We start from the raw sequence: 111,115 nt of genomic DNA, 5'->3' as shown, positions 1-111,115 counted from the left end.
GGAATAGCCAGATATGACCCGTTCAGGACCTGGAAATCGCGCGGCAGACACTTGCCCGCGACAATTAATCTTGATCCAGATCAAACTCGACCATTGAAGGTCGCCCCTACGCATTCTAAAACCAGCAGGAATCCCGCGCGTCAGAGAGGTCTGACAGCGCGGTGTAGTTGCAACAGGAGGCACCTAAATGGCAGACGCAGCCATTCATGGTCACGATCATGAAGACCAGCGCAGCTTTTTCACGCGCTGGTTCATGTCGACCAACCACAAGGACATCGGGATTCTTTACCTGATCTTCTCGGCGCTGGCCGGGTTCATCTCGGTGGCGATGACCGTCTATATGCGGCTCGAACTGATGCACCCCGGTGTGCAGTACATGTGCCTGGAAGGGTTCATGGCCGACCCGTGCACCCCCAACGGACACCTGTGGAACGTGATGATCACCTATCACGGTGTTCTGATGATGTTCTTCGTGGTCATCCCTGCCCTGTTCGGCGGATTTGGCAACTATTTCATGCCGTTGCAGATCGGCGCGCCGGATATGGCGTTCCCGCGGATGAACAACCTTTCCTTCTGGCTGTATGTTGCCGGTACCTCGCTGGGTGTGGCCTCGCTGCTGTCTCCGGGTGGTAACGACCAATTGGGTTCAGGCGTTGGCTGGGTGCTTTACCCGCCGCTGTCCACGACCGAGGGCGGCATGTCCATGGACCTTGCGATCTTCGCCGTGCACGTATCGGGCGCCTCCTCGATCCTCGGCGCGATCAACATGATCACCACCTTCCTGAACATGCGTGCCCCGGGCATGACCCTGTTCAAGGTGCCGCTGTTCAGCTGGTCGATCTTCGTCACCTCATGGCTGATTCTGCTGTCGCTGCCCGTTCTGGCCGGCGCGATCACCATGCTGCTGATGGACCGCAACTTCGGCTTTACCTTCTTTGATCCGGCCGGTGGCGGCGACCCGATCCTGTATCAGCACATCCTGTGGTTCTTCGGTCACCCGGAAGTGTACATCGTGATCCTGCCCGGTTTCGGCATCATCAGCCACGTGATTGCAACCTTCGCGCGCAAGCCGATCTTCGGTTACCTGCCGATGGTATGGGCGATCATCGCGATCGGTGTTCTGGGCTTCGTCGTTTGGGCGCACCACATGTACACCGTTGGCATGTCACTGCGTCAGCAGGCCTACTTCATGCTGGCCACGATGGTCATCGCGGTTCCGACCGGTGTTAAGGTCTTCTCGTGGATCGCCACCATGTGGGGCGGCTCGATCGAGTTTAAGACACCGATGCTGTTCGCCTTCGGCTTCCTGTTCCTGTTCACCGTTGGCGGTGTGACCGGTGTGGTTCTGTCGCAGGCCGGTATCGACCGTGCCTATCACGACACCTACTACGTTGTGGCGCATTTCCACTATGTGATGAGCTTGGGTGCCGTCTTCGCGATCTTCGCGGGTGTCTACTTCTACTTCTCGAAAATGACCGGTCGTCAGTACTCTGAGTTCTGGGGCAAGGTTCACTTCTGGATGTTCTTCATCGGCGCGAACCTGACCTTCTTCCCGCAGCACTTCCTGGGCCGTCAGGGCATGCCGCGCCGTTACATCGACTACCCCGAGGCGTTCGCCCAGTGGAACTTCGTGTCGTCGATTGGTGCGTTTGTGTCCTTCGCCTCGTTCCTGCTGTTCTTCGGCATCGTGATCTACGCCCTGCTGCGTGGCGCGAAAGAGACCCGACCAAACCCGTGGAACGAATACGCGGACACACTGGAATGGACCCTGCCCTCGCCGCCGCCCGAGCATACATTCGAGCAGCTGCCAAAGCAGGAAGACTGGGACAAAGGCCACGCGCACTGATCCCACGACAAACCCAACAAAACCCCGCCAAAACCGGCGGGGTTTTTCTTTGGCATATGAACCGGTTCACGCGCTGAAAACGTGGCCAAGTCGCCAGAACGGCAAAAATAGGCTATTCTGGTTCGGGCAAACCATCCGGCAAACCGGAGTGTTCAGATGCCCGAAATCGACTTTTGGTATTCCATCGGCAGTACCTACAGCTTCCTGACGATCATGCGGCTGGATGAGTGGTGCGCTGAAAATGATGCAACGGTAAAGTGGCGTCCCTTCAACGTGCGCACTGTGATGTCTGAACAGCAAAACGTGCCCTTTGCAGGCAAACCGGTCAAATCCGCCTATATGTGGCGCGATATCGAGCGTCGCGCGGCTAAGTACCACATCCATGCCAAACTGCCCGCCCCCTACCCGATCACCGATCTGGCACTGGCCAATCAGGTTGCCCTGATGGGCATGCAGGATGGCTGGGGCAAGGCGTTCACGCAAAACCTCTATCGCATCTGGTTTGAAGAAGGCACCGAGGCCGGCAGCGAAAGCGCCCTGTCCGAAGCTCTGTTGCGCTGCCAGCAGGACCCGCGCCTGACCCTGGCCCGCGCCCGCGGCCCCGAAGCCGTCGCCGCGCTAGAGGTCGAGACCGAGCAGGCCACAAAACTGGGCGTATTCGGCGCACCCAGCCTTGTCGTGCGCGGAGAGGTCTTCTGGGGCGACGACCGCCTGGACGATGCCCTGTCCTGGGCGCGCGTCGGTCACGTCATCTGATCATTTGGGCTTCGACATGACGAAGCGCTGCGTTATTTTTCTGACATGCCGTATGCATGGAATCAGACCTCGGACACCGAACAGCAGCTGCGCCTGTGGCCACATAACTCGCTGCCCAAACGTGGGGCGATGATTGTGATCCTGTCGGTCTTTCTGTTCGGCCTGATCCCCCTGCTTGCGGTGCTGGGATCGGTGATCCTGTGGGGGTTGCTGCCCTTCCTGCTGCTGACGGTTCTGGGCCTGTGGCTTGCCATCCAGACCAACTACCGCGCCCGCAGTGAATTCGAAGTGCTGACTCTAAGCGGCACCCAAGCCCATCTGGTCCATCACACGCCCGGACAGCAGCAACAGGAATGGTCCTGCAACCGCTATTGGGCCCGGCCCGAGATGCACAAAAAAGGCGGACCCGTCCCGCATTACGTCACCTTGATCGGCGACGGGCGCGAGGTCGAAATCGGGGCGTTTCTGTCCGAGGATGAGCGTATCACCCTGTATGACGATCTGGTTAAGAAACTGCGCGACCCCGCCGCGCAGTCGCTTTAGCCGTTTGAAGCGGCGCAGAGGTGGTCCTTGACCATCGGTCCGACCTTGCCGAAATCCATCTGGCCGGTATAGCGCGTTTTCAACTCACCCATGACCTTGCCCATATCGCGGATCGAACCCGCGCCGGTCGCCGTGATGGCGGTCTGAATCGCCTTGGTGACTTCGTCGTCGTCCAACTGCTTGGGCAGGAATTCCTCGATCACCTCAACCTCGCGCAACTCACGCTCGGCCAGATCCAGCCGCCCGCCCTCTTCATAGGCGCGCGCACTTTCCTTGCGCTGCTTGGTCATTTTCCCAAGGATTTCAAGAACCTCGGCGTCGCCGCATCCCTTGACCTCTTCATTGTCCGAGGCCCGTGCAGCGATGTCCCGATCCTTGATCGCCGCATTGATCAGCCGCAGCGTCGACAGGCGCTCGGCCTCTTTGTCTTTCATTGCTTGCTTCAGGGCGGCATTCACCCGTGATCGCATATCCATATGGTCTGTCCATCCCCATGGCAAAGGAACCCCGACCATATCGAAACAAAAAGGCAGGCACAACAGGGGGTGAAAGCGCTTAACCCATTGAAAAACAACAATAGCCTAAATTTTGATCAGGCTTGACCCAAGGCCTCAACCCCCTTAGGTATGCGCCGGTTTACCTTGCAGGAGAGTCGCGCCATGGCCCAGAACGCCCCGTCCAAGCCCACCGCATGTCTGGCATTGGCCGATGGAACGCTTTTCTACGGAATTGGCTTCGGCGCAACCGGTCAGACCGTGGCCGAACTTTGCTTCAACACCGCCATGACCGGCTATCAGGAGATCATGACCGACCCGTCATATGCGGGCCAGATCGTGACCTTCACTTTCCCCCACATCGGTAATGTGGGCGTGAACCCCGACGATGACGAAACCGGCGATCCGGTTGCCGCTGGTATGGTGGTCAAGTGGGACCCGACCGAGCCGTCGAATTGGCGTTCGGCCGAAGAACTGAAAAGCTGGCTGGCGCGCCGTGGCCGCATTGCCATCGGCGGCGTCGATACCCGCCGTCTGACCCGCGCTATCCGTCAGCAAGGTGCGCCCCATGTAGCGCTGGCGCATGATCCGGACGGAAACTTCGATATCGCCGCCTTGATCGCCGCCGCGCGCGGATTCGCCGGGCTTGAGGGCATGGATCTGGCCAAGGACGTCACCTGCGCCCAAAGCTATCGGTGGGACGAGATGCGTTGGGCCTGGCCCGATGGCTACCAGCGTCAAGAAGCACCGGTGCACAAGGTCGTGGCACTGGATTTCGGGGCAAAGCGGAACATCCTGCGCTGCCTCGCCTCGGCCGGATGCGACGTGACCGTGTTGCCCGCCACCGCCACCGCAGCCGAAGTATTGGCGCATGAGCCGGATGGCGTTTTCCTGTCCAACGGCCCCGGCGACCCAGCCGCCACCGGCGAATATGCGGTGCCGATGATCAAAGAGGTGCTGGACACCACCAGCCTGCCGATCTTTGGCATCTGCCTCGGCCACCAGATGCTGGCGCTGGCCCTTGGTGGTCAGACCGTCAAGATGAACCACGGCCACCACGGCGCGAACCACCCGGTCAAGGATCTGGACACCGGCAAGGTCGAGATCACCTCGATGAACCACGGCTTTGCCGTTGATGCACAAACCCTGCCCGATGGCGTGGTGGAAACCCACCGCTCGTTGTTTGACGGTTCCAACTGCGGCATCCGCATGACCGATCGCCCGGTCTATTCGGTGCAGTATCACCCCGAAGCCTCACCCGGCCCGCAGGACAGTTTCTATCTGTTTGAACGGTTCGCAGCAGCCATGGCGGATCAAAAAACACAGGCTTAACGCCGAAATCATCAGCGTTAACCACACGTTAACCCTGTTTAAGCAACCCTGCCCAGCGTGATTTGCGGCAGGGTTTTCTTATGGTCGAACTGAATCTTCAGCGTCAGACGCAGGCGCAGCCGGTGCCCGGGCCGCGGTCGCGCAAACCGTTGGGCACCTGCCTGTTGGACCAAGGCATCATTACTTCGGATCAACTGGCGCAGGCGTTGCGGATGCAGATGCGCCAGAACGCGCCGCTGGGTGAGATACTGGTGGGCGAAGGCTGGTCCAGTCGGGAGCAGGTTCTTGCAGCGTTGTCCGAACAAACCGGCCTGCAGATCGCCGATCTGGACCAGATGCCGCCACCTGCGGACCTCTGCGCATTGAAACCGGTGGAGTTCTGGCTGACCCATAACGTGCTGCCCTGGATGCGCGTGGGTCCAATCCTGCTGGTTGCGACCGCGCGCCCGGACGCATTCCCCGCCATTGCCGAGGCCCTGAAAGACAGCGGTCAAACCATCGTCCCGGTTCTGGCCGGACCCGAGCAGATCGACGCCGCCATCGCCCGGCATTATGCGACGCCACTGGCGCAGGTGGCTGAGACGAGGGTGCACGTCGAACAAAGCTGCCGCAACTGGTCGGCCCGGGCGCGGACCGGCCCGGCGCTGGGGATGGTGGTACTGGCCACTCTTTTCGCCCTGTTTCCGACCATCGGCCTCAGCCTGTTGCTGGGCACTACGCTGCTCACATTGACGCTGTTTCTGGCGCTCAGACTGTCGGGCCTGATCGCCTATCTGCTGCCACGCAAGGCGCGACCGGCTGCCGATGGCCCGATCCGCCTGCCCTGCGTCTCGATCCTTGTCCCGCTTTACAAGGAACGAGAGATCGCGGATGTCCTGATCGCCCGGCTACGCCGTCTGACCTATTCCAAGGCGCTGCTGGACGTCATTCTGGTGCTGGAAGAACAGGACGACGTGACCAAAGCGGCGCTTGAGCAGGTCGACCTGCCAAGCTGGATGCGCGCCATCGTGGTGCCTCAGCACGGGGAACTGACCACCAAACCCCGCGCCATGAACTATGCGCTGGATTTCTGTCGCGGCGACATTCTGGGTGTCTGGGACGCCGAGGATGCGCCGGTACCAGATCAATTGGAAACGGTAGCCCGCCACTTTGCGACCGCGCCCGAGGATGTCGTCTGCCTGCAGGGCGTGCTGGACTATTACAACCCCCGCACCAACTGGCGGTCGCGCTGTTTCACCATCGAATACAGCGGGTGGTTCCGGGTGATCCTAAAGGGAATTGCCCGGTTGGGGTTGGTCGTCCCCTTGGGTGGTACCACCTTCTTCTTCCGCCGCGACAAACTGCTGGAGCTGGGCGGATGGGACGCACATAATGTCACCGAAGACGCCGATCTGGGCGTCCGCCTCAGCCGCGCCGGATACCGGACCGAAATCGTCAACACCACCACCTATGAAGAGGCCAACTTTCGCGCCTGGCCTTGGGTCAAGCAACGCTCGCGCTGGCTCAAGGGGTTCATGGTGACTTATCTTGTGCATATGCGCGCGCCGGGCCAGTTGCTGCGCGATCTTGGGCCGTTGCGCTTTCTGGGGCTGCAGGCGTTCTTTCTTGGCACGTTGGGGCAGTTCCTGCTGGCCCCGGTCCTGTGGGTGTTCTGGCTGATCTTCTTCGGCCTGCCCCATCCGTTTCTGTCTATCATGACGCCCGGCTTCCTAACCGGCTGCGTCTACCTGTTTCTGATCGCCGAAGCCGCCAACCTACTGGTCGGGATGCTGGGGGTGATCGCGGGGAAACGCCGGTTCCTGCTGCCTTGGGTGCCGACGATGGTTCTGTACTACCCGTTGGGTGTTTTGGCGGCCTACAAAGGCCTTTGGGAGCTGGTCGTAGATCCCTTCTTCTGGGACAAAACCCAACACGGGCAAGCTGGCGAAGACCAGCCCCCTAAATCCTAGCCCTCCCGCCGAACCGCATCCTGTTTCAGACGGGTCATAAACGCGATCGAGATATGGTCTTTCAACGCGCGCGCCGCGGCTTCTTCGTCGCGGGCGGCGATGGCCTCGACAATGCCTTTATGCTCGTTCTGCGCAATCTCCCCACGCCCTTGCACGGCCAGTGAGGTCGTCGCCATCAGCGCCATTGTGCGGTGCACAAGGTCAAGCTGTTGCACCAAATAGCGGTTGTGCGAGGCCAGATGGATTTGCTCATGAAACCGCCGGTTGGCTCGCGACAGCGCCGTCGGATCGTTGACCAGCGCGTCATCGGCCGCGACCATGTCCTGCAGCACCCTGATCTCTTCCTCGGTGGCGTGTTTTGCGGCCAGACTTGCGGCCAACCCTTCAAGCTCTCGTCGCACGACGTACAGTTCAGCCATCTGGTTGTGATCCAGCGACGCCACGATCAACGACCGCCCGTCCCGTTCCAGCAAAGACTGGGTTTCCAACCTCTGCAACGCCTCGCGGATCGGAGTGCGGGACACGCCAAACCGCTCGGCCAACTCGCTTTCGACCAGCCGGTCGCCGGGTTTGTAGACGCCCACGTCGATGGCTTCGAGTATCAGGCTGTAGGCGTCCTTGTTGGACTGTCGGGACTGGCGCATGTGGTGTTATGTCTCCTCGTTCGGACATGTCTATCCGTCCCGAGGGTCTGCAATCAAGAGCGGCATTGAAAACCGGTCCGCCGCGTCCTAAACCCGGATCATGGTCAAACCCGCCTTCAGCCACGTCACCCAATGGGTGTTCGATCTGGACAACACGCTTTATCCGCCGCACATGCGCCTGTTCGATCAGATCGAGGTGCTGATGACCGATTACGTGGTTCAGGCCATCGGCGTTGATCGGGCCGAGGCGGACCGGCTGCGCTCGCACTATTGGCGCGAATACGGCACCACGCTGGCCGGTCTGATGGCCGAGCATGATCTGGATCCCGACCCCTATCTGCACGCCGTGCATCAGGTGGACATGAGCCACATGGACCCTGACGCCGAACTGGCCGGCCACATCCGATCCCTGCCCGGTCGCCGGATCGTCTACACTAACGGCAGCGCGCCCTACGCCGAGCGCGTGCTTGAGGCGCGCGGATTGTCGGGCCTGTTCGACGCGATCTACGGCATCGAGCACGCCGGATACCGCCCCAAACCAACCAAGGCCGCTTTCGAGGCGATCTTTGCGAAAGACGGCATTCAGGCCAAAACCGCCGCTATGTTCGAGGATGATCCCCGCAATCTGGCCGCCCCGCATGAAATGGGCATGCGCACCGTACACGTCGCCCCCGAGCCGCACGAAGCCGATCATATCCACCATCACACCGACGACCTGACGTTCTTTCTGTCCCGCCTGCGATAGCCTGTCACACTGCGACGTTCCGCACATTTTGCACCCGCAGCACGAGCCCTATATCGCCTCTTGCGACGAACAGAACGGAGACCTCCAATGAGCGCGATCGAAAGCCTTCGGCGCCCGCCGATGTGGCAACGCCTGCTATTTGCAATTCCCTTGTTTGGTTGGATGGCCCACGACGCCACCCAGAGCGAGGATTGGGGCTATACCGCCCTTGCCATTTTCAGCATGTGGGGCTGTTCCACCCTGTTGTTCGGCCTGCCGGGTCTCTACATTCCTGCCCTGATGATGGTGCCGGTGATGTTCCTGATCCTCATCCTGATCTCTCGGGGGTAAGGCACGGGACAGGATGTCACTTGGCGCGTCCGGCGGAACCGCATTAGGGTCCGCCCAAAACGATGGGAAACGCCATGACTGACAGCTGCGATATCCTGATCTCTGGCGGCGGAATCGCCGGCCTGACTGCTGCGGCGGTTTTCGGGACAGCCGGGTTCGACGTTGTCTGCGTCGACCCAACGCCGCCGATCACCGAGCGCGATGCGGATGGGTCTGACCTGCGGACCACGGCCTTTCTGCAGCCGGCCCACGGGTTGCTGGAACAATGCGGACTGTGGGGCCGCCTGGACGCCCACGCAGCCCCGCTGCAGATCATGCGCATCGTGGATGCCGGTGGCGACGTGCCGGAACCGCGTGTGGTGCGCGATTTCAACGCGTCGGATATCTCCGATCAGCCCTTTGGCTGGAACCTGCCCAACTGGCTGCTGCGGCGCGAGATGGTGGCGCGGCTGGCCGAACTGCCCAATGTCGATTTCCGCCCCGGGACCGGTACGGTCAGCCTGTTCACCCGCACTGCCGAGGCGCGCGTGGGGCTGAGCGATGGCAGCCGCATCCGCTGCAAGCTGGTTGCGGCCGCCGACGGACGCAACTCGCCGATGCGCGAGGCTGCCGGGATCAACGTGCAAACCACACGCTATGGGCAAAAAGCGCTGGCCTTTGCGGTCACGCATCCCATCACGCATGAGAACGTCTCAACTGAGATTCACCGGTCCGGCGGCCCCTTCACGCTTGTTCCTCTGCCCGATTGGCAGGGTCAGCCCTCCTCAGCCATCGTCTGGATGGAACGCGGCCCTCGCGCGGTTGAGTTGCTGAATCTCGACGACAGCGCGTTCGAGGCCGCAATGACCGAACGGTCCTGTGGGTTGTTCGGGCCGCTGAAGCTGGCCTCGCGCCGCACAATCTGGCCGATCATCAGCCAGTCGGCAGACCGCCTGTCCGGCGAGCGCGTCGCCCTGATGGCCGAGGCCGCGCATGTGGTACCGCCCATCGGCGCGCAGGGGCTGAACATGTCTTTGGGCGATCTGCGTTGCCTGCTGGAACTGGCGCAGGCCCGCCCCGAAGGTCTGGGCGACGCCCAGATGCTCGACGCCTATCACAAAGCCCGGCACACCGAGATCGAGTTGCGCGTCAAAGGTATCGACCTGCTGAACCGAGCCTCGATGATCGAGGCGCGCCCACTGCGCGATGCGCGAGCGATGGGGCTGAATGCGCTCTATTCCCTGCCGCCCGTGCGCAAAACGTTGATGCAGATGGGCCTCGGGGTGCGCTGAGGCCCTGCGCTTAGAGCACCTGATCCAGAACGCGTTTCAGACGGTCAATCGTGCCGCCCACGTCATACAGCTTGTCCAGCCCGAACAGGCCCAAACGGAAGGTGCTGAACCCCTCGGGCTCATCACACTGCAGCGGCACACCGGCGGCGATCTGCATGCCCAGAGCGGCGAATTTCTTACCGTTCTGAACCTCGGGGTCCGAGGTATAGCTGACCACCACCCCCGGCGCGCCGAACCCGTCTGCCGCGACCGAGACGACGCCCTTGTCCTTCAACATTGCACGAACCCCGTTGCCGAGCGCCCATTGCGCGTCGCGCAGCTTCTCGAACCCGTATTCTTGCGTTTCAGCCATCGTATCGCGGAACGCCCGCAACGCGTCCGTAGGCATCGTCGCATGATAGGCATGACCGCCATTCTCATAGGCCTGCATGATCTGCCGCCACTTCTTCAGGTCGATTGCGAAACTGTCGGATGTCGTCTGCTCCAACCGCGCCTCGGCATTCTCGGACAGCATGACCAGACCGGCACAGGGTGATGCGCTCCAGCCTTTCTGCGGGGCAGAGATCAGCACATCGACGCCGGTGGCCTTCATGTCGATCCAGACACAGCCGGAGGCGATGCAGTCCAGAACCATCAACGCCCCGACGTCATGCGCTGCGGACGCCATGGCCTTGATGTAGTCATCCGGCAGGATTACGCCCGCCGAGGTTTCGACATGTGGGGCGAAGACCACATCCGGGCGCTGGTCGTGAATCGCCGCGACAACCTCTTCAATCGGCGCAGGGGCAAAAGGCGACGGGCTGGAATTGCCGGTCTCGCGCGCTTTCAGAACGGTCGCCGACGCAGTCAGCGCGCCGCTTTCGATGATCTGACTCCACCGATAGGAAAACCACCCGTTGCGCACGACCAGAACTTTAGCGTCGCGCGCAAACTGGCGGGCAACCGCCTCCATCCCATAGGTGCCGCCACCGGGAATGATGGCAACCCCATCGGCATTGTAGACCTGCCGCAGCATACCCGAGATGTCGCGCATCACCTGCTGAAAGCTGGCTGACATGTGGTTCAGCGAGCGATCCGTGAACACGACCGAGAATTCTTCAAGGCCGTTTGGGTCGATGGAATCCAGCAAAGCGGGCATGGTCTGTCCTTTCGATCAGTTACCCGAATTCTTGGCCTCTTCGCGCGGATTGGTAAAGTGTGAAATTTCTGGTTGAGTTGACCTGACGGCAACTCACGTATTTGACATAATTTCGCCCCACATACCGCTGAAAACACAAGATATGACGCCATATAGTGTCATACCTCTTTACACTTTGACGTGCTTCTGCACAGATAAGCACACTTTTTACATGAAAGGGCTTTTGTACCCGTGACTGCGCAAAAGCGGATCAGTTTCCAGTATGTTCGTGACGAAGTTAAACGAAGAATTGAAAGCCGAGTTTGGCCACAAGGCTCGTTACTCCCAACCGAGACACAGCTAGCCGAAGAATTCAACTGCGCACGCGCAACGGTCAATCGCGCTCTGCGGGAACTGGCCGAGCAAGGCTTTGTGGAACGCAAACGTAAAAGCGGCACGCGGGTCAAGAAAGAGCCCAGCAAACACGCGAAGCTGGAGTTCTCGCTGACCCGCCAGATGGTCGAAAGCCAGAACGCCACCTACCGCTATGCGCTTGTGGAACGTGAGGTGGTTTCAAGCCCCGGTTGGCTGGCCTCGCAGCTTGGCGTGTCGCCCGATGCGCGGGTGCTGCATGTGGTCTGCATGCACTACGCTGACAATCGCCCGTTTCTGCTTGAGGAACGCTGGATCAACATCGAAGCCGTCCCCGATGTGGAACAGGCCGACCTCAGCGAAAGCGGGCCACATGAGTGGTTGTTGAACGCCGCGCCCTTTTCGGATGCCGAGGTCGCGTTCTGCGCCATTTCCGCCGATGGCCGTCTTGCCGAGTTCATGGGGACCACAGCCGGGGCGTCGATGATTCAGCTTGAACGCACCACGTGGAAGGGCGACGTGCCGATTACATTCGCCCGCATGACCCATCATCCGGGCTATTGCATTCGGACCCGATACTGAGGTCGATCAGCCGATCGGCCCCGGCAGGCGTTCCTCGCTGAGCAGAACGTTTGCTTCGACGTCCCCGGCCCCCGGCAACGTCATGATCCGCCGTCTCAGCACACGCTCGAAATCGGACAGGTCCCGCGCGACGACCCGAAGGCGGTAGTCATAAAGTCCCAGCACATGTTCAACCGTCTGAACCTCGGGGATCGCACTGACGGCACGTTCGAAATCTTCCAAACTGACCTGCCCCTTTCGCGCAAGTTTGACGCCCAGAAACACCGTCACGCCAAACCCCAGAGCCTCGGCATTCAGCCGCAGACGCCGCCCCTTGATCACGCCCGCCTCTTCCAACCTGCGAATCCGCCGCCATGTCGCAGGTTGCGACAGACCCAGTTTGCGCCCCAGCGCCCCGGCGCTTTGGGTGGCATCCTGTACCAGAGCGCGCAGGATCTTGCGATCGACCTCATCCAGTTCGATCATACCGGCAGCACCTCATCCCGCTTGACCCGGGCGATATGCATCAGTGCCTCGATATCAGCGATATGCGGCAGGGTCAGGATACGGTCGCGGTAGACCTGCTGATAATGGCCCATGTCGCGCGCCAGCACCGACAGGCGCACATCGACCCTGCCCAGAAAGGTCTGGATCTCGATCACCTCGGCCACCTCGCGCGCCGCTGCGGTGAATTCGTCAAACGCCCGCGCCTGTGTCTTGTCCAGCGTCACCCGCAACGACACCTCGACCGCGTATCCCAGCGCCGCCCAGTCGATGACAGTCTCCTGCCCCTCGATCACCCCTGCAGCCTGCATCTTCTCGATCCGCCGCCAGCAGACGCCGGTGCTGATGCGGCAGCGCTCGGCCAGTTCCGCCGTGGTCAGGCTGGGTTCAGCCTGAAACTGGCGCAGAATACGCCGATCAACATCATCAAGCATGATTTTTTCACATTCATTACGTTTGAGGAATTATTCTTCATCTTTTTCTCAAATACTCAATCGCAACGCTATCGCCAATACCCAAAGCTCAGGATAGAAACACCGCAATCGAAACTGAAAGGACCGGCAAAATGCGCGTCTACTACGATCGCGATTGCGACATCAACCTGATCAAAGACAAGAAAGTGGCGATTCTGGGCTATGGCAGCCAAGGCCATGCCCACGCGCTGAACCTGCGCGATTCGGGCGCCAAGAACCTTGTCGTCGCCCTGCGCGAAGGCTCGGCCTCGGCCAAGAAAGCCGAAGCCGAAGGTCTGCAGGTCATGGGCATCGCCGAGGCTGCAGCTTGGTGCGACCTGATCATGTTCACCATGCCCGACGAATTGCAGGCCGAAACCTACAAGAAATACGTCCACGACAACATCAAACCGGGTGCCGCCATCGCATTCGCCCACGGCCTGAACGTGCATTTCGGCCTGATCGAGCCGAAAGAAGGCGTCGACGTCATCATGATGGCCCCCAAGGGCCCCGGCCACACCGTGCGCGGCGAATACACCAAAGGCGGCGGCGTGCCTTGCCTTGTGGCTGTCGATAAAGACGAGACCGGCAAGGCGCTGGAAATCGGCCTGTCCTATTGCTCGGCCATCGGTGGCGGCCGTTCGGGCATCATCGAGACCAACTTCCGCGAGGAATGCGAAACCGACCTTTTCGGCGAACAGGCCGTTCTGTGCGGTGGTCTGGTCGAACTGATCCGCTGCGGCTTTGAAACTCTGGTCGAGGCCGGTTACGCGCCCGAAATGGCCTATTTCGAATGTCTGCACGAAGTGAAGCTGATCGTTGACCTGATCTATGAAGGCGGCATCGCCAACATGGATTACTCGATCTCGAACACCGCCGAATACGGCCAGTACGTCACCGGCCCGCGTATCCTGAAATACGACGAGACCAAAGCGCGCATGAAAGAGGTTCTGAACGACATCCAGCAGGGTAAATTTGTTCGCGACTTCATGCTGGAAAACGCTGTTGGCCAGCCGACCATCAAAGCGTCGCGCCGTGCCAACGACGAGCATATGATCGAAGAAACCGGTGCCAAACTGCGCGCCATGATGCCCTGGATCTCGGCCGGCAAGATGGTCGACAAAGAAAAGAACTAAGTTCGGCGAAAGCCACGTAAAGGGCGGCCGCTACGGTCGCCCTTTTTCATTTGCACCCGGCCTTTTCCCGGCACATAAACCGCTGGTGGAATTGACCATTCCCACCAACCCACAGGACGCGCCATGGTTCAGCAACCAACAAAACAGGATTGGAGCGGTGTTTTCACGCTGGGCCTGATTTGGGGTGCAACGTTCATGGTCGTTGCGATGGCGCTGGAAGGGTATGGTCCGATAACGGTGGCAACCTCGCGAACAACGCTTGGGGCCGTGACCCTGTTGGCATTGATGTGGGCGACCGGTCGCAAGATGCCGGTGCTGACGCCCGCTTTGGGCACATCGGTTGTCCTGATCGGAGTGCTCTCCACCGCTGTGCCCTTCATACTGCTGAGTTGGGGGCAGCAATTCGTACCCTCGGCTTTCGCCGGATTGTCGATGGCGGCAATCCCTCTGATGGTGCTGCCGTTGGCGCATTTCTTCTCGGACGAACCGCTGAACCTGCGCCGCCTTCTTGGCGTGTGCCTGGGGTTCTCGGGCGCGCTGGTTCTGATCGGACCCGGCCTTGCGCAACTGGGTCAGGGGGCTGAGCCGTTGGCACAACTGGCCTGCATCACGGCAGCGCTGTGCTACGCCAGTTCTTCGGTCATGACCCGACGCTGCCCGCCGGTGGACCCTCTGGTGTTGGCGGCTTTGACGCTCGTGGTCGGGGCGGTGATCCTGTTGCCGATAATGCTGGTGACCGAGGGTCTGCCGACCTGGCAAGGCCCCCGCCCCACGCTTGCGCTGATTGTTCTGGGGTTGGTCCCGACGGCCTTTGCCACCCTTCTGCGCGTGTCGGTCACCCGCAGCGCCGGGTCGGTGTTCCTGACGCTGGTGAATTACCAGGTTCCGATCTGGTCGATGATCTTCGGCGCATGGATCCTGTCCGAGGCCCTGCCCCTGCGCTTTTACATCGCCCTCACCCTGATCCTGACCGGCATGGCAATCAGCCAATGGTTCAGCCTGCGCAAGGCCCTGTTCGGCAGTTAACCTGCGGCGGCTTCGACTTCGGCCACAATGCTGTCGACCACTTGAACCAAAAGCCCGTCGTCTTCGCATTCCGCCATAACGCGGATCAGCGGCTCGGTCCCCGACTTGCGGATCAGCAACCGGCCCTGCCCGTTCAGGCGCGCCTCGGCATCGGCAATAGCGGCCTGCACGCTTTGGTTTTCAAGCGGCAGCTGCCCGGCGCTGAACCGCACGTTCTTAAGCAACTGCGGCACGGTTTCAAACTGCTTTGACAACTCGGATGCCTTGCGCCCGGACAAAACCATCTCGGCCAGAAAATGCAGGCCGGCCATCAGCCCGTCGCCGGTGGTGGCGTAATCGCTCATCACGATGTGACCGGACTGTTCGCCGCCAAGGTTGAACCCGCCTTCGCGCATCCGTTCGACCACATAGCGGTCTCCGACGGCGGTGCGTTCCAACTGTAACCCGCGCGCGCCAAGATGCCGCTCCAGCCCGAGATTCGACATAACCGTTGCAACAAGGGCCCCGCCTTTCAACTGACCCGATCTGGCCCAGGCGGTGGCAAGCAAGGCCATCAACTGATCGCCATCCGCCACCTGCCCGGTTTCGTCAATCACAACGACCCGGTCCGCATCACCGTCTAGGCAAATGCCAACATCGGCACCATGCGCCACCACGGTTTCGGCGGCCATCTGGGGTTTGGTGGACCCGCAATTCTGGTTGATATTCTTGCCGTTAGGCGCGACGCCGACGGGGATGACCTCGGCCCCAAGCTCCCATAGAACCTCGGGCGCGGTGCGGTGGGCCGCGCCGTTGGCGCAATCGATGACCACCTTGAGCCCGTCCAGCCGCAGTTCGCGCGGGAGTGAGGATTTGACCCGCTCACCATACCGGAACCGCGCATCATCGACCCGGCGCGCACGCCCGATATTCTGTGCCTGAGCGGGCCTGACCCCCTCTTCGATCAGCTTCTCGATGTCGGCCTCTGCCTGGTCCGACAGTTTGAACCCGTCCGGCCCAAAGAACTTGATCCCGTTATCTTCGGCCGGGTTGTGACTGGCCGAGATCATCACCCCAAGGTCCGCCCGCATCGACCGCGTCATCAACCCCACCGCCGGGGTCGGCACCGGCCCCAACAACAGCACGTTCATCCCGGTCGAGGTCAACCCGGCAGTCAGCGCGTTTTCCAGCATATACCCGGACAGGCGCGTATCCTTGCCGATCACCACACGGTGCACACCGGTCGCGTCGCGGCGGAAATACCGCCCCACGGCAGCGCCAATGCGCAGGGCCATCTCGGCGGTCATCGGGTGCGTGTTGGCCGTGCCCCGCACCCCGTCGGTTCCGAACAGCTTGCGCATATCTGTCACTCCGTGAAAATTGCTTGCGACCGGATTACCGGACAGCGGCCCACAGACGCAAGGCCTGAGCGGTCTCGGCCACGTCATGGACCCGGATGATCTGCACGCCCTGGGACAATCCGGCAAGTGCGACGGCGATTGATCCCGGCGCGCGGGCTGTTTTGCGCGGCTCCTGCCCGATTGCCCCGATGAACCCCTTGCGCGATACGCCCAGCAGGATCGGGCAGCCAAGGCCGTGAAACAGGCTGAGATTACGCAGCAAGGTCAGGTTATGCGCCTCGGTCTTGCCGAAACCGATGCCCGGGTCAACCACGATCAGGTCCCGGTTCAGGCCGAGGTTTTCCAAATGCGCGATCTGGGCCTCAAGGAAGTCATACACATCCAGCAGGACGTCATCATATTGCGGGTCGTCCTGCATCGTCACCGGATCGCCCTGCATATGCATCACACAGACCGGCACGCCCATCTGCGCGCAGTACGGGGCAAGGTCCGGATCGAAGGTGAAGCCCGAGACATCGTTCACCAGCCCGGCCCCCGCCTCAACCGCCGCTTGGGCAACGCTGGCCTTGCGCGTGTCGATCGAGATCAACGCATCCGTTTCCGCCCGGATCGCCTGAATCAACGGGCGAGTGCGGCTGATTTCCTCGTCCTCGGGCACGAAATCTGCGCCGGGTCGGGTGGATTCCCCGCCGACATCCAGAATGCTGGCCCCGTGCGCGACCATATCCGACGCTGCAGCGCGGGCGTTCTCGACCGAGTTATGCACACCGCCATCCGAGAAACTGTCCGGTGTCACGTTGAGTATCCCCATGATCTGAGGCCGCGCCATCTCCAGCCCCGCGATGGGACTGCGTGACCGGGTCAGACGGTCCAAATTGGCTGCCGGAATCTCGCCGACGGCCACGATTTCGGGGCTGTCGTTTCGTGTCAGGACCTCAGCATGCGTAAACCATAGCTGTTGCCCGGCGAGCGAAACCACGCCCTCCGGGTGGGTCGGCCCGTGTTGAACCAATGGCCGGTAGTAGACGCTCACAATTGTGCCTGCTCCACTGAAACCGCGCGCAGCGGTGTCTTGGGGGACTGCGGCAACTCTCCGCCTATGACCAGCATTTCGCTGGCTTCAAAGGTCGCCGCGAACCACGCGGCCAGGGCCACAGCGTCCGATGGCGCGGCCGAGGGGCCATCTACGGCATCCAGCACGATCTTGGACGGGGCCCAGACACAAATCTGGCCATTCTTCATCGCCCAGTCCAGTTCGGTCCGGGTCGAGACCACAACGCAGCGATGATCCCGCGCAGCCAGAACCCAGGAATTTTGTTCAATCGCCAGCAGGTCGATCCGCCGCTGGGTCATGGCGTGGCCGGTCTGGGACACAGACAGATCAGACGCACCGACACACAGAATCAAAGGGCGCTGCCGGTTTTCCAGTTGATCGATCCAGCCGGTCAGATTGTCCGAGGCGATGGCCTCATTCGAAAGATAAACCAACCGGGGATGCGGGCGTTCTTCCTCGACAATATCATGGTTGTGCGCATCGCGCCCACGGACGATCTCTACCCCCAATGCGCCCGGACCACGATCCAATTTTTCGATGCGAACAAACGCTCTTACGGCCTGCGGTTCAAGCAGAATACGCTCAGCCACACGCTCGGCCAAGGTCTCAAGCAGGTTCAGGCGTTCGGCGGCCAGTTCAAATGCGATTGCCTCGGTGACGCGATCATAGGACAGGATGCGATCTACATCGTCCTCGATCGCATCTGTTAGCGGGCGCACTTCGACCACGATATTAAAGCAAACCCGCTGCGTCGTTCCCCGCTCGGACTGAAAGGCACCGATTTCGACATCGACAATATGATCGCGCAACGAAATACGGTCCAGCGGACCCTGCGGCGATGTCGCCTCGGACCGTTCAGACGGGTGCGCAAAGGCAAGGCGGATTTCGGAACTCATTGGAGCTGGCCTTTTCGGGCTTGTCAGGACGTTTGCCTAATCTAGACGTGTCCGGGGCCTATAGCATTCAAACATGCGCCATTCCAGCCGCCGAATGCGGCGTCAGGCAACGCGGTACCAACTCATCATACCTGATGCGGCGTGCCCCAGCATATGACAATGCAACAGCCAGTTGCCCGGGTTGTCAGTCACCAGCGCGATTTGCCGCGTCTGGCCGCGCTCGACAAGCACCGTATCGCGCCAAGGCCCCAGAGAGCCATCTTCGAGGATCAGCCGGAAATGATGACCGTGCAGATGCATCGCATGCGGAAAGGCCGTTTCGTTGACGAACTCGATCCGATGCTGGCTGCCGCTCGCGGCATCCAGAAACGGATCTTGTGGGCGCTCGGCATATCCATTCAACGCCCAGAACCGGCCCAACTGCGCCAATTCGCGCCCTGAAAGTTCGGTGTCGCCAAGCCGTGCGCTTCCCAACCAGCGCATCGCGCCGCCCTGCAGAACCATCCGGTGCAAGGGCGTGGACTGGATATCTTTGATCTCTGGCAGCGGGTTTGGCGGCAAGGCCGATACCTCGCCCCGGCGCGCCCGCGACGCCTCACCGGCAACGTCAAACCGGGCGAGCCCATAGGCACCATCCCGCTCGATACTCAGCAGGCTGGCGGGATCGCCGGTCACATCGACGATCAGGTCCGCGCGTTGTGCCGGGGCCAGAGGGAAGCTTTCGGGAACCGCCAGAGGCGTCTCCAACGGCATGCCATCCAGCGCGACAATCCACCCCTCTAACCCGTCGAGACCCAGATCGTAAATCCGGGCATTGGATGCGTTGATCAGGCGCAGTCTGAGACGCTCATTGCCCTTCACGGCAAACGCAGGATCAAACGTGCCGTTGACCGTCACGATATTACCGAGGCGTCCGGCGTGGCTAAGATCGTGCCCGTTGTCAAAATCGTCGGTGATCTGAGCCGTTTCGGGGTCCAGCCGCCAATCATCCAGCATCAGCACCAGATCCTGATCAATGTCGAGCCGTGCCGCCTCTTCGACAATCAGCGGCCCATAGAGCCCGCGCGCCACCTGTTCGACCGACCTGTTATGCGCGTGATACCAATAGGTTCCGGCATCGGGGACGACAAAGTCATAATCAAAGGTTTCCCCCGTCAGCACAGCGTCCTGCGTCAGTCCCGGAACCCCGTCCATCGCATTGTCGATACGAATACCATGCCAGTGAACCGAGGTTGGCTGAGGCAGATTGTTCACCAGCCGCCTTTGCAGACGTTCACCTTGCCTTAACCGCAGCGGCGCGCCCGGAACCGAACCGCCGTAACTCCAAACCCTCGTTTCCGGAAAGCCCTCTGGCGCAAGGCGTTGCGCCGCCTCTTGGGCTTCAAGGGCCGGGTAATCCGCCAGGGGCACGCGCGGCAAAAGCGCAAGCGCGGCTGCGGAATGAAGGATTTGTCGGCGGTTGAAATACATTGGGGGCCTCCTGGCCCCCAATATAGCCTGCATGAAACCCCGCGCCATCAGCCTTCCAGCGCGGGTGCGTCAATCAGTTGCTCGCCGTCCGATAGTTGTGACGGTAGAAAATATGCACGCCGATCTTCGCGGTCTGCTTGTAAACGCGCGACCAGGACGGACGAACCGCCGTGGTGTGATAATGGGTTGCGCCTTCGGTCAACTCGTTCGCCGTTCCGTCAATCGCCGCACGCGCCACTTTGGAAACCCGCTCATAGGCTTTCTTTTCGTGGATCACTTCCTTGCGACCATCGCAGGTATACGTGAACTGACATTGGTATTTCTTGCCGGTCCCCTGGCGGATCACACCGCACAGCGAGTTCGGAAAGCGGCTGCTTTCGACCCGGTTCAGGATAACCTCGGCCACTGCAAACTGACCGCGGACGCTTTCGCCGCGCGCCTCAAAGTACAGAGCCTCGGCCAGACATTTCCAGTTTTCGTCGCCCGATGGTGCGGGCTGCTGGTCGAGCCAATCCTTGGAATAGGACACCTCGACCGGTTCAGCCGCCCCACGCGGCTTGAACAATTTCAAATAGTCCCGAAAGCTTTGCCCCGGCAATTCATTGCGGGCCACAAGCTCAGGCTTGGTGGTGGCTTCCTTCTCAGCGAAGGACGCACTAGGCAGCACGGTTGCTGCCAACACGGCAACAGCCATTATATATCGTAGCATCAGATAACCTCGCACAGGCACAACACGCGCCATACCCTCCCCCGGCGGGCGCGACGAGGCGTTTAACCCAGACAGATGCAAACGTCCAGAACTACGGAAAAAGCAAGTGGAAAACCGCCCGTGGGAAGATTTATTTTCGCCACAAGGTTACCTGGAACCCACTAATCCTTGGGCAAATACCGGGTGTCAACCCCCAAGTCTGGACGAAATCGCCAATTGAGCGGAAGCCAGCCGAGCAACCGGAACCCGGAAGGGCGAGCATGAGACGTAGTCAAACCCAAGTTCGCGGCAAATGGCGATTGATTCGGGGTTTCCGCCATGTTCGCCGCAGACTGAAAGGGTAACATCGGGCTTCGCCGTCCGCCCGCGTTCAGCGCCAAGCTTCAGCAATTCCCCCACCCCGTCCGCGTCAAGCACGTGAAACGGGTCTTCGGTAAAGACACCCTGACGCACATAGGCAGACATGAACCGCCCCGCGTCATCTCGTGACAGACCGTAAGTCATCTGGGTCAGGTCGTTTGTCCCGAAGCTAAGAAAGGAAGTGTTGGGCGCAATCTCTTCCGCGCGCAGGCAGGCGCGCGGGGTTTCGACCATCACGCCGAGACGGTATTCGAACTCTTGCCCCTGCTCTGCAGCGACGGCCGCAGCGACCGTATCGATGCGGGACTTGACCAACTCCACCTCTCGCTTGGCCGAAACCAGCGGGATCATGACCTCGGGCACAACCGGTGCACCATTCTTGCTGGCCTCAAGCGTAGCCTCGAAGATCGCCCGCGCCTGCATGTCGTAGATTTCGGGCACGGTGACCCCCAGCCGAACACCGCGCAGGCCCAGCATCGGGTTGTATTCAGTCATCGCGGCCACTCGCCGTTCCACGTCCGACACCGGCAGGTCCAACGCCTCGGCCAGTTCACGCTGACCGCTCCGGGTCGTCGGCAGGAATTCGTGCAGCGGCGGGTCAAACAGGCGGATACAGACCGGTTGCCCCTCCATGATGCGGAACAATTGCACGAAATCCTCGCGCTGCATGGGCAGCAGACGTTCGAGCACCGCCGCGCGGCCAGACGGGGTCTGGGCGAAAATCATCTCTCGCATGACGATCAGCCGCCCCGGATCGAAGAACATGTGTTCCGTCCGGCACAGACCAATACCCTGAGCCTCAAAGTTCCGCGCCGTCTGCGCATCGGCGGGCGTATCGGCATTGGCACGGATTTCGATGTCACGCTCGGCATCGGCCCAGGCCATCAGCGTCTGAAAGCAATCATCCAGCGCCGCTTCCAGCATTGCTGGCTGACCCGCCAGAACCTGACCGGAACTGCCATCGATCGTCAGCACGTCACCGGTCTTGAACACCCGCCCGTCCGGCGCGGTCAGCAGTTTCTTCTTGGTCTGAAACCGCATCTCGGATGCGCCCACGATACAGGGCAGACCCAAACCCCGACCGATCACGGCGGCATGGCTGGTCATCCCTCCCTTTTCGGTCAGAACCGCAACAGCCGCGTGCATCCCACGCACGTCTTCGGGCGACGTCTCGCGCCGGACCAGAACGCAGGCCTCGCCCCGTGCCGCGCTGGCCTGCGCCTCGGCGGCGGTGAAAACGATCTTGCCGGTCGAGGCCCCCGGGCTTGCGCCAATGGCCGTTGTCAGTACATCGCGCTCGGCATCGGGGTGCACCTGACGGTGCAAAAGTTCGTTCAGCGCATGCGGATCGACGCGCATCACTGCCTCTTGCGGCGGAATAATCCCATCCTCGGCCAGCCGAACCGCTATTTTCATCGCCGCTCGGGCACTGCGCTGGACCCGAACTCCGTCCAGAATATGCACCCGGCCGTTTTCGATGACGAATTCGACCTGCATTTCTTCCCGCAGCTTCCGCCGCATCATCGCCGCATGCGCCTTGAGATCGGCAAACGCATCGGGTGCCACCTCTTCAAGAGACTGCCCGCGCGGGTCCTTTTCCAGAAACAGCGCAGCCACCCCTGCACCAAGGGCATCGCGGCCCTGGCTCTGGCTCAGGTACCGGCCCGTGATCTGCGGCTCGCCTGTGGTGGAATCCACCAGTTGCAGCACGCCCGATCCGCATTCCCCCTGCCCGACGCCTGGGATCATCTCTTGTATGACCAACCCCAACCCTGCGTCTGCCGGAGCACCCTTCGCCTGACGCAGCAACCGGGCCGAGGTGCCGTCCCAGGCCCGCGCCATCGACCGCAGAACACCCGCAAGCTGTTCGCCCCGGTCCTGCGGGAACACCTCGTCGGCCTCATCCTCATAGGCGCGCAGGGATTGCCGCAGTCCTTCCTGCCCGTCTGCCTCGATGTCGTCGAACACATCCGCGTCCAGCCGAGCCACATGGATCGCGTAGCTTTGGACAAAGCGCAGATACAGGGCCGCCGCGGCCTCGGCCCCCATTGCGTCGGACAGTTCCACGTAACGCGCGTCGTTCATGCCGATGTTCAGAACCGCCCCCGGGCCGCCCCAATCCGGGTCTTCGGAACTGGGTCGCACACATAGCAGGGCCGACGAGTCAAACTGCTCCAATATCGCCGCCAGATCGGGGATGTCCCCCTTGGCGATCTTCAGAACCGCATCGAAGGACAGCGCCACGGTGCGCGGCACAGGCATGTCCAGACGGACCAGCCGTTGCAGGCATTTGGCCCGGCCACCATGGGTTTCGGTGGTCACGGGCGCTTCCGAGGTAATGAGCGTGGTATGCGGGTTATTCTGCACTGCGGCACCTTTTGGTTTCACCGCAGCATAGGCACCTGCGCCCTTCACGCAAGGGTGATCTGGGCGCAGTCCGGCCCGCGCCCGTGGCTTTAGCCTTCGATCCGGGTCAGATCGGCGACGCTAGAGCAAATCTGTCGGATCTGGCTGAGCAGATTCAGGCGGTTGCGGCGCAGGATGTCGTTGTCGGTGTTGACCTGAACATCCTCAAAGAACGCATCCACCGGCCCGCGCAGCGCAGCCATTGCGGCCATGGCGGTCGGGAAATCCTCGGCCTTGAGCGCAGGCGCAATCTTATCCTGCGCCAGATCCAGAGCGGCAAACAGCGCCTTCTCGCTGTCGGTCTCGGCAAACTTCACATCCGCACCGTAGGAGTATTCGACCCCGTCCTTCTCCTCGGCCTGTGTCAGAATGTTGTTGGCCCGCTTGAACCCCTGTACGAGGTTTTCCCCGTCCTCAGTCGCAATCACCGCATTCAGCGCGCGGGCACGTTTGACCAGCAATGTAAGGTCGTCGTTGCGGTCCATGGCAATGCAAGCGTCAATCACGTCGTGACGAATTCCATCATCGCGGAGAAAAACTTTGAGGCGCTCATGAAGGAAACTCCAGAAGCTCTTCTCAATCTTGGGACTCTCTGCTGAATATGCTGAGTCCAGAAGGCCGAAATTTCTTGCTTCTTCCAACATCTTGGGAAGTTGATCGCTTGCATACTTCTGCTTAGCCAAAGACTCAGAGTACTTATCCCTGAACTCTTGCGGCAGATGAGAAATGTACTCCTTGATCCACATTATCGCTGTAGCATTGTTGGAAGCGTATCTTGCACCAAAGGCGGCGCGCATCGCTATGGAGATGATTTCACGCCACGAGTGCCCTAGCCCATTCTCCAATACCAACCGAATAACCCCAAGCGCAGCCCGGCGCAGCGCAAACGGGTCTTTTGATCCGGTCGGTTTCTCATCAATCGCCCAGAACCCGGTCAGCGTATCCAGCTTATCGGCCAGCGCCACCGTCACCGACAACGGCGCGGTGGGCACATCATCTGAGGGCCCCAACGGCGAGTAATGCTCCTGCGCCACGGCGGCCACAGCGGCGTCTTCTCCCGCCGCCTCGATATAATACCGCCCCATAAGTCCTTGAAGTTCAGGGAATTCATAGACCATCTCGGAACTCAGGTCAGCCTTGGCCAGACGCGCAGCTTTCTCGGCCTGATCGGCATCCGCGCCCGTTACCGGAGCCAATTCGCGGGCCAGTGTGGCGATGCGGTCGATGCGCTCGGCCTGTGTGCCCAGCTTGTTGTGGAAAGTCACGTTCTCCAGCGCGCGGGTCCATTGGGCGATGTCCGATTTGGCGACGCGCAGGTCATTCTCCCAGAAGAATTTCGCATCGGCCAGACGGGCCGACAGCACCTTTTGGTTGCCCGCCAGAATGGTTGCGCCATTGTCGGCGGTTTCGCGGTTGGCGACGGTGATGAAGCGCTCGATCCGCCCCGTCTTGGGGTTCTTCACGGAAAAGAACTTCTGGTGCTCTTTCATCGAGGTCTGCAGCACCTCGGGCGGCAGTTCGAGAAACTCGGCATCGATCTTCCCCATCAAGACCACCGGCCATTCGACCAGGCCGGCGACCTCGGCCAGCAGGCCCTTGTCATCGGCTACTTCCAGTCCAGCGGCAAAGGCGAGGTTCTGTGCGTCGTTCCAGATATGTTCGGCGCGTTCCTCGGGCGACAGAACGACAAAGGCGCGTTTAAGCTTGGCGGCGTAATCGTCGAAAGACGTTACAGAAAAGCGGTTCGGAGCCATGAACCGATGCCCTTCGGTCGAGTCCCCGGAGGTAATGCCTTCGACCGCAAGCGGGACGACCTGAGCACCCGCCTCATCGCTAAGGATGCACAGGATCGAATGCAGAGGCCGCACCCAGCGCATCGACCCAGCCCCCCAGCGCATCGATTTGGGCCATGGGAAGTTGCGGATGGTTGCCTCAAGCACCTCGGCCACGATGTCCGCCGCTGGACGACCGGCTTTTTCGATTGTGGCGAAGTAGACGGCACCTTTGGGGGTGTCGCGTTCCTCCAACTGATCACGGCTCAGGCCCGCGCCGCGCAGGAAGCCTTCGATGGCTTTGTCGGGCGCGCCGACCTTGGGGCCCTTGCGTTCTTCGCGGATGGTGGGGCTTTCCGCAAGCAGGCCCTCGACCGCCAGCGTCAGGCGACGCGGCGTGGTCAGGGCGGCGGCCCCGGCATAGGTCAGACCACCCTCGACCAGACCATCGGTGATCCGCTTTTTCAGGTCTTCACCGGCGCGGGCTTGCATGCGCGCGGGGATTTCCTCGGAAAACAGTTCGATCAGCAGGTCGGGCATTTTCGGTCCTTAGAAATTGACGATCGTCTGGATGACGATGGCATTGGCGATATCCACAAAGAATGCGGATACAAGGGGGAGCACGATAAAGGCAATAGGCGATGGCCCATATCGCTTGGTCACAGCTGTCATATTGGCAATCGCAGTGGGGGTTGCGCCCAAAGCGAACCCTCCGAACCCGGCGGATAGAACAGCGGCGCGGTAGTTGCGGCCCATGACCGGGAACAGCACCCAGATCACGAAGGCCACGGCAAACAGGGTTTGAGCGGACATGATGACGACAATGGCCAGACCGAGTTCGGCGATAGTCCAAAGCTGCAGGCTCATCAACGACATCGCCAGAAACGCACCCAGCGAGAATTCCGAGATCAGCGCCAGCGATGGGGTCCGCGCCACTGGCGGCGCTTTGGGGATCAGCATGGCACGCAAGTTCGCAATCACGATGCCCATGATCAGGCAGGGCACGAACAGGGGCAGTTTGAGACCGGCGGCCTCAATCACTTCGCCCAGCATGTAGCCGAAGATAATGGCGAGGTTCAGATGCAGCAGCACCCGCATGACCGACAGGTGGTCGATTTTGGCGTCCGCTTCTTCGGCATCCTCGGGCAGACCGATTGTGTGTTCTTCACTGGGGCGCGCGGGGGTCAAACCGCGCCCCTCAATCAGAAACCGCGCGATCGGGCCGCCCACCAGTGCTGCAAGAACAAGCCCGAGCGTGGCAACGGCAACGCCCAACTCGGTGGCCCCTGCAAGGCCTGTCACCTGAGCCACCTCGGGCGACCAGGCGATGGCCGTACCATGGCCGCCAATCAGCGCGGCAGAGCCGAACAGAACCCCAGCTTGTGCCGGGTAGCCGAAGGTCACGGCCCCCACGGCACCGATCACGTTCTGAGAGACAATTGTCGCCAGCGTTAGAACAAGAAGCAAAAGCAATGGCTTACCGCCCGAAATCAAATCGGAAAACCGCGCGTTCAGGCCGATTCCGGCGAAGAACACCACCAGCAGAAAATCGCGAGCGGCCAGACCGAATGACAGTTCCATCCCGAACAGCAGATACAACAGCAACACGACCAGAGAGGCCAGCAAGCCGCCCGTCACCGGTTCTGGGATGTTAAACTGGCGCAGGGTGGCAACCCGCGCGTTGACCTCGGCCCCGAACAGATACACGGCAAAGCCCAACGTGGCGGTCAGGAAATCCGGGATCTGAATCGCGTCGGTCATCGGTGGACCCTCAGCTTTCCGGGCGCGGCGGGCATTCCTCGCCAACCACCGTCCCGTCATAGGCCTTTTCACCGCAATTGTTCAGCGCATGCCAGATGAAGCCCTGACCATCCTGAGTCACTGCCACAATCCGGTCCACGCCATAATGCACGTTTTTCACGCCGACAAATGCCTCGGCATGCCCCGATTTCAAGGCATCCGCCAGCGACACGGCGTCATAACAGTCAAACCATCCCGGCGCGGTCAGAGGGGTCGCCTCCTCGGCCAGGTGATAGGTTGCACGCAATTCCTCTGGCGTCAGGTCGGTTTCAAAGCACGCCCGGTATCGGATCGGAGAGCTGTCGGCATCAATCGCCTGAAACGCGGTGTAGCTGATGGGCTCGGGGATTTCCGCCCCCTGCGCCAGCAGAACCACATCCTGACCGGGGCGCGGTTCGACCAAGTAATAGTAGCCGTAGACCTGCAGGTAATACATGCCTGCGCCCGCCAGAACGGCGGACAGGATCAGGATGATCGCTAGAAACTTTCCGGTCATACTTTGGCTTATCCTTTTACGCGGGCTCTTTTAAGTGGCTCAAAAATAGGACAGGTTTCGCAACAGAACAGAGCGGATCAAGGAACACCGGATGGAATCGACCCTTGCTGTCGGGTTTTTCGGCGCACTTTTTGCAATCATGAACCCTGTAACCAACCTGCCGGTTTTCCTGAGTGTAACGGACAGTCTGCCAGCGGCGGAACAGAAGAAAATTGCTGTGAAAACAGCGGTCTATTGTCTGATCCTCGGGGCCGCCTTCGCGGCGGTGGGCAGCCAGACGTTGGGGCTGTTCGGTATCACCGTGGATCATCTGCGCGTGGCAGGTGGTCTGGTCGTCATGATGATCGGGCTGAACATGCTGAACGGGAACGAGAGCACCTCGCATCACGGAACGGAGGGAGAGAAGCAGTCGTATCCCGAACCGGACACCGTGGCGTTCTACCCGCTGGCCTTTCCGATCCTTGTCGGCCCCGGCACGATCACAACGCTGATCCTGTATGCTCATCACATCACCAAACCCGTCGATGCCCTTGTTTTTGCAGGCGTCTTTCTTGGTGTTGTCGCGCTGCTGCTGATCACCTTCTGGAACGCCGCCTGGCTGGCCGAGCGTCTATCCGGGACCGCCCGTGTCATCATGAGCCGCTTCATGGGCATGATCCTGTCGGCCATCGCCATCAGCATGATCGCAAGCGGCCTGAAAGCACTGCTGCCGGGTTTGGCTTGACTTCCCATCAGGCCGAATGCCCGGCCGCCTCGGTCTGAACAAACGCATCCGCGCATTGCTTGGCCAGCGCTCGTACGCGCCCGATGTAAGCTTGGCGTTCCGTCACCGAGATCACGCCCCGCGCGTCCAGCAGGTTGAAGACGTGGCTGGCCTTGATGCATTGATCATAGGCGGGATGCGCCATGATGATGCGCTTGCCGGTTTTCGGATCGTCATGTTCCTGCGCCAGAATGGCGGCGCATTCAGCCTCGGCCTCTTCGAAATGGCGCAGCAGAACCTCGGTGTTGGCCACGTCAAAGTTCCAGCGGGCGTATTCCTCTTCGGTTTGCTTGAAGATGTCACCATAGGTCAGCGGGCTGGGCGATTGCGGATCGTTGAACGGCATGTCCATCACATGGTCGATACCCAGAACGTACATCGCCAGACGTTCCAGACCATATGTCAGCTCACCCGATACGGGCGCGCAGTCATGGCCGCCGACCTGTTGGAAATAGGTGAACTGGCTGACCTCCATCCCGTCACACCAGACCTCCCATCCCAGACCCCAAGCGCCCAGCGTCGGGCTTTCCCAGTCATCCTCGACAAAGCGGATGTCGTGCAGGTCCATGTCGATGCCGATAGCCTCGAGACTGCCCAGATACAGCTCTTGCAGATCGGGCGGACTGGGTTTGATCAGCACTTGATACTGGTAGTAATGCTGCAGCCGGTTCGGGTTCTCACCATAACGCCCGTCGGTCGGACGACGCGACGGTTGCACATAGGCCGCCGCCCACGCCTTGCCCCCCAACGCGCGTAAGGTGGTCGCCGGGTGGAACGTCCCGGCGCCGACCTCCATGTCATAGGGCTGCAGGATCGCGCAGCCTTTGGACGCCCAATATGTCTGAAGCCGCAGGATAATCTCCTGAAAAGAACGAGGTGCGCTGGAGTGTTCGGTCATGACATTCCCTTTGGGCGCGACAGCACCCGGTTCCGGTCGGTTTTGCCCTTCCTATGCAAGGGGCCAAGGGGCGTCAACGGGCCAATGGCCCGATGCTGTATCTGCGCGGCCACACCCTGAATTCCCCGCATTCACGGCATGGCAATCGAGGTCCGAAATCGCGTAATCTGCGCCAAAGCACCACTGGCGCATAAAACGGGCAGAAAATGACACGCGTATTAACGGTTATTCTATTGTTTTTCACCTTCGGCCTTCAGGCCGCAAATGCTCAGCAGGATCAGGGAGTCTGGGTTCAGGTCGAGGCGCGCCCGACCCTGAGCCAGGCGCAGGACCGCGCGCAGGCTTATGCCAATGCGCTGCCGGATGTGAACGGGTTTCGCCTGAACAGCGGCTGGTACGCCATCGTGATTGGCCCCTACCTGCGTAGCGATGCTGAACAGGTGCTGCGGGTTTACCGGGCCGAGGGCGAGATCCCCGCCGACAGCTTCATCGCCTTTTCCAACACGCTGGGACAACAATTCTGGCCGGTTGGCGCAAACCTTCTGAACCGGGGCGTCATTGCGCCGCCTGTGGAGCCTGAGGCGCAACCAGAGCCGGCGCAGACCGCCGTCGCGCCGCAAGATGCGGATGAAACACGCCCACAGGCCCTGCAAAGCGAACGCCTGCTGACCGCGCAAGAGCGCAAGGACCTGCAGACGGCGCTGCAGGCTGCGGGTTTTTACAACTCGACCATTGATGGCGCATTTGGTCAGGGCACGCGCCGTTCCATGGGCGATTGGCAGCGCTTCAACGGATTTGAGGCCACCGGCGTTCTGACCACGTCACAGCGCAAGGCGCTGATGGATGACTACAACGCCCCGCTGATCAGTGCCGGGATGGCGCGGCACAGCGACGATCAGGCTGGGATTTCGCTGGACCTGCCGTTGGGAGTCGTCGCCTTTGACCGTTACGAGGCTCCGTTTGCCCATTTCAAAGCCTCCTCTGACCTTGAGGCACAGGCTTTGCTGATCAGCCAGGACGGTGACAAATCCACCCTGCGCGCGCTGTACGAAGTGATGCAATCGCTGGAAATCGTGCCGCTGGACGGCGCGCGCGAGTTGCGCGGGGATCGATTCACGTTGGAAGGGCGCGGCAACGGGGTCGTGTCCTATACCCAAGCCACGCTGAAGGACGGCAAGATCAAAGGCTTTACGCTGGTCTGGCCCGAAGGTGACGAGGCGCGGCGTGCACGGGTTCTGGCGGCGATGAGGGCCAGCTTCTCGACCACCGATGCGGTGTTGGACGCCGCAGCCGGTGCGGATGCTGAGCAGCGTATCGATCTGGTCTCGGGCCTGCAGGTCCGCAAACCGCGCCTGTCACGGTCCGGGTTCTTTGCGGATGCCCAAGGCACCGTCCTGACCGTGGCCGAAGCCGCCGACAGTTGCAGCCGGATCACGCTGGAGGGCGATCAGGAGGTTCAGGTAGCCTGGACCGACGCAGACCTTGGCATCTCGGTCCTGCGCCCAAGCCGGTCCCTCGCCCCGATCAACATTGCCGAATTCAGCGCTGATCAACCGCGCATTCAGTCCGAGGTTGCGGTGTCCGGCTTCTCGTATCAGGGCGCTTTGGGGGCTCCGACGCTGACCTTTGGGCAGGTCGCGGACATCCGGGGCCTGAATGGTGAAACCGGGGTCAAACGCCTGGCACTGAATGCACAGCCTGGTGATGCCGGTGGCCCGGTCTTCGACGTTAGCGGCCACGTGATCGGCATGCTGCTGCCCGCGCCGTCCGAAGGCCGCACCCTGCCCGCCTCGGTCAGCCTTGCGGCAACCGTGGACCGATTGACGGATGTGCTGGGCAAGGCGGGCGTGTCGGGTCAGTCCAGTCAAGAAACCGTACAAATCTCGCCCAACGAGCTGAGCCGCAGAGCCACCGGAATGACCGTACTGGTTCACTGCTGGGACTGAGAAAATAACTAAAGCAATCTGGAAAGCGCCGCATTCATTCGCGGCGCTTTTTTTATGCGATGCCCGGTGTCACGCGGATCAGAGTGGGCACCGGCGCGTCAAGGGCCGCGCGGACGGCCGATTGCATCTCGTCCAAACTGGTGGGGTCTGCGGACAGCGCCCCAAACGCCTCGGCCAGTTTGCAGAAATCAGGATTGCGGGCCACAACCGCGTTGGGCGCGATCTGGCTGCGAACCATACTGTCCTCGATCTCTTTCAGCTTGCCATTGTCCCACAGGATGATCGGCAGCGAGAGGCCCAGTTCGACTGCCGTTCCCAACTCCTGCATCGTGTACTGAAACCCGTAATCCCCGGCGATCACCGCCGTGGGCTGACCCCGCCGTGCAACCGCCCCGCCGATGCCGGCGGGCAAGGCGTATCCCAGCGTGCCGAAGCCAGTCGGGTGGTGCCAGTGATGGGGATGGTCCATATCCCAGACCTCTTTTGCGACATAGGCGAATTGGGTCATGTCGGAGTAGATCATCGTCTCGGCAGGCAACGCTGCGCGCAGGGCATCTGCGACTTGCACGATGCCCGAACGCTCGGCCTCAACCTCGGCGCGCCAGCGGGCACGGGTCTCGGCAACTTCTTCGGGCGACCAGCCTGCGGCAGGATCGGAGTTTTGGGTCGCTTCCGACAGGGCACGGGCAAAGCCCTCTGCGTCAGCCTGCAACTTGACGGTGGCGCGGTGGTGATCCGACAAAACCTCGGGGTCCAGATCGACGCGCACCAGATTGGCGGTATGACCCAGCTCGCGCCGCCACAGATCAACTTCGCCGAGTTCCGCCCCGACAGCGACCACCAGATCAGCCGAGGCGATCACGTCGACACTGCTCGGTCGCGGCAGCATTGACCCAAAATCCAGCGGATAGTCCACGCCAACGAAACCCCGCCCCGCATAAGTGGTGAAACAGGCCGCGCCCAGCTTTGTCAGCGGGTCTCGCCAACGGTCAGACCGGCACCCACCGCCCAGAATAAACAAAGGTCTGCGTGCCTGCGCCAACAATGACACAACCATCGACACATCCGGAGGCAAAGCCGCCCGCGTGGCCGGAGGCTTGGGCGAGGGTGCGGGTTCGGCATCGGCCTCCAGCACAGCGATTGGCACCTGAATATGCTTGGGTCGCGGGCGGGATAGCGCGAACTCTTCAAACGCGCGCTCAATCAGACCATACGCGGCCTGCGCGCTATTGGCCTGACAAGACCAGTCGGCCACGGTGTCCGCCGCTGCGCGCTGATCCTTCATCTGGTGCAACTGACCACGTTGGGCATGCGTGTCATCCAGACAAGAGGACAGAACCAGCATCGGAACCGAGTCGGAATAGGCCTGCCCCATCGGGGTCATGATGTTGCACAGGCCCGGTCCGGTGATCACATAGGCCACCCCCGGCTTACCCGTCGCGCGCGCATAACCGTCGGCCATGAACCCGGCCCCCTGCTCGTGCCGGGCCAGAACATGGGTGATTCCGGCCTCTTCGATGCCGCGATACATTTCCTGGTTATGCACGCCGGGGATACCAAAGATCACGTCGACCCCGCGATCCTTCAGCATATGCGAGACTTGCGCGCCAAGGGGCTTTTGCATCACCCTCTCCAGAATTGAGCGGTGAAGATCGCGTAAACCGCCAGCAGTTCCAGACGGCCCACCAGCATGCCAAGCGACAGCAGCCACTTGGCGGTATCGCTCAGCCCCGCGAAATTGCCCGCCGGGCCGATCTGGCTGCCAAGGCCCGGGCCTACATTGGCCAGCGCCGTCGCCGCACCCGAAACCGAGGTGATGAAATCCAATCCAGTCAGCGCCAGCGCCCAGGACAGAATGCCCATCGACAGCACGAAAAACATGAAGAAACTCATGACCGAGGTCAGAACGTCGCGCCCAACAGGCCGCCCGTCATAGAGCGGCATGAACACCCCATGCGGCGATCTGATCCGGCTCAGCTGTGTTTTGATCGAGGCAAACAGCAATTGATAGCGGAACACCTTGATCGAACATGCGGTTGAGCCCGCGCACCCCCCAATAAGGCCGATCAGAAAGAAGATCATGACCGGGAAACTGCCCCAGGTCATGTAATCGACACTGGCGTATCCCGTGCCCGAGATGATCGACGTTATGTTGAATAGCGATTGCCGAAAGGCCTGCTCCCAATGATGCGGAAAGACTGATGTCAGAAAGATGGACATCATCACAACGAGCACCAGAATGGTCGCCAGAAAGGCTCTGATCTGGCTGTCCCGCCACAAGGAACTGGTGTTGCCGTTGGCAAGCTGGACGTAGCGCACGAAGGGCAGAGCGGCGAGGATCATGAAGACCGATGCGGCATATTCTGCAGGGCCCGAGAACGTGCCGAACGAGCTGTCGTAGTTGGAAAAGCCGCCTGTGGCGATCGTTGTCATGGAATGCACGACGGCGTCGAAGAAGCCCATACCGAACCCGGCATAAACCAAGGCGCAGACGACGGTCAGGAACACGTAGATCAGGGAAATCTGGCCCGCGATCTCCTGCGCGCGGGGCAGGATTTTTCCCATCGTCTCGAACCCTTCCGAGCGGAAGATCTGCATCCCGCCCACGCGCAGTTCGGGCAGGAACACCATGGCAACAACGATGATCCCGATACCTCCCAGCCATTGCAGAATGCCGCGCCACAGCAGCAGGCCCTGCGGCAGGTTATCGAGGCCCGAGATTACCGTCGACCCGGTGGTGGTGAGGCCCGACATCGCCTCGAAATACGCGTCAACAAAGCGCAGTTCGGATTCGCCGAACAAAAACGGGATCGCCCCGAATACCGGCAGGGCGACCCATACACCGGTTGTCAGCAGAAAGGTCTGCCGGATGGTCAGCCCCTCGCCCACGCCATTCGAACAGCTTAGGGCCAGCACGGTGCCGGTCAGCACCGTAATGATGGCGCTTTCCAGAAAAACATGCCACTCGCCCCGCCTTTCGATCATGTCGGCGAGCATGGGCAGCAGCATGGTCGCCCCAAGAATGGCGACCAGCAAGCCAATCACATATCCGACCGGTCGAAGATCCATCATGACGCGCAGCGTTGGCGCGCCATGGGGACCGTGTCAAGCAGATGATCTGCGATTATTCGTCGGCCTTAGCCTTGGACGCTGGCATCGCAGGTGGTTTGGATGGCGCACGCGTCCGACGCGACTGTGGCTTGGGCGCGGCTTCGGCGGTATTCGCGGCTTTTACCTCGACCGGTTTCGCCTTTGCCGGAGCCGCATCGGCCTTGGGCTTTGTAGCTGCGGTTTTTGGCGTCGCAACGGGTTTCGCAGCGGGCGCTTTTGTAGCCGCAAGTTTTGGCGAAGCTTTGGGCGCAACAGGCTTTTCAGCTTTCACAGCGGGTTTTGCCGAAGCCGCTGCAGGTGCGGTCTGTACCTTGGCTGCAACCGCAGGCTTGGCCGCAGGTTTAGCGGCGGGCTTTGCTGCGGCTTTGGCGACAACCAGTTTGGCAGCAGGCGATTTCGCAGCCGGTTTGGCAGCAGGCTTGGCCGCCGCAGCTTTAGTGGCGGTACGCGGCTTTGCCGTGAACTCGGCAACGGGCTTTGTTTCAGCCTTGGTCACAACGGGTTTGGTTTCAGCCTTGGCCACAGCCGGTTTCGCGACAGGTTTCTTGGCCGCAGGGGCAGCTTTTGCCGCCGCCTTCGCGCGCTTCGCAGCCGGTGCCTTGGCCTTGGGCTTAGCAACAGGCTTGGGTGCGGTGGGTTTCGCCACAACGGGTGCCGGGCTCGCAGCCGCAGCATGCAGCGCCTGGACCGGAGCCATCGGCAGCTCGAATGCCGAACGGGCCATGATCTGCATGATCTTCATCTGGCTCACAATCGCATAGCCAGCCACGCGGCACACAGCAGCCTGAAGCTCAAGCGGTTGGGTAATCGGGTTCATCTACGTTCTCTCCTGTAATAACAACGCAGCAAGGACATTGAGTGAATAGCACTCTGCCCGCTCAAATCGCTTGAGCGGCGGTTGTGGTGTTGCAGTCCAAGGCGTTGCACGTCTCGGGGTCCTTTAAGGGCGGCACACCGTCTTTTGGCGCAGGTGTGCAGCGGCTGCATTCCGGCCCACCCTAACGCAAAAGAATGCTACAGTGCAGCGATATCGCTGCATTGCGGCAAAAAGGCGCTTACGCCACGGAAACGTGATGAATTTCTGACCAGTTAGCCCGTTTGCTACCCGACGTGGAACAACGTCGAAAATAGACGCGGGTCCAGGCTGGGGGCCGCGAAGGTCGGGCCTTCGGTCAGAATCGAAACCGCGTCATGGCTGTGCAGGCTTTCCTGATGGCTCGCGATCACGCGGAAATCTCCGACGTGGTGGTCGGCCAGCAACTCGGCACAGAACAGGCGCGCGGCGTCCTCGACAAAGATCGGGTTGGCGGCGTTCAGTTCTGCAAAGGCCTGCTCATCCTCGCGCTTGACCATGACTTGCGTCTCGGTCGGCACTGCACGGCGGCAGAGCGCAATCAGATCCTCGAACCACAAACAGTCGGCGTCGCAATCCACGACAACCGAAATCCGCGCGACCGAGCGCTGCGAATGCGGGGTCGCCAATTGCCCGCGCTGCGAACGCGCGTGCTCGCTCAACTCAAGCGAACATGGGCAGGTCGAGGAATAGACGTAATCCAGATGCATGATCTTCTGACGCACGCCGTTTTGCTCGACCAGTTCCAAAGCGATATCGTAATACTGATACCCTTCCAGACCCGAACGCAGGCTTTTGATCTGGTCGGGGTAGGAAAAGCGCATCTGGATGCGGGCATCAAAGCTGTCCAGATCGGTCATGTAGTCGCTTAGCGCCGCTTCCATCACCTCAAAACTGAACGTGCGCTCGGCGTGTCTGTAAAACGACCGCATGATGCGGGACATGTTGATGCCCTTCTTTTCCGCCTCAAGGCTGACCGTTCCGGTAACCGAGGTCTCAAGCGTCAGATCCGCGCCCTCCTTGCGATGGAACCGGATCGGCAGGCGAAAATTCGAAATCCCGACATGCTGAATCTGCTGCTTAGCGCCCCGGATCAGGCTTGAGGGACCATTCTGCAGATCGGGCAGCGTCGCCCGGTAGGTGGCATCAACCTCAAATCCTTCGGGGTATTCGCGCGACATGGCGGGGTAGTCCACCGGCCCCAAACCCGGAACCAGCCGGGCCACAGCCGGGTCGAGCTGGCTGATCTCGGACGCAGGGGCGGTTTTGGCCCATCGCTGCAGAACGTGCAGGGCGGCGGCGGCTTCGTCACGGTCCGGGGTGTCGTCAATGTCGCGCGGGTGAACGTTCATAGGATGGGGTTCCTCGATTGGTCGCCGGAATATATACGACTACAGTTGTTTTTCCAGTCTTACCCAATACGCATTCACTAACACTCTGGATTGAAAATAGTAGGGCAAAACCGTCATATTACAACGGAATACGCCCTGTCGTGGCGGAAAGCCGGATCAAGCGCGCAGCGTCGCGCCGATGGTGTCGCAATCAGAACAGCACGGAGCCGGCTGGCAGATAGCATGCGCAAAGGCTTGGACCGAAGATTTTGTTAAAGGGGGAAATCGCATGCAGACTATTCTCGACCTGGAGCGTTTTCCCATCGACCGCCCCGGCAGTCCGGAATGGCACGCGCTCGTGGAACGGTGCCGGGCGGACCTTGCCGCCGACGGGATGTATAACCTGGACGGGCTTATGCGCAGGGACGTCGCCGCTGCCGCCGTTTCCGAGATGACCCCCCGTTTTGCAACCGAGTCGTTCCTGCACGAACGCCGCCACAACATCTATTTCAAGAAGCTGGGGGATTTGCCCAAAGACCACCCCGCATTGCAGGAGTTTCACACCTCGAACCGGACGCTATGTGCTGATCAGATCGAAGGTTCTGCCCTGCTGCGATTGTACGAATGGCCGGAATTCGCGCAGTTTCTGGCCGCGACGATGGGCAAGCCCGAGCTTCACGTGATGGATGACCCTCTGGCCCGCGTGAATGTCATGTCATATCAGGAAGGACAGGCCCTGAACTGGCATTTCGACCGGTCCGAGTTTACCACAACGCTGTTGTTGCAATCCCCGGATCAGGGTGGCGGCTTCGAATACCGAACCGACCTGCGCAGCGATGAGGATCCGAACTACGACGGCGTCGCCCGATTGCTCAACGGTGCGGATCTGGACAGCAAGGTCATCACGCTCAGCCCCGGAACGCTTAACGTGTTTAAGGGCAAGAACACCGCCCATCGCGTCACGCCCGTTGTCGGCGGTAAGCCACGCGTGATCGCCGTGTTCTCGTATTACGAAAACCCTGGCGTCACCTTTTCTGAATCTGAGCGAATTGGCTTCTACGGCAGGGCCTGAATGCGCGCCTCCAAGGCGATTTCACCGCCTTGGGTTGGTTGTTTAAGACTGAGAGGCGCCCAGCGCCTGACGGATATCCGCCAGAAGATCTTCGGCATCCTCCAACCCGACGGACAGGCGGATCAGGCCGGGCGTAATGCCCAACTCGTCCTTCTGCGCGTCGCTCAGGCGTTGGTGAGTCGTCGTAGCGGGATGCGTCGCAATGGATTTCGCGTCCCCAAGGTTGTTCGAGATCACCGGGATCGTCATCGCGTTCAGGAACGCAAACGCCGCCTCTTTCCCGCCCTTGATGTCCAAAGACAGAACCGTGCCGCCCTTACCACCCAATTGGGTCTGAACAAGGCCATTCTGCGCATGCGTCTTCAGGCCCGGATACAAGGTGCGCTCTAGCGCAGGATGCCCCTCTAACGCTTGGGCCAGGTTCTGAGCGGTCTCAGCCTGCGCGTTGACACGCAGGGCAATCGTTTCCAGACCCTTGAGCATGATCCACGCGTTGAACGGGCTTAGCGCGCCGCCGGTGTGCTTCATGTAAGGCTCGACCGTTCCGCGAACGAACTCTTTGGTGCCGATGATCACACCGCCAAGGGCACGCCCCTGACCGTCGATATGCTTGGTCGCCGAATAGACCACGACGTCCGCCCCCTGCTCGATCGCGCGCGAGAACACCGGGGTCGAGAACACGTTATCCACCACGACAACAGCACCGACCGCATGGGCAAGTTCTGCCACTGCGGTGATGTCGATCACCTCAAGCGTCGGGTTCGACATGGATTCGAAGAACACGGCCTTTGTGTCGGGCCGGATCGCGGCCTTCCATGCATCCAGATCGGTGCCATCGACGAAGGTCACCTCGACCCCATAGCGGGTCAGGATGTTCTCAAGGATATACAGGCAGGACCCGAACAACGCCTTGGCCGAGACCACGTGATCCCCTGCCTTGAGCATCGAAACCAGCGCGCCATTGACCGCAGCCATACCCGAAGCGGCGGCAAAGGCATCCTCGCCCCCTTCCAGCATCGCGATGCGCTGTTCGAACATCGACACGGTGGGGTTGCCGTAGCGGGCATAGATGAACTCATCCGGGCCGCTGTCCAGAAACCGGGCCTCGGCCTGTTCAGCGTTGTCATAAACGAAGCCCTGCGTCAGAAAAATCGCCTCGGACACCTCGTTGTACTGGCTGCGGCGAATACCGCCATGGACGGCTTGTGTGCGTTTGTTCCAGCTCTCGCTCATGTCTTTCCTTTCAGCCCCTCAGGGCAAACAAAAAACCCCAGACGCGGCCAAGCGAAAGGGGTCTTTCATCCTGACCTTTTAGCGGTGTTGTTTAGCGTGGCCCGCAATCCGGTAACAAATCGCCACGTGGTGAAGATGCATTTACGCCCCGCCCCGCCGTTGGTCAAGAGCGGGCCGATATCGGTCACGCTTTCGTAACACCTGGTCGGCTGCCCCTTGCCGAACGTGCTGAAACCCTCATGATCGTCCCATCATAAGGAGACGCTATGATCGACCTGTATTTCTGGCCCACGCCGAATGGCTGGAAGGTATCCATCGCTTTGGAAGAGATGGAATTGCCCTACACCACTCACCTGATCAATATCGGCAAGGGCGACCAGTTCGACCCTGAGTTCCTGAAAATCGCCCCCAACAACCGCATGCCCGCCATCGTCGATCCGGATGGCCCGGACGGCGCACCGATCTCGGTTTTCGAAAGCGGCGCGATCCTGATGTATCTGGCCCGCAAGACCGGACGGTTCTATGGCAAAACCGAGCGCGACCGGATCGCGGTCGAGGAATGGCTGATGTGGCAAATGGGCGGCGTCGGCCCGATGGCCGGTCAGGCGCACCACTTCCTGAAATATGCCCCGCAACTGGATCCGCCACAGGACCTGCCCTACCCCAAAGACCGCTACCGAACTGAGGTCGGGCGTCTCTACAGTGTGCTGGATCGTCGACTGGCCGAGAACGAATACGTCGCGGGCGATTTCTATTCCATCGCCGACATGTCGATCTGGGGCTGGGCGAGCCTGTGGGAAGGGCAACAGCAGGTGTTGGAGGACAAACCTCATTTCACGCGCTGGCTTGAGACGGTCAGCGCGCGCCCAGGCGTTCAGGCCGGACGTGCGCTGCATGCAGAGTTGCGTGGGGATCACCGGGACAAGCAGGCGCAAGGGGTTTTGTTTAAGCGTTGAGCAATACAACCCATTTCTTGCACTAAAGAAACCAGCAGGCAGAGACATGAGAGGTATTGCTTTGCGTCGAGTCTTCCGCCCGAGTTTCGTCGGGGTCCTGTGCCTTGCCGGGTTGGCATTTGCGGGTTTTGTCCAATTTCGGGCTGCGTCCGCGACCAGCCAGCCCCAAAACCTCTTTCTGGAGGAAATGACATGGCCCGAAGTTCACGCCGCACTGACGGCGGGCTATGACACTGTCATCATTCCCACTGGCGGCACCGAGCAGAACGGTCCTCACGCGGTTTTGGGAAAGCACAATTTCGTTGTCGCGCATACCAGCGAACGCATTGCCCAAGAACTGAAAGGCACCCTGATCGCGCCGGTCATGGCCTATGTCCCCGAAGGCGATGCGGGCAGTTCACCCAGCGGCCACATGAAGTGGCCCGGAACCCTTTCTCTGCCCGAGCCGATCTTCGAACAGGTTCTGGAAGCCACCATCCGAAGCCTTGTAACCCACGGCTTTACCGAGGTGCTTCTGATTGGCGACAGCGGCGGCAATCAGGCGGCACAGGCCCGGGTTGCTGCGGCCATGACGCCCGAGTTTGCACCGTCCGGCGTCGTGGTGCGCCACATTTCCGATTATTACGGCAACAATGGTCAGGTCGCCTATCTGGAAAGCTTGGGGTTCAACACGGAACAGATCGGCACACATGCCGGGCTTCGCGACACGTCCGAACTGTATTTTGTTCGGCCACCCGATGCCGAGCGCAGTTATCCGCCGGTGCCCTCGGGCTGGCCGTCAGGGAACAATGGCCGCCCTGATCTTGCATCGCCCGAGATAGGCGAGAAACTGATCGAGCTTAAGGTCGATGCAGCCCTGGCGCAGATTAACCGCCTTCGAAACGAAGATTGAAAACGGCTGCAAAGAGGTGCGTTGACAGTCGGGCTGAACCTACCCCTCCCCTCGCACCAACACATCCAGCATCCCCGAGATATCCTCGATCTCTTCCGCGATCACATGGATGACCGCGTCGGCCTTCTGCATTCGCCCCGTCACGCGCAGCAGCCGCCCCGAAATCACCGCGCGGCGGAACTGCTCATAAATCTTGCGCCAGACCACCACGTTGACGATGCCGGTCTCATCCTCGAGCGTGACGAAGATCACCCCCTTGGCTGTCCCCGGCCTCTGCCGCAGGATCACCAGCCCGGCCACCGTCACCCGCGCGCCCTCGGGCGGATCATCCAGTCGGTTGGCAGGCAGACAGGCGGGCGGGCGCGGCCAGTCCCGGTTTGAAACCACAGGGCGAACAGGGGCAACAAGCATGAGAACAAAAATAGAACAAATAACAAGAAAGTCCAGAGGCGGCGCGATGAGTCGCAAATGAGGCTGGTCAGACCCCAATGCCTTGACTAAACACCAATTCGAACATCGCAAAAGGAAGACGCACGCAATGGCAAAGATCACCTATGTCGAGCACGGCGGTACCGAACACACTGTCGAGGTCGCCAACGGACTGACCGTCATGGAAGGGGCCCGTGACAACAACATCCCCGGCATCGAGGCCGATTGCGGCGGCGCCTGCGCGTGTTCGACCTGCCATGTCTATATCCACCCCGACTGGGTCGAGAAAATCCCCGGCAAGGACGACATGGAAGAAGACATGCTGGACTTCGCCTATGAACCCGACCCCACCCGCTCGCGCCTGACCTGCCAGATCAAGGTCACAGACGCGTTGGACGGCCTGGTCGTGCAAATGCCGGAAAAACAGATCTGATGCCTGCAAAAGCGCCGCGCATGCCCGGTCGCCTGTGGCAACGCTGGGCACGCGGCGCGGGGCTGGCGTTGGGTTTGTGGTTGGGTTTGCAAAACGCGGCTGAGGCCTGCCGAGCCCCGCCCCGCACTTGGGGAATTGCCAATGGCTCATATGTTCTTGCGCCTGGTTGCAAAAGCTATTTCTGCCCGGAAAGGATCATCGCTGCGGCTTGGTATTCTCAGGAAACCGACCGTTATACCCACGGCGTTCTCGGAGACGCTATTGAATACACCCGCCTCACTGTCGATTCCAACGACAGCCTTGCGGTCAGATGCGGAACAAAATCTGCACAGTTGGACGAGCTTCATGTATTCGAAGACATCGCCCCACGGCTTGTGGATCTGGACGGAGACCAAAACGCCGAAGTCATTACCGTCCGCAGTCACGTCGACAAGGGAGCACAACTCGCGATCTATGCCGACCGGGGCGACTACACGCTCAAACTCATTGCCTCAACCCCATACATCGGAACAAGGAACCGCTGGCTCGCCCCAATCGGCGCTGCCGACATGGACGGCGATGGCAACATCGAGATCGCCTATATCGACCGCCCGCATCTGGCCAAAACCCTGCGCATCTGGCGCTTCAAGGACGACAACCTGACCGAAATCGCCTCCCTCCCCGACCTGACCAACCACAAGATTGGCGAGGATTTCATCTCCGGCGGCCTACGCACCTGCGGCAACACCCCCGAAATGATCCTCGTCAACGGCAACTGGACCCGCATCATCAGCGTCTCGTACCAAAACGGCTGGACCAAAACCGATCTCGGCCCCTTCAACGGCCCGGATAGCCTGACCAGCGCCCTCAACTGCTGATCCTAACTTCATCTGTCTACAAATATCCTGGGGGTGAGGCCGCAGGCCGAGGGGGCAAAGCCCCCTAACCCGATCAGCCGATCAAAGCGCCCGCCAGCCGATATCGCGGCGAAAGAACCCCTCGGGCCAATCGACACCATCCACCATCGCATATGCCCGGTCGCGCGCATCCTGCAACGTCGCGCCCCGTGCCGTGACGTTCAGAACCCGTCCGCCCGACGCCTGAATCTGACCATCAGCGACTTTGGTCCCGGCATGAAACACCATGTTGCTGCTGTCCTCAGGAAGCCCGTCCAGCCCCTTGATAACAGAACCTTTCTCGTATGAGCCTGGATATCCCTTCGCCGCCATCACCACCGTCATCGCATGGTCATCCGCCCAGTTCACGCGCATCTCACCCAACCGGCCTTCGGCGGCGGCGTGCATCAGGTCCATCGCCTGCGCGCCCAGACGCATCATCAGCACCTGACATTCCGGATCGCCGAAACGAACGTTGTATTCCACCAGCCTCGGCTGCCCGTCCCTGATCATAAGCCCAGCATAAAGCACGCCCTGAAACGGCATCCCCCGACGCTTCATCTCGGCAATGGTCGGGCGTACGATTTCATCCATCGCGCGGGCCTCAATCTCGGCGCTCAGCACCGGTGCCGGAGAATAGGCCCCCATGCCGCCGGTGTTCAGGCCGGTATCGCCTTCTCCCACCCGCTTATGGTCCTGCGCGGTGCCGACCGACAGAATGTCCTCACCATCGCATAGCACGAAAAGCGAGGCCTCTTCGCCATCCATGAACTCCTCGATCACAACCTCGGCCCCGGCCCCACCGAACGCGCCACCGAACATGTCGTCGATCGCATCCAAGGCGGTTTGCTCGTCCATTGCCACGATTACGCCCTTGCCTGCGGCCAGCCCGTCGGCCTTGACGACAATCGGCGCACCGTGTTCGCGGATATAGGCCTTGGCCGGTTCCACATCGGTAAACCGCGCATAGGCCGCTGTCGGCGCGCCCGAGGCATCGCAGATTTCCTTGGTAAAGCTTTTTGAGGCTTCCAACCGTGCCGCCTCTGCCGAGGGACCAAAGACCAGCACACCCGCCTCGCGCAGCCGATCCGCCACGCCTGCGGCCAGAGGCGCTTCGGGGCCGACAATCACGAAATCAATCGCGTTTTCCTCGGCAAAGCTGACCACCGCCCCTCCGTTTTCGATATCCAGCGACGCGCATTCCGCAATCTGCGCAATCCCCGCATTTCCCGGCGCCACGATCAGACGGTCGCATTTGGGGTTCTGCATCACCGCCCAGGCCAGGCTGTGTTCGCGCCCACCGCTGCCGAGAATAAGGATGTTCATTGGGTCGTCTCCGATCTGCTTGGCCTCGCCTGCGCGGCGTTCTAAGCTGGCCGGGCATTTGACACAAGGCGCTGAAATGTCCGACCTGCTTGACGACCCGGTTCCGGGCCAAAACACCCCTGAATACACGGTTTCTGAAATCTCGGGCGAGGTCAAACGTACCCTCGAAGGCTCGTTCGGACGAATCCGTGTGCGGGGCGAGGTCGGGCGGGTGTTCAAGGCGCGCTCAGGCCATCTGTATTATGACATCAAAGACGACCGGAACGTGCTGGCCTGCACCACGTGGAAAGGCCAGATTTCCGGTCTGTCCGTGGTCCCCGAAGAGGGGCTAGAGGTCGTCGTCACCGGCCGCCTGACCGCGTTCGGTGCGCAATCCAAATACAACCTAAATGTCGATGAGGTTGCCGTCGCCGGACAAGGCGCGCTGATGGCGCTGCTGGAGAAACGCAAGAAACAGCTTGAATCCGAGGGCCTGTTCGCGCCCGAGCGCAAGAAGCCTCTGCCCTACCTGCCGCAAATCATCGGTGTCATCACCTCTCCGTCGGGTGCGGTAATCCGCGATATTCTGCACCGCCTGCGCGACCGGTTTCCGCGCAAGGTGCTGATCTGGCCTGTCGCCGTGCAGGGCGCGAACTGCGCGCCCGAGGTCACCCGTGCCATCGACGGCTTCAACGCGCTGACGCCGGGCGGTGCCTTACCGCGCCCGGACCTGATCATCGTCGCACGCGGAGGCGGGTCTATCGAAGACCTCTGGGGCTTCAACGAAGAAACTGTTGCCCGCGCGACGGCAGCTTCGGACATTCCCCTGATCTCAGCCGTCGGGCATGAGACGGACACGACCCTGATCGACTTCGTCTCGGACCGCCGTGCGCCGACGCCCACGGCTGCGGCGGAACTGGCGGTGCCCGTCCGCATGGAACTGCTGGCATGGACCGGTGAACAGGGCGCGCGCCTGTCGCGGGCCGCCACTGACGCCTTGCAACGCCGATCCCAGCGCCTGCGCGACCTGTCCCGCGCCCTGCCTCGGCCCGATAGCTTGCTGGAAAGCCCCCGGCAGCGGCTGGATCAGGTTTCTGAACGCCTGCCGAATGCGCTTATCCGAGGCGTACAAAACCGACGTGTCAAATTGCTGGACACATCCGCCCATTTGCGGCCCTCGACCCTGCGCGGGCTGGTCGAAACCCGCCGCGACCGCTGGCGCAACCTGTCTTCGCGCCTATCCCTACGCCCGATTCAGCGCGAGTTGGAGGCACGGCGCGAGGCTCTATCGCGGCTGACCGACCGCCTGAACACCGCACAAACCACACGTCTTGACCGGTTGCGCCAACAGCTTGAGGCCACCGACCGCCTGCGCGAAACTCTCAGCTACAAGGCGACGCTCGAGCGGGGCTATGCGGTCGTTCGGGCCGAAGGAGAGGTCATCACGACTAAAGCCGCAGCCGCCGGGCACCCGGTTCTGGAAATCGAATTCGCCGATGGCCGCCTAAAAACCGGCGCATCGGCCAAGGCCCCACCCCGGAAACCCAAGCCCGACGCGCCCGATCAGGGCTCTTTGTTCTGAACAATGCTGACCGTCTGGGGCCGCAAAACTTCATCCAATGTTCAGGCATTGATGTGGTGTATCGAAGAGCTTGGCCTCACCTATCAGCGCCGTGATCTGGGTCATAGGTTTGGCGGGCTCGACACCGAGGCCTTCTGGACCCTCAACCCGAACCGAACGATCCCGGTTCTGCAGGATGGTGACAATCCGCCCTTGTGGGAAACCGGGGCGATCCTGCGCTACCTCGCCGCGCAATACGGAAGTGGCACGTTCTGGCCCGACGACCCGATCCGGCGGGCCGAGGTCGATAAATGGGCCGAGTGGGCGAAACTGAACATCGCCATGGCCTTCACCGGACCGGTCTTCTGGCGGATTGTTCGAACTGCGCCGTCACAGCGGGACGAAGCCGCAATTCAAGACGCGCTTCTAAACCTCGAAAGCAAAATGGAAATAGCGGATGACAGGCTTGCCCACAGCACGTTTCTGGCAGGAGACGACCTGACCCTTGCCGATATCCAACTGGGTCATGTTTTGTATCGCTACTACGACATCGACATCCGCCGCAGACCCCTTGGCCATCTGCGCAGGTACTATGATGCCCTGACCCGGCGCCCCGCTTACCAAAAACACGTGATGATCAGTTACGACGAACTGCGGGAGACCTGAACCTTCAAACCCCAACCTCAGGGCCCAGACAGACCATCTCCTGGTCGATATCTTCGACCTCATACAGTTCCTGCGCTTCCGGAGCGCCGTCGGGCCGCGCAACAAGCCCCCCGACCGAGCGGGTAAACTCCCAACACTGCGGATCCAGCCGATCCTCATAGACAAAGCAGATCTGATCCTCGCGCTGATACCAGACGCCTTCCTTGCAATTGCCATCCAGAAACGACCAGATGACGCGGCGGTTGGGCAGATAGCGTTCAACGCCATAGACCTGCCCGTCGAATTCGTAGAACAGCGTCTTGCCCTGCGTGTATTCATCAAACTCCGACCCGGACAGCGGCGACTGCGCAACAGCAGCCTGTCCAGCCAAAGCCAGAAGAATCACAATACGTCTGAACATGACCGCACTCTGGCAGATACCACGACGCGTGACCATTCAAGCTTTCTCGTGCCGCAAAGATGCCCCCACGTCACTGCTTGCATCCGTTTACGCCTCATTGCCAGATTGCCCGCATCAGAACCGGCAGGACATCGGAACCGAATATGACAACGCTGATTTTCTGGGCGGCATCCGCCTGCGCTCTGGCTTACCTGCCAATGTCCGCTCGCCCCGCCAGTATGCTACGGACCGCGTTAAAAACGGCGTCTGTCGCGTTGCTGGCCATCATCGCGCTGCTACAGGCCTCCCCCTGGCTGCTGGTCGCCGCATTGGCCCTGTGCGCTGCTGGCGATGCGCTTTTGTCGCGCGAGACCGACAGCACCTTCATGGCCGGGGTTGCCGCCTTCGCACTGGGTCATCTGGCCTATATCGCCCTGTTCCTGACCCAACCTATCAGCGACCCGTCCCTGATATTGGACCAGCCTGCCATCGTCTGGTCTCTGGTAATCCTCGGGATCGTCATGGCCACATTGCTCGCCCCGCGCGCGGGTGATCTGAAAGGGCCAGTGCTGGCCTATATCCCGATCATCCTCGGCATGGGCATCACCGTCCTCGCCTTGCCCGACGCAGGTCCCCTCCGATGGGCACTGCCAGCCGCATTCGCGTTCATCGCGTCCGACCTGATCCTGGCGACCGAGAAGTTCCTGCTGCCCGCCAACCACCCTGCCCTGAAGCTGACCCCCTACCTGATCTGGCTGCTCTACTGGGGCGCACAGGCCGGGTTCCTGATCGCCTTCACCTGACCCTTTGCAACTGCCGCCAATCCGCATTAGGTGAGAGGACCACCTGCGGAGACCGAAAATGGCGTTTTTCTCAAAGCTCAAGGACAAGCTGTTCAAATCCTCATCGCGGCTCGAAAAGGGGCTCGACGCGATTGTCGAGGATGGGGGCGAGGAAACCGCCGCACCCGATCCGGTGATCCCCGCGCCCGAACCGGAACCGCAACCGGTCCCCGAGGTTCCCGAACCAACGCCCGTCCCGCAACCGGTTGAAACGCCAACACCTCTGCCCGCCGACCCCGTTCCGGCACCACCGCCGCCGGAAGCGCCTGAAAGCAAAGGCCTGCTGGGCCGCCTGTTCAGCCGCAGCGAAAACCGCACCGAAATCCGGCGCACGCTGGATGACGACATGCTTGAGCAACTCGAAGAGCTGCTGATCGCCTCGGACATGGGCGTAGACACCGCCCTGCGCGTCACCGCCAATATGGCCGAGGGCCGCTTTGGCCGCAAACTCTCGACCAGCGAAATCAAGCAACTACTGGCGCAAGAGGTTGCCCGCGTGATGGAACCCGTGGCCAAGCCCATGCCGCTCTACCCCAAGCGCCCGCAGGTCGTGCTGGTCGTCGGCGTCAACGGGTCGGGCAAAACCACCACCATCGGCAAGCTTGCCAGCCAGTTCAAAGCCGCAGGCAAAAAGGTCGTCATCGCCGCCGGAGACACCTTTCGCGCCGCCGCCGTCGAACAGCTGCAAGTCTGGGGCGACCGCGCAGGCGTGCCCGTGCTCACCGCCCCGGAAGGCTCCGACCCCGCCAGCCTCGCCTTCGATGCCCTGACCAAGGCGCAGAACGACGGCGCAGACCTGCTGATGATCGACACCGCAGGCCGCCTGCAAAACCGCGCCGACCTGATGGAGGAGCTGGCAAAGATCGTCCGCGTCATCCGCAAGGTCGACGACACCGCCCCCCACAACACCCTGCTGGTGCTGGACGCCACCACCGGCCAGAACGCCCTCAGCCAGGTCGAAACCTTCCGCAAACTGGCCGATGTCTCGGGCCTGGTGATGACCAAACTCGACGGCACCGCCAAAGGCGGCGTGCTGGTGGCACTGGCCGACAAGTTCGGCCTGCCCATCCACGCCATCGGCGTCGGCGAGCAAATCGACGACCTCGCCCCCTTCGACCCCGAAGAATTCGCTGCCGCCCTGACGGGCCTGCAATCCTGATCCAGACCTTCATCTGGCCAGAAATATCCTCGGGGGGTGTGGGGGGCAGACAGCCCCCCGCGCGCTCCACCCAGACAAAGGCCCGCAGTTGAGCACCTGGCTGATCTCCCTCGAAGGCACAGAAGCCGGCCACCACCTCGCCCTCGGCCTGGCCCTGATGGCCGCCTTCCTGCACGCCGTTTTCGGCGCGCTGCAAAAGGGCCGCCACGACCCTTGGATGTCGCGCGGGGCAATCGACGCCTGCTATTGCCTGATGGCGGCCCCCTTCGCATTCTTCGTGGTCCCGTGGCCCGAACCCTATATGTGGCCCATCTTTGCCACCGTCTGGCTGATCCACATCGGCTACAAGGTTCTGCAGGCAGCGGCCTACACTAAGGGCTCCTACACCGTGGTCTACCCGGTGGTTCGCGGCACCGGCCCGCTCTTTACCGTCATCGGAGCGTACCTGCTGTTCGATGAGACCTTTTCAGCCATCCAATGGCTGGGCGTGGCAACATTGATGGCAGGCATCTTCGGGCTGGCGCTCTATAACCTGCGGTTCCTGGAAACAAACCGCGAAACGCTGGGCATTGCCCTTGCGCTGGCGCTGGCCACAGGGCTGTTCGTCGCGCTCTACACCACTTATGACGCCTACGGCATCCGCGCCACCGCTGATCCGTTCACTTTTCTGGCGTGGTTCTTCATGATCGACGGCGCGGCTATGCCGATCTACGCCGCCCTCAGATTCCGCGCCATGATCCACCGCCCGGCACTTGGCCCGCTGATGCTGCGCGGACTAGCGGGCGGGATCATCGCGCCGATGTCTTTCGGGGCAATCATGCTGGCCACAAGGCTCGACAAAGTTGGCGAAGCCGCAGTGTTGCGCGAAACCTCAACGGTCTTTGCCGCATTAATCGGCTGGCTGGTGCTGAAAGAAACCGTCGGCCCAAGGCGCATTGCCCTGATGGCATTGATTGCACTCGGCGCCGTAATAGTTGAAATGGGCGGGTAAGCAGCAGGACGCAGGCGATGACAGACAAAAAAAAGATCAACCCGTTTCTCAAACAGGCATTGGAACTGGGCCCGCCACTGGCCTTTTTCCTTATCTATCTGCGCCTGCGCGATGACAGCTTCCTGATCGGCGGCACCGAGTATTCGGGCTTCATCGTCGCCACCATCATCTTCGTGCCGCTTATGCTGGGCGCAATGGGCGTGCTTTGGTTCCTGACAGGTAAGCTCAGCCGGATGCAGATTTTCACGGCGATCATGGTGATTTTCTTTGGCGGTCTGACCGCATGGTTCAATGACGAACGGTTCTTCAAGATGAAAACCACGCTGGTCTACGGCTTCTTCTCGGCCATCCTCGGCATCGGTCTGCTGCAGGGTAAATCCTATCTGGCTTACGTGCTGGACGAGATGCTACCCATGCGCCACGAAGGCTGGATGATCCTGACCCGCCGCCTGTGCGGCTGTTTCGCTGTTCTGGCGGTGGCCAACGAATTGGTCTGGCGCACGCTGTCCACTGACCTTTGGGTCAAGATCGAAACCTTCGGCTTTCCAATCGCCCTGATGGTATTCCTGATGCTGCAGTTCAACCTACTGCAGAGCTATATGGACGATCCTGACCATCAATAGGTCCAGTGCAGTGCAGTCGCAGGGATTGGCCAAACCGGCGAAAACCTGACAAAATCCTTGGCTTAGCCACCAAGCTGTGAAAGGTTAACTCACCACTCACAAATCACACCCGGAGATCCGTAACGTATGACGGCCTTCCCAAACAGCGGCTTTTTGTCCGACGCATCAGAAGGGCTGCGAGCAATGCTGTCCGCACAGGCATCCGAGATTTCATTGACCAAAGGGGAAACCCTGTTCGAACAGGGCGACGAGGGCGACGCGCTTTACGCCATTCTCGAGGGCACGCTCGAGGTTTCGTTTCTCGCCATGAGCGGGCGCAAGCTGACCCTGACCCTGATGCGCCCCGGCGAGGTTTTTGGCGAGATTGCGCTGTTCGACAGCGGCCCCCGCACTGCCACGATTGCCGCAGCAGAACCTTCGAGGGTTTTGCGTGTGCGCCGCCGGGACGTGATGAACCAGATCCGCCAGCACCCGGACCTGGCCGTCGATATGGTCCGTCTGGCAGGCCTGCGCATGCGCTGGATGGGCTCGCAACTGAACGAGCAGGTCTTTCTGCCCATGCCAATCAGGCTGGCCCGCTGGCTGTTGCACCTGTCCGAGCTTCAGGACAACCCGAACGACCGGATCACCCTGTCGCAAAGCGAACTGGCCGAATTCGTGGGTGCCACGCGCGAGGCGGTGTCCAAAACGATCTCGACCTGGAAACGCGACGAAGTGGTCGAAGCGTCGCGTGGAGGCCTGCTGATCCAGGACTTCGAGGCTCTGCGGGAACTTGCGGAATCCGACCTGATCTGACCCTTGTGACATGCTTCACATACGGGCACGCAACCGTGGACTAAAGTGATTCCTGTTACTGTAAGAGGTCAGAGAATCATCCCCGATATCTGTCCACTGATCTCTCCCTGTATCTGAGCCATATGCCCCTCGGGCGTATGGCTCATTTTATTTGCGGACTGCAGCAATCGTCGAAGAAACCGCTGACGCGCCGATTCCATGCTAAACTGGTACCTGCGTGGATGAGAAACGCATGAGGTCCGGCGTGGCGAAACGTCATGTAAAACTGCGGTATTTTGCGATAGCGCTGCTGCCGATCATCGTATTCGGGGTACATGAGCTTATCCAGAAGCACATGATCGCGGCGGATTTGGATGTGCCTGTCGATATCCTGCAGGACGATCGTCTCTGGCTGGAATCCATTGGCCGCTTCCGGTTCCTGGCGGCCTCGTGGTTTTTTGTCGCCTTGGCACTGCTGCCCGTGGCCTTGCTGGCCCGCACCCTGTCGCGCCCGATCGAGCGCAAAACCAAAACCGCCGCGATCCTGACGGTGCTAGCGATCTTTGTTCTGGCAATCGTTCCAACGATCCAGCAATATGCGACCTCTCAGGCCCCCAAGATTTACCATCAGGTGGGAAAGGCCGTGTTTGAAACCGCCCTTTCCCGCGGCACCCTGCCCGGCTGTCAGACACCCGAGGAATCATGGCTGCTGGGGGCGTGCGGCGACATGCCGGTCTTTTCCCTGTTCCGGCGCGTGATGGACATCGTCAACGCATTTGCCGGGCTTGCGGTCGGGTCGCTGATCGTCGGTATGATCCTGTGCCTGACCTCAAGCGACCGCAATGATGTCGAGGAAACGGCAGCCGAACTGGCCAAAAACCTGCGCCAGATGCGACAGCAATTGTACATCTCCAGTCTGATCCTGACCTTTGGCATGTTCTTCGCCACCAGTTGGATGCACTGGCCCCTGCCCATGATCTCGGATGCGCATAAGGCCGCGTATACGTCACTTGTCACGTCGTCAGCTTTGTTCACAGGCACCTATTTCTGCCTGCTGATGCTCAGCTTTTTCCTTCCGGTCGCGGTCATTCTGGACAGCCGGATCAACCGGCTGGCCCTTGCAGCAAACCGGATTGACGACGCCGAAAGCGAGTTTGACGTCAGCGAATGGCGATCCTCGCACGGGTTGTCCGAGGGCACCAGCGACCTGCTGCGCGCAGGGTTCGCTCTGATCGCACCGATCCTCGCGGCGTTTGCGGGCGGCATCACACCGCTGCCCATTTGACCCCCAAATCCGGCCCCAAGGTGCTTTGCAGGTTAATCTGTGATAAGGTCAGACTTATTCGTTAAGTTCTTTATTCCCGAGGATTGACCATGCAGAAGATTTCTTACGCCAGATTCATTGATCTGTGGGACAACCTCGATACCCCCGATGATGTTCTGGAAAACTACATTATCATGGAACCGGGCGAGAGCGCATTTTCGTTCAACATCCGCCCAAATCCCGAAACCGTCTACGATATCCCCCGGTTCGAGGCCGGACTGTCCAGCCTGAATTCGCGCAGCCGACGCCGCAGACAACGAGATTTCAACGATGCGATCAAAGCGGGCGACACCCGGCCCGTACTTGTCAGCGAAGGCGATAGCTGGTTTCAGTTCCCGAGGCTTCTGCACGACGTGATCGACCATCTGGGTGAGGACTATCTGATCTGGAGCCTTGGTGCCGCCGGTGACACGGTCGAGAACATGATCGACAATGATACGGCAGAATACATGCAGGGCCTGCGCGATCAAGCCCACCATGTTCAGGCGTTTCTGCTGTCGGCAGCCGGGAACGACGTGATCGGCGCGAAGAATGGCAAACCCGTGCTATTGTCGTTGCTGCACAACGGCACGCGGTCGGATCGGCCCGAAAAACTAATCAACCGGGCTGAGTTGAAACGGGTGACGGATGGCCTGCGCGAAAGCTATCGCAAGGTCGTGCGCAACGTCCGGTCGGACGATCGGTTCAGAACCCTTCCCATCCTGATCCACGGCTACGACTACGCCTTCCCGTTTCCAAACAGCAAGAATGACAACCGCCGTCCGATCTGGGTTTTTACCAATCGCGACAAATGGTTGGGCAGCGCTTTTAAAGAGAAGGGGATCGACAACCCGAAAACCCGGCGCGACATCATCCGCATCCTGATCGACGCCCTCTACGACACCCTCGCCGAGGTCGCGGATGAGGACCCGAATGTGCATTTGATCGACGTACGGGGAACGCTGACGCACAGAACAGACTGGGCGGACGAGATTCACGCCAAAAGCCCCGGATTTGGCCGGGTTGCCGCCAAGTTCGATAAGGTACTGAAGCAGGTGGTAACGCGCAGCGACGGGTTCGAAACCGCTGCCGTCTACGGGGGTGGCGGTGGCTCAACCCAGCTGGGTGAGATTTCGACCATGCCCAAAGCGGCCCGCTCTCGCATCGGCGTGCCCGAGGTTGCCGGTGAGACGCTCGGCATCCCCAACCTCGAAATGTTTGCCGAAGGGTTCACCGCCAGCGCCCGGTTCGAGGCGATCATCGAAGAGGATGACAGCGTGCCCTACGGCTTTCTGTCCAAGGGGGCCGAGGTCGGCAAAGCCGTCGCCCGGATCAGCACCCGTGGCCGGGCCTGGGATGGGCGAAACGGCAGTTGGCGGGGCACCGGCTTTCTGATCGCTCCCAACATCCTGCTGACCAATTCCCACGTGATCAACAGCCCCGAGGTCGCCTCGGAAGCCAAGGTGGAGTTCGGATACGAAGAAGGCGCGGACGGGCAGCTTTTGCCCTCTACCCGGTTCCGGCTGAACCCCAGCAGGCTTTTCATCACCAGTCCGCCGGAAGATTTGGACTATTGCTTTGTCTGGGTCGAGGGCAATCCCGGCCAGCACTTCAACAGCATCCAGCTTTGGCGCGGGTCGTTTATCGCGCAGGACCGCTATCCCGCCCATATCATCCACCACCCGGATGGCAGGCCCAAACGAGCCTCTCTGCGCAAGAACGACATTTTCACCGGTCTCGGTTCGCGTGAGGTGCTGGTCCATTACACAGCGGACACGATGTATGGCAGTTCGGGTGCCCCCGTGCTGCGCGACGACTGGCGTTTGTTTGCCCTGCATCACGCGTTCGAGGATGTCAGCGACGATCTTCGACTGAAACTCAATAAGGAAGGATATGAAGGGGATCACATCAACGAAGGCATCAAGATTTCCGCCATCGCCATCGATCTGGACATCCGCGCGCGCACCGGGCCCGACCCGCAATCCGCGCGCGAGGTGCTGCGCCACATGGGCGGCAGCGACTCACGCACCGGGTATTTCGGCACACTGGGCCGGAAGCCAAGCGGCGAAACCGCCTTTGAACGCGTGGTGGATACCTATCGCGGGGCGGATCAGGACGTTGATGTCGCCTTCTGGAACATCGAATGGTTCAACAGGGATTACGACCGCAAACTAAGCGACGTCGCCCGAGTGATCGCGGACCTCAACCTGGATATCTGGGCGTTAGAGGAGGTCTCACCTCAAGCCACCGAAGCGCTGGTGGCCGAGCTCAAAAGCAAGTTCCAGATGGAATTCGACTATCTCGCCTCGGAGCCTTCGGCCAGCAGCGGCAGGCAGACCACAACCGTCATCTGGAACACTCTGACCGTCTCGGGCGAGCGTCTGGATTGGCCGGCCGAGGCGCACCGGCTGCTGAAACTCGACAGCCGCGACCCCGATGCGCGGGAGTTCGAGGCCGTGGACGGCAAAATCTTCAACCGCTATCCGGGGCTGTTCCGGTTTACCTCGACAACCTCTGCGTCCAGTGAGCCGTTTGACTTTCTGCTGGTGCCGCTGCACCTCAAGGCCAAATCCGAGGGTGCGAAAAGGCGCAAGATGGCGGCAAACATGCTGGCCAAGGTCATCAACATGGCAATGAGCGAGTTCGGTGAGGCGGATGTTCTGATCGGCGGCGACATTAATGCCGAGCTTGGAACCGGCCAGTTTCAAGGCCTGCTGGACGCCGATTTTCAGGCGCTGAGCGCTGCGGATGAACGCGACGGGGCCATTACCTATCTCAAGCGCCCCTACTTTTCGCTAATCGATTCGATCTTCGCCTCCTCGGATATGAGCGCGAATATCGACAGCGAGGATTTCATGATCATCGCCGCAGATCGGGCCTTTCCCGACTTCGTAACACGCGTGTCGGATCATCGTCCCGTGATGGTTCGGCTTAGCTTGGGTGACGGGACCGAGGCGGCGGGCTCTGGTCAATCGGACAAGACTAAAGCTGATCCCTCTGGCGATGACGGCTGTATTCGCAAGGTTGCCGACAGTTTCCGGAAAGACCCGGAGGGCACGCTCCGGCGCATTCTGAACGCGCCGGAATAGGAGGTTGACGGCTCTCCAAACAAAAGAAGGCCCCCGCAGGGGCCTTCTTTTCTCTCGGGAATGCGTTCCCTATCTTATTCTTCGAGGCTCAGCGCGACAAAGCGCGGGTCGCCGCCCCGACGCACCAGCAACAGCAGGGATTTACGACCCGCCTCGCGGGCTTCCTCCATCCGTGCCTCAAGATCGGCAATGGTTTCAACCTTTTGCTGACCGGCTTCGGTGATCAGATCCCCAGCGCGCAGGCCCTTGGCAAATGCCTCAGACGCTTCGTCAACCTCGGACACAACCAGACCATCCGCATCAGCGTCCAGCCCCATCTCTTCACGCAACGTGTCCGTCAGCGGCGAGATCGTTAGCCCCAGAATATCGGCGTTTTCGTCCGTTTCGGCGTCAGGCGTTTCCTCTTCATCCGTTTCGGCACGCTCGGCATCTTCGCGACGGCCCAACGTAACCAGTACGGTCTGCGTGCCGCCATCACGGTGCACGACAACGCGCACCGATTTGCCAACAGTGGTTTCGCCCACCTGCCGCACAAGGCCGCGGGTGTCTTCCACCTCGACACCGTCAAAGCTGAGGATCACGTCACCCGCTTTCAGGCCAGCCTCTTTCGCGGGACCATCCGGCACATCGCTGATCAACGCACCGCCGGGCTTGTCCAGTCCCATCGCCTCTGCCATGTCTTCGGTCACGTCCTGAATGCGCACACCCAGCCAGCCGCGGCGGGTTTCCCCAAACTCGCGCAACTGGTCGATAACCTTGATCACCACGTTCGAGGCCATCGAGAAGCCGATGCCAATCGAGCCACCATTGGGCGACAGGATCGCGGTGTTCACCCCGATTACCTCGCCGTTCATGTTGAACAGCGGCCCGCCCGAGTTGCCCCGGTTGATCGCCGCATCGGTCTGGATGTAATCGTCATAAGACCCGCTCAGCGCCCGGTTGCGGGCCGAGACGATCCCGGCCGATACGGAAAAGCCCTGCCCCAGCGGGTTGCCCATGGCAATCACCCAGTCGCCAACGCGCGCGGTGTCGCTGTCGCCGAACTGGACATATTGCAGCGGGCCGGATGCTTCGACCTTGAGCAGCGCGATATCGGTTTTCTCGTCCGTCCCAATAACCTTTGCAGGAAGCTCCTTCGCGGGCTGACCGTCTCCGGGAAAGAATTCGATAAGAATTTCATCGGCTTCCGCGATGACGTGATTGTTGGTGACGATGAAGCCGTCTTCCGAGATCACAAACCCCGACCCCAGCGCGTTGCTGCGGCGCGGACGGCTGTCATCATCGCCGTTGCGGTCCTGAAACTCGCGGAAAAAATCCTCGAACGGAGAGCCTTCGGGCACAATCCCCTGAGGCCCGCCCTGCCCCTCGATCAGCGTGCTGGTGGTGATGTTCACCACCGCCGGGCTGATCTGTTCGGCCAGTGGCGCCAGGCTTTCGCCCCGCGCCTGCGCCGCGATGGTCTGGGCCAGCACAAGCAGCGACCCGGCAAAGGCCAGCCACATCAGCCGCATCATAACACTTAACTCGTCCCACCGGACGGACACACTGCGCGCTTTCGCCTGCACTTGGGGTCTCCTCGTCGACAAACCTTCCGGGCTGCCGACCGGCAGCCTTCCTTCACATCCAATGTAGTCAGTTTGACCATATGGGCAACTCGGGATCGCGGGGAAATCACCGGCAAGTGAGGTCCTTGTGTTAAAATCCCAACTGGTAAGCGCCCCAAAGCAGGACCAGCCCGCTGACCACACAGAGCATTCCCATCAGCCGCCGAGCCGATTCCGGCAGCGCGCGCAGCGCCTCGAGCATGCGTTCAATAAGCGAAGGGGCCAGCGCATAGGCCAGCCCCTCGACAATCAGCACCAGCCCGAAGGCCAGAAGGATCATGCCCATTACTGGGATGCCTGCCCTGTTGGTGATTTCAGGTAGTTGAAGAACTCTGAATCCGGGCTGAGGACCATCGAACTGTTGCTGCCGCCCAGCGCCCGTTCATATGCGGACAGCGAGCGGTAGAACTCGAAGAACTCGGGGTCCTTGCCAAAAGCTTCGGCGAAGATCGCGTTGCGTTCGGCGTCGGCCTCACCGCGAATGATCTCGGCCTCGCGGTTGGCGTCCGATACCAGTTCTACCACGGTCCGGTCGGCCTGCGCGCGCACGCGCTGCGCGGCCTCGTTACCGCGGGCGCGTTCGTCGGTCGCCTCACGTTCCCGTTCCGCCTTCATCCGGTCGAAAGTGGCTTCGAGGTTCGCCTGAGGTAGGTCAGTCGCCTTCAGACGCACGTCGATTACGTTGACACCCAGTGCCCGCGCTTCGGCAATTGCGCTGTTGCGGATGCGCAGCATCAGAGCCGCACGGTCAGAACTCAGGATATCGCGGGACGAGACCGAACCCAGAACCTCACGCGTTTCGGCGCGCAGGATGCGGTCCAGACGATCCTCGGCCACCGGAATTCCGCCGACACCAACGGCCTGACGGAACTGCTCCAGATCGGAAATCCGATAACGTGCGAAGGCATCGACCACCAGACGGCGATCATCCAGAGGGGTGACTTCCAGCGGCTGCACGTCGATCGACAGGATACGGTCGTCATAGCGCACCACTTCCTGAATCAGCGGGATCTTGAACGCCAGACCGGGCTCTTCCTTCACCGCCACGACGCGGCCAAACTGCAGCACCAGCGCGCGTTCACGCTCGTCCACGATAAAGATCGAGGACAGAAGACCGACAACCGCAATCACGATGATCGGCAGAATAAATGTCGCCTTACGCATCAGTTGCTCTCCTCGGCCTGGTTGCGGCGCAGTTCGTTCAACGGCAGGTAGGGCACAACGCCCTGCCCCGAGCCAGTGGAGTTTTCATCCAGAATGATCTTGTCCACGTCGCCCAGAACCTGCTCCATCCGCTCCAGATACAGGCGCTTGCGGGTCACATCCGGCGCTTTGGAATACTCTTCCAATACCGCGCTGAAACGGCTGGCTTCACCCTGCGCGCTGTTGATCTGCTGGGCGCGATAGGCTTCGGCCTCTTCCAGGACCTGCGCGGCTTCACCGCGCGCTTCGGCCAGAACCCGGTTTGCATAAGCGTCGGCCACGTTCTGCAGACGGTCACGCTCCTGCGCGGCGGCCTGAACGTCGCGGAAGGCGGCGATCACGTCCTGCGGCGGGTCAGCCTTGTCAAAGTTCACACGAACGATGTTCACACCGGAATCATAGCTGTCCATTGTCAGCTGAATAAGCTCCTGCAAACGTTCGGCAATGATACCGCGATCCCGGTTCAGGATGGGGGCCAGCTCGCTTTGAGCAATAATTTCGCGCATCGCCGATTCCGACACAGCGCGGATCGTTTGACGCGGATCGCGCAGGTTAAACAGATATTTAGCCGGGTCGTTGATGTTCCAGACGACCTGATAGTCGATATCGACCACATTCTCGTCACCGGTCAGCATCAGACCATCGTCGCTGCCACGCGCGCCGCCCATATCTTCGTTCTGTTCGCGGGTAACCGGGATAACCTCAGCCGTCACAAACGGCCACGGGGCAAAGTTCAGACCCGGATTACCAACGGCCGAGAACTCACCCAGGAACAGCTCAACCGACTGCTCTTCGGGCTTGACGGTGTAGAAGCTGGCCAGCCCCCACAGCACCGCTGCTGCCACCAGACCAATCGCAACCGTGCCCTTGGTGAACGCCGGACCACCGCCGCCGCCCGAGCCGTTCGTACCACGGCCACCGCCGCCGCGACCGCCCATCAGGACGCGCAGCTGCTCTTGACCCTTTTTCATCAGCTCGTCGATCTCGGGAATCTGCGGGCCGTCGTCCTGAGGTGGCTTGCGCCCGTCCCCGTTATTGCCCCGATTTCCTCCGCCGCCCGAGGAGCCTCCGCCCCCCCAGGGGCCGCCGCTGTTGCCCGCCATATGTGTGTTTTCCCTTGTGTTGGACCGTGTGATCACGGCTTCCCTTGTAACGTGTGTGCGCGCGGTTGCAAATCAAGCCGTGCGAACAGGTTGCCGCATTGTCACCAGTTCTTCGGCCATGACCGGATGAACCGCGACCGTGCGGTCGAAATCTTCCTTCGTCGCGCCCATCTTGACCGCAATACCCGCAAGCTGGATCATCTCGCCCGCGCCGGGGGCAACGATGTGGCAGCCCAGCACCTTGCGGGTCGCTTGACTGACAAGCAGCTTCATCAGAACGCGCTGCGTGCCGCCCGCAAACGCCTTTTGCATCGGTTTGAACGAAGTCGCATAAACCTCAATCGGTTCCTGCGCGGCGGCTTCTTCCTCGCTCAGCCCCACAGTACCAAATTCGGGCTGGGTGAAGATCGCGGTTGGGATCAGGTCATGATCCACCGGCGTCGGGTTGCCTTTGAAAACGGTTTCGACAAAGGCCATGCCTTCGCGGATCGCAACCGGGGTCAGGTTCACGCGGTCCGTCACGTCGCCGATGGCATAGATCGAGGGCACGGAGGTCTGGCTGTATTCGTCCACGATGATCTCACCTTTGCGACCACGCTCAACACCCATACCCTCCAGCCCCAGATCATCGGCGTTCGGCGCGCGACCCGTGGCGTACATCACCACGTCGAACAGTTGTTCGGACCCGTTGGTGGCCTTGACCCAGATCTTGTCGCCCTGCTTTTGCATCTCGAGCACATTCGTGCCCAGATGCAGGTCGATGCCGTTCTGGCACATCTCTTCGCTGATCAACCCACGCGCCTCTTCATCGAAGCCGCGCAGGATTTGCGCGCCGCGATAGAACTGAGTGGTCTTCACCCCCAACCCGTTCATGATCCCGGCAAACTCGCTGGCGATGTAGCCGCCGCCGACGATCAGGATGCTTTCGGGCAGCTTCTCCAGATGGAAAATCTCGTTCGAGGTGATGGCCAGTTCCGATCCCGGAAACTCGGGCACGACAGGGCGACCACCGGTGGCGATCAGGATATGCTTGGCCGTTTTTCGCGTACCATCGGCCAGTTCCACCGTATGCGGATCGACCAGACGGGCGCGCTGATCAAAGCTCTCGACGCCGTTGTTCTTCAAGATGTTGCGGTAGATGCCTTCCAGCCGGTCCAGTTCCGCAACCAGCTTGCCGTGAAACGTGTTCCAGTTGAACCCACCGGGCTGAATGTCCCAGCCATAGGCCTGGGCATCGCCGACCATGCCCGAGAACTCGCTTGCGAAAACCATCAGCTTCTTCGGCACACAGCCGCGGATAACGCAGGTGCCGCCATAGCGATCCTCTTCCGCCAGCGCTACTTTGGCCCCGGTTTCCCCCGCCGCCACGCGCGCCGCCCGGACCCCGCCCGAACCGCCACCGATGACGAAAAGATCATAATCAAAGCTCATGCCGGGTTCCTTCATTCAGCAAAATTCTCTGGATATCTGGGCGCGAAAAACCTTGTGCCAACCCCTGACCCCGGAAAATCCTGTTTTTCCTTGGGGCTTTGCACAAGAAAGACAGACAGACCTCAATCCGCCATATCCGAAAACAGGTTCTCTCGGGTTCCGCTGACAAGCTGGTCCAACTCAATCGTGCCTTCGTTGATGTCGCGCAACTCGACCCGGCCATCGCCGTGGCCGATGACCACCTTGTCGCAAATGTCGATGAACAGCCCGTTTTCCACCACGCCCGGAACCTGGTTAAGCACCAACGCCAGATGCCGCGCGTTGCCGATGCGTTGCAGGTGCAGGTCCAGAATGTGGTTCCCCTCATCCGTCACAAACGGTGCCTCGCCGTTCATGCGCAAGGCGGCCGAGGTGCCAAGGACATCCATCGTATCCAATGCCTCTTCGATCAGGGTGCGCGTGGTTTGCCAGCCAAAGGGGATCACCTCGACCGGCAGAGGGAACGCACCCAGCGTTTCAACCTCTTTGCCCGCGTCGGCGATCACCACCATCTGATCGCTGGCCGTGGCCACGATCTTTTCCTGCAGATGCGCCCCGCCGCCACCCTTGATCAGGTTCAACTCGCCGTCAAACTCATCCGCGCCGTCGATGGTCATGTCCAGCCACCCGGCCTGGTCCAGCGAGACGACCTCAATTCCCACCTCACGCGCGAGTTGGGCGGTGCGGGTCGAGGTCGGAACGCCCTTGATCCGCAACCCTTCTTCCTGCACCCGTTCGCCCAGACGACGCACGAGCCACGCAGCGGTCGAGCCTGTGCCCAGCCCGACCCGCATTCCGTCCTCAACCATTTCGGCAGCGCGGCGCGCGGCAACGTATTTTGCCGTATCAATGGGCGAGAGTTCTCCGGTCATGGCAGCATTCCTTGGTATCCCGACCGCGTTATACGAAAAGCGCGGATCGACTGCGAGACCCAAACCGCACAAATGCCCTTCAAAAACATGTCGTCGAAATGCGCGTTTCTTATAGGAAACGTCGCAATCGGTGCTTCCTTATCGCGGGTCGCGATGTAGATACGCACCATGACCGAGCCTTATCGCCTTCACTATGCCCCCGACAACGCCTCGCTGGTGATCCGGTTGGTGCTGGAGGAGATGGGGCTGCCCTACGAAACCGCCCTTGTCGACCGCAAGCGGCAGGCACAGGACGGGGCGGAGTACCGGGCGCTGAACCCCAACGGTCTGATCCCGGTTCTGGAAACGCCGCAAGGCCCGATCTTTGAGACTGCCGCAATCCTGTTGTGGCTGGCCGATACCCATGGGCAGCTTGCACCCGCTCCAGACAGTCAGGACCGTGCGCCGTTCCTGAAATGGCTGTTCTTCGCCTCGAACACGCTGCACGCAGACTTGCGCATTCTGTTTTACGCCAAAAAATACATCGACGAGAAGCAGGCCGATGCATTGCGGGACGGCATCCGCCCCCGGCTGCGCACCCACCTGAACCTGCTGGATACCCAAGCGAAACAGGCCCCCGAGTGGTTGCGCGCTGATCGGCCATCGGCCCTGAACTATTACATCGCCTGTATGATGCGCTGGATGGCGCTGTACCCGGCGCGCGTTGACCGGTCGTGGTATCAACTGGCCGACACGCCCTATCTGCAGACAATTCTGCAACAGCTTGAAACCCGGCCCGCGACCCGCGCGGCTATCGCCGCTGAGGGTCTGGGTGTTACACCGTTTACGTCACCAACTTACGCCACCCCTTCGGAAGGCTCAGCTACCTGATATGTTCCTCTCTGTCTTCGATATGTTCAAAGTGGGCATCGGCCCGTCTTCGTCGCACACCATGGGCCCCATGGTCGCCGCCGCGCGGTTTCTGGACATGATGCGCGCCTCGCCCTTCGAATTCGCCGGTCTGCGCGGATCGCTGCACGGGTCACTGGCCTTTACCGGCGTTGGTCACGCAACCGACCGAGCGACCATTCTGGGGCTCGCGGGCTTCGTGCCGGACACCTACGACAACGACAAGGCCGAGGCTGCGCTGGCCGCAATCGCTCAAACGCATACGGTAACGCCCGAAGGTCTGCCGACCCTGAAATTCGACCCCAAGACTGATCTGGTCTTCGACTACGACCACAACCTGTCCGGCCATGCCAACGGGATGATCCTGATGGCCACCGATGCGCAGGGCGATGTCATCCTGCGGCAGGTCTTTTATTCCATCGGGGGCGGCTTTGTTCTGACCGAAGAAGAACTGGCCGAAGGCAAAGCGACCGAAGAAGGCGACCCCGTTCCTTTCCCCTTCAAATCCGCCGTCGAAATGTTGGAGATGGCCCAAGCCAGCGGCAAAAGCATCGCGGCGATGAAGCGCGAAAATGAGATTGCGCGCGGCTGCCCGGTGAGCTTTGCCAAGGGCTCGGCCCGGCTGTGGCAGGTGATGAACGACTGTATCGAGCGGGGATTGACCACCGACGGCATCCTGCCCGGCGGCCTGAAAGTGCGCCGTCGTGCCAAAAGTATCCACGATGCGTTGATCGCCGAACGCGGCATGAACCTGACCGCTCCGCACACCATCAACGACTGGATGAGCGTTTACGCCATGGCGGTGAACGAGGAAAACGCCGCTGGCGGACAGGTTGTGACCGCGCCCACCAACGGCGCGGCGGGGGTGCTGCCTGCGGTGCTGCGATATTACCTCGACCATGTCCCCGGCGCATCCGAAAGCCATATCGAGGATTTCCTGCTAACCGCCGCCGCCATCGGCGGGTTGGTGAAGTACAACGCCTCAATCTCAGGGGCTGAAGCGGGTTGTCAGGCCGAGGTCGGCAGCGCCTCGGCCATGGCCGCCGCCGGGCTCTGCGCGGTGATGGGCGGCACCCCCGAGCAGGTCGAGAACGCAGCCGAAATCGCGTTGGAGCATCACCTGGGAATGACCTGCGATCCGGTTGCGGGTCTTGTGCAGGTGCCCTGTATCGAACGCAACGGGCTGGGCGCGATCAAGGCGGTTTCTGCAGCGTCATTGGCTTTGCGCGGCGATGGACAGCACTTTGTCCCTTTGGACGCGGTGATCGAAACCATGCGCCAGACCGGTCACGACATGCACGAGAAGTATAAGGAAACCTCGCTGGGCGGTTTGGCGGTGAACATACCGAACTGCTGATGCGGCGAAGGAGACGGCGATATGCGCGGACATTGTTTATGCGGGAAAGTCCGGTTCGAAATAAACCCTCCGGTCCTGTCCTGCGTCACCTGCCATTGCGACAGTTGTCGCCGCCAATGCGCCGCGCCGATGACCACCTATTTCGGCGTGCGCGATGGCCAGTGGCGCTGGACCGGCGAGGAACCGAAACGTTTCAACTCCTCCCCCGGTGTCGAGCGCAGCTTCTGCCCTCATTGCGGTACGCCGATGTCCTTCCGCTCGACCAAGATGTCGGATGTTTTGCATTTGTATGTGGCGGTGCTGGAGAACCCTGAAACGCTGCAGCCGACTCTGCACGTGGCCCATGAGGAAAAGCTGAACTGGCTGCATCTTAATGACGATCTGCCCACCTGTATCGGCCCGGACTACACCAAGGTTCAGCCGCTTCCCGAAACCTGACCTTTTCAGCGCGACGCCAAGTCGTTAGCGTCGCGCTCATGACCCATGATCGCCCGGTTTTTGGCATCGTTCTGATGCTCGGCTTTTGCCTGCTTGCACCGCTGGGCGATGCTATGGCCAAACTCCTGGGCGAGACCACGCCGCTGGGTCTACTGGTTCTGGTGCGCTTTGCGGTTCAGGCGCTGATCCTGATCCCGCTGGTCGCGCTGACCCGCCGCCCGTGGCGCATGCGCGGGCGTATCCTGCGGTTGGCGGTGATCCGCACCCTTCTGCACATCATCGGCATCACGGCGATGTTCAGCGCGCTGCAGTTCCTACCGCTGGCCGACGCGATTGCCATCGCCTTTGTAATGCCTTTCATCATGCTGCTGCTGGGCCGCTATGTGCTGGGTGAAGAGGTCGGCACCCGCCGGTTGCTGGCCTGTATCGTAGGGTTCATCGGCACGCTTCTGGTGATCCAGCCCAGCTTTGCCGAGGTTGGCTGGCCCGCTCTGCTTCCTTTGATCGTCGCGGTGGACTTTGCCCTGTTCATGCTGGTCACGCGCCAGATCGCGAAAGAGACTGATCCCGTCTCGCTACAGGCCGTCTCTGGCGTCTTCGCAACGGTTCTGCTGCTGCCCGTGATCCTGTTCGGTACGCAAGCCGACGTCTGGGAGTTGTCGTTGATCGTACCGCAGGGCAACGCGCACTGGCTGATGTTGACGATCGGCATTCTGGGCACCGTCGCGCATTTGCTGATGACGTGGTCGCTGCGATATGCGCCGTCGGCCACTCTGGCTCCGATGCAATATCTGGAAATCCCTGTTGCCACCGTGTTTGGATGGCTGATCTTCCACGACCTGCCCGATGGGCTGGCGGCGCTGGGTATCCTGATCACTGTCGCCGCCGGGCTTTACGTCATTCTGCGTGAGCGGGCCATTGCCCGGTCTGCCCCGACAGAAAAGCGCGCATAACCGCGTCCAACGCATCCCGAGGTACCATCACCAGCAGCCCCGGCCCATCCACCTGCAGCTCAACCGCGCCCAATGCCCGGTTCGAGGTGCCCACTCGCCCGTCAGGTTCCAGAACCAGATCATTGATCGGCCATTCCAGCCCCCGGCTGCCTCCGGTCACCTTTGCGAGCGGGAACAGCGAAACCACGTCACCGGCTGAAAGATCAATCGCAACCGATGGCGGCGCGTGAAAGACAACTTCGTGCGCGCCCAGCAGAACGCAGGGACGCTCGCACCGCGTGACCAACGTGTTCAGAACCGCCAGTTGGTGATCCAGCCGCTGCCCCAGAAATCCGGCACCCAACACCAAAGGGGCCTGAACACTGCGCAGCGCCTTGTCAAAGTCCGTACTGTCCTGCTCATGGATCGGGAAAAGCTTGTCGGCAGGGATCTTGTCGCGCACATCCCGGTCCAGCGAATCGAAATCGCCGACCACCGCGTCCGGAATCCGCCCCGAATCGACCAAAACAGCCGCGCCACCGTCGGCGGCAACCACCGAACTGACGCGATTCAGCACCAGATTCACGTCGCCAGACCCGATTTGCCCCCCTCCAAACAGCCCAATTGGGCCAGATGACCGCACAATTGGCTTATTTTTTCTAAGATTGATCATTTTTCCCGGATTTGGACACATTCAGACCACAAAATGATAGGTTCATGCAGAAAGTTCTGAGCCGATGCGTGCGCCCTGTCCCGGGCAAGTTGGCTCTCGTAGTTTGTAGAGGACGTGCGTCTGATGGTACAGAATAACAAGGTATTGACCGTTTCCTATGGAACCTTCTCCTGCACTTTGGAAGGATTCGACGATTCCTTTGAGACGATGAAAGCCATTGCCGAATACTTCCGCGATCTCGCTGCCGAAGATCGTTACTTCGGCTCCGAGCCGCCTCAACCAGATGCCGAAATGCTGACCCGTATCGCCCGACGCGACCAGAACCAACAGGTGGTAGCACGCCAGAGCGAATCCGGCCTGTTGCTGCGCGCAACCGAAGCCCCTCAGACCCCTGCAACCGAAAATGCGGCACAACCTGCGGCCCCGACCCCCGAGCCGCAGGCGGATATGTCCGCCCCTCTGTACGTAGACGCTGAACCTGTCGAAGATACCCCCCCTCCGGCAGCCGACAGCATCGCCGCCAAGCTGCAGCGCATCCGGGCCGTCGTGTCCCATTCGACAGACAGCGCGAGCGGCTATTCCGAAGAAGAAGAGACCGGCCTTCTGGGCGACGCGCCCGAACCGGTCGACGCCGTTGCTTTGGCCTTCGAGGCCGGAGCTCTTACCGCTCAGGATTTTGAACCAGCGCCGCAGGAAGAGCCCGCACCGCAGGTCGAAGCTGCAGCGCCTGAAGAAGCCGCACCCGAGCAAGATATCGCGCCCGTCACCGAGCCTACAGAAGATCCGGCCCCTGTTTTCGCCCCCGAGATGCAGGAAGACGCGCCGGAAGAGGCAACCTCGGACGACGCGCTGTTCTCGGACCTGGACGATACCGCCGAGCAGGTGGAGGAAGAAGATGAAATCACCAACATCCTGACCGAGGATGAAGCTGAAGAAGTCACCGACCAACCCATCGAGATCGCATCGGATGACTTCACCGAGGAAGTCACCGCAACCGTGCTGACTGCGGAAGACGAAAGCAGCCTTCTGAGCGAGATCGATGACATCGAAACCGAGTTGGCCGGTCAACTTGCGGACACAAAGACCGATGAAGTCGCTTCTGATCTGGATGTGTCCCGCCTGATGGATGAGGCCGACGCACAGATGGATGATCCGTCGACCAGCGGCACGCGCGACACCTATTCGCACCTGCGTACCGCAGTTGCCGCAACCGAAGCCGAAGGCAATGCCGAGGCGAATGCGAAGTCTGCAGATCAGGATTATCGCGGCGACCTGGCGTCGGTGGTAAGCCCCCGCCGTCCGGAAATTCAGGTGACTAGCATGCGCCCCGAATCCGACAATGCAGCCCCGCTGAAATTGGTCGCGGAACAGCGCATTGACGATCAGAACGCCCAGACCGGCCCGGTAACCCCGCGCCGCGTGACTGCCGAACATGATGAGGCCGCCTCGGAAGAAAGCGGCTTTGCACAGTTCGCGCAGGATCAGGGCGCGCAATCGCTGCCTGATCTGCTTGAGGCCGCCGCAGCTTACTTGTCGTTCATCGAGGGCCAGGAGAAGTTCTCGCGCCCGCAATTGATGAACAAGGTTCGCTCGCTCAAGCAGGACGAGTTCAATCGCGAAGAAAGCCTTCGTACGTTTGGGCAACTGCTGCGCGACGGGAAAATCGAAAAAGCGGGCGGAGGGCGTTTTGCCGCCTCAAGCCTGATCGGGTTCCGCCCCGATGACGAACGCGCCGTCGGATAAGAACCGAGAGATCAAAATTAAGGGCCGGGGTCATCCCCGGCCTTTTTTGTTTTCGTTCTCTGGCGCCCCTACCCGAGTCTCAGGACTGATCCGGATCTTCCTTGCCGACGCCCCGGAACACGAACTTGAACGGAAGCGCCCACAAAATACCAAGGCCGATGTAGACCAGCAGTTCCAGCCAAATCGGAGGGCGGTCCAGCCAATTGACGACCGTCACGACCGCCACGATATAAACCGGCAGCCCGACCAGCAGGATCACCAACGACCAGCGGCGGCGGGCCTTGTAGCTGAGGCCCGGTTTCTGATCGCCGTCCATTAGTCGGCAAACGGGTCAGTCACCAGAATGGTGTCATCCCGCTCCGGGCTGGTGGATAAAAGAGCAACCGGACACTCAATCAATTCTTCCACGCGTCGCACGTATTTGATGGCGTTTGCAGGGAGGTCCGCCCAACTGCGCGCGCCTTCGGTAGATTCGCTCCAGCCCGGCATCTCTTCATAGACCGGCGTGCAACGCGCCTGTTGGTCGGCAGCCGTGGGCAGATAGTCCAGGCGTTCCCCGTCCAACTCATAGCCGGTGCAGATTTTCAACGTCTCAAACCCGTCCAGGACATCCAGCTTGGTCAGCGAAATGCCATTCACACCACTGGTCGCACAGGTCTGACGCACCAGACAGGCATCGAACCAACCACAGCGGCGCTTGCGCCCAGTGGTGGTGCCGAACTCGTGCCCACGCTCACCCAGACGCTGCCCATCGGCGTCGTCCAGCTCGGTCGGGAATGGTCCCTCGCCCACACGGGTGGTATAGGCCTTGACGATCCCCAGCACGAAATCGATCGACCCCGGCCCGATCCCAACCCCAGTCGAGGCCTGCCCCGCGATGACATTGGACGAGGTCACAAACGGATAGGTTCCGAAATCAATATCCAGCAACGCGCCCTGCGCGCCTTCGAACAGGATGCGCTTACCCGCCTTGCGCTTTTCGTTCAGCACTTTCCAGACTGGCGCGGCAAACGGCAGAATTTCCGCCGCGATATCCTTTAGCTGCGCGACCAAAGCGTCCCGGTCGACCGGAGCGATCCCCAGCCCTTTGCGCAGGGGGTCGTGATGCTGCAACGCACGGTCCACGCGCGCCTCAAGCGTCGCCTCATCCGCCAGGTCCGCCACGCGAACCGAGCGGCGGCCTACTTTATCCTCGTAGGCCGGACCGATACCACGCCCGGTGGTGCCTATCTTAGTACCCTTGCTGGCGGCTTCTTCCCGCGCACGGTCCAACTCTCCGTGGATCGGCAAAATCAAGGGCGTGTTTTCTGCGATCATCAGCGTCTCGGGCGAGATATCAACGCCTTGAGCGCGGATCGTGCCGATCTCTTTGATCAGATGCCACGGATCCAGAACAACGCCGTTGCCAATCACGCTCAACTTGCCGCCGCGCACAACGCCCGAAGGCAGCGCGTGCAGCTTGTAAACCTCGCCATCAATGACCAGCGTATGCCCGGCATTGTGCCCGCCTTGAAAACGCGCGATCACATCCGCCCGCTCGCTGAGCCAGTCGACGATCTTGCCTTTCCCCTCGTCACCCCACTGGGCGCCGACAACAACCACGTTGGCCATATCCGGTCCTTTTGCGCTGAGTATTCAAACCCGGCTCGTATAGCGAGGCTCAGACGGCAGGGAAACCGATATTTCGCCGCAGTGGAAAATCGCGCGTACCGCGCGATGCCTCCGGCGGGGATATTTTTAGCCAGATGAAGCAGGGATCCGCTCCCCGACCAATCCGCCGGAGAGCTTCACCTGGCGCGGTCATCGGCGTCCCCGCCTGTACCGCCCGTTCTTCCTCACCCAAAATGGTTAAGGATCCGTTTCTTCATCTGGCTAAAAATATCCCGGGGGAGTCGCCCAACGGGCGGCGGGGGCAGAGCCCCCTCTAACCTTGCGACAAGCGCACAGGTTTGCCGTGGGGCGTGGTCAGATATGCCTCTTCCCAAGCATTGCGCAGGGCAGCGATGTCGTCGGGGGCTGCGTCGCCCTGCTCGGTCAGAAGCGACTCGAGGGTTTCAAGCCAGGCGTGAAAGTAGTCGTCCCCGCCATCCAGCTCTTTGTTCAACCCATTGCGTTTCAGCGTCTGCGAAAAGCGCGCGGTCCAATCGGTCCAGTCAAAGCGGCCCGCTTCGTTCAACGCCACGGTTACGGCAAAGACCTGCGCGTGCCAGGGTTCGGCGAAGACCGGCTCGGGCGCGGTATGGGTGATACAGTCGTTCATGCTGGTTCCAGATAGGATTGCCACAGGTCCAGCACGACCTCATCGCGGGGGTGTTCCGGATCGACCCAAAGCTCGGACGCGGGGAAGACCACCGCGTAAAGCGGCTCGGGCGCTTCGCCCAGCCCGTGCGCGTTGGAATCGGGCAGAACGTGGGTGCCGTGCAGGCGCAGGATGCGGCCCGTTGCGCCTGCGGCATAGATCGGCAGGCGCGTATGGCCGCCCTCGACCAGCCGGTTCGAGGTAGGGCGCACAGTACGGACGGTTTGTCCGGTCTCGAACTGCACCGCGACATTTGACGGGCGATCGGCCGGGCCGCCTCTGGCCAGCGCGGTCGTCACGTTCTCGGCCTTAAGCTTGCGCGAGGCCAGAGGGTGATCGGCGTCTGCGGTTTCTCCGCGCAGGTCATCCGGCGTCAGCACGCCCTGCTGCACCAGCAGGTCGGCTAGTCCGGCCATCCACTTCTCGTAATAGGAAAACCGGGCGTAATCCTTCGGCGACAGGCATTCGCGCGCGTGGCGCGACACGTCGATATTCCATTGCCCCAGAAAGCCCGAGGCCAGCGTCACCGCCAGCGCCCGCGCATGCCAGTCTTCGGCAAAGATCGGGGCGTCCTCGGCTTCGGGGTTGATCGGACCATCGCCAAACCGTCCGCCCATATCGTGAACCCGGGTCATGAGGGCACCCGCGCCAGACCGGTGCCGATCATGCTGTCGCGGCTGACGAGGGCTGCCAGTTCGTCCTCGCCCAGACCGTCGGTGCCTTCCGGGCGCATCGGCAGCACGAGATAGCGCATCTCGGCGGTCGAATCCCAAACACGAACCGAGGTCTCGTCAGGCAGCGTCACGCCGAATTCAGCCAGCACCTTTCGCGGCTCGCGCACCGCACGGGCGCGGTAGGCATCGGATTTGTACCAACCCGGAGGAATACCCAGCAGCGGCCACGGGTAGCAACTGCACAAGGTACACACGACCATGTTGTGCTGCTCGGGCGTGTTCTCGACCACCACCATATGTTCGCCCTGACGGCCAAAATAGCCCAGATCGGCCACCACGGGGGTCGCGTCCTCTAGCAAGGCCGCCTTGAATGCGGGATCGCTCCACGCCTTGGCAACGACGCGCGCGCCGTTCTGCGGGCCGATCTTGTTTTGATAGGTGTCGATAATCTCATCCAGCGCCGCCGGATCGATCAGCCCCTTGCGGGTCAGAATCGTTTCCAGCGCCTTGACGCGCAGCGCGGGTTCGGGTGGCAAAAGGGCGTGCGGGTGGTCGTGATCGTCATGAGGCATGACACGCAGCCTGCGTTACAGATCAACGCCCTGTCCAGTCCCTTTGCCGTGATGTGCAACATCAGCATTCGTGATGCCAACTCGTCCCTTGCCCCCGGAACCAAACTTGCATAAGTACCACGCGATACACGCCACGCTGTACGGGACACCCATGGAAAACGTCGTTCTCATCATCCATCTTCTTCTGGCCCTCGGCCTGATCGCCGTCGTTCTGATGCAGCGGTCCGAAGGTGGGGGCCTTGGCATGGGTGGCGGTGGTGGTGGTGCCATGACGGGCCGTGCCGCAGCGACGGCTTTGGGCAAGGTCACATGGATTCTGGCCGGGTGCTTTATCGTCACCTCGATCACGCTGACCATTCTTGCGGCGCAGAAATCCTCGGGCAGCTCGGTCATCGATCGTCTGGGCGTTCCGGCACCGGCATCAACCGAGGAAAGCACGCCTGCGGTTCCGTCCGCAGATGACCTGCTGCCTCCGACGCAGGGCGACAACGCACCGCTGATCCCTCAGGCCGACTAAGCCACTACACTTAGAAACCTAAAAGAGAACTGCAACAGCATCTTGCGGTTCTCTTGCGCTTTGGGCGCGAATCCTTTATACGTGAAGTCCCGTGATGCTGCGGTTTTTTCAAGCCGTCGGGCAGCAGATAATGACCTCTCACGGGAGCAGCCGAAAAATCATGGCGCGTTTTATATTCATCACTGGTGGTGTGGTTTCGTCCTTGGGCAAAGGGCTGGCCTCGGCGGCCTTGGGCGCGCTGTTGCAGGCCCGCGGATACTCGGTCCGGCTGCGCAAGCTGGACCCCTATCTGAACGTCGATCCCGGCACCATGTCGCCCTTTGAACATGGCGAAGTGTTCGTGACCGATGACGGGGCCGAGACTGATCTGGACCTTGGCCATTACGAACGGTTCACCGGTGTGGCGGCGCGCAAGACCGACTCGGTCAGTTCCGGGCGGATTTATTCGAATGTGCTGGAGAAGGAACGCCGCGGCGATTACCTCGGCAAGACCATTCAGGTCATTCCCCACGTCACCAACGAGATCAAGGATTTTATCGCCATCGGCGAGGATGAGGTTGATTTCATGCTCTGCGAAATCGGCGGCACCGTCGGCGATATCGAGGGCCTGCCCTTTTTCGAAGCCATCCGTCAGTTCAGTCAGGACAAGCCGCGCGGCCAGTGCCTGTTCATGCACCTGACCCTGTTGCCTTACATCAAGGCATCCGGCGAGTTGAAAACCAAGCCGACCCAGCACTCGGTCAAGGAGTTGCGTTCCATCGGCCTGGCCCCCGACATTCTGGTTTGCCGCTCGGAAGGCCCGATTCCGGTCAAAGAACGTGAAAAGCTGGCCCTGTTCTGCAACGTGCGCCCCGACAGCGTGATCGCGGCGCAGGATCTTTCCACCATTTACGACGCCCCGCTGGCCTATCACAAGGAAGGTCTGGATCAGGCGGTTCTGGACGCGTTCCAGATCAGCCCGGCCCCCAAGCCCGATCTGGCCAAGTGGGAAGACGTCAGCGACCGCATCCACAACGCCGAGGGCGAAGTGAAGGTCGCCATCGTCGGCAAATACACTCAGCTGGAAGACGCCTATAAGTCGATTGCCGAGGCGCTGACCCATGGCGGCATGGCCAACCGGGTCCAGGTCAAGGTCGAATGGGTCGATGCCGAGGTCTTCGACAATGAGGACGTGGCCCCCTATCTGGAAGGCTTCCACGCGATCCTCGTCCCCGGCGGGTTCGGCGAACGCGGCACCGAGGGCAAGATCAAGGCCGCCCAATATGCGCGTGAGCATAAGGTGCCCTATCTGGGCATTTGCCTTGGAATGCAGATGGCCGTGATCGAAGCTGCGCGGAATGCGGCTGGCATCACCGAGGCGGGCTCCGAGGAATTCGACCACGAAGCCGGGAAAAAACGTTTTGAACCGGTGGTTTACCACCTCAAGGAGTGGGTGCAGGGCAACCACAAGGTGGAACGCAAGGTCGGCGACGACAAGGGCGGCACCATGCGTCTGGGCGCGTACGACGCGGTTCTGGCCGATGGCTCGAAAGTGGCCGAGGTCTATGGCGGCACCGCGATCGAGGAACGCCACCGTCACCGGTATGAGGTTGATATCAAATACCGCGACAAGCTGGAAAAGGCGGGCCTGAACTTTTCGGGCATGTCCCCCGATGGCCGCCTGCCCGAGATCGTCGAATGGTCGGATCACCCGTGGTTTATCGGCGTTCAGTACCACCCGGAGCTGAAATCCAAACCCTTCGACCCGCACCCCCTGTTCCGCGATTTCGTGCGCGCTGCGAAAGACACCTCGCGGCTGGTCTGATCACGGGCCTATCACAGTATTGTACCCCTCGGCGCGAAACATCTTTACGCATCGGGGGTTTGCACGGATAACTGCCGCCATAGCAGCGACAGGAGACCGGCCATGACCAATCAAGCAACCCAGGCGGAACAGTTTGCAGCCCTGCACAAAAAGGGCGATCCGGTTGTCCTGTTCAATATCTGGGACGCAGGCAGCGCCGGGGCGGTGACCGAGGGCGGGGCGCAGGCGATTGCGACCGGCAGCGCGCCCGTTGCGATGGCGCAGGGCTTCACCGACGGTCAGAATATCCCGATGGACTTTGTGCTGGCCAACGCGAAACGGATCGTGGATGCAGTTGATTTGCCCGTCACGCTGGATTTCGAAGGCGGCTACGCCGCAGACGTGCTGGGCATCGCCAGCAATGTCCAACAGGCGCTGCAAACCGGAGTCGTCGGGTTCAATTTCGAGGACCAGATTGTCGGCACCAAGGACCTCTACGACATCGAAACGCAAGCCGCCCGAATCGCCGCCATGCGCGAAGGATGCGATGCGGCGGGCATTCCAGCCTTCATCAACGCCCGCACCGACATCTTCCTGAAGGCCGCACCCGATACCCATGACTCCGCCATGCTGGATGACGCAATCGCCCGCGCCAAAGCCTATGCGGATGCCGGGGCCAGCGGATTCTTTGCGCCGGGCCTGAAGGACGAGACGATGATCGAAAGCCTTTGCGCCGAATCCGACCTGCCCGTGAACATCATCGCCCTACCCGGCACCCCGAGCACCCAGCGTCTGGCCGAACTTGGGGTCGCCCGCGTCAGCTATGGCCCGGTTCCCTACAAACAAATGATTAATTGGTTGACTGAACAAGCCCGCGCGGCAATCAATCCGACCGGCTGAACACGGGATTGCAATTCAACGAAAATCTGATCAACCTGCCCGTGTGACCGAGCAGGAGAATACCCCGTGACCAAAGGATACTGGGTCGCCCATGTCGATGTCGACGATATGGACGCGTATAAGAACTACATCGCCGCCAACGCCGAACCCTTTGCCGCCTACGGTGCAAAGTTCCTGGTGCGCGGCGGAGAGCACCAGATCAAGGAAGGCACATCCAGATCGCGCACGGTGGTGATCGAGTTTCCTAGCTACGAAGACGCTCTCGCCTGTTACGAAAGCGACGGCTATCAAAGGGCCAAGGATATTCGCACGCCTGTCTCGATGGGCGATCTTGTGATCATAAAGGGCTATGACGGGTAGCCTTGCTTGGCGCTCTGGAAAATAAGGACTAACCTAGGCTCATGCTGAAAAAATTCCTTCAGGCGTTTCGCCCGCCGCAACATGATCACCTGCCCGACCCGGATGCCGAACTGGCGTTGGGGGCTTTGATGGTGCGCGTGGCGCAGGCGGATCGGGACTACCAGTTGGAAGAGATCAGCCTGATCGACCGAATCCTCGCCCGCCTCTATCAGCACAACGCGATCGAGGCCGCCAAGGTCCGCGCCACCTGCGAAAAGCTGCACGCGGCCGCGCCCGAGACCGATACGTTCGGCAAACTGATCCGCGAGACCACCGACCTGAAAGAACGTCTGGCCGCGCTGGATGCGCTGTGGGAGGTCGTGCTGGCAGACGGCCATTCGAACGAGGGCGAGATCAAGATCGTCGAAGAAGCCCGCGCCGCGATGGGGCTGAGCTACAATGACAGTCAGGCCGCACGCGAACGGGTGCAAAGCCGCTTGGAAGCCAGCTAAGCCGGGTCTATATCTCAGTCATGTTCAGCGATTTCCTGTCCCGGCTCACGCAGCCTCAGCCCGACCCGCTTGCCGATGACGACGCCCGACTGGCCCTGACGGCCCTTCTGGTGCGCATCGCCCGTTCTGACAACGACTATGCCGATACCGAGATGGCCCGGATCGACAAGATATCCGCCGAACGCTATGGCCTGTCACCGTTCGAGGCCGCCGCGCTCCGCGCCAAAGCCGAAGACCTTGAGGCCGAGGCACCCGACACCGTCCGCTTCACCCGCGCCATCAAGGAAGCCGTGGCCTATGACGACCGGCTGGCCGTCGTTCAGGTGATGTGGTCGGTGGCATTGGCCGACGGGCACCGAACCGGGGAAGAGGATTCGCTGCTGCGGCTAGTTGTCAGCCTTCTGGGTGTCAGCGATGTAGATTCGGCTATGGCCCGGCAAAAGGCCGCAAAATCTTGATTGCGATGCTGGGCATGTATGACATGCCCGCCATACAGCTTGCGAATGATCGGTTTTGGGCAGCGATTCGCGCGCATCTGGGCTTTGGTCCGGCGCACCTGACACGAGGTAGGGACGTCTGGGACATTTGGCAGAGCCCCGACCTTGTCTTAGGTCAAACCTGTGGCATGCCCTTCCGAACCCGCCTGCACGGCAAGGTACAACTGGTTGGCACGCCGGACTACGGGCTGCAGGGTTGCCCGCCGGGACACTATTGCTCGGTCTTTGTGGCGCGACGCGGGGACGAACGGGATCTGCCCGCGCTTGCAAAAGGCGTTTTCGCGTATAACGAAGCGCTGTCTCAGTCCGGGTGGGCCGCACCGGTTACGCATCTGGCGAAGCTCGGGCTGGTGCCCGCGACCCTCATTGAAACCGGTGGACACGCCTTGTCAGCGCAGGCGGTGGCCGAAACGCGCGCTGATCTTGCTGCCTTGGACGCGCTGACCTGGGAGATGCTCAAAGAACATACCGATCTGGGAAGCAAGCTGCGCGAGGTTGCCAGAACCGAGCCAACGCCCACCTTGCCCTACATCACCGCCCTTGGTCAGAATGCGGCTCAGACCGCCGAGGCTGTCCGCGCCGCCATTGCGGACCTGTCCGACGCGGATCGCGCGACCCTGCATATTCGGGGTCTGATCGACATCCCAACTGACCGATATCTGGCCGTTCCAACCCCACCACCACCGCACGCGCACGAGGCGCAGCACTGATCAATTTGACGACGGCCTCTGATCAAATTGGGCCTTTCATCACGCGATTCTGCCTTTTGCGCATTGCATTGCGCTGAAATTTCAGCCCTAGTACCGCATCAACAGAACCAAGAACCGGACCGCCCGTGACAGACAACGCACCCGTTATCGAGATTAAGAACCTTCACAAAAGCTTCGGACGGCTCGAAGTGCTGAAAGGGGTGGATATCACTGCCCATCGGGGCGACGTTGTGTCACTGATCGGTTCCTCCGGGTCTGGAAAATCCACTCTACTGCGCTGCTGCAACCTTCTGGAAGACAGTCAGCAGGGCGAAATTCTGTTCAAGGGCGAACCAGTGCATTGGGCTGGTTCGGGTCACAACCGCCGACCTGGCGATGCAAAGCAGGTTCTGCGCATCCGCACAAACCTGTCGATGGTGTTCCAGCAGTTCAATCTGTGGGCCCACATGACAATCCTGCAAAACGTGATGGAGGCCCCCGTCACCGTTCTTGGCCGCGACAGGGCCGAGGTTGAGGACAGCGCCCGTAAGTATCTGGAAAAAGTAGGTATTGGCGACAAGTGCGATGTCTATCCGGCGCAATTGTCCGGCGGCCAGCAGCAACGCGCGGCGATTGCCCGCGGCCTGTGCATGGAGCCCGAAGCGCTGCTCTTTGACGAGCCGACCTCGGCGCTGGATCCGGAACTGGAACAGGAAGTGATCAAGGTGATCAAGGATCTGGCTGCCGAAGGCCGCACCATGATCATCGTGACCCACGACATGAAAATGGCTGCTGATATCTCAAGCCATGTCGTGTTCCTGCATCAGGGCCTGATCGAGGAAGAAGGCACACCCGAAGATATCTTCACATCCCCTGAATCCGAGCGACTTAGGGGCTTTCTATCCGCCACACAGGCGGCATAACTTCAGGACAGAACCAATAAGGGGAGTAACCAATGAAAAACCTGATTCTGACCACAACAGCGCTGGCACTGACCGCCGGTATGGCCATGGCCGATACCGTGCGCATGGGCACCGAGGGCGCCTACCCTCCGTACAACTTCATCAACGATGCCGGTGAGATCGACGGTTTCGAGCGTGAAGTCGGCGATGAGCTGTGCAAGCGCGCCAATCTGGACTGCGAGTGGGTCAAGAACGACTGGGATTCGATCATTCCGAACTTGGTTTCGGGCAACTACGACACCATCATCGCCGGCATGTCGATCACCGACGAGCGCGATGAGGTCATCGACTTTACCCAGAACTACTTCCCGCCAGCCGCATCGGCCTATGTCGGCGCATCAGATGGTGTCGATGTCAGCAGCGGTATCGTTGCAGCCCAGACCGCGACCATTCAGGCGGGCCACGTCGCTGAAAGCGGCGCAACTCTGGTAGAATTTGCAACGCCGGAAGAAACCATCGCCGCCGTGCGCAATGGTGAGGCAGACGCCGTATTCGCCGACAAGGACTTCCTGGTCCCGATCGTCGAGGAATCGGGCGGTGAACTGGTTTTCGTTGGTGACGATGTCCCGCTGGGTGGCGGCATCGGTCTTGGCATCCGCGAGTCGGATGGTGAACTGCGCGGCAAGTTCGACCAGGCCATCACCTCGATGAAGGCAGACGGTACCCTGAACGAGATGATCGTCAAATGGTTCGGCGAAGGTGTTCCCACCTACGAAGCCGACGGTACTGTCGTTACCAACTAATCCGCACTTAAGGGGTCGGCGCCGGAAGCGCGCCGTCCCCTTCCTGGCCCTTGGCTGGGACCGACGTTCGAAAGACGCCCCATGTTTTCCTATTGCGCTGATCCTGACACGCTTGGAACGTTCCGATGGTTTTCGTGCTATCTGACCAACGGCGTCCACTGGTCGTTTTATCTGTCCTTTCTCAAAGTCCTTGGGCTGCTGGCCATCACCGCCCCCGTCGCGCTGAGTTTCGGGTTCGCGGGCGCAATGGCCGCCCGGTCGCATTTCCCGCCACTCAGCTGGCTCGGCAAGGGTTACATCGCCATCGTGCGCGGCGTGCCGGACATCGCCTTCTTCCTGTTCTTCGTGATCGCGCTGGATCAGGCCTTTGAATGGACCCGCCATCAGGTCATGTGCCCGGAATGGACCGATCCGGTCCGTCAGGGGAACGATTTCATCGTCTGCCAGGCCGCCAAACTGCCGCTGGGCAGCGCACCGGAATGGGTGCACGAGACCTATGGGTTCTTCCTGGCAATCGTCACTTTCTCTATTGTTTTCGGGGCTTTCGCGGCGAACGTTCTATTCGGCGGCATGCGCGCCGTTCCGCACGCGCAGCTAGAAACGGCCGAGGCCTATGGCATGACCCGCCGCCAAACGTTCTGGCGCGTTCTTGTGCCGCAAATGTGGGTCTACGCGCTGCCCGGCCTATCAAACCTGTGGATGGTGCTGATCAAAGCCACGCCGCTGCTGTTCCTGCTGGGGATCGAGGATATCGTGTACTGGGCACGTGAACTGGGCGGCACCAAGACCTCGCGCTTCACCGACTACCCCCATGGCGACTGGCGCATGTGGTACTTCCTGTTCTTGCTGCTCTTTTACCTCGGCATGACCCGTGTTTCGGAAATCGGTCTTGAACGCCTGATGCGCAAACTGTCCCACGGCCAAGCCACATCCGGCGGAGAGCTTCTGCGCAAGGAGACCACGGCATGATGACCCGTCTTCAAGACCTCAATCGGGTGCCGCAGGCGATTGTTACGCAGTCCCTTTCGCGCAGGCGACCTCCTTTGCAAGGAGTGCGAGCATGAGTTGCCTCCAGACCATTCAGGACTATGGCCTGCGATCAATTGGGATCGGTGAGCGTTTGCTGCCAAAAACCGACTTTACCCTGTGCGAGCATTTCACCCTGATCGGCTCGGGCATGATTTGGAACATCTACTTCGGGCTCATGGCAATGGTGACAGGTTTCTTCCTGGCCACCGCGCTTGCAGTCGGAAAGGCATCCCCCAATAAATGGCTGCGCAAACCGGCCGAGTGGTTCATCTTTCTGTTCCGGGGTTCGCCGCTGTTCATCCAGTTCTTCTTTGCCTACTTCTTCTTCCTGTCGCTGAAGAAACCATATCCTATGTTCGACGCCCTGACCTCGGCCTGGCTGGGCGCGCTAATCGTGCTGTTCCTGAACACGGCAGCCTATTCGGGTGAGATCTTCTATGGCGCGCTGCGCTCGATCCCCAAAGGCGATATCGAGGCGGCGGACGCCTATGGCATGTCCGGTTGGTCCCGGTTCCGGCGCATCATCTGGCCCACCATGCTGCGGCTGGCCTGGCCTGCCTACACGAACGAAGCGATCTTTGTGTTCCAATCCACCACGCTTGTCTTCTTCTCGGCTTTCCCGGCTTGGCAGCAACGGGGTGACGCGCTGTATTACGCAAGCTATTTTGCAGACAAGACATTCAACCCGTTCGTCCCTTACCCGATTCTGGCGTTTTATTTCATAATGTTGACGCTGGTCATCGTCTGGGCCTTTGGTGCGGTCAACAAGCGCCTGAACCGGCATTTGCCGGTTGCCAAGCAGACTAAAGTGAAGTTCCGACTGAACCTGGCGCGCTGAATTTCAGCGCGTCCCGAACGTGCTCAGAACACCATGAACTGCGCTTGTTCGCGGGTCGATTTAGGAGAGATGGTACCGCCTCCCTGGCTTGAACAGGGGACCTCTGGATCCACAATCCAGCGCTCTAACCAACTGAGCTAAGGCGGCACTCGGTAGGGGGCGATGTACCGAACGCGACCACGGAATGCAAGGGGATTAAAGCCGAATTTTCCAGCTTTGTTCGACGAGATCGACCCCAAAGGAATGCACAGGTTTACTGTCCACCAACTGCCAGCCATTGGCCCGATACAAAGCGCAAGCCGCCTTGTGGCTTTCATGGGTCCAGAGTGAGATTTCCCGATAACCTACGCTACGGGCAAACACGGTTAGGGTGTCCAGCATCCGCTTGCCCAGCCCCAATCCGCGGGCCTCGGGCACCAGCAGGAACAGCCGCAACTTCGCGGTTTGGTCGTCCAAAGCGACGCAAAAAATGCTCCCCAGCCGCTGCCCTGCCCGCTCGGCAATCCAGCCCCGTTCCAGCGCGGGGTCGTGACCCGCGATGAAATCGTCCAGAACACGCGCCACAAGCGGGGCGAAACTATTGTCGAACCCCTCATCCCGCGCGTAGAGCGTGCCGTGCTGTTCGACCAGCCAGGGGGCGTCGTCGGGGTGAAAGAGTCTGAGAACAACATTCTCCATAGCTTATCTGTCCACAAAGGCGGCTTGATTCTCAACCGTCGCCGCGCTAGCACAAACGCTCAGTCCCGGAGGCGCATATGGGCATTAACACCGAACGCGATATTCAAGCGAACCTGCAGATCGGTCCGACCGATCAGGGCATGGTGCGGCTGTTCATCGAGGCTGATGGCGTCGAGGTTCCGATGGATTTCGAACCTGAAGAAGCCGAGGAAATCGCAGAAGAGATTCGCGCCGCCGCGCACGCAGCAAGGGCCGTGAAAGGCTGAGCAGCCTCAAATCCTCGGGTCCCGCAGCGCCTGTAGCCTGCGCGCGGCATCGGTCGCAAACTTCTGGATCATCTTCTTGCGCCGCGCGGGGGCAAGTTTGTCTTCGGGGGCCATGCGGATAATCTCGGCATCATAGGCATCAGCGATGATCAGGCCGGTTTCATCTGGCAGCAGGTCGGTCGGAAACTCGGTATCGACGGCCCAGAAGAATCGGTCACACCATTCCAGATAGCCCTGCCACTTGGAATCCGATTGGTAATCGGCACGGCCGGATTTGCATTCGATCACCCATAGCTCTCCCTTTGGGCCCAGCCCCATGACATCGACCCGCAGACCCCTTGTGGGCACAAATTCCTCAACAGACACGAAGCCATGCGCGCTCAGGTGACGGGCAACGCCGCGCGCAAGTTTCTGTCCCGGTTGCAGATCCAGTGTCATACGAGAAATGTGAACAATTCGTGAACAAATGTAAAGCAATTCAATACGGCTTGACATGATACCATTTGGTATTTCATTTATATGATACCAAATGGTATCTCGATTGAGGTCACATATGCAGAACCAAACCCAGAACGCGTTTCGCGCCCTTGCCGACCCCACCCGCCGGGAAATCGTGCAGTTGCTCGCAGCGCAGGACATGACGATCGGGCAGCTTACCGACCGGTTCGACATGACCCGTGCGGCTGTGAAAAAGCACCTGACCGTGCTGTCCGATGGCGGCCTGATCACGGTTGAGGCACGCGGCAGAGAACGCATTAACCGACTTGATCCACAGGGGATGGCCCCGGTGTTGGACTGGCTTCGATACTTCGACCAGTTCTGGGATGATCGCCTTAATTCCCTCAAAGAAGCTGTTGAAAGGAATAAAAAATGACCAATGCCGTTTTGCAAAAGACGATTTTCCTGCGGGCCGAGCCCGAGACCGTGTGGGCTTATCTGACCGAGCCGGATCGGCTGGCCGAGTGGTTCCACAAGCCCGAACGCCCACTCGCCAAAGGCCAAAAGCTGGAGATGTTCGGAACCACCAGCGGCGATCTTCTGATCTGGGGCGAGGTGCTAGAGGCACGCGCGCCGGAATACCTGGAATACACGTTCACCGTAAAGCCGATGGGCAACGCCGTCAGCACCGTCAAATGGACGCTGGAAGCGGTCCCCGGCGGTACTCGATTGGCGCTGGAACACGAAGGTCTGCCACAAGGGGCCGAGGCCTTTGGCCTGATCCTGGCGCTGGACAACGGTTGGGATGAGCACTTTGGCAAGATGCGCAGCGCCCTACACGAAACTGTTGATGCTTGACCCCCAATGACCCCCTTGTGCAAACCCGCCGCACACCCTACTTAGGCCCGTGGCGGGTTCTGCCCTTCTTGTGATTGGTAGCATTCTGGTGGCCTTAAGCAATTCCGAGGGGGCTGGCTCTGTTCAGGTCCTGGCCTGATTACCTGGCGCCCACCTGTACATACAGGTCCTCGGGAATCACACCGCACGGTTGACTGGTGGTCCCGCCACACTCTTCTCTTGAAGATTCAACGCTCAGCGCGCGCTTCCTGCTTGGCAAGCGCGGGCTTGAAGCTATGCACCACTGGCGAGCCGCGACGCGGGCCGCCGGGCTTTTCGGCCATGCTCATGATTTTATAGGCAAATTGAACCCCGGCGAAGACGATCCCGTTCATGAACCAGATCATCACAAGCGCGATCAGCCCAACATCTGACCCTGCGATCAGACTACGCAGATTGGCCACGTTCAGCGCCAACAGCACGCCCACGAACACAGCCGAGATAACAAAACCCCAGATAACCTGAGTGATATATAGCCGGACGAGTTTGGGCATGGGGGACCTCCTTACGCACGCTTATGCTAGCGCATGCCCCCCAACGGTAAAGGCGTCAGAATGCCTCGGGCTGGGCCTCGCGCGCCATGTGGTCCAGCACGGCGTTGACGAATTTGGGCTCCTTGCCTTCGGGGAAGAAGGCGCGGGCCACGTCAACGAATTCGGTGATCACGACCTTGGGCGGCGTGTCGCTTTGGGTCAGTTCCGCCCCTGCAGCGCGGAAGGCGGCACGCAGGGTCGGGTCGATGCGCGCGATGGGCCATTTGGCGACCAGAGCGCGGTCAGTCATCTGGTCGATGGGGGCCTGATAGTTCACGGCATCTTCGACCAGTTTGCGGAACAGACGGATATCGCCGTCCAGCATCTCTTCACCCTCATAGACGGCACCAAACCGGTGATCCAGAAACTCGGTCACGACGGCTTCAACCGTCTGGCCTGACTGCTCCATCTGGAACAGCGCCTGCACGGCATAAAGCCGGGCGGCGGATTTCATCAGGCGTTTCTGGTTGGCCGGTTTCGGCGCGTCTGTCTGGGTCATGCTGTCGTGGGTCCGTTGCTGTCGCCCGCCACAAGGATGGACTCGGACGGCGGCTTGAAGCCCACGCCCTTTTGCGAAGAGCCCCACTTACGGCTGAGCGCGATCAGATGCAAGGCCGCAGCGGCCGCTCCGCCACCTTTATTCATCTTTTCGGGGTTGGCACGGACCTCAGCCTGTTCGTCATTCTCAACGGTCAGGATTCCATTACCGATCATCAGGCCCTGCAGACCCATCAACTGGATGGCGCGGCTGGAGTCGTTGCAGACGGTTTCATAATGCGTGGTCTCGCCACGGATCACACAGCCCAGCGCGACATAGCCGTCGTAGTTGCACTGCCGGTCAGCCATAGCGATGGCGGTTGGAATTTCCAGCGCGCCAGGCACTTCGACCACATCGCAGGAACCGCCCGCGGCCTCGATCTCGGCCTTGGCACCGGCGACCATATTATCGGCGATGGCGCGATAGAACGGGGCCACGACCAGCAGCAATTTCACCGGCTTGTCGAAGGTCGGGGTCGGCAGGACGCCGTGTTTGTCTTGTTCAGCCACGATCAGTCTTCCTTGAGGATGGAACGGGTGCCGACGATGGACAGGCCAAACGCGTCGAGCCCCAGATATACGGTTTCCGGCGAGTCGGTCAGCAGCACCAGTTCCTGAATTCCCATCTTGGACAGGATCTGCGCGCCCAGACCGGTTTGCTTGATTGTACGCGGGCCTTCTTCCTCGAGCGCATAGAGCGAATTGCGCGGCTGGCGGAACAGGCAAACAACGCCGCGCCCTTCTTCGGCAATCTTCTCCATCGCGCGGGGCAATTCGCGTGAGGATTTGGGGCCAAGGCCCAGAATATCGGGCGCTTCGTGCAGAGCGTGGGTGCGGGTCAGAACCGGCTCGGGCGTGGTGATGTCGCCCTTGATCATGACCACGTGTTCAATGCCATGGGTCTGATCGGTGAAAATCCGCATCTCCCAGTCGCCACCATATTCCGAGGTGACGGTTTCACGCGAAGTCTCAACCACCAGATTGTCATTGCGCGAGCGATAGGCGATCAGGTCACTGATCGTGCCGATCTTCAGGCCGTGGGTTTTGGCGAATTCCACCAGATCGGGCAGACGCGCCATCGTACCGTCGGGCTTCATGATCTCGCAAATCACCCCCGCTGGGTTCAGCCCTGCAAGGCGCGAGATATCCACGGCAGCCTCGGTATGACCCGCACGCACCAGCACCCCGCCCCGCTTGGCGCGTAGTGGAAAAACGTGCCCAGGCGTGGCGATATGGGCCATCGTGTTCTGTTCGTTGATGGCGGTCGCCACGGTCAGCGCCCGGTCGGCGGCAGAGATCCCGGTGCTGACGCCCTCGCGCGCCTCAATGGACACGGTGAATGCGGTCTCGTGGCGCGAGGAGTTGTTTACGGCCATCATCGGCAGGCCAAGCATGTCGATCCGCTCGGCAGTCATCGGCAGGCAGATCAGCCCGCGCCCGTGGGTGGCCATGAAGTTGATCGCCTCGGCATCGGCAAACTCGGCAGCGATCACAAGATCGCCTTCGTTTTCGCGATCCTCATGGTCGACCAGAATGTACATCCGGCCTTTGCGCGCGTCTTCGATGATCTCTTCAATCGGGCTGATCGCGTTGCGCAGCTGGGCCTCGACCGGACCGGGGGTTTCAAAGCTCATGGAGCAGCCTTTCGCAGGAGCATATTTTCACAGCGAGATAAACCACTGTGGGTGCAAACGCCAGCCCGCAACCGGCAAGAATGTGCATGGCGGGTTGACCGGATCGGGCCGGTTTTGCGCCGCGATTGTTCACCGCTGCCAAACATACCGCCCCGGCTAAATCGCTTTGTCCACAAATCGCCGCATTCAAGCCCTCGGATAGCCCCAGATTGAAACCAATCAGGACAGTAAGCTTTGCCCACCCAAGAGACTCGCACGAATGGCATATTCTTCAGGTGTATCAACCCCGAGCCTCTACCCTTCCGGCGTTTTCAGACGCAACAGGCTACTGCTGTGCGTTATCGCACTTCATTTACTTTGCGGAGTAGGCGTCAGCGTTTATCTGGGCACGTCTTTCTGGTCGTCCACTGCGCCGATGATCCTGGTCACCTTCAAAACCCTGTCGATGATCATGGTTGCCAATGTCCTGCTCTGGCGGCTTGGAGTGGCCGTTTTCAAGGTGAAACCGAAAAAGCCGATTCAGTGGATGATCGCTGATCTTCGATCCATTCTGTCAAACCGCACGCATGTCTCTGATGCCGTCACCGGATTTTTCTGCATGCTCGTGCTGATCATCACCTTCACCTACCTCAAAGAGGCCATCCCCCTTCTGAACCCCTATTCCTGGGATCCGCTCTTTGCGCAAATGGACCGAAGCATGCACGGGGGCTACGACGTCTGGGTGCTTCTTCATCCCATTCTGGGCTCGCCCTATGTCACAACCGCCATAAGCTGGGCCTATCACGGGTGGTTCATGCTGATCTACATGGCCGTATGCCTGGCATGTCTGGACCGTCGCGACCCGAGCCGCAGCACGATGTTCCTTGTCGCCTTTGCCCTGTGCTGGGCCGTCGGCGGCAACCTTCTGGCCACCGTCTTCGCATCCGTAGGGCCGGTTTATTACGAAGTCTTCGGATTCGGCGACACCTTCGTTCAACAAATGGACTTGCTCCATCAATCGCACGAGATCAGCCCGATTGGCGCGCTGAAATGGCATCAGGTCCTTCTGGACGGTTATTTCAACGGCGGTTCAGTGCGGGGCATCTCGGCCATGCCCAGCATGCATGTGGCAACCAGCGTCCTGCTGGCTCTGTACGGTTTCACATACTCACGCTGGGCGGGATGGGCCCTGACCGCCTTCACAGTTGTTATCGTTTTCGGCTCGGTCCACCTCGCCTGGCACTACGCCGTTGACGGCTATGCCTCAATCATTCTGGCGCTTGCGATCTGGGGGCTGGCAAAAAAGCTAACCGCGCGGTTTGGCCCCGCGACCTGAGGGTCAGGACATCTCGGCCAGACGCGCGACGTAACGGGCCAGCGTGTCAATCTCGAGGTTGACGCGGTCGCCCTTTGCCACAGTGCCCCATGTGGTGACCTCTTTGGTGTGGGGGATGAAATTGATGCCGAAATCGCACCCCTCAACATCGTTGACGGTCAGCGAAGTGCCATTGAGCGCAACCGACCCTTTCGGCGCAATGAAGCGAGCCAGATCCTTGGGCGCACGCAAGGTCACACGGGTACTGTCGCCTTCGTCTTCGACTGCAACCACCTCGGCCACGCCATCGACGTGGCCCGAGACGATGTGACCGCCCAGTTCATCCCCAACCTTCAACGCCCGTTCCAGATTGACACGGCTGCCCACGGTCCACGTATCCAGGTTGGTCTTGGACACGGTTTCGGCGCTGATCTGGACGTCATACCAATCGTCGCCCAGCGCGATCACGGTCAGGCACACGCCGTCACTGGCGATGGACGCGCCAATATCAATCGAGGCCGTGTCATACGCTGTCCTGATCCGAGCCCGCAGGTCTCCCTGCTGCTCCAACTCGGTGACAGTGCCTACGTCGGTGACGATCCCTGTAAACATCCCGTTAACCCTTAGCTTCTAACTTCAACCTCACCGCCGAGGTAAGCCCAAGCGCCCGCCCCGGCAAGCCCTAGCTTGCCGAGCAGAGCCGGAACAGGCATAGTTTTGGCAATAAACGTATAAAGCAGTACAGATGCACCACACGCACACAGGCACGCAAAATCGGGTTTTCCTGTTTCTTCAGGGGCCACATGGTCCGTTTTTCAGCGCGCTTGGGCGAATGCTGCGCGCGTCGGGGGCGCAGGTGTGGCGCGTTGGGTTTAATGCTGGGGATCAGGCGTTCTGGTTTCATCGTAAAAGCTACATCGCTTTTCGGGAAACTCCGGACGAGTGGCCGGACGCCCTTGAGGCTTTGATTGCAGAAAAGGGCATCACGGACATCGTGCTTTACGGCGATACCCGCCCGATCCATGCGCGAGCGGTTAAGATTGCCAGAGCCCATAACATAACAGTGCATGTGTTCGAAGAAGGATACCTGCGTCCCTGGTGGGTAACGTATGAGCGGGGCGGATCGAACGGCAACTCGCGCCTCATGTCGACGGATGTTGACCAGATGAGGCAGGCGCTCTCGCATTCAGATGCGGAAACGCCGCTGCCACCGTCCCACTGGGGGGACATGCGGCACCACATCTTTTACGGCGCGCTGTATCACTGGTTTGTTCTGTTCCTGAACCATCGCTATCGCAACTTCCGCCCCCATCGCGAGCTGCCGGTATCGCGGGAATTCCGGCTGTATTTCAAACGATTGGCTTTGATGCCCGTCCACCGCATTTCGCGGATCTGGGCAACAGCGCGGGTGCGTTGGGGTGGCTTTCCCTACCATCTGGCGCTTTTGCAACTGGGCCATGACAGCTCGGTCCAGTGCCATTCCGAATATTCGTGCATGAGCGAATTTCTACAGCAGGTCATCGCCGGGTTTGCCGAAGGGGCCCCACAGCATCACCGGCTGGTCATCAAGGAACACCCGCTGGAAAATCACCGTGAACCGCTGCGCCGCCTCGTGCGCAGTTTCGCGCGCCAAAACGGCATCGCGGACCGGGTCCATTATGTGCCCGGCGGCAAGCTAGCCGGGCTGCTGAACGAGGCGCGGTCCGCCGTAACAATCAACTCGACCGCAGGACAACAGGTTCTGTGGCGTGGGATTCCGCTGCGCATCTTCGGCAGATCGGTCTACGACAAACCTGAATTTGTCTCGCAGCAGCCCATGGCGGCATTCTTTGCGAACCCCAAACCACCGGACAGCGACGCCTATCACTGCTACCGCCGTTTCCTGCTGGAAACCAGCCAGATTTCCGGTGGGTATTATTCTCATCGGGGTCGACGGCAATTGCTGCGGCACGTGACCGATATGGTCTTGCGGCGCAGCGATCCCTATCAGGCCGCCATAGATGACAACGCGGCTATGACGCCACAGTTGAAAATCGTTGGGTGATGCGTGGCATCGATCGCTGGAAGTTACGGGCCAAAACCAGTAACCTGCCGCAAACAGAAAACTAAAATAAAAAAGACCGAGGATATCTGGCAGTGCAATTCGTTCCAATCCGATGGATGCGAGGGCTTTCCCTTGTCGCCGCTATTGGCCTTCTCGCCGCGTGCCAGCTTCCGAAATCGGGGCCCAACAAAAGCGAAATCCTGGCCGGTTCGGTTGAAAACGGCGGCAATGCCTTTGTGGTCGAGGTGGATGACCGCGTCACCCGCGCGACCTCGGCCATTCCGCAATTCGGATTCTCATCCTCGTTCAGCAGCGCCCAGACGTTGACCGCTGACACGGTTCGGCCCGGCGACGTTCTGGGCCTGACGATATGGGAAAACGTCGATGATGGCCTGCTGGCTGGCGAAACCGGTGCGGCAACCGCACTGGACGAGGTTCAGGTCGACAGCGACGGTTTTATCTTTGTCCCTTACGCCGGTCGGATGCGCGCTGCGGGGAATACGCCAGAACAGTTGCGCGTTCTGATCACGGAAAAGCTGCAGGAACAGACACCCGATCCGCAGGTTGAAGTGCGCCGTGTTGCCGGGGACGGATCGACCGTTTCAATCACGGGAACCGTTGCAGCACCGGGTATTTATCCAATCGAGCGCCCCACCCGTTCCTTGCTTGGAATGCTGTCTCAGTCGGGCGGTGTTTCCGTCGCCTCGGACATCGCGCTGGTGACTCTGATCCGGGGCGATCAGAAGGGCACGGTCTGGTACGAAGACCTGTTCCGCAACCCCAGACTGGATGTCGCCCTGCGTGGCGGTGACCGCATTCTTGTGGAAGAGGACAGTCGATCCTACATCGCGCTTGGCGCAACCGGCGGGCAGTCGCGTGTGGCCTTCGAAAGCCAAGATCTATCGGCGCTTGAGGCGCTGGCGCAGGTTGGCGGTTTGGTCACTTTATCGTCTGATCCAACCGGCATTTTCGTCCTGCGGAGAGAACGTCAGGACATCGCGCGCAACGTCATGGGTCGGGCCGATCTGCAGGGCGACCAGCGGATGATCTACCTGCTGAACCTGACTGCCCCCAACGGCCTGTTCGTTGCACGTGATTTCGTGATCCGCGACGATGACACGATCTATGTGACCGAGGCGCCCTATGCGCAGTGGAGCAAGTCGATCTCTCTCATCGCGGGCGGGCTGACTCCGATTGCGAATGTGGCCACCCTTACCGGAAACTGATGCATGACCCCGGATCACGACAGCGTATCCGGGGCCGAGCGCAACCGGCTGTTCGTCTTTAATGGCGGTTTCCTGACCAACCGACGCGTCCGGCGCATCCTGTCGCTGGCCGGATACGACATCCGACTGGGCCTGCCCCAACAGGTTGAGCTTGTGGGGGTGTGGGGCAATAGCCCCACCGCCCATCGCGGCTTGAACATCGCCGAAAAGCGCGAAGCCAAAGTGCTGCGGGTCGAGGATGCGTTCTTGCGATCCCTTCACCCCGGGCGCGGCGGCGAGGCCCCGCTGGGGCTGCTGCTGGACCGATCCGGGCTTCATTTCGACCCGAGCACACCGTCGGACTTAGAAACCCTGCTGACCACGCATCCGCTGGACGATACCGCCCTGTTGGACCGCGCACGTGGCGCTATTGAACGACTACAGGAGCTGCACCTCAGCAAGTATTCGGCCTTCGATCTGACAATCGAACCGCCCGAACCGGGCTATGTTCTGGTCACCGATCAGACGCAGGGCGACGCTGCCGTGACCGCCAGCGGAGGCGATGCCGCACGGTTCCGCGAGATGCTGGTGATCGCGCAAGAGGAAAATCCGGGCGCGCGGGTGTTGATCAAAGCACATCCGGAAACGCTCGCCGGGCACCGCGGCGGGTATTTCTCCGATCAGGACTTGTCGGACCGGGTGTCGTTTCTGAAAGACCCGATCAGCCCATGGCCGCTGCTGGAAGGCGCGGTGGCGGTTTATACCCTGTCCTCACAGCTGGGGTTCGAGGCGATACTGGCCGGGCACAAACCCCGCGTGTTTGGACAGCCATTTTACGCAGGCTGGGGCCTGACGCAGGACGAAACCCCAATCCCGCGCCGCCAGCGCAACCTGACCCGGGCGCAGTTGTTCGCTGCGGCCATGATCCTTTATCCCACGTGGTACGATCCCTACCGCGATCAGCTTTGCGCGTTGGAAACCGTACTGGATACGCTCGAGGCACAGACGCGAGCATGGCGGCAGGATCGAAACGGATGGACCGCATCAGGGATGCGTCTGTGGAAACGCAAACATTTGCAGGGGATGTTTGGCCAGCACAAGAAGATGCAGTTCACTGAATCCCCCACCCCGGAACGCCCCCACATGGTTTGGGCTAGTCAGTCGCGCGGTACCGAAGATGCAATCCGGGTTGAGGATGGATTTCTGCGGTCGCGGGGGTTGGGGGCCAATCTGGTGCCCCCTTTGTCGCTCGTGACCGATGATCTGGGCATCTACTACGATCCGACCCACCCCAGCCAGTTGGAAGAGTTGATCGCCCAACGCGAAACCCTGCGCCCGGATCAGGAACGGCGCGCGGAACGGCTGGTTGTAAAGCTGCTGGCCGAAGGGTTGAGCAAGTACAACACCGGTACCACTCCCCCCGACCTGCCCAAAGGACACCGCATTCTTGTTCCGGGGCAGGTCGAAGACGACGCTTCGATCCTGCTGGGCACAAGCGGCGTGCGGACCAATCTGGAACTGCTCGAAATGGTCCGTGAGGCGAACCCTGACGCGATTTTGATCTATAAGCCCCATCCCGACGTCGAAGCCGGTTTGCGCGAGGGCCGGATCGAAGTTGACGGCCTTGCCGATATTATTGCCATAAACTGCGACCCGGCGGCCCTGTTGCCGCATGTGAACGAGGTCTGGACGATGACCTCACTGTTGGGGTTCGAGGCCCTGCTTCGCGGTGTCAGCGTCACCACTCTGGGCGCGCCCTTCTATGCCGGGTGGGGGCTGAACACAGACCACGGCGCGGTTCCCGCCCGCAGGGGCGCGCGGCCCTCGTTGATGGGTCTGGTCCATGCCGCTCTGATCGATTATCCGCGCTATTTGGACCCTGTCACAGGCTTGCCCTGCCCGGTCGAGGTTGCGGTGGATCGGTTGGCGGCGGGCGAACTTGCGCCGTCCGGCCCGCTGAACCGCCTGCTTTCAAAGCTTCAAGGAGTTTTTGCCACGCACGCCCATCTTTGGCGCTGAGGTACTAGCTCGTGCGCCGCCAGCGATGCATCACATCGCCGCCGAGCACCTTCGTTTCAACCAGTTCAAAACGCGGGGCTTCGTCCAGTTTCTCAATCCCCAGCGACCCAATCGCCGACAGCCCCTCGGCCCCGATGGTCAGCCCGGCGGTGAAGCCCACAAACTCATCCACCAGATCGTCCGCCAACAGCGAGGCGGCCAAGGCGGCCCCGCCCTCGCAGAAAACTCGCGTCAACCCGGCCTGCCCCAACTGTTGCAGCAAATCGGTGGCGTCGATGTGGTGATCCCGCAGGGCGCAGGGCAGCAGGCGCGCGCCTAACCCTTCCCACGCACGCGCGCGCTCGGCATCGGGATGGGGCCCATGGCACAGCCAGACTGGGGTTTTAGACGCCGTACGTGCCAACTGCCCCAGCAGAGGAATGTCCAAATGGCGCGACACCACGACCCGCACGGGCTGCTGCGCAATGCCCAGATCGCGCACGGTCAGCGACGGGTCATCCGCCCGCGCCGTGCCTGCACCCACCATGACTGCATCGTGGCGCGCACGCATCGCATGCACGAAACGCCGCGCCTCGGGGCCTGTGATCCATTGGCTGTGCCCGGTGGACGTGGCGATCCGGCCATCGAAACTGCTAGCCAGTTTCAACGTCACAAAAGGACGCCCCTGTTCGGTTTTCAGAAAGAACCCGGCGTGATCCTGCGCGGCCTGATCCGCGAGAACTCCGGTTTCAACGTCGATCCCCGCCTCGCGCAGCCTGGAAAACCCCTGCCCCGCCACCCGCGGATCGCTGTCTTCTATAGCCGTGACAACCCGCGCGACGCCGGCACCGATCAGAGCTTCGGTGCATGGCGGTGTTTTGCCGTGATGCGCGCAAGGTTCCAGCGAGACATAGGCTGTCGCACCGCGTGCACCCTGCCCGGCCTGCGCCAAAGCCACAGCCTCGGCATGGGGGCGGCCACCGGGTTGGGTCCAGCCGCGCCCCACGATCCGCCTGCCTTGAACAATGACACAACCCACAGACGGGTTGGGCCAGCACAAGCCTTGTCCGCGCCGCCCCAACGACAGGGCCAGCGCCATGTATCGCTTATCTGTTTCGCTCACTCGTCCGTCGAAGGCTGCGGCGGGCGCAGTTCGTGGACAAACTCCTCGAAATCATCGGCCGCCTGGAAATTCTTGTATACGCTCGCAAAGCGAACATAGGCGACGGTATCGATCCGCGCCAGAGCTTCCATTACGATCTCACCGATCTTGTTGGACGGGATATCCGTATCGCCCATACTTTCCAGACGGCGCACGATGCCCGAGATCATCTGATCAATCCGGTCCGGATCAATGGGGCGTTTCTGCATGGATATGCGAATGGACCGTTCGAGCTTGTCCCGGTCGAAATCCTCGCGTTTACCATTGGTTTTGATAACCACCAGATCGCGCAGTTGCACCCGTTCATACGTTGTGAACCGTCCCCCGCAAGCGGGGCAAAACCGGCGCCTGCGGATCGCAACGTGATCCTCTGCCGGGCGTGAATCCTTGACCTGTGTGTCGATGTTTCCGCAAAACGGGCAGCGCATCCGCCGTCTCCTCGTCCCTTGTTCGGCCTCTTTTTGTAAGCGCTTTGGCTTACTTATCCACAACTATAGGACAGCCGCTAGAGTTTGGGTAGTCGGAATTTTCAACCGCTAAATAATGGGTCAGCCCAGATGGGCGGCGACCAGACGCTGATGCGGTGCCGCGCGGTGTTCGAACAGGTAAATCCCTTGCCACGTGCCCAAAAGCGCGCGCCCTTGTGAGACGGGGATTGTCAGGGAAACAGGCAGAAGGGCCGCCTTGATATGCGCGGGCATATCGTCGGGCCCTTCATAGGTGTGGCGCAAATACGCCATGTCGGGATGATCTGACGGGGGAACGAGCCGTTCGAAAAAGGCGCGCAAGTCAGTCTGAACCTCGGGGTCGGCGTTTTCCTGTATCAGCAGGGAACACGAGGTATGGCGCACGAACAGCGTCAACACCCCGTCCCCCGCTGCCTGCCTTAGCCAGCGGTGCACCTCGGACGTGAATTCATAAAGGCCCGGCCCTTGCGTCCGGATGGTAAATTCAGTCTGCATCCATCCCGGTTCGTCAGCGTGTCAGTCATTGATAATGTTGATGTTGCATCTGGCATAGGCCCCCTGCACCGACACACTTGTACCAGGAACGAAACCGCTTGTAACGAAGCTGCGCTGCGGCGGCGTAACTCCGCTGGGTTTCTGCAACGAAAACTGAACGGCGGTTTTGCGCCCGGTCGCCTCGCTTGGCCCATAGCCGCGCACCACGTAGATCGGCTGCTGCCAACCGGCCCCTAGCGTTCTGCGGGCGTAGTCCGATGCCGCGCACCAATACCCGTCGACATCATCGCGTCCGCGCGGGATCACTTCGAAGACCGAATTGTTCACCGCCGCCGTTTGATAACTGAACCGCGCAAAAGTGGCTGAAGACTCCGTTGCGCTTAATGTAGCTGCGGCAAGAATTGCGTAAGTCAAAACCTGTTTCATAACCGTACTCTCTCCTGTTCTGAGACACGTCATGATTTAGTTTACCGAAAGTTCAGACAAAGCCGCTTCACGATCAATTCAGCCAGACCCGCCCTACCCGTGAACGGGCGTGAGCCAGCCCCGGTATCGGATCAGCAAACCAGGCCCCGGCGCAGTTGCCGAGACATCGAACCTGAAACGGCCCTGCTCATCCTGCCGCTCGACTGTGGAGGAGCGGGGCAACAGAAATGCAGGAACCGGTAGGCCGAATATGGTTATACCACGGATGCAGATTTTCAGACCTGTTTCGCTGAGTTCCGGTTTCAGCCAGATGGTCATTCGCCCGAAATCCTCACGCACGCATCCGGTGCGCTGGTCGTAGGTCAGACAGGATCGGGTTTTGTGGCCGTCAAAGTCGCGCTCCCAAATCCAGCCGTGTTTTGTCTCGCTGGTCCTGACCGTAACCGGCACGTCCGCCCCGCTTGGTGGAAATCGCCCCATTCGTAAGGCCAACGCAACAAGCCATCCCTTGCCCCGTTCGATTTGGCATCGACCGGAATAGAGCCCTGCGGCCTCATGCAATTGCCGCACCGTCGCGGGCAGCCCTAGCGCCGAGGGAAGCGCCTGCAGAAATGGGTCCATTCCCTAGAACCCCTGCGGTGCAAAACGGTCGCGCAGCGACGGGGTTGGCACGAGGCATGTCGGGCTGCGTCCGAAGATCGCGTATCGGTTCCGCGCGATCAGATGATACAGAGGGTCCTTCACTATGCGCGGCAAATAACGGCAGACCGCGAGAGCCCGCCAAGCACTCGGCAACCGACGCATTGCAGCGGCGAAGGCGTCCAGCTTCTGGTAAACCTGCCCGTCCACGATAACCAGATTGGTTTCGAAATCATCGGTCGGCAGCCCAAGTTCGCGATACAGGCTTTGCCCAAAGGGCGATTGCGCCGTCGCGAACTGAAACCGTCCGGCGCGGTCGTGTTTCAGTATGAACCGGAAAAACCCCGAACACAGCACGCACTCTCCGTCGAAGACAATCAGATCGGGAAGATTGAAAAGTTCTGGATTTTGAACACTCTGCATGCCGCCCGCGCCCTTGATCAGCCCTCAACGCGATAGTGTCATGCGGGTTTGCAGCCGCCAATGCGACATGAAGGGCCGGTTGAGGCGTCGGGGAACCTCGGGCGCGTTCTCAGGACGCGCTCCGAGGCTCTGACCCCATCCCCATAAAGGTGCCAACCCGACGCGGAAAATCTAAAGCCTCTGCCCGCAAGTGCTTTTTGTCATTGGACAAGTTTTTGTGATATTCTGACAAATAGTACGGAAACCTGACCGGAAAGGCACTTATGGACGTCGATATCGCGCGCATTCATCGCCTGATTCAATCGCTTGACGATCACACTGGCGACCCCGCCGTGTCGCGGCGCGTTCTGGCGCAGACCGGCCTTGCGCCTGATGACATCGCGCCGTCAGCCTCGGTCTGCAGCGCGCAGAAAGAGGCTTTGTTTGTGCGCTATGCCTGTGACGCGGTGAACGACATCACCTTCGGCGCGCGCACCGGTCTGGGGGTCACCTCGGCCTCAAGCCTAACGGCCTATATCAGCAAATACTCGCGAGATCTGAAACAGGTGATCGAGAACACCTCGCGCTTTCATGGCATCATTGATCCGGCTGTTGTGTTCAGCCTGCGCTACGCCGGGAACTTCGCCTCGTTCGAGGCTGAATGGAAGGATGCCAGCTATGCCCGCTATCACCGGCGCACCGAGTTCCTGCTGTTTGCCGCGTTGGCGCGCATGCGCAACTTAACGCAGGTGGACTTCTTTCCCATTGAAATGCGGTTTCAACATGAAGTCGGCGCGCATTCGGCCCGTTTCCGCAAATTGTCAGGGTTTCCGGTGGTATTCGGTGCCGAAAAGATGGAGATCATTCTGGCGCTGTCCTCGCTGGACCTGCCCGTTCCCACCTACGATCCCAAGCTGCGCGCGCATCTTCTGGAATATGGCGAACGGGTTCTGGCCGAGAAACACGCGGCCAACCAGAAACTGCGCGCTCAGGTCGAAGGGTTGATCACGCGGTCCCTGCCCGGCACGATTATTCAAGCCGAAGAGGCCGCCGCAAATCTTGGCATGAGCCCCAGAACCTTTGCGCGGCGGTTAAAGGACGAAGGCACCAACTACCGCGAAATCGTCTCGGACCTGCGATGCGACCTGGCGCAGACCTTTGTGTCGAACGGAATGGCACTGTCCGAGATTTCCTATTCGCTGGGCTACGCGGATCAGGCGGCGTTCTCGACCGCGTTCAAACGGTGGACAGGCCAGACGCCGGGCCGTTTCAAAACACGGGTAGAGCATCCGATACAGGCCTGAAACCGGGGGTCATCAGCGTTACCACCTCGCCCCGGCCCGTCCCATGAGTGGACAAGGCGGATATAGCGACGACGGGCCCATGATCTTTGTGAGTTCCCGCCAATTTGATTGGCGAACCGGCCATTGTGATCGGTTTCAATGAAAAAGGCGCCTCGGTCCGAGGCGCCTTGATCCTTACTGATCCAGGAAGGACCGCAGTTTTCGCGACCGGCTGGGATGTTTCAGCTTACGCAGCGCTTTCGCCTCGATCTGACGAATACGTTCGCGGGTCACGCTGAACTGCTGGCCGACCTCTTCCAGCGTATGGTCCGTGTTCATGCCGATGCCAAAGCGCATCCGCAGAACCCGTTCCTCACGCGGGGTAAGCGAGGCCAGAACGCGCGTCGTGGTTTCCTTGAGGTTTTCCTGAATGGCGCTGTCCAGCGGCAGCACGGCATTCTTGTCCTCGATGAAATCGCCCAGTTGGCTGTCTTCCTCGTCGCCAATCGGCGTCTCAAGGCTGATCGGCTCCTTGGCGATTTTCATCACCTTGCGCACCTTCTCAAGCGGCATCTGCAGCTTTTCGGCCAGTTCTTCCGGCGTCGGCTCGCGGCCGATTTCGTGCAGCATCTGACGACCGGTCCGGACCAACTTGTTGATCGTTTCGATCATGTGGACCGGAATACGGATCGTGCGCGCCTGATCCGCAATCGAGCGCGTGATCGCCTGACGGATCCACCATGTCGCGTAGGTCGAAAACTTGTAGCCGCGGCGGTATTCGAACTTGTCCACCGCCTTCATCAGGCCGATGTTGCCTTCCTGAATCAAATCAAGGAATTGCAGGCCACGGTTGGTGTACTTTTTGGCAATCGAGATCACCAGACGCAGGTTGGCTTCGACCATTTCCTTCTTGGCCTGCCGCGCCTCTTTTTCACCCTTCTGAACCTGCTGAACGATGCGGCGGAATTCAGGGATATCCAGACCGACATATTGCCCGACCTGAGCCATGTCGTTGCGCAACTCCTCAACCTTGTCGGTCGAGCGTTCGATGAACATCTGCCAGCCCCGACCCGGCTTTTCAGCCATCTCGGATAGCCAGTTCGGATCAAGTTCACGGCCACGATAGGCATCGATGAACTCGCGACGGTTGATGCGGGCCTGGTCGGCCAACTTCACCATCGCGCTGTCCAGCGACATAACGCGGCGGTTAATGCCGTACAACTGGTCGATCAGCGCTTCGATCCGGTTGTTGTGCAGATGAAGGCCGTTCACCAGTTCGACAATCTCGGCGCGCAGCTTCTGATAGGTGTCCTCGTCCTTTTCGCTGAACGAACCATCTTCGTTCAGCGTGGCCGAAATCCGGCTGTCCTGCATCTCGGACAATTGGGCAAAGTCGGTCGAGATCCGCTCAAGCGTGGTCAGAACCTGATCTTTCAGCGCCGCTTCCATCGCGGCCAAAGACATATTGGCCTGATCGTCATCGTCATCGTCGTCGTCACTGACAATGGGGTTGCCGTCCGCATCCAGTTCGGGGCTTTCCTCTTTGGCGGGCTTCGCCGCCTGCACTGCCGAGGTATCGACGACAGGCTCTTGCACACCGCCATCTTCGTCCATCTGGTTGCCAAAGGTGGTTTCCAAATCGATGACGTCGCGCAGCAGAATGTCCTCGGACAGCAATTCGTCGTGCCAGATGGTAATCGCCTGGAAAGTCAGCGGGCTTTCGCACAGCCCGGCGATCATCGTGTTGCGACCAGCTTCGATCCGCTTGGCGATAGCAATCTCGCCCTCGCGGCTCAGCAACTCGACGCTGCCCATCTCGCGCAGATACATGCGAACGGGGTCGTCGGTGCGGTCCAGTTTCTCGGTCGCAGCACCGGACAGCGCAACCTCGCGGTTGCTTTCGGTGGTGGTCAGTTCGGTAGAGCCCTTGTTCTCTTCCTCTTCGGCCTCTTCATCTTCTATGATGTTGATGCCCATCTCGGACAGCATCGACATAACGTCTTCGATCTGTTCCGAGCTGACCTGATCAGGCGGCAGAACCTGATTGAGCTGGTCGTATGTGATGTAGCCTTTCTCGCGGGCCTCGGCGATCATCTTCTTGACCTGGGCCTGGCTCATATCCAGCGAGATTTCCTGTTCCTGCTCGTCGGATTTGCGGTCTTCGTTCGTATCCTTGGCGGCCATTCAATGCTCCTGCAGGGATGGGTGATTCGTCAGAGCCGAATCATTAGCGCGTGAAAGTGATTCGGCCACCCGTTTACCCGTTTTTCTTTTCAAGTGCCTTATGAAAACACCAGTTTAGCGGCGTTTCCGCTCGAATTTGATACCGGATGTAATTGCCTCGAACGCGTCTTTCTCGTCGCGGTTGATTCGCGCGCCGTTGTCGGCGATGTCGAAAACGGCCCTGTCCTCATTCTGGCTACGGCTCGTGCGGTTGCGCTCTTCGGCGGCTTGCGCCAGCCGGTATGTCAGCGCCTCATCGGCCAGATCGGACAACTCCTCTGCGGCTTCGGCAATCTCAGCATCCAACCCCCGGAGCGCTTTGATCTTTGCGAGTTCCTCGGCCAGCGTCATCTGAGCCTTTTCAACGTCGCCCGGTTTGTACACGCAGGGGATCACAGCGACATGGCGAAGGGCCAGCAGGTTTTCAAGGGGCTCGGGTCCCAAAGTTTGCATGATGTGGTCCTGCAGATTGTCGGGGTCGTCAATCGCATGCCGCAGGATCGCCCCGCGCAGCGCCGCATGATCGGGATCGTGGCAGTCCATTTCTTCGAGTTGATGCTCGAATTGCACCACGACCTGCGGGTTCAGGATGGCAATAGCCAGTATGGCCGCCTCGCGCAGTTGGATATCCGCATTCTCGGTCGAGGCCAGAAACGAGGCCCGCGCGCCCGGTGTCGCAGGCTGAGGCTGCGACTGCCATTTTCCGCGCGGCTGCCACGGGCGATTTTGCGGTTGTCGCTGCGGGCGAAACAATTGCCAGCGCAGGTCTTTAATTTCCTGCCCATAATGCGACCGGATCGAGGGATCCCGGATCAGCTTGATCTTGTCGCGTAGCGACTTGTCCAACGCGGCCTTACGCTCGGGGCTGTCGAAGACCTTGCCGTCGGTCTCACGCTGCCACAGCAGTTTGACCATCGGGATCGCGTCTTCCAGCACAGCCTGCACCGCTCCCGGCCCTTCGGCCCGCAGCAGGTCGTCGGGGTCTTTGCCCTCAGGCATCAATGCAAAACGCAGGGATTTCCCGGCCTCCAGCAGCGGCAGCGCCAGATCAACCGCCCGCATCGCTGCGCGCAGGCCCGCAGTGTCGCCATCCAGCGCGATGATCGGTTCATCGGAGATCCGCCAGAGCAATTGCAACTGATGTTCGGTGATCGCAGTTCCCAAGGGCGCAACTGACGCGCCGAACCCGGCCTCGGCCAAAGCAATCACGTCCATATACCCCTCGGCCACGATCAGAGGCTGCCCCTTCCCCGCCGCTTGCCGCGCGGGGCCGTGGTTGTAAAGGCTGCGGCCTTTGTCGAACAGATCGGTCTCGGGCGAGTTCAGGTATTTAGCGTTGTCATTCGGGTCCATCGCCCGACCACCAAACGCAATGCAGCGCCCGCGCGGGTCGCGGATCGGGTACATGATCCGGTTCCGGAACGTGTCATAGGGTTTCTTGCCCTTGTTCGAAGGCTTGGCCAGCCCGGCCCCGAGGATCAGATCTTCGGCCACGTTCTTGCCGGTCAGATGATCCCACAGCGCCTGCCAGCCATCGGGGGCAAAACCGATCTCCCACCGGTCCAGCGCCTCAGCATCCAAACCACGCCGGGTGAGGTAGTCGCGCGCCGCCGCCCCTGCCCCGGTCTTGAGCTGCAGGCGGAAGAACTGCACCGCCTGCTCCATTACCTCGGCCAGTTGCGCGCGGCGGTCTTGTTTCTGCTGAGCCTTGGGATCACGCGCGGGCATCGGCATCCCGGCCTCGCGCGCCAGAATCTCAACCGCTTCGATGAACGAGACATTCTCGGTCTCTTTCACAAAACTGATCGCGTCGCCTTTGGCATGGCAGCCGAAACAGTAATAGAACCCCTTTTGGTCATCCACATGGAACGAGGCCGTCTTTTCGTGATGAAACGGGCACGGCGCCCACATATCACCCTTGCCCTGATTTGACTTGCGCTGATCCCACATGACCTTGCGCCCGACGACCTGAGACAGGCTCAGCCTTGTGCGCAACTCGTCGAGAAATCCGGGGGGCAGTGACATGGGGTCAAACCTGCCAGAAACCGAAACGCGCGCCAAGGGGATGGCGCGCGGTTGTCCACAGCGAATTCGCGTGTCTGTGGATTATTGCTGCAGGCACAGTTCCAGCCACGCAGCACCAAGGTCCTTTTTACGCACGTCGCGCATCTTTTGCTCATAGACCCACGGGGTGATCAGCGGGATGGCCGCATTGTAGTTCTCGGGCCAGGACGGGCCAGTATCGGCGATTGCCTTCGCCACGTCGCGTTCCTTGACCCGGTCCAGCCGCGCCTTCTGGATCGCGGCCACGACGTCCGCCTGATAGCCACAGCTTTGTTCTTTGGTCTCGGCAGCGGCCAAGGGGGTGGCGAATAAAGCGGCGGCAAGTGCGATACGCAACATTGGGATCTCCGGGAATCGTTCAAACACCGGCAGATTAACCGCGCTTTTAGGGGCCCGCCATCTCTCAATTCATCCCCAAAGGCCGAAGTGGCGTGCCGCAAGGCATGGGGCGCGCCCGCCCTTTCGACCAATCTGAGCCCGCCTGGAAGTGGAATTCCGAGGGCGTACTTACCGTCCTAGCGGGCTTTGACGGCGCACTTTTCATCCAGGTCTGCATAATCTGTTTCCCAGCGCTTTGGGGCGAGTCGCGGGGATTCGGCACCTGCCCCATTGTTCCACGGGTCGAAACAAAGACCGCGTGCAAACCGCGACTGCAGCCGATTTTCATTCAAAAATAGCATCATAGTGGCACTCACGCCCAATTCTCGCCACGTTCGACCGATAAAAAATTAAAGTTGCAAAGAACTGGGTTCAGTGTGTCTGGCCAGCAGAGGGACACGTTATGAAGAAGTTTGTTTGGAAGTCGGGATTGGAAAAACGGAAGCAATCAGGCGCTCGCCGATGGCTTAGGAATTCGTTTCTAAAACCCGAAGGCGGCGCCATGACTCCGATGACGCTGGGCTTTTTGATGATCATTATTACCGTCACGGGTTTTGCCGTTGACGTAATGCGGTTCGACCGCGAGCGTGCAAGATTGCAATATGCACTGGACCGGGCGGTTCTGGCCGCTGCTGACCTGGATCAGGACCTATGCCCCGAGGACGTTATTCGCGACTACCTGAGCAAAGAGGGTTTGGACCAGTTCCTCGCCTATGTCGACGTGCGGCCGAATGTCTGTGGTTCGACCGCTGTGACGATTGATGGCTATCGCCGGGTCGAAGCCATTGTTCGAATGGATGTGCCTACTCACTTCATGGGCATGACAGGAATTTGGCAGACCGACGGTCTTAAAAACCCCACCATTCTGGCTCAGGTACACAGCGTTGCTGAGGAATCCATCGACGACGTTGAAATCTCGCTTGTTTTGGACGTTTCCGGTTCGATGAACAGCTATGGCCGCCTGACAAACCTGAAAAAGGCGGCAACCGAATTTGTGCAGGAGATGTCGGACAAGACTGAAGATGGCAAACTGTCAATCTCGGTCATTCCTTACGCAACTCAGGTTGCCGTGTCGGACAGTCTGATGAACAGCATTCAGGCGAATTTCATGCCGGGCGCACCAACGCCAGGATCGGCGTTCACCGGCGTGAACGAATACGCGAACTGCCTGAACTTCACGAGCGATGAGTTTGATACCATCTCTTTCGATCTGGATATGATCAGGCCCCGCACGCTGCACTTTACGCCCTGGTCCACTTATGACCGCCGCTACACCAACGGCATCGTTTCAAGCGAAGTTTGCGACCGTCGGTCCAACCGCGAAGTTGCGACCTTGCAAAAGGACCCCGGCACGCTGAATACCTTCATCAATAATCTGGAGGCTTCGGGTAACACCTCGATCGACCTCGGGCTGAAATGGGGTCTGACCCTTCTGGACCAAAGCTTCCAGCCCGTCTCGGCCGATCTTGCGGCGAACAACGAAGTTCCCTCTGAGTTTGCGGTCAGACCGAACACCTACGCCAGCAACGACTCGATGAAGGTTGTCGTTCTGATGACGGACGGCGCAAACACCACCCAGTACAAGGTCCGCGAACCTTATCGGGAAGGTGCGTCGAACCTGTGGTGGAACCGCGCGGAAGGTAACTATTCCACTTACGACACCGTCCGGGAAAGATACTACTGGCATGACGTCCCCAACTATCAGTGGGATTCAAGCCGAGGTTTCTATTGGGCCCGCGAAGTCTGGCAGCAGTGCCCCTATGGTGGGTACCAAGGTGAAGACCCCTATCATGTCAGAACCAGCTCTGGATGCCCCAACGCGTATACCGAAGCCCGTTGCATCGGCTGGCGCCAGAATTCCAGCGGAGCTTATGAATGCACCTCTTTTGACTACAACTTCACTCGGCAGATCAACGTGACCGACAGTGCCGGAAATGAGATAAACTCGAACATTCTTGAATGGCCGGATGTCTGGAAACGCACGACACGCCGCGCAATTCGTGACCTGTTCAGAGAGTCTCTGGGTACGACCGCCGGTAACAACTGGTACAACCAGGCCGTCGAAGAAATCGGACGGACCACCAAAGACGCTCGCGCTCGTGCGCTCTGCGCTCAGGCGGCCGCCAGGAACATCGTTGTATTCACCATCGCCTTCGAAGCCCCTGACGCAGGTAAAGCGCTGCTGCAGGACTGCAAAAGTGACGATGGCGCGTACTACGAAGCAACGGGCGATCAGATCGTGGACGTTTTTGCCTCGATCGGGTCCAGCATCCGCAGCCTGAGGCTCACACAATGATCAAACGACTGTTCTCCAAGGCAAAACGCTTTCGCCGGGATGAAGAAGGCACCTCGACCATCGAATTCGTGATGTGGTTCCCGATTTTCCTGATGAGCACCTATTCCGGTATCGAATACGGAATGGTCGCGTATCATCACGCCAATCTGGAACGTGCCCTGGATGAGATCATTCAGGATGTTCGTATGAACAACATTGAAAAATACGATCAGACGCCCGATGCACGCTGGACACACGCACTGCTGAAAAGGGAAATCTGCCACAAGGCATCGTCAATTCGCGATTGTTTGTCCTATCTCTCGATTGAGATGCAAAGCATTGATCCGATGGAAGATCCCGCGGCAGCAGGCAAGGAAGCGCTGTTCAACAGGGACCCGTTGTGTCTGGACACTCCCGAAGAAATTAACGAGCCAGACGACAGGATTTTTGAAGTGGGCGCTTCGAACGAACTAATGATCATCAGGGCCTGCGCTGAAATCAAACCTCGGTTTGTCGGCTCGACTTTGTCCCAGCAAGTTCGGAAACACAAAAGCAATGGTCGCTACCAATTGCATGCAATGTCGGTATTTGTCCATGAGCCAAGCTAACCCCCGCCCCCGCAAAACACTGTCTCGGCTTTTGAACCGCCTTTGGCGGAAAGAAGACGGCACCGTTTCGATTGAGGCGATCCTCATGCTGCCGCTTCTGTTTTGGGGCATGTGGACCACGTATTCGTATTTTGACGGGTACAAGCAAAGCTCTCGGAATCTTAAAGCGACCTATGCGCTTGCTGATATCGTTTCGCGCGAAAGTCGAACCGTGAACATTCAGTACATTGATACGATGTACGACCTACTAAAGGCCCTTCTTGGGGACAGGTCGGATGAAGATAATACGGACCACGCAAACGTTTCCATGCGCATTTCATTCATTCGCTGGGACGCTGAAGACGACAAACACGAGGTCAAGTGGTCCTGCGTTCGGGGGGCATTTTTCACAAGGTGGAGCAATGACTCGTTCGGACAAATTGAAGATCGTATTCCCGCGATGGCAGATGACAGCACCATGATCCTCGTCGAGACCCGCAATTGGTACAGCCGCCCGTTCAGAATTGGCTTTGGGGATCATTCATTCCCGATGGAGAACTTCATCTTCACCCATCCGCGCGGCTACAACAATATCAACAACGATGATCCGGCGTGCAAAGACGCTTAGCCTTGGGCCAATTGCACTGACAGTACATCGGCCATAACTTTGGTTTCGGCGGCAGCCGTCATGCCACCGATGCCGATACGTCGGCCCACGCGCCACCACAGACCCGGGGCCCAGCTGTTTGCCTGCTTGCTATGCGTCAGGATGACAAACCCGTTTGAGGGTTTGAAAGCAAAGACGCCTCGATCAACTGCTTCGATATCCTGAAGTGCTGCGATCAGAACCCCCTGCCCTGTCCGCAACTCCGAACGCGTCAGCTCGATGCGGTCGACCGTGGCTTGCCACATGCGGTGCGCCAACCAGAAGGCCGAGCCGCCGAAAGCAAGCAGGAACGCCTGCCAAAACGGCTCAGGTGGCGACGCAAACGCCACATAGATGACCGAGGTCCCTACAAGGATCAACAACCCGACTCCGGTCCACCGTCTGGCGGATGATGCCTGAATTGTTGCCAGAACTTCGTCCTGCATGAATGCCTCCTGTCTGCTCCGCCTTGATGTAGCGGGTTTTCGGGTAGGACAACAGGGCCAGAACACCTTAAACATTTCCGCACAGAGCCGGTGTTTGGCTGCAAATTGACCACACGCATGCAGAGGTTACATGCTGCTCGAACGAAGAGGAGCCGACCATGTCCCTAAGACCCACATTGGAAACCCGGAAATCCGTCCCGACGATGGAGGGCGCAGGCGTCAAACTGCACCGTGCGTTCGGGTTTCAGGACCCTTCGGAACTCGACCCGTTTCTGCTGTTTGACGATTTCCGGAACGAACACCCGCGCGATTATCAGGCCGGGTTCCCGTGGCACCCGCATCGGGGGATCGAAACCATCACCTATGTGCTGGCCGGCACGGTCGAGCATTCCGATTCGCTGGGCAACAGCGGCACGCTGGGGGCAGGTGATGTGCAATGGATGACCGCCGGATCGGGCATTCTGCATCAGGAGATGCCGCACGGAAACAACGCAGGCCAGATGCACGGGTTTCAGCTGTGGGGCAATCTGCCCTCGGATCAGAAGATGACGGCTCCGTGCTATCAGGATGTGCAAAGCGGGGACATCCCCGAGATCACGGATGACGATGGAACGACCGTGCGCGTTATTGTGGGTGAGTTCTGGGGCAAGACCGGCCCGGTGGATGGCATCGCAGCCGACCCGCAATATCTGGATATCCAGATCCCGACGGGCGTGAAAAAGACCTTTCGCATCGACACTTACCGGCGCGCCTTTGCCTATGTGTTTCAAGGACAAGCGGCCTTTGCCGACGCCTCGCAACCCACGGGCGTGTTGCTGGAGAAAGAGGTCGCGGGGCAAGAGGTCAACATCCGTGACATGTCGGGCGACCGGACGCTTGTGCGCTTTGGTACGGGGGATGAGATCACCGTTCAGGCCGGGCCCGAAGGCGTGCGGTTCCTGCTGATCTCGGGCGCGCCGATTGATGAGCCTGTGGCGTGGCACGGACCGATTGTCATGAACACCCGCGCCGAGCTTGAGCAGGCGTTTCAAGAGTTGCGCAACGGGACCTTCATTCGCCCGGCCCATTGACCGAAAGCCTTGGGGTCAGGCCGTTACCGCACGGCGCACCATGTCCCAGTAGATCTGCTCGACCTCGTCCAGCGACAATCGCCCCCCTGCCCGATACCAGGTCATGACACCGTTCAGCATCGCGATCACCGCCAAGGCGGTGATCTTGGTGTCCGAGATGGAGAACAAACCCGCCTGCTGTCCGTCATGCAGAATGCTTTCCAGCGCGTTTTCATATTTCCTGCGCAGGTCCTCGATCTCGGTGAAATTCTCGGGCGTCAGATTGCGCAGTTCCATATAGGCGATGAACACCTCGTCAGGGCGCTGCAGGTGGAAGCGGATGTGGAATCCGACGAAGCGGCGCAAGGCGTCTTGCGCGGTGCCGCCTTGGTCCAACGCTTCATAAGCCGCCAGAAGTTCCTGCATGTGCTCGCGCATCAGCCGGTACAGCAGGCTTTGCTTGTCTGGCGTGTAGTTATAAAGCGCCCCGGCCTGCACACCGACCTCGCCTGCAATCTGGCGCATCGACACCGCCGCGTAGCCGTGGCGTGCGAACAGCCCCAGCGCCGCTTTCTGGATGCGCGGGCCGGTAATGTCGGAATGTGAACCTTGTGTTCGTGCCATAGCCGCACCGTATCTGAACAAATGTTCAAATAGAACCCCGCTTGAACCGTTCGGACAAACCGTGCATCAGGGGATGAGACCGCAATCGAAAGGGTTCGCCGTGAAGCCTCTGCCCCTGCTGGCATTGATCATATTCTGCACCGGATGCGCTGACTTTCCCGAACTGGACGGCAGCGAGCCGGCCTCGGTCAAATCGGCCCGCTACCCGCGCCTTATCCCGCTGCAGGACACGCTTGGGCCTCCGGTCGATCCGGTCAGCGAGGCCGCAGAGGTCGAAGAAGACCTGACCGCGCGCAGCGAAGCGCTGTCGAAAAAAGCCGAAGCCCTGCAAAACGCCCAGATCAACTGATCGCACGGGCCCAAGGCCCTCTGACGGATTGCACCCTTGGCCTGAACCAGCTAAGGCAGCGCTGAACGGACGACGGGTCCGAAATCAGAATATTTCGAGCGGAAAGGAACCCACGGAATGACACAGGCGCTGCGGCTGGGAATTGCGGGCTTGGGAACGGTCGGCGTGGGTGTCGTCAGGATCGTCCGCCGCCATGCGGAACTGCTGCAGGCAAGGACCGGTCGCCCGGTGGAAATCGTAGCGGTCTCGGCGCGCGATGCCAGCAAAGACCGTGGGATCAACCTGTCGGACTACGCGTGGGAGACCGACCCGGTTGCTCTGGCCAAACGCGATGATATCGACGTTTTTGTCGAACTGATGGGGGGCGAGAACGGCCCGGCCAAAGCCTCGGTCGAAGCGGCGCTGGCCAGCGGCAAGGATGTGGTCACGGCCAACAAGGCTCTACTGGCGATCCACGGGCAGGAGCTTGCGGAAAAAGCCGAGGCCGCCGGTCGCGTAATCCGGTTCGAGGCCGCCGTGGCAGGCGGCATTCCAGTTATCAAATCGCTGACCGAAGGGCTGGCCGGAAATGACATCACCCGCGTCATGGGCGTGATGAACGGCACCTGCAACTACATCCTGACCCGGATGCAATCGCAGCAGTTGGGCTATAACGCGCTGTTCGAAGAATGCGCCCAGCTTGGCTACCTTGAGGCTGACCCGAACCTTGATGTCGGCGGTATCGACGCGGCGCATAAACTGGCGCTGCTGTCCTCGATCGCCTTTGGCACCAAGCCGAATTTCGACGGGATCGAGATCGAGGGCATTCAGCAGATCAGTCTAGAAGACATCCATCAGGCCGACGATATGGGCTATCGGATCAAGTTGCTGGGCGTGGCACAGCGCACCGCGCGGGGGCTTGAGCAGCGGATGCAGCCCTGTCTGGTACCAATTGACTCACCTCTGGGCCAGTTGGAGGGCGGCACCAATATGGTCGTGCTGGATGGCGACGCGGTTGAACAAATCGTTCTGCGTGGCCCCGGTGCGGGCGAAGGCCCCACCGCCAGTGCCGTGATGGGCGACGTTTGCGATCTGGCGCGTGGGCTTCACATCCCGACCTTCGGACGCCCCGCCACATCATTGCAGGATGCGCGGCCCGCCGTCACCGGCCTGCCTGCGCCGTACTATCTGCGACTTGCCCTGCTGGACAAACCCGGCGCGCTCGCCAAGGTTGCGGCCATTTTGGGCGATGCCGGTGTCTCAATCGACCGGATGCGCCAGTATGCCCATGCCGAAAGCACCGCGCCGGTTCTGATCGTCACCCACAAGACCACGCGCGCCACGCTGGACGTCGCACTGGAAGGCCTGCGCGAGACGGATGTCATCGCAGGCGAACCGGTTGCGCTGCGGATTGAAGAGGTTTGAGCTTGCGGCCTGCATGAAACGCAAGCTATGCCGGAAGCAACGGCTTGATTGACCTAAGGATAGTAAAGATGAGTGCTGCCAAAATCGATTTTAACGACCGCCTGCTGTCACTGGGGCTGGCAAGGGTTGCAGAACAGGCCGCGCTGGCCTCGGCCTCGCTGGTAGGGCGCGGCGACGAAAAGGCCGCCGATCAGGCTGCGGTGAACGCCATGCGCGAGCAGTTGAACCTGCTCGATATCGCGGGCGTTGTGGTCATTGGTGAAGGTGAGCGCGACGAGGCCCCGATGCTGTATATCGGCGAAGAGGTGGGCACTGGTAACGGCCCCGGCGTGGATATCGCGCTGGACCCGCTGGAAGGCACCACCCTGACCGCCAAGGATATGCCCAACGCGCTGACAGTGATCGCCATGGGCCCGCGCGGATCCATGCTGCACGCGCCGGACGTGTATATGGACAAGCTGGCCGTTGGGCCGGGATACCCTGAAAATGTCGTCAATCTGGACATGAGCCCGCGCGAACGCGTTGAGGCTCTGGCCAAGGCCAAAGGCCGCGAGCCTGCCGATATCACTGTCTGTATCCTTGAACGTCCACGTCACGAGGCGATGATCGCCGAGGTGCGCGAGACCGGCGCTTCGATCCGTCTGATCACCGATGGCGACGTGGCCGGTGTCATGCACTGTGCCGAAAGCGAAGTGACCGGTATCGATATGTATATGGGTCAGGGCGGTGCGCCTGAGGGTGTGCTGGCGGCGGCCGCGCTGAAATGCATGGGTGGTCAGATTTTTGGCCGCCTGTTGTTCCGCAACGATGACGAGCGCGGCCGCGCGGCCAAGGCGGGCATCACCAATCTGGACCGCGTGTACGCGCGGGATGAGATGGTGACAGCGGATGTGATCTTTGCTGCCACCGGCGTGACCGGCGGGTCGCTACTGCCGCGCATCAAGCGCGAGCCGGGCTGGGTCGAGACTACGACGCTGCTGATGCGGTCCAAGACGGGCTCGGTCCGGCGTATGTCTTACCGCACGCCGATGTGGCCGCATAACGAAGCGTAGCGGCTTGCGCCGCTGCCTTCGGCGACCGTATTTTTGACAAGAAGAAGGGCCGGGTCCGATTGGGTCCGGCCTTGGTGCATGAGGTAAGATGTGGCGTTTCTGGGTGTTGAACAGTCTCTGACCGGGCGGCGGTGGGTTGGCCCCACGCCCGAGGTCGAGCGCGCTGCGGATATGTTGGCGCAACAGGCCGATCTACCACGCGCTGTGTGTCAGGTTCTGGCCCAGCGCGGCGTACCGCCGATGGAGGCGCAAAGCTTTCTGGACCCCAAGCTGAAGGAGCTTTTACCCGATCCGCGCAGCCTGAGGGATATGGAGGTCGCGGCGAGCCGATTTCTGAAGGCTGTGCGCGGGCGGCAGCGTATTGCAGTGTTTGCGGATTACGATGTGGATGGCGGCAGTTCGGCCGCCCTTCTGTTGGTTTGGCTGCGCCAGTTGGGATTGCAAGCGACGCTTTATGTGCCGGACCGGATTGACGAAGGCTATGGCCCGAACGTCCCGGCAATGCAGGAGCTTGCGGCGGGTCATGACCTGATCATCTGCGTAGATTGCGGCACCCTAAGCCACGAGCCGATTGCGGCGGCGAAGGGCGCGGATGTGATCGTACTGGACCACCATTTGGGCGGCGAAACGCTGCCAGATTGCGTGGCCGTCGTGAACCCGAACCGGCAGGATGAAAGCAGCGATCTGGGATATCTGTGTGCCGCTGGCGTGGTGTTCCTGATGCTGGTCGAAGCGGGTCGGCAATTGCGGGAGGCCGGGGTCAAAGCCCCGGACCTGATCTCGCTTCTGGATCTGGTCGCGCTGGCGACTGTTGCAGATGTGGCCCCCTTGGTCGGGGCCAATCGGGCGCTGGTGCGGCAGGGGCTGAAGGTTATGGCGCAACGGCAGCGGCCCGGTCTGGTGGCGCTGTCCGATGTGGCGCGGATGGATTCGGCACCTAGCAGCTATCATCTCGGGTTTCTTCTGGGGCCACGTGTGAATGCAGGCGGGCGGATCGGTCAGGCCGATCTGGGAGCACGGTTGCTCAGCACGGACTCGCAGCATGAGGCCGAGGCACTGTCGCAACGGTTGGACGAATTGAACACCGAACGCCGGGATATCGAAAACGCAGTCCGCGCAGCGGCGTTGGAACAGGCCGAAGAAAGAGGGCTGGATGCGCCTCTGGTCTGGGCTGCCGGCGGCGGCTGGCATCCGGGGGTCGTCGGGATCGTGGCGTCTCGCTTGAAAGAGACGGCGAACCGCCCCGCAATCGTGATCGGTTTCGATGGCGATGAAGGCAAAGGTTCGGGCCGGTCAGTATCCGGCGTTGATCTGGGCGCGTCGATCCAACGGCTTGCGTCCGAGGGGCTTTTGGTCAAAGGCGGCGGGCACAAGATGGCCGCTGGGCTGACGGTGATGCGCGATCAGTTGGAACCGGCGATGGCGCGGCTCAGCGAATTGCTGGCTAAACAGGGCGCGGGCGAAGGCGGGCCTGCCGACCTGAAACTCGATGGCACGCTGATGCCCGGCGCGGCCACCGTCGATCTGATCGAACAGATAGAAAAGGCCGGGCCGTTCGGGGCCAGCGCCCCTGCCCCGCGCTATGCCCTGCCTGATCTGCAGGTGCGCTTTGCCAAAAGGGTCGGAGAGACCCACCTGAAACTCTCGCTCTCCGATGGGGTCGGCGGCGGGCTGGACGCCATCGCTTTTGGCGCGTTCGACGGCCCGATGGGCGACAAACTGGCCAATCACGGCGGCGCGCGGTTCCATTTTGCGGGGCGGCTCGAGGTCAATACCTGGGGCGGTCGGCAGAGCGTGCAACTGAGGCTGGAAGACGCCGCCGAGGTGGGCTAGAGCCGGTTTTACCCCCGCCAAAAAACTTTCACATCCCTGCATTTTTCGGCTTGCGGGGGTCTGAGGTAAACCGTAAAAGGCCCCCCACAAGCCAGCGTGGCCCGTTCGTCTATCGGTTAGGACGCCAGGTTTTCAACCTGGAAAGAGGGGTTCGATTCCCCTACGGGCTACCACCTGCGCTTGTCTGGCTTAAATGGCCCGTTCGTCTATCGGTTAGGACGCCAGGTTTTCAACCTGGAAAGAGGGGTTCGATTCCCCTACGGGCTACCACCTGCGCTTGTCTGG

112 protein-coding genes, 3 tRNA genes and 1 riboswitch are annotated in these 111,115 nt (G+C 60.5%); of the genes, 61 read left to right on the top strand and 54 right to left on the bottom strand.

The window, feature by feature from the left end:
- The first annotated feature begins 187 nt into the window (after nucleotides 1-187).
- The 3 genes from ctaD (at nucleotide 188) to ACR0NJ_RS14710 (ending at nucleotide 3,145) form a co-directional block, all read left to right on the top strand.
- Nucleotides 188-1,846, top strand: coding sequence for a cytochrome c oxidase subunit I (ctaD, locus tag ACR0NJ_RS14720; protein ID WP_480817889.1), 1,659 nt, complete (start codon nucleotides 188-190; stop codon nucleotides 1,844-1,846).
- 156 nt (nucleotides 1,847-2,002) lie between these two features.
- Nucleotides 2,003-2,602 carry a DsbA family protein gene (locus ACR0NJ_RS14715; RefSeq protein ID WP_480817888.1) on the top strand — a complete coding sequence of 200 codons (600 nt, stop codon included), beginning with the start codon at nucleotides 2,003-2,005 and terminating at the stop codon, nucleotides 2,600-2,602.
- A 45-nt stretch (nucleotides 2,603-2,647) separates the two neighbouring features.
- A complete protein-coding gene (locus tag ACR0NJ_RS14710; protein WP_480817887.1) occupies nucleotides 2,648-3,145 on the top strand; it encodes a DUF2244 domain-containing protein in 498 nt (165 codons plus the stop codon).
- On the opposite strand, the gene ACR0NJ_RS14705 is transcribed toward ACR0NJ_RS14710, so the two are convergent.
- Complete coding sequence (locus ACR0NJ_RS14705; protein WP_480817886.1) at nucleotides 3,142-3,621, bottom strand: GatB/YqeY domain-containing protein; 480 nt, start codon at nucleotides 3,619-3,621, stop codon at nucleotides 3,142-3,144. The two genes, ACR0NJ_RS14710 and ACR0NJ_RS14705, sit on opposite strands and share 4 nt — an antisense overlap.
- Nucleotides 3,622-3,804: 183 nt before the next feature.
- On the opposite strand from ACR0NJ_RS14705, the gene carA reads away from it, so the two are divergent.
- Nucleotides 3,805-4,971, top strand: coding sequence for a glutamine-hydrolyzing carbamoyl-phosphate synthase small subunit (gene carA, locus ACR0NJ_RS14700; RefSeq protein WP_480817885.1), 1,167 nt, complete (start codon nucleotides 3,805-3,807; stop codon nucleotides 4,969-4,971).
- Nucleotides 4,972-5,051: 80 nt separating this feature from the next.
- Nucleotides 5,052-6,920 carry a glycosyltransferase family 2 protein gene (locus tag ACR0NJ_RS14695; protein ID WP_480817884.1) on the top strand — a complete coding sequence of 623 codons (1,869 nt, stop codon included), beginning with the start codon at nucleotides 5,052-5,054 and terminating at the stop codon, nucleotides 6,918-6,920.
- Here ACR0NJ_RS14695 and ACR0NJ_RS14690 read toward each other — a convergent pair.
- Nucleotides 6,917-7,564 carry a GntR family transcriptional regulator gene (locus tag ACR0NJ_RS14690; RefSeq protein ID WP_480817883.1) on the bottom strand — a complete coding sequence of 216 codons (648 nt, stop codon included), beginning with the start codon at nucleotides 7,562-7,564 and terminating at the stop codon, nucleotides 6,917-6,919. The genes ACR0NJ_RS14695 and ACR0NJ_RS14690 overlap by 4 nt on opposite strands.
- Nucleotides 7,565-7,664: 100 nt before the next feature.
- Here ACR0NJ_RS14690 and ACR0NJ_RS14685 point away from each other — a divergent pair, with 100 nt between their 5' ends.
- The 3 genes from ACR0NJ_RS14685 to ACR0NJ_RS14675 all read left to right on the top strand — a co-directional run bounded on the left by ACR0NJ_RS14685 (nucleotide 7,665) and on the right by ACR0NJ_RS14675 (nucleotide 9,910).
- Nucleotides 7,665-8,309: a pyrimidine 5'-nucleotidase gene (locus ACR0NJ_RS14685; protein WP_480817882.1), complete on the top strand. Its 645-nt coding sequence runs from the start codon at nucleotides 7,665-7,667 to the stop codon at nucleotides 8,307-8,309.
- A gap of 87 nt (nucleotides 8,310-8,396) precedes the next feature.
- Complete coding sequence (locus ACR0NJ_RS14680; RefSeq protein ID WP_480817881.1) at nucleotides 8,397-8,639, top strand: hypothetical protein; 243 nt, start codon at nucleotides 8,397-8,399, stop codon at nucleotides 8,637-8,639.
- Nucleotides 8,640-8,713: 74 nt separating this feature from the next.
- Nucleotides 8,714-9,910 (top strand): UbiH/UbiF family hydroxylase, encoded by a 1,197-nt coding sequence (locus tag ACR0NJ_RS14675; RefSeq protein ID WP_480817880.1) that lies wholly within the window; start codon nucleotides 8,714-8,716, stop codon nucleotides 9,908-9,910.
- Between the two features lie 10 nt (nucleotides 9,911-9,920).
- On the opposite strand, the gene ACR0NJ_RS14670 is transcribed toward ACR0NJ_RS14675, so the two are convergent.
- A complete protein-coding gene (locus tag ACR0NJ_RS14670; protein ID WP_480817879.1) occupies nucleotides 9,921-11,048 on the bottom strand; it encodes an aminotransferase class V-fold PLP-dependent enzyme in 1,128 nt (375 codons plus the stop codon).
- 231 nt (nucleotides 11,049-11,279) lie between these two features.
- Between ACR0NJ_RS14670 and ACR0NJ_RS14665 the strand changes: the two genes are divergently transcribed.
- Complete coding sequence (locus ACR0NJ_RS14665; RefSeq protein ID WP_480817878.1) at nucleotides 11,280-11,981, top strand: GntR family transcriptional regulator; 702 nt, start codon at nucleotides 11,280-11,282, stop codon at nucleotides 11,979-11,981.
- 6 nt (nucleotides 11,982-11,987) lie between these two features.
- Here the strand turns inward: ACR0NJ_RS14665 and ACR0NJ_RS14660 are convergent, their stop codons facing one another.
- The gene (locus ACR0NJ_RS14660; protein ID WP_480817877.1) at nucleotides 11,988-12,446 is read right to left on the bottom strand and encodes an Lrp/AsnC family transcriptional regulator; all 459 of its coding nucleotides are present in this window, start codon (nucleotides 12,444-12,446) and stop codon (nucleotides 11,988-11,990) included.
- Nucleotides 12,443-12,898: an Lrp/AsnC family transcriptional regulator gene (locus ACR0NJ_RS14655; protein ID WP_480817876.1), complete on the bottom strand. Its 456-nt coding sequence runs from the start codon at nucleotides 12,896-12,898 to the stop codon at nucleotides 12,443-12,445. Before ACR0NJ_RS14655 ends, ACR0NJ_RS14660 begins: the two co-directional genes overlap by 4 nt.
- A 131-nt stretch (nucleotides 12,899-13,029) precedes the next feature.
- On the opposite strand from ACR0NJ_RS14655, the gene ilvC reads away from it, so the two are divergent.
- The gene (ilvC, locus tag ACR0NJ_RS14650; RefSeq protein WP_480610144.1) at nucleotides 13,030-14,052 is read left to right on the top strand and encodes a ketol-acid reductoisomerase; all 1,023 of its coding nucleotides are present in this window, start codon (nucleotides 13,030-13,032) and stop codon (nucleotides 14,050-14,052) included.
- A gap of 123 nt (nucleotides 14,053-14,175) precedes the next feature.
- Nucleotides 14,176-15,078, top strand: coding sequence for a DMT family transporter (locus tag ACR0NJ_RS14645; RefSeq protein WP_480817875.1), 903 nt, complete (start codon nucleotides 14,176-14,178; stop codon nucleotides 15,076-15,078).
- Here ACR0NJ_RS14645 and glmM read toward each other — a convergent pair.
- The 9 genes from glmM to ACR0NJ_RS14600 all read right to left on the bottom strand — a co-directional run bounded on the left by glmM (nucleotide 15,075) and on the right by ACR0NJ_RS14600 (nucleotide 27,381).
- Nucleotides 15,075-16,418: a phosphoglucosamine mutase gene (gene glmM / locus ACR0NJ_RS14640; RefSeq protein ID WP_480817874.1), complete on the bottom strand. Its 1,344-nt coding sequence runs from the start codon at nucleotides 16,416-16,418 to the stop codon at nucleotides 15,075-15,077. The genes ACR0NJ_RS14645 and glmM overlap by 4 nt on opposite strands.
- A gap of 34 nt (nucleotides 16,419-16,452) precedes the next feature.
- Nucleotides 16,453-17,451, bottom strand: a complete 999-nt coding sequence (folP, locus tag ACR0NJ_RS14635; RefSeq protein ID WP_480817873.1) for a dihydropteroate synthase — start codon at nucleotides 17,449-17,451, stop codon at nucleotides 16,453-16,455.
- Nucleotides 17,448-18,368 (bottom strand): dihydroneopterin aldolase, encoded by a 921-nt coding sequence (locus ACR0NJ_RS14630; protein ID WP_480817872.1) that lies wholly within the window; start codon nucleotides 18,366-18,368, stop codon nucleotides 17,448-17,450. Before ACR0NJ_RS14630 ends, folP begins: the two co-directional genes overlap by 4 nt.
- 102 nt (nucleotides 18,369-18,470) lie before the next feature.
- Nucleotides 18,471-19,838 carry a multicopper oxidase family protein gene (locus tag ACR0NJ_RS14625; RefSeq protein WP_480817871.1) on the bottom strand — a complete coding sequence of 456 codons (1,368 nt, stop codon included), beginning with the start codon at nucleotides 19,836-19,838 and terminating at the stop codon, nucleotides 18,471-18,473.
- 73 nt (nucleotides 19,839-19,911) lie between these two features.
- Nucleotides 19,912-20,547, bottom strand: a complete 636-nt coding sequence (locus tag ACR0NJ_RS14620) for a cell wall hydrolase (RefSeq protein WP_480817870.1) — start codon at nucleotides 20,545-20,547, stop codon at nucleotides 19,912-19,914.
- A 186-nt stretch (nucleotides 20,548-20,733) separates the two neighbouring features.
- Nucleotides 20,734-23,295 (bottom strand): putative PEP-binding protein, encoded by a 2,562-nt coding sequence (locus ACR0NJ_RS14615; RefSeq protein ID WP_480817869.1) that lies wholly within the window; start codon nucleotides 23,293-23,295, stop codon nucleotides 20,734-20,736.
- Nucleotides 23,296-23,363: 68 nt separating this feature from the next.
- A complete protein-coding gene (glyS, locus tag ACR0NJ_RS14610) occupies nucleotides 23,364-25,625 on the bottom strand; it encodes a glycine--tRNA ligase subunit beta (RefSeq protein ID WP_480817868.1) in 2,262 nt (753 codons plus the stop codon).
- Nucleotides 25,626-25,634: 9 nt separating this feature from the next.
- Nucleotides 25,635-26,846, bottom strand: coding sequence for a sodium/glutamate symporter (gene gltS / locus ACR0NJ_RS14605; RefSeq protein ID WP_480817867.1), 1,212 nt, complete (start codon nucleotides 26,844-26,846; stop codon nucleotides 25,635-25,637).
- Nucleotides 26,847-26,856: 10 nt separating this feature from the next.
- The gene (locus ACR0NJ_RS14600) at nucleotides 26,857-27,381 is read right to left on the bottom strand and encodes a DUF6446 family protein (protein ID WP_480817866.1); all 525 of its coding nucleotides are present in this window, start codon (nucleotides 27,379-27,381) and stop codon (nucleotides 26,857-26,859) included.
- A gap of 91 nt (nucleotides 27,382-27,472) precedes the next feature.
- On the opposite strand from ACR0NJ_RS14600, the gene ACR0NJ_RS14595 reads away from it, so the two are divergent.
- Nucleotides 27,473-28,105, top strand: coding sequence for a MarC family protein (locus ACR0NJ_RS14595; protein ID WP_480817865.1), 633 nt, complete (start codon nucleotides 27,473-27,475; stop codon nucleotides 28,103-28,105).
- A 7-nt stretch (nucleotides 28,106-28,112) separates the two neighbouring features.
- On the opposite strand, the gene ACR0NJ_RS14590 is transcribed toward ACR0NJ_RS14595, so the two are convergent.
- Nucleotides 28,113-29,042, bottom strand: a complete 930-nt coding sequence (locus ACR0NJ_RS14590) for a glycine--tRNA ligase subunit alpha (protein WP_480610124.1) — start codon at nucleotides 29,040-29,042, stop codon at nucleotides 28,113-28,115.
- A 206-nt stretch (nucleotides 29,043-29,248) separates the two neighbouring features.
- On the opposite strand from ACR0NJ_RS14590, the gene ACR0NJ_RS14585 reads away from it, so the two are divergent.
- Entirely contained in the window at nucleotides 29,249-30,988 is a 1,740-nt protein-coding gene (locus ACR0NJ_RS14585; protein WP_480817864.1) for a serine protease, read from the top strand.
- A gap of 52 nt (nucleotides 30,989-31,040) precedes the next feature.
- Here the strand turns inward: ACR0NJ_RS14585 and ACR0NJ_RS14580 are convergent, their stop codons facing one another.
- The 4 genes from ACR0NJ_RS14580 to folE2 all read right to left on the bottom strand — a co-directional run bounded on the left by ACR0NJ_RS14580 (nucleotide 31,041) and on the right by folE2 (nucleotide 36,304).
- Nucleotides 31,041-32,612: a 5-guanidino-2-oxopentanoate decarboxylase gene (locus tag ACR0NJ_RS14580; protein ID WP_480817863.1), complete on the bottom strand. Its 1,572-nt coding sequence runs from the start codon at nucleotides 32,610-32,612 to the stop codon at nucleotides 31,041-31,043.
- Entirely contained in the window at nucleotides 32,612-34,060 is a 1,449-nt protein-coding gene (locus tag ACR0NJ_RS14575) for a TrkH family potassium uptake protein (RefSeq protein WP_480817862.1), read from the bottom strand. Before ACR0NJ_RS14575 ends, ACR0NJ_RS14580 begins: the two co-directional genes overlap by 1 nt.
- Nucleotides 34,061-34,112: 52 nt before the next feature.
- Nucleotides 34,113-34,916 (bottom strand): hypothetical protein, encoded by an 804-nt coding sequence (locus ACR0NJ_RS14570; RefSeq protein ID WP_480817861.1) that lies wholly within the window; start codon nucleotides 34,914-34,916, stop codon nucleotides 34,113-34,115.
- Between the two features lie 284 nt (nucleotides 34,917-35,200).
- Nucleotides 35,201-36,304: a GTP cyclohydrolase FolE2 gene (gene folE2, locus ACR0NJ_RS14565; RefSeq protein WP_480817860.1), complete on the bottom strand. Its 1,104-nt coding sequence runs from the start codon at nucleotides 36,302-36,304 to the stop codon at nucleotides 35,201-35,203.
- A 268-nt stretch (nucleotides 36,305-36,572) separates the two neighbouring features.
- Here folE2 and ACR0NJ_RS14560 point away from each other — a divergent pair, with 268 nt between their 5' ends.
- Nucleotides 36,573-37,355, top strand: coding sequence for a HalD/BesD family halogenase (locus ACR0NJ_RS14560; protein ID WP_480817859.1), 783 nt, complete (start codon nucleotides 36,573-36,575; stop codon nucleotides 37,353-37,355).
- 42 nt (nucleotides 37,356-37,397) lie between these two features.
- Here the strand turns inward: ACR0NJ_RS14560 and metZ are convergent, their stop codons facing one another.
- Nucleotides 37,398-38,588, bottom strand: a complete 1,191-nt coding sequence (gene metZ, locus ACR0NJ_RS14555) for an O-succinylhomoserine sulfhydrylase (RefSeq protein WP_480817858.1) — start codon at nucleotides 38,586-38,588, stop codon at nucleotides 37,398-37,400.
- Nucleotides 38,589-38,646: 58 nt separating this feature from the next.
- A riboswitch (SAM riboswitch) is annotated at nucleotides 38,647-38,724 on the bottom strand.
- A 130-nt stretch (nucleotides 38,725-38,854) separates the two neighbouring features.
- Here metZ and ACR0NJ_RS14550 point away from each other — a divergent pair.
- Together ACR0NJ_RS14550 and ACR0NJ_RS14545 are read left to right on the top strand one after the other, a co-directional pair.
- The gene (locus tag ACR0NJ_RS14550) at nucleotides 38,855-39,544 is read left to right on the top strand and encodes a glutathione S-transferase N-terminal domain-containing protein (RefSeq protein WP_480817857.1); all 690 of its coding nucleotides are present in this window, start codon (nucleotides 38,855-38,857) and stop codon (nucleotides 39,542-39,544) included.
- A 46-nt stretch (nucleotides 39,545-39,590) separates the two neighbouring features.
- Nucleotides 39,591-40,436, top strand: a complete 846-nt coding sequence (locus ACR0NJ_RS14545) for a creatininase family protein (RefSeq protein WP_480817856.1) — start codon at nucleotides 39,591-39,593, stop codon at nucleotides 40,434-40,436.
- A 39-nt stretch (nucleotides 40,437-40,475) separates the two neighbouring features.
- Here the strand turns inward: ACR0NJ_RS14545 and ACR0NJ_RS14540 are convergent, their stop codons facing one another.
- A complete protein-coding gene (locus ACR0NJ_RS14540) occupies nucleotides 40,476-40,847 on the bottom strand; it encodes an OB-fold nucleic acid binding domain-containing protein (RefSeq protein WP_480817855.1) in 372 nt (123 codons plus the stop codon).
- 127 nt (nucleotides 40,848-40,974) lie between these two features.
- Here ACR0NJ_RS14540 and ACR0NJ_RS14535 point away from each other — a divergent pair, with 127 nt between their 5' ends.
- Both ACR0NJ_RS14535 and ACR0NJ_RS14530 read left to right on the top strand, forming a co-directional pair.
- Nucleotides 40,975-41,298 (top strand): 2Fe-2S iron-sulfur cluster-binding protein, encoded by a 324-nt coding sequence (locus ACR0NJ_RS14535; RefSeq protein ID WP_480817854.1) that lies wholly within the window; start codon nucleotides 40,975-40,977, stop codon nucleotides 41,296-41,298.
- Nucleotides 41,298-42,155, top strand: a complete 858-nt coding sequence (locus ACR0NJ_RS14530) for an FG-GAP repeat domain-containing protein (protein ID WP_480817853.1) — start codon at nucleotides 41,298-41,300, stop codon at nucleotides 42,153-42,155. Before ACR0NJ_RS14535 ends, ACR0NJ_RS14530 begins: the two co-directional genes overlap by 1 nt.
- An 81-nt stretch (nucleotides 42,156-42,236) precedes the next feature.
- On the opposite strand, the gene purD is transcribed toward ACR0NJ_RS14530, so the two are convergent.
- Nucleotides 42,237-43,499 carry a phosphoribosylamine--glycine ligase gene (gene purD, locus ACR0NJ_RS14525; protein ID WP_480817852.1) on the bottom strand — a complete coding sequence of 421 codons (1,263 nt, stop codon included), beginning with the start codon at nucleotides 43,497-43,499 and terminating at the stop codon, nucleotides 42,237-42,239.
- A gap of 76 nt (nucleotides 43,500-43,575) precedes the next feature.
- Here purD and xseA point away from each other — a divergent pair, with 76 nt between their 5' ends.
- Together xseA and ACR0NJ_RS14515 are read left to right on the top strand one after the other, a co-directional pair.
- Complete coding sequence (gene xseA / locus ACR0NJ_RS14520) at nucleotides 43,576-45,060, top strand: exodeoxyribonuclease VII large subunit (protein WP_480817851.1); 1,485 nt, start codon at nucleotides 43,576-43,578, stop codon at nucleotides 45,058-45,060.
- Between the two features lie 3 nt (nucleotides 45,061-45,063).
- Complete coding sequence (locus tag ACR0NJ_RS14515; RefSeq protein ID WP_480817850.1) at nucleotides 45,064-45,705, top strand: glutathione S-transferase family protein; 642 nt, start codon at nucleotides 45,064-45,066, stop codon at nucleotides 45,703-45,705.
- A 4-nt stretch (nucleotides 45,706-45,709) separates the two neighbouring features.
- On the opposite strand, the gene ACR0NJ_RS14510 is transcribed toward ACR0NJ_RS14515, so the two are convergent.
- Nucleotides 45,710-46,105: a hypothetical protein gene (locus ACR0NJ_RS14510; RefSeq protein ID WP_480817849.1), complete on the bottom strand. Its 396-nt coding sequence runs from the start codon at nucleotides 46,103-46,105 to the stop codon at nucleotides 45,710-45,712.
- A gap of 143 nt (nucleotides 46,106-46,248) precedes the next feature.
- Between ACR0NJ_RS14510 and ACR0NJ_RS14505 the strand changes: the two genes are divergently transcribed.
- The 7 genes from ACR0NJ_RS14505 to ACR0NJ_RS14475 all read left to right on the top strand — a co-directional run bounded on the left by ACR0NJ_RS14505 (nucleotide 46,249) and on the right by ACR0NJ_RS14475 (nucleotide 54,865).
- Complete coding sequence (locus ACR0NJ_RS14505) at nucleotides 46,249-46,887, top strand: lysoplasmalogenase family protein (RefSeq protein WP_480817848.1); 639 nt, start codon at nucleotides 46,249-46,251, stop codon at nucleotides 46,885-46,887.
- Nucleotides 46,888-46,945: 58 nt separating this feature from the next.
- Complete coding sequence (gene ftsY, locus ACR0NJ_RS14500; protein WP_480817847.1) at nucleotides 46,946-48,085, top strand: signal recognition particle-docking protein FtsY; 1,140 nt, start codon at nucleotides 46,946-46,948, stop codon at nucleotides 48,083-48,085.
- Nucleotides 48,086-48,173: 88 nt separating this feature from the next.
- Nucleotides 48,174-49,076, top strand: a complete 903-nt coding sequence (locus ACR0NJ_RS14495) for an EamA family transporter (RefSeq protein ID WP_480817846.1) — start codon at nucleotides 48,174-48,176, stop codon at nucleotides 49,074-49,076.
- 17 nt (nucleotides 49,077-49,093) lie between these two features.
- Nucleotides 49,094-49,699 (top strand): inner membrane-spanning protein YciB, encoded by a 606-nt coding sequence (locus tag ACR0NJ_RS14490; RefSeq protein ID WP_480817845.1) that lies wholly within the window; start codon nucleotides 49,094-49,096, stop codon nucleotides 49,697-49,699.
- Between the two features lie 126 nt (nucleotides 49,700-49,825).
- Nucleotides 49,826-50,494 (top strand): Crp/Fnr family transcriptional regulator, encoded by a 669-nt coding sequence (locus tag ACR0NJ_RS14485; protein WP_480817844.1) that lies wholly within the window; start codon nucleotides 49,826-49,828, stop codon nucleotides 50,492-50,494.
- A gap of 244 nt (nucleotides 50,495-50,738) precedes the next feature.
- A complete protein-coding gene (locus tag ACR0NJ_RS14480; RefSeq protein WP_480817843.1) occupies nucleotides 50,739-51,758 on the top strand; it encodes a hypothetical protein in 1,020 nt (339 codons plus the stop codon).
- 89 nt (nucleotides 51,759-51,847) lie between these two features.
- A complete protein-coding gene (locus tag ACR0NJ_RS14475) occupies nucleotides 51,848-54,865 on the top strand; it encodes a trypsin-like peptidase domain-containing protein (RefSeq protein WP_480817842.1) in 3,018 nt (1,005 codons plus the stop codon).
- Nucleotides 54,866-54,939: 74 nt separating this feature from the next.
- On the opposite strand, the gene ACR0NJ_RS14470 is transcribed toward ACR0NJ_RS14475, so the two are convergent.
- The 6 genes from ACR0NJ_RS14470 to rpiA all read right to left on the bottom strand — a co-directional run bounded on the left by ACR0NJ_RS14470 (nucleotide 54,940) and on the right by rpiA (nucleotide 61,117).
- Nucleotides 54,940-56,379 carry a DegQ family serine endoprotease gene (locus ACR0NJ_RS14470; RefSeq protein WP_480817999.1) on the bottom strand — a complete coding sequence of 480 codons (1,440 nt, stop codon included), beginning with the start codon at nucleotides 56,377-56,379 and terminating at the stop codon, nucleotides 54,940-54,942.
- A gap of 181 nt (nucleotides 56,380-56,560) precedes the next feature.
- On the bottom strand, nucleotides 56,561-56,755 hold the full coding sequence (locus ACR0NJ_RS14465; RefSeq protein ID WP_480817841.1) for a DUF2065 domain-containing protein: 195 nt from the start codon (nucleotides 56,753-56,755) through the stop codon (nucleotides 56,561-56,563).
- Nucleotides 56,755-57,633: a protease modulator HflC gene (gene hflC, locus ACR0NJ_RS14460; RefSeq protein ID WP_480817840.1), complete on the bottom strand. Its 879-nt coding sequence runs from the start codon at nucleotides 57,631-57,633 to the stop codon at nucleotides 56,755-56,757. Before hflC ends, ACR0NJ_RS14465 begins: the two co-directional genes overlap by 1 nt.
- Nucleotides 57,633-58,775 carry an FtsH protease activity modulator HflK gene (gene hflK, locus ACR0NJ_RS14455; protein WP_480817839.1) on the bottom strand — a complete coding sequence of 381 codons (1,143 nt, stop codon included), beginning with the start codon at nucleotides 58,773-58,775 and terminating at the stop codon, nucleotides 57,633-57,635. Before hflK ends, hflC begins: the two co-directional genes overlap by 1 nt.
- A 72-nt stretch (nucleotides 58,776-58,847) precedes the next feature.
- Nucleotides 58,848-60,206: a glutathione-disulfide reductase gene (gor, locus tag ACR0NJ_RS14450; protein ID WP_480817838.1), complete on the bottom strand. Its 1,359-nt coding sequence runs from the start codon at nucleotides 60,204-60,206 to the stop codon at nucleotides 58,848-58,850.
- Between the two features lie 122 nt (nucleotides 60,207-60,328).
- The gene (gene rpiA, locus ACR0NJ_RS14445) at nucleotides 60,329-61,117 is read right to left on the bottom strand and encodes a ribose-5-phosphate isomerase RpiA (protein WP_480817837.1); all 789 of its coding nucleotides are present in this window, start codon (nucleotides 61,115-61,117) and stop codon (nucleotides 60,329-60,331) included.
- 168 nt (nucleotides 61,118-61,285) lie between these two features.
- Between rpiA and ACR0NJ_RS14440 the strand changes: the two genes are divergently transcribed.
- The 4 genes from ACR0NJ_RS14440 to ACR0NJ_RS14425 are packed head-to-tail and all read left to right on the top strand — an operon-like array spanning nucleotide 61,286 to nucleotide 64,753.
- Complete coding sequence (locus tag ACR0NJ_RS14440; RefSeq protein ID WP_480817836.1) at nucleotides 61,286-61,987, top strand: glutathione S-transferase family protein; 702 nt, start codon at nucleotides 61,286-61,288, stop codon at nucleotides 61,985-61,987.
- A 1-nt stretch (nucleotide 61,988) separates the two neighbouring features.
- Complete coding sequence (locus ACR0NJ_RS14435; RefSeq protein ID WP_480817835.1) at nucleotides 61,989-63,362, top strand: L-serine ammonia-lyase; 1,374 nt, start codon at nucleotides 61,989-61,991, stop codon at nucleotides 63,360-63,362.
- Between the two features lie 21 nt (nucleotides 63,363-63,383).
- Complete coding sequence (locus ACR0NJ_RS14430) at nucleotides 63,384-63,800, top strand: GFA family protein (protein WP_480817834.1); 417 nt, start codon at nucleotides 63,384-63,386, stop codon at nucleotides 63,798-63,800.
- A 38-nt stretch (nucleotides 63,801-63,838) separates the two neighbouring features.
- The gene (locus tag ACR0NJ_RS14425; RefSeq protein WP_480817833.1) at nucleotides 63,839-64,753 is read left to right on the top strand and encodes a DMT family transporter; all 915 of its coding nucleotides are present in this window, start codon (nucleotides 63,839-63,841) and stop codon (nucleotides 64,751-64,753) included.
- On the opposite strand, the gene ACR0NJ_RS14420 is transcribed toward ACR0NJ_RS14425, so the two are convergent.
- Nucleotides 64,698-65,318 (bottom strand): thiamine diphosphokinase, encoded by a 621-nt coding sequence (locus ACR0NJ_RS14420; RefSeq protein WP_480817832.1) that lies wholly within the window; start codon nucleotides 65,316-65,318, stop codon nucleotides 64,698-64,700. The genes ACR0NJ_RS14425 and ACR0NJ_RS14420 overlap by 56 nt on opposite strands.
- 210 nt (nucleotides 65,319-65,528) lie before the next feature.
- On the opposite strand from ACR0NJ_RS14420, the gene ACR0NJ_RS14415 reads away from it, so the two are divergent.
- Nucleotides 65,529-67,148, top strand: a complete 1,620-nt coding sequence (locus ACR0NJ_RS14415) for a hypothetical protein (RefSeq protein ID WP_480817831.1) — start codon at nucleotides 65,529-65,531, stop codon at nucleotides 67,146-67,148.
- 79 nt (nucleotides 67,149-67,227) lie between these two features.
- Here the strand turns inward: ACR0NJ_RS14415 and ACR0NJ_RS14410 are convergent, their stop codons facing one another.
- The 5 genes from ACR0NJ_RS14410 to nthA all read right to left on the bottom strand — a co-directional run bounded on the left by ACR0NJ_RS14410 (nucleotide 67,228) and on the right by nthA (nucleotide 70,693).
- Nucleotides 67,228-67,464: a DUF2842 domain-containing protein gene (locus ACR0NJ_RS14410; RefSeq protein WP_480817830.1), complete on the bottom strand. Its 237-nt coding sequence runs from the start codon at nucleotides 67,462-67,464 to the stop codon at nucleotides 67,228-67,230.
- Nucleotides 67,464-68,759, bottom strand: a complete 1,296-nt coding sequence (locus ACR0NJ_RS14405; protein ID WP_480817829.1) for an adenylosuccinate synthase — start codon at nucleotides 68,757-68,759, stop codon at nucleotides 67,464-67,466. The genes ACR0NJ_RS14410 and ACR0NJ_RS14405 overlap by 1 nt, the downstream gene beginning before the upstream one ends.
- Before the next feature lie 313 nt (nucleotides 68,760-69,072).
- Nucleotides 69,073-69,408, bottom strand: coding sequence for a nitrile hydratase accessory protein (locus ACR0NJ_RS14400; protein ID WP_480817828.1), 336 nt, complete (start codon nucleotides 69,406-69,408; stop codon nucleotides 69,073-69,075).
- Nucleotides 69,405-70,082: a nitrile hydratase subunit beta gene (gene nthB, locus ACR0NJ_RS14395; RefSeq protein WP_480817827.1), complete on the bottom strand. Its 678-nt coding sequence runs from the start codon at nucleotides 70,080-70,082 to the stop codon at nucleotides 69,405-69,407. Before nthB ends, ACR0NJ_RS14400 begins: the two co-directional genes overlap by 4 nt.
- Nucleotides 70,079-70,693, bottom strand: a complete 615-nt coding sequence (nthA, locus tag ACR0NJ_RS14390; protein WP_480817826.1) for a nitrile hydratase subunit alpha — start codon at nucleotides 70,691-70,693, stop codon at nucleotides 70,079-70,081. Before nthA ends, nthB begins: the two co-directional genes overlap by 4 nt.
- A 151-nt stretch (nucleotides 70,694-70,844) precedes the next feature.
- Here nthA and secG point away from each other — a divergent pair, with 151 nt between their 5' ends.
- From secG to ACR0NJ_RS14335, 11 genes are all read left to right on the top strand, one after another.
- The gene (secG, locus tag ACR0NJ_RS14385; RefSeq protein ID WP_480817825.1) at nucleotides 70,845-71,210 is read left to right on the top strand and encodes a preprotein translocase subunit SecG; all 366 of its coding nucleotides are present in this window, start codon (nucleotides 70,845-70,847) and stop codon (nucleotides 71,208-71,210) included.
- A 160-nt stretch (nucleotides 71,211-71,370) separates the two neighbouring features.
- Complete coding sequence (locus tag ACR0NJ_RS14380; protein WP_480817824.1) at nucleotides 71,371-73,014, top strand: CTP synthase; 1,644 nt, start codon at nucleotides 71,371-71,373, stop codon at nucleotides 73,012-73,014.
- 102 nt (nucleotides 73,015-73,116) lie between these two features.
- Nucleotides 73,117-73,893 carry an isocitrate lyase/PEP mutase family protein gene (locus ACR0NJ_RS14375; RefSeq protein WP_480817823.1) on the top strand — a complete coding sequence of 259 codons (777 nt, stop codon included), beginning with the start codon at nucleotides 73,117-73,119 and terminating at the stop codon, nucleotides 73,891-73,893.
- A gap of 66 nt (nucleotides 73,894-73,959) precedes the next feature.
- Entirely contained in the window at nucleotides 73,960-74,253 is a 294-nt protein-coding gene (locus ACR0NJ_RS14370; protein WP_480817822.1) for a DUF1330 domain-containing protein, read from the top strand.
- 41 nt (nucleotides 74,254-74,294) lie between these two features.
- Entirely contained in the window at nucleotides 74,295-74,744 is a 450-nt protein-coding gene (locus ACR0NJ_RS14365) for a tellurite resistance TerB family protein (protein ID WP_480817821.1), read from the top strand.
- A gap of 20 nt (nucleotides 74,745-74,764) precedes the next feature.
- Nucleotides 74,765-75,202: a tellurite resistance TerB family protein gene (locus ACR0NJ_RS14360; RefSeq protein ID WP_480817820.1), complete on the top strand. Its 438-nt coding sequence runs from the start codon at nucleotides 74,765-74,767 to the stop codon at nucleotides 75,200-75,202.
- The gene (locus tag ACR0NJ_RS14355; protein ID WP_480817819.1) at nucleotides 75,199-75,951 is read left to right on the top strand and encodes a phosphate/phosphite/phosphonate ABC transporter substrate-binding protein; all 753 of its coding nucleotides are present in this window, start codon (nucleotides 75,199-75,201) and stop codon (nucleotides 75,949-75,951) included. Before ACR0NJ_RS14360 ends, ACR0NJ_RS14355 begins: the two co-directional genes overlap by 4 nt.
- Nucleotides 75,952-76,076: 125 nt before the next feature.
- A complete protein-coding gene (locus ACR0NJ_RS14350; RefSeq protein ID WP_480817818.1) occupies nucleotides 76,077-76,853 on the top strand; it encodes an ABC transporter ATP-binding protein in 777 nt (258 codons plus the stop codon).
- 32 nt (nucleotides 76,854-76,885) lie between these two features.
- Nucleotides 76,886-77,635, top strand: coding sequence for a transporter substrate-binding domain-containing protein (locus tag ACR0NJ_RS14345; RefSeq protein ID WP_480817817.1), 750 nt, complete (start codon nucleotides 76,886-76,888; stop codon nucleotides 77,633-77,635).
- A gap of 81 nt (nucleotides 77,636-77,716) precedes the next feature.
- Nucleotides 77,717-78,604: an ABC transporter permease gene (locus tag ACR0NJ_RS14340; RefSeq protein ID WP_480817816.1), complete on the top strand. Its 888-nt coding sequence runs from the start codon at nucleotides 77,717-77,719 to the stop codon at nucleotides 78,602-78,604.
- Between the two features lie 91 nt (nucleotides 78,605-78,695).
- Entirely contained in the window at nucleotides 78,696-79,502 is an 807-nt protein-coding gene (locus ACR0NJ_RS14335; RefSeq protein WP_480817815.1) for an ABC transporter permease, read from the top strand.
- Nucleotides 79,503-79,572: 70 nt separating this feature from the next.
- On the opposite strand, the gene ACR0NJ_RS14330 is transcribed toward ACR0NJ_RS14335, so the two are convergent.
- A tRNA-His gene (locus ACR0NJ_RS14330) sits at nucleotides 79,573-79,649 on the bottom strand.
- A 48-nt stretch (nucleotides 79,650-79,697) separates the two neighbouring features.
- Nucleotides 79,698-80,180, bottom strand: a complete 483-nt coding sequence (locus tag ACR0NJ_RS14325; protein WP_480817814.1) for a GNAT family N-acetyltransferase — start codon at nucleotides 80,178-80,180, stop codon at nucleotides 79,698-79,700.
- 77 nt (nucleotides 80,181-80,257) lie between these two features.
- On the opposite strand from ACR0NJ_RS14325, the gene ACR0NJ_RS14320 reads away from it, so the two are divergent.
- Nucleotides 80,258-80,446: a DUF6324 family protein gene (locus ACR0NJ_RS14320; RefSeq protein ID WP_480817813.1), complete on the top strand. Its 189-nt coding sequence runs from the start codon at nucleotides 80,258-80,260 to the stop codon at nucleotides 80,444-80,446.
- Between the two features lie 6 nt (nucleotides 80,447-80,452).
- Here ACR0NJ_RS14320 and ACR0NJ_RS14315 read toward each other — a convergent pair whose 3' ends face one another.
- Nucleotides 80,453-80,884: an MmcB family DNA repair protein gene (locus tag ACR0NJ_RS14315; protein WP_480817812.1), complete on the bottom strand. Its 432-nt coding sequence runs from the start codon at nucleotides 80,882-80,884 to the stop codon at nucleotides 80,453-80,455.
- Nucleotides 80,885-80,999: 115 nt separating this feature from the next.
- On the opposite strand from ACR0NJ_RS14315, the gene ACR0NJ_RS14310 reads away from it, so the two are divergent.
- Together ACR0NJ_RS14310 and ACR0NJ_RS14305 are read left to right on the top strand one after the other, a co-directional pair.
- The gene (locus ACR0NJ_RS14310; protein WP_480817811.1) at nucleotides 81,000-81,320 is read left to right on the top strand and encodes an ArsR/SmtB family transcription factor; all 321 of its coding nucleotides are present in this window, start codon (nucleotides 81,000-81,002) and stop codon (nucleotides 81,318-81,320) included.
- Entirely contained in the window at nucleotides 81,317-81,742 is a 426-nt protein-coding gene (locus tag ACR0NJ_RS14305) for an SRPBCC family protein (RefSeq protein ID WP_480817810.1), read from the top strand. The genes ACR0NJ_RS14310 and ACR0NJ_RS14305 overlap by 4 nt, the downstream gene beginning before the upstream one ends.
- Before the next feature lie 227 nt (nucleotides 81,743-81,969).
- Here ACR0NJ_RS14305 and ACR0NJ_RS14300 read toward each other — a convergent pair whose 3' ends face one another.
- From ACR0NJ_RS14300 to ribB, 4 genes are read right to left on the bottom strand one after another with little or no spacing between them, the layout of a single operon-like run.
- Entirely contained in the window at nucleotides 81,970-82,275 is a 306-nt protein-coding gene (locus ACR0NJ_RS14300) for a hypothetical protein (protein ID WP_480817809.1), read from the bottom strand.
- Nucleotides 82,276-82,330: 55 nt separating this feature from the next.
- On the bottom strand, nucleotides 82,331-82,813 hold the full coding sequence (gene nusB / locus ACR0NJ_RS14295; protein ID WP_480817808.1) for a transcription antitermination factor NusB: 483 nt from the start codon (nucleotides 82,811-82,813) through the stop codon (nucleotides 82,331-82,333).
- Nucleotides 82,810-83,361 (bottom strand): 6,7-dimethyl-8-ribityllumazine synthase, encoded by a 552-nt coding sequence (locus tag ACR0NJ_RS14290; RefSeq protein ID WP_480817807.1) that lies wholly within the window; start codon nucleotides 83,359-83,361, stop codon nucleotides 82,810-82,812. The genes nusB and ACR0NJ_RS14290 overlap by 4 nt, the downstream gene beginning before the upstream one ends.
- A 2-nt stretch (nucleotides 83,362-83,363) precedes the next feature.
- Complete coding sequence (gene ribB, locus ACR0NJ_RS14285) at nucleotides 83,364-84,485, bottom strand: 3,4-dihydroxy-2-butanone-4-phosphate synthase (RefSeq protein ID WP_480817806.1); 1,122 nt, start codon at nucleotides 84,483-84,485, stop codon at nucleotides 83,364-83,366.
- A 415-nt stretch (nucleotides 84,486-84,900) separates the two neighbouring features.
- Here ribB and ACR0NJ_RS14280 point away from each other — a divergent pair, with 415 nt between their 5' ends.
- Entirely contained in the window at nucleotides 84,901-85,800 is a 900-nt protein-coding gene (locus tag ACR0NJ_RS14280) for a phosphatase PAP2 family protein (protein ID WP_480817805.1), read from the top strand.
- A 3-nt stretch (nucleotides 85,801-85,803) separates the two neighbouring features.
- Here ACR0NJ_RS14280 and ACR0NJ_RS14275 read toward each other — a convergent pair whose 3' ends face one another.
- A complete protein-coding gene (locus ACR0NJ_RS14275) occupies nucleotides 85,804-86,391 on the bottom strand; it encodes a riboflavin synthase (protein ID WP_480817804.1) in 588 nt (195 codons plus the stop codon).
- A gap of 133 nt (nucleotides 86,392-86,524) precedes the next feature.
- Between ACR0NJ_RS14275 and ACR0NJ_RS14270 the strand changes: the two genes are divergently transcribed.
- From ACR0NJ_RS14270 to ACR0NJ_RS14260, 3 genes are all read left to right on the top strand, one after another.
- Nucleotides 86,525-87,823 carry a capsule biosynthesis protein gene (locus tag ACR0NJ_RS14270; RefSeq protein ID WP_480817803.1) on the top strand — a complete coding sequence of 433 codons (1,299 nt, stop codon included), beginning with the start codon at nucleotides 86,525-86,527 and terminating at the stop codon, nucleotides 87,821-87,823.
- 92 nt (nucleotides 87,824-87,915) lie between these two features.
- The gene (locus ACR0NJ_RS14265; RefSeq protein WP_480817802.1) at nucleotides 87,916-89,049 is read left to right on the top strand and encodes a polysaccharide biosynthesis/export family protein; all 1,134 of its coding nucleotides are present in this window, start codon (nucleotides 87,916-87,918) and stop codon (nucleotides 89,047-89,049) included.
- A gap of 3 nt (nucleotides 89,050-89,052) precedes the next feature.
- On the top strand, nucleotides 89,053-91,047 hold the full coding sequence (locus tag ACR0NJ_RS14260) for a capsular polysaccharide biosynthesis protein (RefSeq protein WP_480817801.1): 1,995 nt from the start codon (nucleotides 89,053-89,055) through the stop codon (nucleotides 91,045-91,047).
- Between the two features lie 4 nt (nucleotides 91,048-91,051).
- Here the strand turns inward: ACR0NJ_RS14260 and ribD are convergent, their stop codons facing one another.
- The 6 genes from ribD to ACR0NJ_RS14230 all read right to left on the bottom strand — a co-directional run bounded on the left by ribD (nucleotide 91,052) and on the right by ACR0NJ_RS14230 (nucleotide 94,638).
- Nucleotides 91,052-92,149, bottom strand: a complete 1,098-nt coding sequence (ribD, locus tag ACR0NJ_RS14255) for a bifunctional diaminohydroxyphosphoribosylaminopyrimidine deaminase/5-amino-6-(5-phosphoribosylamino)uracil reductase RibD (RefSeq protein ID WP_480817800.1) — start codon at nucleotides 92,147-92,149, stop codon at nucleotides 91,052-91,054.
- Complete coding sequence (gene nrdR / locus ACR0NJ_RS14250; RefSeq protein ID WP_039525240.1) at nucleotides 92,146-92,616, bottom strand: transcriptional regulator NrdR; 471 nt, start codon at nucleotides 92,614-92,616, stop codon at nucleotides 92,146-92,148. Before nrdR ends, ribD begins: the two co-directional genes overlap by 4 nt.
- A 120-nt stretch (nucleotides 92,617-92,736) precedes the next feature.
- The gene (locus ACR0NJ_RS14245) at nucleotides 92,737-93,150 is read right to left on the bottom strand and encodes a secondary thiamine-phosphate synthase enzyme YjbQ (protein ID WP_480817799.1); all 414 of its coding nucleotides are present in this window, start codon (nucleotides 93,148-93,150) and stop codon (nucleotides 92,737-92,739) included.
- Between the two features lie 21 nt (nucleotides 93,151-93,171).
- Nucleotides 93,172-93,576 (bottom strand): hypothetical protein, encoded by a 405-nt coding sequence (locus ACR0NJ_RS14240; protein ID WP_480817798.1) that lies wholly within the window; start codon nucleotides 93,574-93,576, stop codon nucleotides 93,172-93,174.
- A 93-nt stretch (nucleotides 93,577-93,669) separates the two neighbouring features.
- Nucleotides 93,670-94,197: a DUF4166 domain-containing protein gene (locus ACR0NJ_RS14235; protein ID WP_480817797.1), complete on the bottom strand. Its 528-nt coding sequence runs from the start codon at nucleotides 94,195-94,197 to the stop codon at nucleotides 93,670-93,672.
- Nucleotides 94,198-94,200: 3 nt separating this feature from the next.
- Nucleotides 94,201-94,638 (bottom strand): thiol-disulfide oxidoreductase DCC family protein, encoded by a 438-nt coding sequence (locus ACR0NJ_RS14230; RefSeq protein WP_480817796.1) that lies wholly within the window; start codon nucleotides 94,636-94,638, stop codon nucleotides 94,201-94,203.
- 263 nt (nucleotides 94,639-94,901) lie between these two features.
- Here ACR0NJ_RS14230 and ACR0NJ_RS14225 point away from each other — a divergent pair, with 263 nt between their 5' ends.
- Complete coding sequence (locus ACR0NJ_RS14225) at nucleotides 94,902-95,921, top strand: helix-turn-helix domain-containing protein (protein WP_480817795.1); 1,020 nt, start codon at nucleotides 94,902-94,904, stop codon at nucleotides 95,919-95,921.
- 174 nt (nucleotides 95,922-96,095) lie between these two features.
- Here ACR0NJ_RS14225 and rpoD read toward each other — a convergent pair whose 3' ends face one another.
- The 3 genes from rpoD to ACR0NJ_RS14210 form a co-directional block, all read right to left on the bottom strand.
- Nucleotides 96,096-98,084 (bottom strand): RNA polymerase sigma factor RpoD, encoded by a 1,989-nt coding sequence (rpoD, locus tag ACR0NJ_RS14220; protein ID WP_480817794.1) that lies wholly within the window; start codon nucleotides 98,082-98,084, stop codon nucleotides 96,096-96,098.
- A 114-nt stretch (nucleotides 98,085-98,198) separates the two neighbouring features.
- Nucleotides 98,199-100,148: a DNA primase gene (gene dnaG, locus ACR0NJ_RS14215; RefSeq protein ID WP_480817793.1), complete on the bottom strand. Its 1,950-nt coding sequence runs from the start codon at nucleotides 100,146-100,148 to the stop codon at nucleotides 98,199-98,201.
- Nucleotides 100,149-100,229: 81 nt separating this feature from the next.
- Nucleotides 100,230-100,526 carry a hypothetical protein gene (locus ACR0NJ_RS14210; RefSeq protein ID WP_480817792.1) on the bottom strand — a complete coding sequence of 99 codons (297 nt, stop codon included), beginning with the start codon at nucleotides 100,524-100,526 and terminating at the stop codon, nucleotides 100,230-100,232.
- Nucleotides 100,527-101,067: 541 nt separating this feature from the next.
- Here ACR0NJ_RS14210 and ACR0NJ_RS14205 point away from each other — a divergent pair.
- The 3 genes from ACR0NJ_RS14205 (at nucleotide 101,068) to ACR0NJ_RS14195 (ending at nucleotide 104,055) form a co-directional block, all read left to right on the top strand.
- The gene (locus ACR0NJ_RS14205) at nucleotides 101,068-102,861 is read left to right on the top strand and encodes a pilus assembly protein TadG-related protein (RefSeq protein ID WP_480817791.1); all 1,794 of its coding nucleotides are present in this window, start codon (nucleotides 101,068-101,070) and stop codon (nucleotides 102,859-102,861) included.
- Nucleotides 102,858-103,448 (top strand): TadE/TadG family type IV pilus assembly protein, encoded by a 591-nt coding sequence (locus ACR0NJ_RS14200; RefSeq protein WP_480817790.1) that lies wholly within the window; start codon nucleotides 102,858-102,860, stop codon nucleotides 103,446-103,448. Before ACR0NJ_RS14205 ends, ACR0NJ_RS14200 begins: the two co-directional genes overlap by 4 nt.
- An 85-nt stretch (nucleotides 103,449-103,533) precedes the next feature.
- Entirely contained in the window at nucleotides 103,534-104,055 is a 522-nt protein-coding gene (locus ACR0NJ_RS14195; protein ID WP_480817789.1) for a hypothetical protein, read from the top strand.
- Here the strand turns inward: ACR0NJ_RS14195 and ACR0NJ_RS14190 are convergent.
- Nucleotides 104,052-104,519 carry a hypothetical protein gene (locus ACR0NJ_RS14190; RefSeq protein ID WP_480817788.1) on the bottom strand — a complete coding sequence of 156 codons (468 nt, stop codon included), beginning with the start codon at nucleotides 104,517-104,519 and terminating at the stop codon, nucleotides 104,052-104,054. The two genes, ACR0NJ_RS14195 and ACR0NJ_RS14190, sit on opposite strands and share 4 nt — an antisense overlap.
- Before the next feature lie 158 nt (nucleotides 104,520-104,677).
- On the opposite strand from ACR0NJ_RS14190, the gene ACR0NJ_RS14185 reads away from it, so the two are divergent.
- On the top strand, nucleotides 104,678-105,589 hold the full coding sequence (locus ACR0NJ_RS14185; protein ID WP_480817787.1) for a pirin family protein: 912 nt from the start codon (nucleotides 104,678-104,680) through the stop codon (nucleotides 105,587-105,589).
- 15 nt (nucleotides 105,590-105,604) lie between these two features.
- On the opposite strand, the gene ACR0NJ_RS14180 is transcribed toward ACR0NJ_RS14185, so the two are convergent.
- The gene (locus ACR0NJ_RS14180) at nucleotides 105,605-106,192 is read right to left on the bottom strand and encodes a TetR/AcrR family transcriptional regulator (protein ID WP_480817786.1); all 588 of its coding nucleotides are present in this window, start codon (nucleotides 106,190-106,192) and stop codon (nucleotides 105,605-105,607) included.
- A gap of 100 nt (nucleotides 106,193-106,292) precedes the next feature.
- Between ACR0NJ_RS14180 and ACR0NJ_RS14175 the strand changes: the two genes are divergently transcribed.
- The 6 genes from ACR0NJ_RS14175 (at nucleotide 106,293) to ACR0NJ_RS14150 (ending at nucleotide 111,100) form a co-directional block, all read left to right on the top strand.
- Nucleotides 106,293-106,541 carry a hypothetical protein gene (locus ACR0NJ_RS14175; RefSeq protein WP_480817785.1) on the top strand — a complete coding sequence of 83 codons (249 nt, stop codon included), beginning with the start codon at nucleotides 106,293-106,295 and terminating at the stop codon, nucleotides 106,539-106,541.
- Nucleotides 106,542-106,658: 117 nt separating this feature from the next.
- A complete protein-coding gene (locus ACR0NJ_RS14170) occupies nucleotides 106,659-107,945 on the top strand; it encodes a homoserine dehydrogenase (protein WP_480817784.1) in 1,287 nt (428 codons plus the stop codon).
- 68 nt (nucleotides 107,946-108,013) lie between these two features.
- A complete protein-coding gene (gene glpX, locus ACR0NJ_RS14165) occupies nucleotides 108,014-108,997 on the top strand; it encodes a class II fructose-bisphosphatase (RefSeq protein ID WP_480817783.1) in 984 nt (327 codons plus the stop codon).
- Nucleotides 108,998-109,087: 90 nt separating this feature from the next.
- On the top strand, nucleotides 109,088-110,830 hold the full coding sequence (gene recJ / locus ACR0NJ_RS14160) for a single-stranded-DNA-specific exonuclease RecJ (protein WP_480817782.1): 1,743 nt from the start codon (nucleotides 109,088-109,090) through the stop codon (nucleotides 110,828-110,830).
- A gap of 98 nt (nucleotides 110,831-110,928) precedes the next feature.
- A tRNA-Glu gene (locus tag ACR0NJ_RS14155) sits at nucleotides 110,929-111,003 on the top strand.
- 22 nt (nucleotides 111,004-111,025) lie between these two features.
- A tRNA-Glu gene (locus ACR0NJ_RS14150) sits at nucleotides 111,026-111,100 on the top strand.
- Nucleotides 111,101-111,115: the final 15 nt, after the last annotated feature.

It is taken from the genome of Ruegeria sp. F11 (assembly GCF_056533855.1).
This window is presented reverse-complemented; position numbering and strand designations above follow the sequence as displayed.

Coding starts and splice junctions, on each gene's coding strand:
- ACR0NJ_RS14685 (WP_480817882.1), top strand. CDS start 7,665: ATGGTCAAACCCGCCTTCAGCCACGTCACCCAATGGGTGTTCGATCTG.
- ACR0NJ_RS14570 (WP_480817861.1), bottom strand. CDS start 34,916: ATGAACCCGATTACCCAACCGCTTGAGCTTCAGGCTGCTGTGTGCCGC.
- gor (WP_480817838.1), bottom strand. CDS start 60,206: ATGAGCTTTGATTATGATCTTTTCGTCATCGGTGGCGGTTCGGGCGGG.
- ACR0NJ_RS14245 (WP_480817799.1), bottom strand. CDS start 93,150: ATGCAGACTGAATTTACCATCCGGACGCAAGGGCCGGGCCTTTATGAA.
- ACR0NJ_RS14185 (WP_480817787.1), top strand. CDS start 104,678: ATGTCCCTAAGACCCACATTGGAAACCCGGAAATCCGTCCCGACGATG.
- ACR0NJ_RS14400 (WP_480817828.1), bottom strand. CDS start 69,408: ATGAACGACTGTATCACCCATACCGCGCCCGAGCCGGTCTTCGCCGAA.
- ACR0NJ_RS14415 (WP_480817831.1), top strand. CDS start 65,529: ATGGTACAGAATAACAAGGTATTGACCGTTTCCTATGGAACCTTCTCC.
- ACR0NJ_RS14580 (WP_480817863.1), bottom strand. CDS start 32,612: ATGCAAAAGCCCCTTGGCGCGCAAGTCTCGCATATGCTGAAGGATCGC.
- ACR0NJ_RS14235 (WP_480817797.1), bottom strand. CDS start 94,197: ATGGACCCATTTCTGCAGGCGCTTCCCTCGGCGCTAGGGCTGCCCGCG.
- glpX (WP_480817783.1), top strand. CDS start 108,014: ATGAGTGCTGCCAAAATCGATTTTAACGACCGCCTGCTGTCACTGGGG.
- ACR0NJ_RS14190 (WP_480817788.1), bottom strand. CDS start 104,519: ATGCAGGACGAAGTTCTGGCAACAATTCAGGCATCATCCGCCAGACGG.
- ACR0NJ_RS14585 (WP_480817864.1), top strand. CDS start 29,249: ATGACACGCGTATTAACGGTTATTCTATTGTTTTTCACCTTCGGCCTT.
- rpiA (WP_480817837.1), bottom strand. CDS start 61,117: ATGACCGGAGAACTCTCGCCCATTGATACGGCAAAATACGTTGCCGCG.
- ACR0NJ_RS14690 (WP_480817883.1), bottom strand. CDS start 7,564: ATGCGCCAGTCCCGACAGTCCAACAAGGACGCCTACAGCCTGATACTC.
- ACR0NJ_RS14405 (WP_480817829.1), bottom strand. CDS start 68,759: ATGGCCAACGTGGTTGTTGTCGGCGCCCAGTGGGGTGACGAGGGGAAA.
- ACR0NJ_RS14530 (WP_480817853.1), top strand. CDS start 41,298: ATGCCTGCAAAAGCGCCGCGCATGCCCGGTCGCCTGTGGCAACGCTGG.
- ACR0NJ_RS14670 (WP_480817879.1), bottom strand. CDS start 11,048: ATGCCCGCTTTGCTGGATTCCATCGACCCAAACGGCCTTGAAGAATTC.
- ACR0NJ_RS14280 (WP_480817805.1), top strand. CDS start 84,901: ATGATCCTGGTCACCTTCAAAACCCTGTCGATGATCATGGTTGCCAAT.
- ACR0NJ_RS14515 (WP_480817850.1), top strand. CDS start 45,064: ATGCTGACCGTCTGGGGCCGCAAAACTTCATCCAATGTTCAGGCATTG.
- ACR0NJ_RS14645 (WP_480817875.1), top strand. CDS start 14,176: ATGGTTCAGCAACCAACAAAACAGGATTGGAGCGGTGTTTTCACGCTG.
- ACR0NJ_RS14600 (WP_480817866.1), bottom strand. CDS start 27,381: ATGACCGGAAAGTTTCTAGCGATCATCCTGATCCTGTCCGCCGTTCTG.
- ACR0NJ_RS14205 (WP_480817791.1), top strand. CDS start 101,068: ATGACTCCGATGACGCTGGGCTTTTTGATGATCATTATTACCGTCACG.
- ACR0NJ_RS14655 (WP_480817876.1), bottom strand. CDS start 12,898: ATGCTTGATGATGTTGATCGGCGTATTCTGCGCCAGTTTCAGGCTGAA.
- ACR0NJ_RS14240 (WP_480817798.1), bottom strand. CDS start 93,576: ATGAAACAGGTTTTGACTTACGCAATTCTTGCCGCAGCTACATTAAGC.
- ACR0NJ_RS14595 (WP_480817865.1), top strand. CDS start 27,473: ATGGAATCGACCCTTGCTGTCGGGTTTTTCGGCGCACTTTTTGCAATC.
- ACR0NJ_RS14340 (WP_480817816.1), top strand. CDS start 77,717: ATGTTTTCCTATTGCGCTGATCCTGACACGCTTGGAACGTTCCGATGG.
- ACR0NJ_RS14275 (WP_480817804.1), bottom strand. CDS start 86,391: ATGTTTACAGGGATCGTCACCGACGTAGGCACTGTCACCGAGTTGGAG.
- ribB (WP_480817806.1), bottom strand. CDS start 84,485: ATGAGCTTTGAAACCCCCGGTCCGGTCGAGGCCCAGCTGCGCAACGCG.
- ACR0NJ_RS14195 (WP_480817789.1), top strand. CDS start 103,534: ATGCTGCCGCTTCTGTTTTGGGGCATGTGGACCACGTATTCGTATTTT.
- nthA (WP_480817826.1), bottom strand. CDS start 70,693: ATGCCTCATGACGATCACGACCACCCGCACGCCCTTTTGCCACCCGAA.
- ACR0NJ_RS14695 (WP_480817884.1), top strand. CDS start 5,052: ATGGTCGAACTGAATCTTCAGCGTCAGACGCAGGCGCAGCCGGTGCCC.
- ACR0NJ_RS14625 (WP_480817871.1), bottom strand. CDS start 19,838: ATGTATTTCAACCGCCGACAAATCCTTCATTCCGCAGCCGCGCTTGCG.
- folE2 (WP_480817860.1), bottom strand. CDS start 36,304: ATGAACGTTCACCCGCGCGACATTGACGACACCCCGGACCGTGACGAA.
- nrdR (WP_039525240.1), bottom strand. CDS start 92,616: ATGCGCTGCCCGTTTTGCGGAAACATCGACACACAGGTCAAGGATTCA.
- ACR0NJ_RS14360 (WP_480817820.1), top strand. CDS start 74,765: ATGTTCAGCGATTTCCTGTCCCGGCTCACGCAGCCTCAGCCCGACCCG.
- ACR0NJ_RS14260 (WP_480817801.1), top strand. CDS start 89,053: ATGACCCCGGATCACGACAGCGTATCCGGGGCCGAGCGCAACCGGCTG.
- rpoD (WP_480817794.1), bottom strand. CDS start 98,084: ATGGCCGCCAAGGATACGAACGAAGACCGCAAATCCGACGAGCAGGAA.
- ACR0NJ_RS14320 (WP_480817813.1), top strand. CDS start 80,258: ATGGGCATTAACACCGAACGCGATATTCAAGCGAACCTGCAGATCGGT.
- ACR0NJ_RS14410 (WP_480817830.1), bottom strand. CDS start 67,464: ATGGACGGCGATCAGAAACCGGGCCTCAGCTACAAGGCCCGCCGCCGC.
- secG (WP_480817825.1), top strand. CDS start 70,845: ATGGAAAACGTCGTTCTCATCATCCATCTTCTTCTGGCCCTCGGCCTG.
- ACR0NJ_RS14575 (WP_480817862.1), bottom strand. CDS start 34,060: ATGATGGATCTTCGACCGGTCGGATATGTGATTGGCTTGCTGGTCGCC.
- nusB (WP_480817808.1), bottom strand. CDS start 82,813: ATGACCCAGACAGACGCGCCGAAACCGGCCAACCAGAAACGCCTGATG.
- ACR0NJ_RS14200 (WP_480817790.1), top strand. CDS start 102,858: ATGATCAAACGACTGTTCTCCAAGGCAAAACGCTTTCGCCGGGATGAA.
- ACR0NJ_RS14305 (WP_480817810.1), top strand. CDS start 81,317: ATGACCAATGCCGTTTTGCAAAAGACGATTTTCCTGCGGGCCGAGCCC.
- ACR0NJ_RS14470 (WP_480817999.1), bottom strand. CDS start 56,379: ATGATGCGGCTGATGTGGCTGGCCTTTGCCGGGTCGCTGCTTGTGCTG.
- ACR0NJ_RS14705 (WP_480817886.1), bottom strand. CDS start 3,621: ATGGATATGCGATCACGGGTGAATGCCGCCCTGAAGCAAGCAATGAAA.
- gltS (WP_480817867.1), bottom strand. CDS start 26,846: ATGACCGACGCGATTCAGATCCCGGATTTCCTGACCGCCACGTTGGGC.
- ACR0NJ_RS14485 (WP_480817844.1), top strand. CDS start 49,826: ATGACGGCCTTCCCAAACAGCGGCTTTTTGTCCGACGCATCAGAAGGG.
- ACR0NJ_RS14325 (WP_480817814.1), bottom strand. CDS start 80,180: ATGGAGAATGTTGTTCTCAGACTCTTTCACCCCGACGACGCCCCCTGG.
- ACR0NJ_RS14375 (WP_480817823.1), top strand. CDS start 73,117: ATGACCAATCAAGCAACCCAGGCGGAACAGTTTGCAGCCCTGCACAAA.
- glyS (WP_480817868.1), bottom strand. CDS start 25,625: ATGCCCGACCTGCTGATCGAACTGTTTTCCGAGGAAATCCCCGCGCGC.
- ACR0NJ_RS14180 (WP_480817786.1), bottom strand. CDS start 106,192: ATGGCACGAACACAAGGTTCACATTCCGACATTACCGGCCCGCGCATC.
- ACR0NJ_RS14590 (WP_480610124.1), bottom strand. CDS start 29,042: ATGACCGAACACTCCAGCGCACCTCGTTCTTTTCAGGAGATTATCCTG.
- ACR0NJ_RS14365 (WP_480817821.1), top strand. CDS start 74,295: ATGCTGAAAAAATTCCTTCAGGCGTTTCGCCCGCCGCAACATGATCAC.
- hflC (WP_480817840.1), bottom strand. CDS start 57,633: ATGCGTAAGGCGACATTTATTCTGCCGATCATCGTGATTGCGGTTGTC.
- ACR0NJ_RS14440 (WP_480817836.1), top strand. CDS start 61,286: ATGACCGAGCCTTATCGCCTTCACTATGCCCCCGACAACGCCTCGCTG.
- ACR0NJ_RS14710 (WP_480817887.1), top strand. CDS start 2,648: ATGCCGTATGCATGGAATCAGACCTCGGACACCGAACAGCAGCTGCGC.
- ACR0NJ_RS14210 (WP_480817792.1), bottom strand. CDS start 100,526: ATGTTGCGTATCGCACTTGCCGCCGCTTTATTCGCCACCCCCTTGGCC.
- ACR0NJ_RS14430 (WP_480817834.1), top strand. CDS start 63,384: ATGCGCGGACATTGTTTATGCGGGAAAGTCCGGTTCGAAATAAACCCT.
- ACR0NJ_RS14230 (WP_480817796.1), bottom strand. CDS start 94,638: ATGCAGAGTGTTCAAAATCCAGAACTTTTCAATCTTCCCGATCTGATT.
- ACR0NJ_RS14225 (WP_480817795.1), top strand. CDS start 94,902: ATGGACGTCGATATCGCGCGCATTCATCGCCTGATTCAATCGCTTGAC.
- ACR0NJ_RS14490 (WP_480817845.1), top strand. CDS start 49,094: ATGACAGACAAAAAAAAGATCAACCCGTTTCTCAAACAGGCATTGGAA.
- ACR0NJ_RS14310 (WP_480817811.1), top strand. CDS start 81,000: ATGCAGAACCAAACCCAGAACGCGTTTCGCGCCCTTGCCGACCCCACC.
- ACR0NJ_RS14675 (WP_480817880.1), top strand. CDS start 8,714: ATGACTGACAGCTGCGATATCCTGATCTCTGGCGGCGGAATCGCCGGC.
- dnaG (WP_480817793.1), bottom strand. CDS start 100,148: ATGTCACTGCCCCCCGGATTTCTCGACGAGTTGCGCACAAGGCTGAGC.
- ACR0NJ_RS14680 (WP_480817881.1), top strand. CDS start 8,397: ATGAGCGCGATCGAAAGCCTTCGGCGCCCGCCGATGTGGCAACGCCTG.
- ACR0NJ_RS14660 (WP_480817877.1), bottom strand. CDS start 12,446: ATGATCGAACTGGATGAGGTCGATCGCAAGATCCTGCGCGCTCTGGTA.
- ACR0NJ_RS14620 (WP_480817870.1), bottom strand. CDS start 20,547: ATGCTACGATATATAATGGCTGTTGCCGTGTTGGCAGCAACCGTGCTG.
- ACR0NJ_RS14545 (WP_480817856.1), top strand. CDS start 39,591: ATGAGAGGTATTGCTTTGCGTCGAGTCTTCCGCCCGAGTTTCGTCGGG.
- ACR0NJ_RS14475 (WP_480817842.1), top strand. CDS start 51,848: ATGCAGAAGATTTCTTACGCCAGATTCATTGATCTGTGGGACAACCTC.
- ACR0NJ_RS14380 (WP_480817824.1), top strand. CDS start 71,371: ATGGCGCGTTTTATATTCATCACTGGTGGTGTGGTTTCGTCCTTGGGC.
- ACR0NJ_RS14510 (WP_480817849.1), bottom strand. CDS start 46,105: ATGTTCAGACGTATTGTGATTCTTCTGGCTTTGGCTGGACAGGCTGCT.
- ACR0NJ_RS14715 (WP_480817888.1), top strand. CDS start 2,003: ATGCCCGAAATCGACTTTTGGTATTCCATCGGCAGTACCTACAGCTTC.
- metZ (WP_480817858.1), bottom strand. CDS start 38,588: ATGAGCGAGAGCTGGAACAAACGCACACAAGCCGTCCATGGCGGTATT.
- ACR0NJ_RS14465 (WP_480817841.1), bottom strand. CDS start 56,755: ATGGGCATGATCCTTCTGGCCTTCGGGCTGGTGCTGATTGTCGAGGGG.
- ACR0NJ_RS14505 (WP_480817848.1), top strand. CDS start 46,249: ATGACAACGCTGATTTTCTGGGCGGCATCCGCCTGCGCTCTGGCTTAC.
- ilvC (WP_480610144.1), top strand. CDS start 13,030: ATGCGCGTCTACTACGATCGCGATTGCGACATCAACCTGATCAAAGAC.
- ctaD (WP_480817889.1), top strand. CDS start 188: ATGGCAGACGCAGCCATTCATGGTCACGATCATGAAGACCAGCGCAGC.
- carA (WP_480817885.1), top strand. CDS start 3,805: ATGGCCCAGAACGCCCCGTCCAAGCCCACCGCATGTCTGGCATTGGCC.
- ACR0NJ_RS14560 (WP_480817859.1), top strand. CDS start 36,573: ATGCAGACTATTCTCGACCTGGAGCGTTTTCCCATCGACCGCCCCGGC.
- glmM (WP_480817874.1), bottom strand. CDS start 16,418: ATGCGCAAGCTGTTCGGAACCGACGGGGTGCGGGGCACGGCCAACACG.
- ACR0NJ_RS14550 (WP_480817857.1), top strand. CDS start 38,855: ATGATCGACCTGTATTTCTGGCCCACGCCGAATGGCTGGAAGGTATCC.
- ACR0NJ_RS14270 (WP_480817803.1), top strand. CDS start 86,525: ATGCACCACACGCACACAGGCACGCAAAATCGGGTTTTCCTGTTTCTT.
- nthB (WP_480817827.1), bottom strand. CDS start 70,082: ATGACCCGGGTTCACGATATGGGCGGACGGTTTGGCGATGGTCCGATC.
- ftsY (WP_480817847.1), top strand. CDS start 46,946: ATGGCGTTTTTCTCAAAGCTCAAGGACAAGCTGTTCAAATCCTCATCG.
- ACR0NJ_RS14170 (WP_480817784.1), top strand. CDS start 106,659: ATGACACAGGCGCTGCGGCTGGGAATTGCGGGCTTGGGAACGGTCGGC.
- ACR0NJ_RS14540 (WP_480817855.1), bottom strand. CDS start 40,847: ATGCTTGTTGCCCCTGTTCGCCCTGTGGTTTCAAACCGGGACTGGCCG.
- ACR0NJ_RS14630 (WP_480817872.1), bottom strand. CDS start 18,368: ATGAGTTCCGAAATCCGCCTTGCCTTTGCGCACCCGTCTGAACGGTCC.
- ACR0NJ_RS14300 (WP_480817809.1), bottom strand. CDS start 82,275: ATGCCCAAACTCGTCCGGCTATATATCACTCAGGTTATCTGGGGTTTT.
- ACR0NJ_RS14315 (WP_480817812.1), bottom strand. CDS start 80,884: ATGACACTGGATCTGCAACCGGGACAGAAACTTGCGCGCGGCGTTGCC.
- ACR0NJ_RS14425 (WP_480817833.1), top strand. CDS start 63,839: ATGACCCATGATCGCCCGGTTTTTGGCATCGTTCTGATGCTCGGCTTT.
- ACR0NJ_RS14535 (WP_480817854.1), top strand. CDS start 40,975: ATGGCAAAGATCACCTATGTCGAGCACGGCGGTACCGAACACACTGTC.
- purD (WP_480817852.1), bottom strand. CDS start 43,499: ATGAACATCCTTATTCTCGGCAGCGGTGGGCGCGAACACAGCCTGGCC.
- ACR0NJ_RS14435 (WP_480817835.1), top strand. CDS start 61,989: ATGTTCCTCTCTGTCTTCGATATGTTCAAAGTGGGCATCGGCCCGTCT.
- ACR0NJ_RS14345 (WP_480817817.1), top strand. CDS start 76,886: ATGAAAAACCTGATTCTGACCACAACAGCGCTGGCACTGACCGCCGGT.
- hflK (WP_480817839.1), bottom strand. CDS start 58,775: ATGGCGGGCAACAGCGGCGGCCCCTGGGGGGGCGGAGGCTCCTCGGGC.
- xseA (WP_480817851.1), top strand. CDS start 43,576: ATGTCCGACCTGCTTGACGACCCGGTTCCGGGCCAAAACACCCCTGAA.
- ACR0NJ_RS14335 (WP_480817815.1), top strand. CDS start 78,696: ATGAGTTGCCTCCAGACCATTCAGGACTATGGCCTGCGATCAATTGGG.